General features: G+C 65.0%; 120 protein-coding genes and 1 pseudogene (1 of these 121 cut by a window edge). 56 read left to right on the forward strand and 65 right to left on the reverse strand.

The annotated features are described in order from the left end of the window. From CAER_RS30050 to CAER_RS0107125, 6 genes and pseudogenes are all read right to left on the reverse strand, one after another. Nucleotides 1-310, reverse strand: a pseudogene (locus CAER_RS30050) (hypothetical protein); the annotation flags it as partial. Between the two features lie 115 nt (nt 311-425). Beyond that, a complete protein-coding gene (locus CAER_RS27775; protein WP_051357751.1) occupies nt 426-1,040 on the reverse strand; it encodes a hypothetical protein in 615 nt (204 codons plus the stop codon). A 250-nt stretch (nt 1,041-1,290) separates the two neighbouring features. Then, complete coding sequence (locus tag CAER_RS0107110) at nt 1,291-1,911, reverse strand: hypothetical protein (protein WP_027234695.1); 621 nt, start codon at nt 1,909-1,911, stop codon at nt 1,291-1,293. A 59-nt stretch (nt 1,912-1,970) separates the two neighbouring features. Then, entirely contained in the window at nt 1,971-2,399 is a 429-nt protein-coding gene (locus CAER_RS0107115; RefSeq protein ID WP_027234696.1) for a helix-turn-helix domain-containing protein, read from the reverse strand. Next, nucleotides 2,392-3,063 (reverse strand): hypothetical protein, encoded by a 672-nt coding sequence (locus CAER_RS27780; protein WP_051357752.1) that lies wholly within the window; start codon nt 3,061-3,063, stop codon nt 2,392-2,394. Before CAER_RS27780 ends, CAER_RS0107115 begins: the two co-directional genes overlap by 8 nt. Beyond that, nucleotides 3,063-3,500, reverse strand: a complete 438-nt coding sequence (locus tag CAER_RS0107125) for a hypothetical protein (RefSeq protein ID WP_027234697.1) — start codon at nt 3,498-3,500, stop codon at nt 3,063-3,065. Before CAER_RS0107125 ends, CAER_RS27780 begins: the two co-directional genes overlap by 1 nt. A 377-nt stretch (nt 3,501-3,877) precedes the next feature. On the opposite strand from CAER_RS0107125, the gene CAER_RS29680 reads away from it, so the two are divergent. Both CAER_RS29680 and CAER_RS0107135 read left to right on the forward strand, forming a co-directional pair. After that, nucleotides 3,878-4,153 carry a hypothetical protein gene (locus CAER_RS29680; RefSeq protein ID WP_154667750.1) on the forward strand — a complete coding sequence of 92 codons (276 nt, stop codon included), beginning with the start codon at nt 3,878-3,880 and terminating at the stop codon, nt 4,151-4,153. A gap of 319 nt (nt 4,154-4,472) precedes the next feature. Beyond that, nucleotides 4,473-4,733, forward strand: coding sequence for a hypothetical protein (locus CAER_RS0107135; RefSeq protein WP_027234699.1), 261 nt, complete (start codon nt 4,473-4,475; stop codon nt 4,731-4,733). A gap of 226 nt (nt 4,734-4,959) precedes the next feature. On the opposite strand, the gene CAER_RS29685 is transcribed toward CAER_RS0107135, so the two are convergent. Further along, nucleotides 4,960-5,145 (reverse strand): hypothetical protein, encoded by a 186-nt coding sequence (locus CAER_RS29685; protein ID WP_154667751.1) that lies wholly within the window; start codon nt 5,143-5,145, stop codon nt 4,960-4,962. Between CAER_RS29685 and CAER_RS0107140 the strand changes: the two genes are divergently transcribed. After that, the gene (locus CAER_RS0107140; protein ID WP_027234700.1) at nt 5,126-5,413 is read left to right on the forward strand and encodes an ABC transporter C-terminal domain-containing protein; all 288 of its coding nucleotides are present in this window, start codon (nt 5,126-5,128) and stop codon (nt 5,411-5,413) included. The two genes, CAER_RS29685 and CAER_RS0107140, sit on opposite strands and share 20 nt — an antisense overlap. Nucleotides 5,414-5,448: 35 nt before the next feature. On the opposite strand, the gene CAER_RS0107145 is transcribed toward CAER_RS0107140, so the two are convergent. Both CAER_RS0107145 and CAER_RS27785 read right to left on the reverse strand, forming a co-directional pair. Then, complete coding sequence (locus CAER_RS0107145; protein WP_027234701.1) at nt 5,449-5,772, reverse strand: hypothetical protein; 324 nt, start codon at nt 5,770-5,772, stop codon at nt 5,449-5,451. After that, a complete protein-coding gene (locus tag CAER_RS27785; RefSeq protein WP_036797146.1) occupies nt 5,769-6,047 on the reverse strand; it encodes a helix-turn-helix domain-containing protein in 279 nt (92 codons plus the stop codon). The genes CAER_RS0107145 and CAER_RS27785 overlap by 4 nt, the downstream gene beginning before the upstream one ends. A gap of 92 nt (nt 6,048-6,139) precedes the next feature. Between CAER_RS27785 and CAER_RS27790 the strand changes: the two genes are divergently transcribed. Next, entirely contained in the window at nt 6,140-6,445 is a 306-nt protein-coding gene (locus CAER_RS27790) for a helix-turn-helix domain-containing protein (protein WP_036797147.1), read from the forward strand. Nucleotides 6,446-6,729: 284 nt separating this feature from the next. After that, nucleotides 6,730-6,999 (forward strand): hypothetical protein, encoded by a 270-nt coding sequence (locus CAER_RS0107160; RefSeq protein ID WP_027234702.1) that lies wholly within the window; start codon nt 6,730-6,732, stop codon nt 6,997-6,999. A 234-nt stretch (nt 7,000-7,233) separates the two neighbouring features. Here CAER_RS0107160 and CAER_RS0107165 read toward each other — a convergent pair whose 3' ends face one another. After that, complete coding sequence (locus CAER_RS0107165) at nt 7,234-7,635, reverse strand: hypothetical protein (RefSeq protein ID WP_027234703.1); 402 nt, start codon at nt 7,633-7,635, stop codon at nt 7,234-7,236. A 161-nt stretch (nt 7,636-7,796) separates the two neighbouring features. Between CAER_RS0107165 and CAER_RS0107170 the strand changes: the two genes are divergently transcribed. The 7 genes from CAER_RS0107170 to CAER_RS0107200 all read left to right on the forward strand — a co-directional run bounded on the left by CAER_RS0107170 (nt 7,797) and on the right by CAER_RS0107200 (nt 11,701). Next, nucleotides 7,797-8,168: a hypothetical protein gene (locus tag CAER_RS0107170; RefSeq protein WP_027234704.1), complete on the forward strand. Its 372-nt coding sequence runs from the start codon at nt 7,797-7,799 to the stop codon at nt 8,166-8,168. A gap of 148 nt (nt 8,169-8,316) precedes the next feature. After that, nucleotides 8,317-8,592, forward strand: a complete 276-nt coding sequence (locus tag CAER_RS0107175; protein WP_027234705.1) for a hypothetical protein — start codon at nt 8,317-8,319, stop codon at nt 8,590-8,592. 74 nt (nt 8,593-8,666) lie between these two features. After that, complete coding sequence (locus CAER_RS0107180) at nt 8,667-9,029, forward strand: hypothetical protein (RefSeq protein ID WP_154667752.1); 363 nt, start codon at nt 8,667-8,669, stop codon at nt 9,027-9,029. A gap of 43 nt (nt 9,030-9,072) precedes the next feature. Next, entirely contained in the window at nt 9,073-10,068 is a 996-nt protein-coding gene (locus CAER_RS0107185; protein WP_027234707.1) for a DUF2303 family protein, read from the forward strand. 69 nt (nt 10,069-10,137) lie between these two features. Then, nucleotides 10,138-10,479: an ASCH domain-containing protein gene (locus CAER_RS0107190; protein ID WP_027234708.1), complete on the forward strand. Its 342-nt coding sequence runs from the start codon at nt 10,138-10,140 to the stop codon at nt 10,477-10,479. Nucleotides 10,480-10,494: 15 nt separating this feature from the next. Continuing rightward, nucleotides 10,495-10,752 (forward strand): pyocin activator PrtN family protein, encoded by a 258-nt coding sequence (locus CAER_RS0107195; RefSeq protein ID WP_027234709.1) that lies wholly within the window; start codon nt 10,495-10,497, stop codon nt 10,750-10,752. A 259-nt stretch (nt 10,753-11,011) separates the two neighbouring features. Next, nucleotides 11,012-11,701: a glutathione S-transferase N-terminal domain-containing protein gene (locus tag CAER_RS0107200; RefSeq protein WP_027234710.1), complete on the forward strand. Its 690-nt coding sequence runs from the start codon at nt 11,012-11,014 to the stop codon at nt 11,699-11,701. A gap of 106 nt (nt 11,702-11,807) precedes the next feature. Here CAER_RS0107200 and CAER_RS0107205 read toward each other — a convergent pair whose 3' ends face one another. From CAER_RS0107205 to CAER_RS0107220, 4 genes are all read right to left on the reverse strand, one after another. Then, nucleotides 11,808-12,419, reverse strand: coding sequence for an inner membrane-spanning protein YciB (locus CAER_RS0107205; RefSeq protein WP_027234711.1), 612 nt, complete (start codon nt 12,417-12,419; stop codon nt 11,808-11,810). A 32-nt stretch (nt 12,420-12,451) separates the two neighbouring features. Continuing rightward, nucleotides 12,452-13,354 (reverse strand): DMT family transporter, encoded by a 903-nt coding sequence (locus CAER_RS0107210; protein ID WP_027234712.1) that lies wholly within the window; start codon nt 13,352-13,354, stop codon nt 12,452-12,454. Nucleotides 13,355-13,440: 86 nt separating this feature from the next. Beyond that, on the reverse strand, nt 13,441-14,607 hold the full coding sequence (gene ftsY / locus CAER_RS0107215) for a signal recognition particle-docking protein FtsY (protein WP_027234713.1): 1,167 nt from the start codon (nt 14,605-14,607) through the stop codon (nt 13,441-13,443). A 77-nt stretch (nt 14,608-14,684) separates the two neighbouring features. Further along, a complete protein-coding gene (locus CAER_RS0107220; RefSeq protein ID WP_027234714.1) occupies nt 14,685-15,323 on the reverse strand; it encodes a lysoplasmalogenase in 639 nt (212 codons plus the stop codon). 148 nt (nt 15,324-15,471) lie between these two features. Between CAER_RS0107220 and CAER_RS0107225 the strand changes: the two genes are divergently transcribed. Continuing rightward, complete coding sequence (locus CAER_RS0107225) at nt 15,472-15,867, forward strand: hypothetical protein (protein WP_027234715.1); 396 nt, start codon at nt 15,472-15,474, stop codon at nt 15,865-15,867. Nucleotides 15,868-15,886: 19 nt separating this feature from the next. Here the strand turns inward: CAER_RS0107225 and xseA are convergent, their stop codons facing one another. Then, nucleotides 15,887-17,374 carry an exodeoxyribonuclease VII large subunit gene (gene xseA / locus CAER_RS0107230; protein ID WP_027234716.1) on the reverse strand — a complete coding sequence of 496 codons (1,488 nt, stop codon included), beginning with the start codon at nt 17,372-17,374 and terminating at the stop codon, nt 15,887-15,889. 134 nt (nt 17,375-17,508) lie between these two features. Here xseA and purD point away from each other — a divergent pair, with 134 nt between their 5' ends. Further along, the gene (gene purD / locus CAER_RS0107235; RefSeq protein WP_027234717.1) at nt 17,509-18,774 is read left to right on the forward strand and encodes a phosphoribosylamine--glycine ligase; all 1,266 of its coding nucleotides are present in this window, start codon (nt 17,509-17,511) and stop codon (nt 18,772-18,774) included. A gap of 238 nt (nt 18,775-19,012) precedes the next feature. On the opposite strand, the gene CAER_RS0107245 is transcribed toward purD, so the two are convergent. From CAER_RS0107245 to CAER_RS0107255, 3 genes are all read right to left on the reverse strand, one after another. Further along, entirely contained in the window at nt 19,013-20,737 is a 1,725-nt protein-coding gene (locus CAER_RS0107245) for a DUF1217 domain-containing protein (RefSeq protein WP_027234718.1), read from the reverse strand. A gap of 257 nt (nt 20,738-20,994) precedes the next feature. Then, the gene (locus CAER_RS0107250) at nt 20,995-21,837 is read right to left on the reverse strand and encodes an FG-GAP repeat domain-containing protein (RefSeq protein WP_027234719.1); all 843 of its coding nucleotides are present in this window, start codon (nt 21,835-21,837) and stop codon (nt 20,995-20,997) included. After that, complete coding sequence (locus CAER_RS0107255) at nt 21,837-22,160, reverse strand: 2Fe-2S iron-sulfur cluster-binding protein (protein ID WP_027234720.1); 324 nt, start codon at nt 22,158-22,160, stop codon at nt 21,837-21,839. Before CAER_RS0107255 ends, CAER_RS0107250 begins: the two co-directional genes overlap by 1 nt. 166 nt (nt 22,161-22,326) lie before the next feature. Here CAER_RS0107255 and CAER_RS0107260 point away from each other — a divergent pair, with 166 nt between their 5' ends. From CAER_RS0107260 to CAER_RS0107270, 3 genes are all read left to right on the forward strand, one after another. Beyond that, nucleotides 22,327-22,764 carry an OB-fold nucleic acid binding domain-containing protein gene (locus CAER_RS0107260; protein WP_027234721.1) on the forward strand — a complete coding sequence of 146 codons (438 nt, stop codon included), beginning with the start codon at nt 22,327-22,329 and terminating at the stop codon, nt 22,762-22,764. Nucleotides 22,765-22,883: 119 nt separating this feature from the next. Beyond that, the gene (locus CAER_RS0107265; RefSeq protein ID WP_027234722.1) at nt 22,884-23,414 is read left to right on the forward strand and encodes a peptidoglycan-binding domain-containing protein; all 531 of its coding nucleotides are present in this window, start codon (nt 22,884-22,886) and stop codon (nt 23,412-23,414) included. An 88-nt stretch (nt 23,415-23,502) separates the two neighbouring features. Beyond that, a complete protein-coding gene (locus CAER_RS0107270) occupies nt 23,503-24,171 on the forward strand; it encodes a Crp/Fnr family transcriptional regulator (protein ID WP_027234723.1) in 669 nt (222 codons plus the stop codon). A 374-nt stretch (nt 24,172-24,545) separates the two neighbouring features. Here the strand turns inward: CAER_RS0107270 and CAER_RS0107275 are convergent, their stop codons facing one another. The 6 genes from CAER_RS0107275 to rpiA all read right to left on the reverse strand — a co-directional run bounded on the left by CAER_RS0107275 (nt 24,546) and on the right by rpiA (nt 31,126). Next, a complete protein-coding gene (locus tag CAER_RS0107275; protein ID WP_245597331.1) occupies nt 24,546-25,994 on the reverse strand; it encodes a Do family serine endopeptidase in 1,449 nt (482 codons plus the stop codon). A 291-nt stretch (nt 25,995-26,285) separates the two neighbouring features. Next, a complete protein-coding gene (locus CAER_RS0107280; RefSeq protein ID WP_027234725.1) occupies nt 26,286-26,480 on the reverse strand; it encodes a DUF2065 family protein in 195 nt (64 codons plus the stop codon). Further along, nucleotides 26,480-27,361: a protease modulator HflC gene (gene hflC / locus CAER_RS0107285; RefSeq protein ID WP_027234726.1), complete on the reverse strand. Its 882-nt coding sequence runs from the start codon at nt 27,359-27,361 to the stop codon at nt 26,480-26,482. The genes CAER_RS0107280 and hflC overlap by 1 nt, the downstream gene beginning before the upstream one ends. Continuing rightward, a complete protein-coding gene (hflK, locus tag CAER_RS0107290; RefSeq protein ID WP_027234727.1) occupies nt 27,361-28,515 on the reverse strand; it encodes an FtsH protease activity modulator HflK in 1,155 nt (384 codons plus the stop codon). The genes hflC and hflK overlap by 1 nt, the downstream gene beginning before the upstream one ends. A gap of 80 nt (nt 28,516-28,595) precedes the next feature. Then, on the reverse strand, nt 28,596-29,951 hold the full coding sequence (gene gor / locus CAER_RS0107295) for a glutathione-disulfide reductase (RefSeq protein WP_027234728.1): 1,356 nt from the start codon (nt 29,949-29,951) through the stop codon (nt 28,596-28,598). A gap of 386 nt (nt 29,952-30,337) precedes the next feature. Then, a complete protein-coding gene (gene rpiA / locus CAER_RS0107300; protein WP_027234729.1) occupies nt 30,338-31,126 on the reverse strand; it encodes a ribose-5-phosphate isomerase RpiA in 789 nt (262 codons plus the stop codon). Nucleotides 31,127-31,266: 140 nt separating this feature from the next. Between rpiA and CAER_RS0107305 the strand changes: the two genes are divergently transcribed. After that, on the forward strand, nt 31,267-32,043 hold the full coding sequence (locus tag CAER_RS0107305; protein WP_027234730.1) for a methyltransferase domain-containing protein: 777 nt from the start codon (nt 31,267-31,269) through the stop codon (nt 32,041-32,043). A gap of 121 nt (nt 32,044-32,164) precedes the next feature. On the opposite strand, the gene CAER_RS0107310 is transcribed toward CAER_RS0107305, so the two are convergent. From CAER_RS0107310 to dctP, 4 genes are all read right to left on the reverse strand, one after another. Beyond that, a complete protein-coding gene (locus CAER_RS0107310) occupies nt 32,165-32,938 on the reverse strand; it encodes an alpha/beta fold hydrolase (protein ID WP_027234731.1) in 774 nt (257 codons plus the stop codon). Then, a complete protein-coding gene (locus tag CAER_RS0107315; protein ID WP_027234732.1) occupies nt 32,938-34,239 on the reverse strand; it encodes a TRAP transporter large permease in 1,302 nt (433 codons plus the stop codon). The genes CAER_RS0107310 and CAER_RS0107315 overlap by 1 nt, the downstream gene beginning before the upstream one ends. Beyond that, complete coding sequence (locus tag CAER_RS0107320; protein ID WP_027234733.1) at nt 34,239-34,748, reverse strand: TRAP transporter small permease; 510 nt, start codon at nt 34,746-34,748, stop codon at nt 34,239-34,241. The genes CAER_RS0107315 and CAER_RS0107320 overlap by 1 nt, the downstream gene beginning before the upstream one ends. Before the next feature lie 74 nt (nt 34,749-34,822). Further along, nucleotides 34,823-35,806, reverse strand: a complete 984-nt coding sequence (gene dctP / locus CAER_RS0107325; protein ID WP_027234734.1) for a TRAP transporter substrate-binding protein DctP — start codon at nt 35,804-35,806, stop codon at nt 34,823-34,825. A gap of 173 nt (nt 35,807-35,979) precedes the next feature. On the opposite strand from dctP, the gene CAER_RS0107330 reads away from it, so the two are divergent. Then, nucleotides 35,980-36,906 carry a LysR family transcriptional regulator gene (locus CAER_RS0107330; protein WP_245597332.1) on the forward strand — a complete coding sequence of 309 codons (927 nt, stop codon included), beginning with the start codon at nt 35,980-35,982 and terminating at the stop codon, nt 36,904-36,906. On the opposite strand, the gene CAER_RS0107335 is transcribed toward CAER_RS0107330, so the two are convergent. Continuing rightward, nucleotides 36,901-37,797 (reverse strand): LysR family transcriptional regulator, encoded by an 897-nt coding sequence (locus CAER_RS0107335; RefSeq protein ID WP_027234736.1) that lies wholly within the window; start codon nt 37,795-37,797, stop codon nt 36,901-36,903. The genes CAER_RS0107330 and CAER_RS0107335 overlap by 6 nt on opposite strands. A gap of 122 nt (nt 37,798-37,919) precedes the next feature. Here CAER_RS0107335 and cuyA point away from each other — a divergent pair, with 122 nt between their 5' ends. From cuyA to CAER_RS0107360, 5 genes are all read left to right on the forward strand, one after another. Next, the gene (gene cuyA, locus CAER_RS0107340) at nt 37,920-38,936 is read left to right on the forward strand and encodes a D-cysteate sulfo-lyase (RefSeq protein WP_027234737.1); all 1,017 of its coding nucleotides are present in this window, start codon (nt 37,920-37,922) and stop codon (nt 38,934-38,936) included. A gap of 117 nt (nt 38,937-39,053) precedes the next feature. Next, nucleotides 39,054-40,040, forward strand: coding sequence for a YeiH family protein (locus CAER_RS0107345; protein WP_027234738.1), 987 nt, complete (start codon nt 39,054-39,056; stop codon nt 40,038-40,040). A 323-nt stretch (nt 40,041-40,363) separates the two neighbouring features. Next, on the forward strand, nt 40,364-41,071 hold the full coding sequence (locus CAER_RS0107350) for a glutathione S-transferase family protein (RefSeq protein ID WP_027234739.1): 708 nt from the start codon (nt 40,364-40,366) through the stop codon (nt 41,069-41,071). Further along, nucleotides 41,071-42,444, forward strand: a complete 1,374-nt coding sequence (locus CAER_RS0107355; protein WP_027234740.1) for an L-serine ammonia-lyase — start codon at nt 41,071-41,073, stop codon at nt 42,442-42,444. The genes CAER_RS0107350 and CAER_RS0107355 overlap by 1 nt, the downstream gene beginning before the upstream one ends. A gap of 253 nt (nt 42,445-42,697) precedes the next feature. Next, complete coding sequence (locus CAER_RS0107360) at nt 42,698-43,612, forward strand: DMT family transporter (protein ID WP_027234741.1); 915 nt, start codon at nt 42,698-42,700, stop codon at nt 43,610-43,612. Here CAER_RS0107360 and CAER_RS0107365 read toward each other — a convergent pair. Then, nucleotides 43,599-44,297, reverse strand: coding sequence for a thiamine diphosphokinase (locus CAER_RS0107365; protein ID WP_027234742.1), 699 nt, complete (start codon nt 44,295-44,297; stop codon nt 43,599-43,601). The two genes, CAER_RS0107360 and CAER_RS0107365, sit on opposite strands and share 14 nt — an antisense overlap. A gap of 107 nt (nt 44,298-44,404) precedes the next feature. Here CAER_RS0107365 and CAER_RS30055 point away from each other — a divergent pair, with 107 nt between their 5' ends. Beyond that, nucleotides 44,405-46,543: a hypothetical protein gene (locus CAER_RS30055; RefSeq protein WP_051357753.1), complete on the forward strand. Its 2,139-nt coding sequence runs from the start codon at nt 44,405-44,407 to the stop codon at nt 46,541-46,543. Nucleotides 46,544-46,708: 165 nt separating this feature from the next. Here the strand turns inward: CAER_RS30055 and CAER_RS0107375 are convergent, their stop codons facing one another. From CAER_RS0107375 to nthA, 5 genes are all read right to left on the reverse strand, one after another. Continuing rightward, a complete protein-coding gene (locus tag CAER_RS0107375) occupies nt 46,709-46,948 on the reverse strand; it encodes a DUF2842 domain-containing protein (protein ID WP_027234744.1) in 240 nt (79 codons plus the stop codon). Continuing rightward, a complete protein-coding gene (locus CAER_RS0107380) occupies nt 46,948-48,261 on the reverse strand; it encodes an adenylosuccinate synthase (RefSeq protein WP_027234745.1) in 1,314 nt (437 codons plus the stop codon). Before CAER_RS0107380 ends, CAER_RS0107375 begins: the two co-directional genes overlap by 1 nt. Nucleotides 48,262-48,936: 675 nt before the next feature. After that, nucleotides 48,937-49,269: a nitrile hydratase accessory protein gene (locus tag CAER_RS0107385; protein ID WP_027234746.1), complete on the reverse strand. Its 333-nt coding sequence runs from the start codon at nt 49,267-49,269 to the stop codon at nt 48,937-48,939. Continuing rightward, on the reverse strand, nt 49,266-49,943 hold the full coding sequence (nthB, locus tag CAER_RS0107390) for a nitrile hydratase subunit beta (RefSeq protein ID WP_027234747.1): 678 nt from the start codon (nt 49,941-49,943) through the stop codon (nt 49,266-49,268). Before nthB ends, CAER_RS0107385 begins: the two co-directional genes overlap by 4 nt. Continuing rightward, nucleotides 49,940-50,566, reverse strand: a complete 627-nt coding sequence (gene nthA / locus CAER_RS0107395; RefSeq protein WP_027234748.1) for a nitrile hydratase subunit alpha — start codon at nt 50,564-50,566, stop codon at nt 49,940-49,942. Before nthA ends, nthB begins: the two co-directional genes overlap by 4 nt. Nucleotides 50,567-50,738: 172 nt before the next feature. Between nthA and secG the strand changes: the two genes are divergently transcribed. The 3 genes from secG to CAER_RS0107410 all read left to right on the forward strand — a co-directional run bounded on the left by secG (nt 50,739) and on the right by CAER_RS0107410 (nt 53,922). Then, complete coding sequence (gene secG, locus CAER_RS0107400) at nt 50,739-51,104, forward strand: preprotein translocase subunit SecG (protein WP_027234749.1); 366 nt, start codon at nt 50,739-50,741, stop codon at nt 51,102-51,104. Between the two features lie 172 nt (nt 51,105-51,276). Then, nucleotides 51,277-52,920, forward strand: coding sequence for a CTP synthase (locus CAER_RS0107405; RefSeq protein ID WP_027234750.1), 1,644 nt, complete (start codon nt 51,277-51,279; stop codon nt 52,918-52,920). A gap of 177 nt (nt 52,921-53,097) precedes the next feature. Then, nucleotides 53,098-53,922, forward strand: coding sequence for a hypothetical protein (locus CAER_RS0107410; protein ID WP_027234751.1), 825 nt, complete (start codon nt 53,098-53,100; stop codon nt 53,920-53,922). Between the two features lie 157 nt (nt 53,923-54,079). On the opposite strand, the gene CAER_RS0107415 is transcribed toward CAER_RS0107410, so the two are convergent. Continuing rightward, nucleotides 54,080-54,460, reverse strand: coding sequence for a DUF983 domain-containing protein (locus tag CAER_RS0107415; RefSeq protein ID WP_027234752.1), 381 nt, complete (start codon nt 54,458-54,460; stop codon nt 54,080-54,082). A 145-nt stretch (nt 54,461-54,605) separates the two neighbouring features. On the opposite strand from CAER_RS0107415, the gene CAER_RS0107420 reads away from it, so the two are divergent. From CAER_RS0107420 to CAER_RS0107430, 3 genes are all read left to right on the forward strand, one after another. Further along, nucleotides 54,606-55,976, forward strand: a complete 1,371-nt coding sequence (locus CAER_RS0107420; RefSeq protein ID WP_027234753.1) for an aminotransferase-like domain-containing protein — start codon at nt 54,606-54,608, stop codon at nt 55,974-55,976. A 48-nt stretch (nt 55,977-56,024) separates the two neighbouring features. Then, nucleotides 56,025-56,357, forward strand: a complete 333-nt coding sequence (locus CAER_RS0107425; RefSeq protein WP_027234754.1) for a DnaJ family domain-containing protein — start codon at nt 56,025-56,027, stop codon at nt 56,355-56,357. Between the two features lie 82 nt (nt 56,358-56,439). Then, the gene (locus tag CAER_RS0107430) at nt 56,440-57,342 is read left to right on the forward strand and encodes a fructose bisphosphate aldolase (protein ID WP_027234755.1); all 903 of its coding nucleotides are present in this window, start codon (nt 56,440-56,442) and stop codon (nt 57,340-57,342) included. A 116-nt stretch (nt 57,343-57,458) separates the two neighbouring features. On the opposite strand, the gene CAER_RS0107435 is transcribed toward CAER_RS0107430, so the two are convergent. The 3 genes from CAER_RS0107435 to CAER_RS0107445 form a co-directional block, all read right to left on the reverse strand. Further along, on the reverse strand, nt 57,459-57,734 hold the full coding sequence (locus CAER_RS0107435; RefSeq protein ID WP_027234756.1) for a hypothetical protein: 276 nt from the start codon (nt 57,732-57,734) through the stop codon (nt 57,459-57,461). Next, a complete protein-coding gene (locus tag CAER_RS0107440) occupies nt 57,731-57,928 on the reverse strand; it encodes a hypothetical protein (protein WP_008555795.1) in 198 nt (65 codons plus the stop codon). Before CAER_RS0107440 ends, CAER_RS0107435 begins: the two co-directional genes overlap by 4 nt. A gap of 414 nt (nt 57,929-58,342) precedes the next feature. Next, nucleotides 58,343-59,128 (reverse strand): crotonase/enoyl-CoA hydratase family protein, encoded by a 786-nt coding sequence (locus CAER_RS0107445; protein ID WP_027234757.1) that lies wholly within the window; start codon nt 59,126-59,128, stop codon nt 58,343-58,345. Between the two features lie 117 nt (nt 59,129-59,245). Between CAER_RS0107445 and CAER_RS0107450 the strand changes: the two genes are divergently transcribed. Further along, nucleotides 59,246-60,358, forward strand: a complete 1,113-nt coding sequence (locus CAER_RS0107450) for a pyridoxal phosphate-dependent aminotransferase (protein WP_027234758.1) — start codon at nt 59,246-59,248, stop codon at nt 60,356-60,358. Nucleotides 60,359-60,448: 90 nt separating this feature from the next. Then, complete coding sequence (locus tag CAER_RS0107455) at nt 60,449-60,643, forward strand: hypothetical protein (protein ID WP_027234759.1); 195 nt, start codon at nt 60,449-60,451, stop codon at nt 60,641-60,643. Between the two features lie 30 nt (nt 60,644-60,673). On the opposite strand, the gene CAER_RS0107460 is transcribed toward CAER_RS0107455, so the two are convergent. Next, on the reverse strand, nt 60,674-61,882 hold the full coding sequence (locus tag CAER_RS0107460) for a pyridoxal-phosphate-dependent aminotransferase family protein (RefSeq protein ID WP_027234760.1): 1,209 nt from the start codon (nt 61,880-61,882) through the stop codon (nt 60,674-60,676). Between the two features lie 208 nt (nt 61,883-62,090). On the opposite strand from CAER_RS0107460, the gene CAER_RS0107465 reads away from it, so the two are divergent. Continuing rightward, on the forward strand, nt 62,091-63,956 hold the full coding sequence (locus CAER_RS0107465) for an ABC transporter ATP-binding protein (protein WP_027234761.1): 1,866 nt from the start codon (nt 62,091-62,093) through the stop codon (nt 63,954-63,956). A gap of 102 nt (nt 63,957-64,058) precedes the next feature. Here CAER_RS0107465 and CAER_RS0107470 read toward each other — a convergent pair whose 3' ends face one another. Further along, nucleotides 64,059-64,739, reverse strand: a complete 681-nt coding sequence (locus CAER_RS0107470) for a TIGR04283 family arsenosugar biosynthesis glycosyltransferase (RefSeq protein ID WP_027234762.1) — start codon at nt 64,737-64,739, stop codon at nt 64,059-64,061. 100 nt (nt 64,740-64,839) lie between these two features. Here CAER_RS0107470 and ygfZ point away from each other — a divergent pair, with 100 nt between their 5' ends. The 3 genes from ygfZ (at nt 64,840) to CAER_RS0107485 (ending at nt 66,993) form a co-directional block, all read left to right on the forward strand. Further along, the gene (ygfZ, locus tag CAER_RS0107475; protein WP_027234763.1) at nt 64,840-65,574 is read left to right on the forward strand and encodes a CAF17-like 4Fe-4S cluster assembly/insertion protein YgfZ; all 735 of its coding nucleotides are present in this window, start codon (nt 64,840-64,842) and stop codon (nt 65,572-65,574) included. After that, on the forward strand, nt 65,571-66,374 hold the full coding sequence (locus tag CAER_RS0107480; RefSeq protein WP_027234764.1) for a fructosamine kinase family protein: 804 nt from the start codon (nt 65,571-65,573) through the stop codon (nt 66,372-66,374). The genes ygfZ and CAER_RS0107480 overlap by 4 nt, the downstream gene beginning before the upstream one ends. A gap of 73 nt (nt 66,375-66,447) precedes the next feature. Further along, the gene (locus CAER_RS0107485; RefSeq protein WP_027234765.1) at nt 66,448-66,993 is read left to right on the forward strand and encodes a hypothetical protein; all 546 of its coding nucleotides are present in this window, start codon (nt 66,448-66,450) and stop codon (nt 66,991-66,993) included. Nucleotides 66,994-67,072: 79 nt separating this feature from the next. Here the strand turns inward: CAER_RS0107485 and efp are convergent, their stop codons facing one another. Further along, nucleotides 67,073-67,636 (reverse strand): elongation factor P, encoded by a 564-nt coding sequence (efp, locus tag CAER_RS0107490; RefSeq protein WP_027234766.1) that lies wholly within the window; start codon nt 67,634-67,636, stop codon nt 67,073-67,075. Between the two features lie 219 nt (nt 67,637-67,855). Here efp and CAER_RS0107495 point away from each other — a divergent pair, with 219 nt between their 5' ends. Together CAER_RS0107495 and CAER_RS0107500 are read left to right on the forward strand one after the other, a co-directional pair. Further along, nucleotides 67,856-68,173, forward strand: a complete 318-nt coding sequence (locus tag CAER_RS0107495; protein ID WP_008556013.1) for a DUF6280 family protein — start codon at nt 67,856-67,858, stop codon at nt 68,171-68,173. 198 nt (nt 68,174-68,371) lie between these two features. After that, on the forward strand, nt 68,372-69,832 hold the full coding sequence (locus CAER_RS0107500; RefSeq protein ID WP_027234767.1) for a cobyric acid synthase: 1,461 nt from the start codon (nt 68,372-68,374) through the stop codon (nt 69,830-69,832). A 343-nt stretch (nt 69,833-70,175) separates the two neighbouring features. Here the strand turns inward: CAER_RS0107500 and CAER_RS30125 are convergent, their stop codons facing one another. The 5 genes from CAER_RS30125 to CAER_RS0107530 all read right to left on the reverse strand — a co-directional run bounded on the left by CAER_RS30125 (nt 70,176) and on the right by CAER_RS0107530 (nt 74,641). Beyond that, nucleotides 70,176-71,360, reverse strand: a complete 1,185-nt coding sequence (locus CAER_RS30125; RefSeq protein ID WP_051357754.1) for a hypothetical protein — start codon at nt 71,358-71,360, stop codon at nt 70,176-70,178. A 75-nt stretch (nt 71,361-71,435) separates the two neighbouring features. Then, nucleotides 71,436-72,842, reverse strand: a complete 1,407-nt coding sequence (locus CAER_RS0107510; protein WP_027234768.1) for a TolC family outer membrane protein — start codon at nt 72,840-72,842, stop codon at nt 71,436-71,438. A gap of 132 nt (nt 72,843-72,974) precedes the next feature. After that, nucleotides 72,975-73,628, reverse strand: coding sequence for a protein-L-isoaspartate O-methyltransferase family protein (locus CAER_RS0107515; protein WP_027234769.1), 654 nt, complete (start codon nt 73,626-73,628; stop codon nt 72,975-72,977). A gap of 221 nt (nt 73,629-73,849) precedes the next feature. Then, nucleotides 73,850-74,161 (reverse strand): TraR/DksA family transcriptional regulator, encoded by a 312-nt coding sequence (locus CAER_RS0107525; RefSeq protein ID WP_027234771.1) that lies wholly within the window; start codon nt 74,159-74,161, stop codon nt 73,850-73,852. Nucleotides 74,162-74,314: 153 nt separating this feature from the next. Then, the gene (locus CAER_RS0107530; RefSeq protein ID WP_027234772.1) at nt 74,315-74,641 is read right to left on the reverse strand and encodes a TraR/DksA family transcriptional regulator; all 327 of its coding nucleotides are present in this window, start codon (nt 74,639-74,641) and stop codon (nt 74,315-74,317) included. A 197-nt stretch (nt 74,642-74,838) separates the two neighbouring features. Here CAER_RS0107530 and CAER_RS29205 point away from each other — a divergent pair, with 197 nt between their 5' ends. Beyond that, nucleotides 74,839-74,976, forward strand: a complete 138-nt coding sequence (locus tag CAER_RS29205) for an entericidin A/B family lipoprotein (protein ID WP_024089362.1) — start codon at nt 74,839-74,841, stop codon at nt 74,974-74,976. A 61-nt stretch (nt 74,977-75,037) separates the two neighbouring features. Here the strand turns inward: CAER_RS29205 and CAER_RS0107540 are convergent, their stop codons facing one another. The 3 genes from CAER_RS0107540 to lepA all read right to left on the reverse strand — a co-directional run bounded on the left by CAER_RS0107540 (nt 75,038) and on the right by lepA (nt 78,688). Beyond that, nucleotides 75,038-75,280 carry a hypothetical protein gene (locus CAER_RS0107540; RefSeq protein ID WP_027234773.1) on the reverse strand — a complete coding sequence of 81 codons (243 nt, stop codon included), beginning with the start codon at nt 75,278-75,280 and terminating at the stop codon, nt 75,038-75,040. A gap of 328 nt (nt 75,281-75,608) precedes the next feature. Then, on the reverse strand, nt 75,609-76,535 hold the full coding sequence (locus CAER_RS29690) for a DUF7946 domain-containing protein (RefSeq protein ID WP_154667754.1): 927 nt from the start codon (nt 76,533-76,535) through the stop codon (nt 75,609-75,611). Nucleotides 76,536-76,873: 338 nt separating this feature from the next. Next, entirely contained in the window at nt 76,874-78,688 is a 1,815-nt protein-coding gene (gene lepA, locus CAER_RS0107550) for a translation elongation factor 4 (protein ID WP_027234775.1), read from the reverse strand. A 480-nt stretch (nt 78,689-79,168) separates the two neighbouring features. On the opposite strand from lepA, the gene CAER_RS30060 reads away from it, so the two are divergent. The 4 genes from CAER_RS30060 (at nt 79,169) to CAER_RS0107570 (ending at nt 81,327) form a co-directional block, all read left to right on the forward strand. Continuing rightward, entirely contained in the window at nt 79,169-79,324 is a 156-nt protein-coding gene (locus CAER_RS30060; RefSeq protein ID WP_161631082.1) for a hypothetical protein, read from the forward strand. Between the two features lie 225 nt (nt 79,325-79,549). Then, entirely contained in the window at nt 79,550-79,732 is a 183-nt protein-coding gene (locus tag CAER_RS0107560) for a hypothetical protein (protein ID WP_027234777.1), read from the forward strand. Between the two features lie 150 nt (nt 79,733-79,882). After that, complete coding sequence (locus CAER_RS0107565) at nt 79,883-80,194, forward strand: hypothetical protein (RefSeq protein ID WP_027234778.1); 312 nt, start codon at nt 79,883-79,885, stop codon at nt 80,192-80,194. A gap of 167 nt (nt 80,195-80,361) precedes the next feature. Further along, entirely contained in the window at nt 80,362-81,327 is a 966-nt protein-coding gene (locus CAER_RS0107570; protein WP_027234779.1) for a LysR family transcriptional regulator, read from the forward strand. Here CAER_RS0107570 and CAER_RS0107575 read toward each other — a convergent pair whose 3' ends face one another. Continuing rightward, nucleotides 81,328-81,765 (reverse strand): low molecular weight protein-tyrosine-phosphatase, encoded by a 438-nt coding sequence (locus CAER_RS0107575; RefSeq protein ID WP_027234780.1) that lies wholly within the window; start codon nt 81,763-81,765, stop codon nt 81,328-81,330. It abuts the gene before it with no gap. A gap of 49 nt (nt 81,766-81,814) precedes the next feature. Between CAER_RS0107575 and CAER_RS0107580 the strand changes: the two genes are divergently transcribed. Beyond that, nucleotides 81,815-82,513 carry an NAD-dependent deacylase gene (locus CAER_RS0107580; protein ID WP_027234781.1) on the forward strand — a complete coding sequence of 233 codons (699 nt, stop codon included), beginning with the start codon at nt 81,815-81,817 and terminating at the stop codon, nt 82,511-82,513. A gap of 97 nt (nt 82,514-82,610) precedes the next feature. On the opposite strand, the gene CAER_RS0107585 is transcribed toward CAER_RS0107580, so the two are convergent. The 4 genes from CAER_RS0107585 to meaB form a co-directional block, all read right to left on the reverse strand. Next, complete coding sequence (locus CAER_RS0107585) at nt 82,611-83,084, reverse strand: copper chaperone PCu(A)C (protein ID WP_027234782.1); 474 nt, start codon at nt 83,082-83,084, stop codon at nt 82,611-82,613. A 56-nt stretch (nt 83,085-83,140) separates the two neighbouring features. Beyond that, entirely contained in the window at nt 83,141-83,491 is a 351-nt protein-coding gene (locus CAER_RS0107590; protein ID WP_036797154.1) for a DUF2946 family protein, read from the reverse strand. Nucleotides 83,492-83,629: 138 nt separating this feature from the next. Further along, nucleotides 83,630-83,920: a 50S ribosomal protein L28 gene (gene rpmB, locus CAER_RS0107595; RefSeq protein WP_019296104.1), complete on the reverse strand. Its 291-nt coding sequence runs from the start codon at nt 83,918-83,920 to the stop codon at nt 83,630-83,632. 216 nt (nt 83,921-84,136) lie between these two features. Next, the gene (gene meaB, locus CAER_RS0107600; protein WP_027234784.1) at nt 84,137-85,114 is read right to left on the reverse strand and encodes a methylmalonyl Co-A mutase-associated GTPase MeaB; all 978 of its coding nucleotides are present in this window, start codon (nt 85,112-85,114) and stop codon (nt 84,137-84,139) included. A gap of 355 nt (nt 85,115-85,469) precedes the next feature. Between meaB and hrpB the strand changes: the two genes are divergently transcribed. From hrpB to CAER_RS0107615, 3 genes are all read left to right on the forward strand, one after another. After that, nucleotides 85,470-87,917 (forward strand): ATP-dependent helicase HrpB, encoded by a 2,448-nt coding sequence (gene hrpB, locus CAER_RS0107605; protein ID WP_027234785.1) that lies wholly within the window; start codon nt 85,470-85,472, stop codon nt 87,915-87,917. Between the two features lie 320 nt (nt 87,918-88,237). Then, entirely contained in the window at nt 88,238-88,696 is a 459-nt protein-coding gene (locus tag CAER_RS0107610; protein WP_027234786.1) for an NUDIX hydrolase, read from the forward strand. 90 nt (nt 88,697-88,786) lie between these two features. Beyond that, nucleotides 88,787-90,268 carry an inorganic phosphate transporter gene (locus CAER_RS0107615; RefSeq protein ID WP_027234787.1) on the forward strand — a complete coding sequence of 494 codons (1,482 nt, stop codon included), beginning with the start codon at nt 88,787-88,789 and terminating at the stop codon, nt 90,266-90,268. A gap of 66 nt (nt 90,269-90,334) precedes the next feature. Here CAER_RS0107615 and CAER_RS0107620 read toward each other — a convergent pair whose 3' ends face one another. The 3 genes from CAER_RS0107620 to CAER_RS0107630 all read right to left on the reverse strand — a co-directional run bounded on the left by CAER_RS0107620 (nt 90,335) and on the right by CAER_RS0107630 (nt 93,446). After that, on the reverse strand, nt 90,335-91,054 hold the full coding sequence (locus tag CAER_RS0107620; protein WP_027234788.1) for an SDR family NAD(P)-dependent oxidoreductase: 720 nt from the start codon (nt 91,052-91,054) through the stop codon (nt 90,335-90,337). A gap of 210 nt (nt 91,055-91,264) precedes the next feature. Next, nucleotides 91,265-92,191 carry an ornithine carbamoyltransferase gene (gene argF, locus CAER_RS0107625; RefSeq protein WP_027234789.1) on the reverse strand — a complete coding sequence of 309 codons (927 nt, stop codon included), beginning with the start codon at nt 92,189-92,191 and terminating at the stop codon, nt 91,265-91,267. A gap of 79 nt (nt 92,192-92,270) precedes the next feature. Further along, a complete protein-coding gene (locus tag CAER_RS0107630; RefSeq protein WP_027234790.1) occupies nt 92,271-93,446 on the reverse strand; it encodes an aspartate aminotransferase family protein in 1,176 nt (391 codons plus the stop codon). A gap of 438 nt (nt 93,447-93,884) precedes the next feature. On the opposite strand from CAER_RS0107630, the gene CAER_RS0107635 reads away from it, so the two are divergent. After that, nucleotides 93,885-94,796: a DMT family transporter gene (locus tag CAER_RS0107635; RefSeq protein WP_027234791.1), complete on the forward strand. Its 912-nt coding sequence runs from the start codon at nt 93,885-93,887 to the stop codon at nt 94,794-94,796. A 36-nt stretch (nt 94,797-94,832) separates the two neighbouring features. Here the strand turns inward: CAER_RS0107635 and CAER_RS0107640 are convergent, their stop codons facing one another. Further along, complete coding sequence (locus CAER_RS0107640) at nt 94,833-95,645, reverse strand: ABC transporter permease (RefSeq protein WP_027234792.1); 813 nt, start codon at nt 95,643-95,645, stop codon at nt 94,833-94,835. A gap of 164 nt (nt 95,646-95,809) precedes the next feature. Here CAER_RS0107640 and CAER_RS0107645 point away from each other — a divergent pair, with 164 nt between their 5' ends. Continuing rightward, nucleotides 95,810-96,406: a GcrA family cell cycle regulator gene (locus CAER_RS0107645; protein WP_027234793.1), complete on the forward strand. Its 597-nt coding sequence runs from the start codon at nt 95,810-95,812 to the stop codon at nt 96,404-96,406. A gap of 214 nt (nt 96,407-96,620) precedes the next feature. Here CAER_RS0107645 and CAER_RS0107650 read toward each other — a convergent pair whose 3' ends face one another. After that, the gene (locus tag CAER_RS0107650; RefSeq protein ID WP_027234794.1) at nt 96,621-97,163 is read right to left on the reverse strand and encodes a winged helix-turn-helix transcriptional regulator; all 543 of its coding nucleotides are present in this window, start codon (nt 97,161-97,163) and stop codon (nt 96,621-96,623) included. A gap of 39 nt (nt 97,164-97,202) precedes the next feature. Here CAER_RS0107650 and CAER_RS0107655 point away from each other — a divergent pair, with 39 nt between their 5' ends. Further along, nucleotides 97,203-97,583, forward strand: a complete 381-nt coding sequence (locus tag CAER_RS0107655; protein ID WP_027234795.1) for a VOC family protein — start codon at nt 97,203-97,205, stop codon at nt 97,581-97,583. Nucleotides 97,584-97,797: 214 nt separating this feature from the next. On the opposite strand, the gene CAER_RS0107660 is transcribed toward CAER_RS0107655, so the two are convergent. Then, nucleotides 97,798-98,316, reverse strand: coding sequence for a YHS domain-containing (seleno)protein (locus CAER_RS0107660; protein WP_027234796.1), 519 nt, complete (start codon nt 98,314-98,316; stop codon nt 97,798-97,800). A 272-nt stretch (nt 98,317-98,588) separates the two neighbouring features. Here CAER_RS0107660 and yghU point away from each other — a divergent pair, with 272 nt between their 5' ends. Further along, nucleotides 98,589-99,464 (forward strand): glutathione-dependent disulfide-bond oxidoreductase, encoded by an 876-nt coding sequence (gene yghU, locus CAER_RS0107665; protein WP_027234797.1) that lies wholly within the window; start codon nt 98,589-98,591, stop codon nt 99,462-99,464. Between the two features lie 63 nt (nt 99,465-99,527). Here yghU and CAER_RS0107670 read toward each other — a convergent pair whose 3' ends face one another. The 3 genes from CAER_RS0107670 to CAER_RS0107680 form a co-directional block, all read right to left on the reverse strand. Continuing rightward, nucleotides 99,528-99,941, reverse strand: coding sequence for an ester cyclase (locus CAER_RS0107670; RefSeq protein ID WP_027234798.1), 414 nt, complete (start codon nt 99,939-99,941; stop codon nt 99,528-99,530). A gap of 94 nt (nt 99,942-100,035) precedes the next feature. Beyond that, complete coding sequence (locus tag CAER_RS0107675) at nt 100,036-100,827, reverse strand: SseB family protein (RefSeq protein WP_027234799.1); 792 nt, start codon at nt 100,825-100,827, stop codon at nt 100,036-100,038. Then, nucleotides 100,824-101,441, reverse strand: coding sequence for a uracil-DNA glycosylase family protein (locus CAER_RS0107680; protein ID WP_245597333.1), 618 nt, complete (start codon nt 101,439-101,441; stop codon nt 100,824-100,826). The genes CAER_RS0107675 and CAER_RS0107680 overlap by 4 nt, the downstream gene beginning before the upstream one ends. A gap of 242 nt (nt 101,442-101,683) precedes the next feature. On the opposite strand from CAER_RS0107680, the gene CAER_RS0107685 reads away from it, so the two are divergent. The 4 genes from CAER_RS0107685 to CAER_RS0107700 are packed head-to-tail and all read left to right on the forward strand — an operon-like array spanning nt 101,684 to nt 106,383. Further along, nucleotides 101,684-102,343, forward strand: coding sequence for an ABC transporter ATP-binding protein (locus tag CAER_RS0107685; protein ID WP_027234801.1), 660 nt, complete (start codon nt 101,684-101,686; stop codon nt 102,341-102,343). Then, nucleotides 102,321-104,015 (forward strand): capsule biosynthesis protein, encoded by a 1,695-nt coding sequence (locus CAER_RS0107690; protein WP_027234802.1) that lies wholly within the window; start codon nt 102,321-102,323, stop codon nt 104,013-104,015. The genes CAER_RS0107685 and CAER_RS0107690 overlap by 23 nt, the downstream gene beginning before the upstream one ends. Before the next feature lie 15 nt (nt 104,016-104,030). Next, the gene (kdsA, locus tag CAER_RS0107695) at nt 104,031-104,864 is read left to right on the forward strand and encodes a 3-deoxy-8-phosphooctulonate synthase (protein WP_027234803.1); all 834 of its coding nucleotides are present in this window, start codon (nt 104,031-104,033) and stop codon (nt 104,862-104,864) included. Between the two features lie 22 nt (nt 104,865-104,886). Next, complete coding sequence (locus CAER_RS0107700; protein ID WP_027234804.1) at nt 104,887-106,383, forward strand: phosphomannomutase/phosphoglucomutase; 1,497 nt, start codon at nt 104,887-104,889, stop codon at nt 106,381-106,383. Between the two features lie 212 nt (nt 106,384-106,595). Here the strand turns inward: CAER_RS0107700 and CAER_RS0107705 are convergent, their stop codons facing one another. Further along, nucleotides 106,596-106,894, reverse strand: partial view of an AsmA family protein gene (locus CAER_RS0107705; RefSeq protein ID WP_027234805.1) — the 3' end only. Its footprint extends 1,606 nt past the window's final position; the window shows 299 of its 1,905 coding nt (coding positions 1,607-1,905); its start codon lies off the right edge, out of view; its stop codon occupies nt 106,596-106,598.

Raw genomic sequence — 106,894 nt, forward strand, 5'->3', positions numbered from 1 at the left:
CACGGGCCAGCTCAGCAATCATAACCGCCATCCGGCGCCCGCCATAGGTTTCCGGCAGGCAGGCAAGCGAAGCGGCCACCATATCAGCATCATGATGACGCGGCGAACTGCCGCCGCCCTGAATGCGGCCCTTTACACCTAAGCGGGCCTGTTCGATCAAGATCCACTCCATCCCGAAACCGGGACGCGCACCGGTTTCCCGCTCAATCTCGTCAAAGTCCAACCCGACCTTTTCGCGCTGAAATGCCCACTCGATCAGCTCCAGAGCGCTGACTTCCAGCTTGCCAGTGCGCGGCGCCCGAACAGTCACGACAGCTGTCCGCTGATTTTGGGCAAATGCCTCTTGACGCGCGATTGCCACGTTCATGCCCGCACCTCCGCCCGCTGCGCCCGCGCCTCTGCGGCCACCACTGCTACATGCTCGCTCACGCCTGCATCCCTTCCTTCAATCCAGCCCCTGCCCGGGCCGCTTTGCCTTCAATCACCCACGCTTCGCACTTCTTCAGCGTGCGCTCATACCAGCGGACGAATTCGCCCTGGTCGTGGATATCCGGGAACCCGCGCGACCGGCGTTCCATGATCTTCTGATATTCGCTGTTGAACTCGGCAGCCTGCCGCCGCACCCGGTCTTTCTCAGGCCCCTTTGCCGGTGGCCGCTTGTTGTCCCGCCAGAACAGGTATTCCGCCAGCAGCACACCGTCCCGCATTGCCTCCGCACCGGCACGGGACCGGAACCACCCCAGCAGCTCCGGCAGCTCATCAAGCGGGCGGTACTCCAGCGCCTCCGCCCAGCCCATCACGGTTGCACGGCAAGGCCAAAAGCATTTCGCCGAGCCTTCGCCCTTGGTCTGCAGGGACTGCTGCAGGGCAATCAGCCCCTTGTCGCTCATGTAGGCGATGGAGTCGGCCAGCCGGTCCAGCATCGCCCGTTGCCTGTCCTCCGGCGTGCCCTTCGGAAACCTGAAGCCCAATTCCTGCAGCGGCTGTATCACCAGCCTCCGCACCCGGGCGCGCTTGCTTTCGGTTTGGTCACTGCACATCTGCCTTCACCACTCCTTTTTTCTAAGCCTGTCCGACCTATCCACAGGCAGCCCGTTCCCGATGGCGCGACCCGTGAATATCTTTTCTTCTAATTTCGTTTCTTCTCTTTTCAGCGGTTACAGAAACGGCGCAAAAAAAGGGACAAACGGAACAGAACACGGGAAATTCCGTGTTTTTCCGGGAATGTTCTGTAATTTTCACGGAATATTCTGTGACTGTCACAGAATGCACAGATTGCGCTAAGCCCGATCACGGCGCGCACTCCATCTGGAATTCATCCAGGGCCGAACGTATGAATGGTTCGCGCCGCTGCGTTCGCGGATAACGCTCTTCCAGCCAATCGTTGAAGCGCTCAAGGAAGCCAGGCGCCCGCAGAAGCTGCCCTGCGCCGATCCGCCCCTCGATCATCTCGCGCAGATCCTTTAGCCGCTTGTTGTACTTACGCTCTTCCTGTTCAGCCTTGTTCTTCCGGCTCGACCCCAGCGCCTCGACAGCCACTTCCGTCACAACCGGATGCGCCCACCGGATATCCCCGTTGTCGCACCGCACCCGGTGCCAGTTGTGCAGCGGGGTAATCTTGCGTTCATTCAGCGCGTGCCACTTTTCCAGCGGCAACCGCAGCTCATAGGCCAATTGCTCATCATCGCAGGGCAGCGTGCCAATGGGCGTTTCATCCTGCGCAATGAAGAAGAGCAGCATTCCATACCAGCCAACATCAGGATCAGCCTTCCGGCGGAACTCGCTGGCCCGCCAGCGCTTGAGGTTCCATTGCAGGAAGTAGTGCGAGTCCAGCCGGTCACTTGCTGAAATCGGGTATTCCTCCAAATCCTCGGCATCGATCGGCTGCAGATGCCTTGCGTGTGCATTCATTGCCCTGCCCTTCCTCTTGTTTTGTTCCAACCCGCCCTGCAGCAGGTCGCCAGTTCCGGTCAGCCTCGGCCCGCGCGGACCGTCGAAAACGGTCGCCCGTGCGCATGCTCATGCCGGATGAAATCTGCGCTGCCTGCGCGCTCCGCCAGTTGCCGCCGCAGCTCGTCGTAATCGGCCTTGATATCCGGCCGCTTCTGGCAGCGCTCCCGCACCTGCTTGAGGCCGAAACAAACTGTCGTGTGACACTGCAGGTGCAGGGCCTCAGCAATTTGCGGTGTACTCAGCGACGTGCGGCTCCTGATCATCGCCATTGCCATCTGCCGCGGCCAGGACACCCGGCGTTCACGGCTGGGGCCGGTTATCTCCCTCTTGCCGAGCCGGTAATAGACGCGGACAACCTCGATAATTTCCGACACATGCAGCCGCCTCTTGGGCGACGGCACTTCTTGCCCCTGGGTCGTTTCGTCAAGCGCCTGAGGGTCAGCCATTGATCAGCACTCCCCGGTCAAACTCGGCAAGCCCAAGCCCGCCGTCTGGGTAATCCCCGTCCCGCTCCAACTGCCCGCGGCACGGTGGCACCCAATGCAGCTCCGTCACGCCAGAGCGGTGATCGGCCAGGAACACCACCCAGCAATAGGCCGTTGCAGTGCTGCCTTTCGGGGCCAGCCGCCCCTTGTGCATCACAACACGTTCGGCGAACTGCAGGACAAAGGCTGGCGGGCATTTGGCAAACAGATCCTCATACCGCCGCTGGCCTTCCAGAAAGGCACTGCGCACCAGAAACGCGCAGCCCTCGCGGCTTGTCCGCACAGCCCGCATGATGAATTGCTCAGCAAGCTTGAACGGCGGGTTTGAAATCGTCCAATCAACCGCCGCCGGGTCGTCGCCCCAAAGGTAGTCCCTGACCGGGAACCCCGCGCCGTAGTCGTGAACGTCCGCCGCATCGACTTGGTCAAAGATATCAGCCAGGACGCGCACCATGTGCCCCCGGTTGGCTGCAGGCTCACGCCCCACGCCGCCAGCAGTGAACCCCTGCGACACTAAAAACTGCCACAGCGCCCGCGTGGCCCACGGCGGCGTCGGGAAATCGTCAAGGCTGCTGTGCGGCTCGCTCCGCTGCTGCATGACGGCACTGGACTGGTTTTGCCTCATCAGGAGCCCTCCCCATCCAGCAAATAGACCGGCTTGTGATCAGCCAGCGCGCAGCACGTTGCCCGCCAAACACAGGCAGAGGAATGCCAGCCCGGCACTGGCGGAATAATCACCAGGTCCGCATAGCGCAGAACGCTTTCCGGCTTGGCCTCTTCCAGCCCGCATTCAAACGCCAGATAAGCCGGAGAAATCGGCAGCACGCCAGAAGCGGCAAGCTGCCCCATCCATTCCAGCGCGATATCGGCCGCCAGCACCGGCCCGCCATCATGGAGCGCATAGGGCGAGGCCAGACAGGCCAGCTTTCCCGCGGCATAAGCGCCCGCATCGGCCAGCATCAGCTTGTCCCGGAAGAGGCCAACAGGTCGCCAGAACCACCCGAGCCAGACCCAATCCGGGTGTTCCGGGAAATCCAGCGCCGTATCTGACAAATCACGCATGCACTACCCCCTCGCAAAAAGGGGCGCACAGCGAAACACTCGCTGCGCGCCCTAGTCCAACAGGGAGGGAAAAGGGGGCTGCTTGCAGGTACGCCTGCCCCCGTTCGGCGTGTCCCCGAGGTCTGCCCTCCTCGACACCTGCTGCATTTTCGCAGACAACCGGGAACTGTTCAAAGCCCCGGCTGCCTACCGCCGCCTTCGGAAAGTAACCGATGGACAGCGTCTTCACCCCATGACAACTTCTGACTGTTTCCACACAACCAGAAACCACAGAACGAAAGAATTCAGTCACGACAGAAGTAAAATTCGGCAACGGCTCCGTCAGCTTTGTCAGCGCGGTAGACGCCACGCCCGCCAGCTCCAAAACCGAAAGCAATGTGACCATCCACAACGCGGAACAGCCGGGAACTCCAGCGCACTTCGAAGTAAGCCACATGATCAGCGCCTCATCTGAGCAGAATGGACTGCTGACCCGGAACACCTTCCACTGGACAACGCTGCTTCCAGCCGATTCAAACGCTCTTCCATACATTCGAGTTGAAGACGAAGCTGCGCATCAGATTGCGGGTGCACTACGTGAACTTGCGGATGCGGTTGAAGCAGACGTTGAGCGCGCTGACGCAGAGCGCGCCCAACGCGCTGAAGAAGACTGAGGCTTCCAGGCATAAGTGTATCCTCTTGCTGACCGGGGCCTGCGGTCCGCAAGGCCCTATCAATCCCGGCTGTGAGAGCATCACGGCAGAAACCCTCATCGGGAATAGCGGCAGCCGGGGCGAGCCCACGCTCCCGGCCGCCCGCACGCTGCACCCCGTTGTCATCAGATGCAGGAGGGTTCCCGAAATGGCCGTTTTCTGGACGGGCAGCGGTCATTGCGCACCCCCTTCAAGAATTTCGCAGGCAACCGGGGCTTGTCCGCCGCCCCGATTGCCTGCACCTTCCGCGGTACTCCACAACGCAACGAAAGGGATTCTCATGAGCGCCGAGTTGGACGAACTTGACTTGATCGAAATGCTGACAGACCGGCTGGCCAATGCGAATGACAGGATCAAAGCCTTAGAGGACACCGTTTTTGTTGTTCTGAGGATCTTCGACACTATGGAGGGCGACAAGATTTCTGGCGCCCTCAAGATCCTTGCCGACAGCCGCCGGAAGGCAGGCAATCCCGAAATCGCCGCGGTGCACGAAGAGAACATTGACGCCTTGGCCAAGTCCAAAAGCATCATGCGGCACTGACGAGCGCAGCCACAGAAAGCCTCAATCAGGGCCTCAGAAACCGGTGCAGGGCATCCAAAAACCCAGGAATTTCCCACGCTTTCGGCTCCTGCCCGATGGCATTTAGAGCTTGTCGAATTTTCTCTCTTCGATCCACTGTTTTCACCTCCAATTTTGGTTGACAGAACGTCGCAAGGCACCAGGCAAGGCGCCGTATTCTTCCAGCGGCTTTCTGGACGGGCGCCGGTCATTCGCCGCCACCTGCGGCAGGAGCAAATTCGTACCGACGCGTGACTTCGTAACCGCTGTCCGCATCCACCCAACGGAATTCCACCGTTGCCAACCGGTCAGAAAAGGCAGCCAAAAGGTTGCGCTCAACCTCATTAACCTGACCATCAGGAGAACTCTTACCAATGATATCAGTTTCAGACATTCTGAAGATCCTCGACAAAGCACCGATTTGGACGACGCTGAAAGAAATGCCCCAGCGCATCGAGGCCCTGGAGGCCCGGGTCGCCGAACTGGAGGCAAAACCGGCAAAGGCGGAGCACCTCGAAACCTGCGAACTCTGCGGCAAGCCCGCCAAGGTGACGGACCTGAAAGATCACCCGCATTTCGGCACTTTCGGCGTGAAACTTCGCACGGTAACTTGCGAAGACGGGCACTCGATTGAGTACAAGTGGGACCCCAACAAGCAGTAAGGGCGACCAGCCGTATTCAGGACGGGCGGCACTCATCACGCCGCCCTCGCCAGCGCATCACCGAAAAACGCAGCCGCGCCCGGATCGGTCAGCATGACCAGCAGAGCGGTGTGGCTGGCGGGCGCGGTCACCGCGCCCCACCAGTTCAGCGCGGTCTGAAAGCTCACATCGCAGAACAGCGCAACCTCGCGCGGGCTGCGGAAGCGGGCGCGGAAGTAGGCAGACCAAAGATCAGGTGCAGCAGCCTTCAGCGCATAGGGGTCAAACTGATTTGACCAAGACTTTTGACCGGCCGCCGCGCCACGCTCACCGCATGGCACATCATTGTTCACAATCAGGGTCAGGCGGGGGCGGCTCATGCGGCTGCCTCCCCGCTTTCCGCTTGTTTCGGCGCCTCGAGGACTTCGCCAGCGCCAGCCCGAACTGCGGGCACCCTGTCAACAAGCAACTCAACCCAGCAATGAACCGGAACCGCACCGGCTGTGGCCTTGTCGATCCTTACCGCCAACTCCAGGCTAGGCTTCGCCGCACCACTCGACAACCGAGAGATGACACCCTGCGTCACGCCAACCGAATCAGCAAACTCGCTCTGCCGAATTCGGTTCTTCTTCAAATAAGTAGAAAGCTGCCTCATGGCGCGAATATTCCCGACCGGAATATTCTTGTCAAGAATGCATATTCCCCAGCGTGTTTTGCCACGATCTACGGCCTGTGGGATAGTGCGCCATGAGTGCAATCAAGAGACTTCGCAAGCTCAAAGGGTGGAACCAGAGCACGCTGGCTGAAGCTGCGGGCTTGGAGCAATCAACGATTTCGAAGATCGAACGCGGCTGGGACGGAGCAACCCTGCGCAGCCTGTCTCTAATCGCCCAAGCCCTTGATGTTCCTATGTACCAGCTATTCCTTGAGGATCATCAACTCGCAGAACTTAAGCTTCTGGAGGTTTTTCGAACCCTCCCGGCTGAGCGCCAACAGGGTTGGCTGGATATGGCGAAATCGGTACTAGACCACCCTCAAACAACTTCGCAATAAGATCATCGACCTGGCCGGGCGTCATTGCTGAAATCAGCTTTTGGAATTCTTTTTCCATCATAGATTTACCTTGCGTAATCCCCCACCCGCATAGCGGAAACCCGCGGATGTTCATCGCAGAACATCAGTCACTTAGTGGTTACCCACATGACCTCCACCAGAGGCCATAGGTCGACTCGCGACAACTCGCCACGCATCAGGAATAGTCTCGTCAGGAATTTTTATTCTTGACACACATATTCTTGACGGGAATAAGTTCACCCTATCAACCGATGGAGGATTGAATGCAAGACATGACCAACACCGCCCGGCAAATCGTCGGCTCACCGGAACACTACCTGGACGATACCGGCCTGTTCACCCAGGCATGGGCCGCCATGAAGGCCGCCCGCGGCCAGGGCTTTGACCCGGCGCGCCTGCGCGCGGCCCATCTGATCGACCGGCCGGAACCGGCGCCGGAGCCGACAGACCAGACCCTTGCGCGCGTCGGCGCCAAGGTACGCGCGCTCATCGCGGAGAAAAACATCCCGGTGCCGCGCCGCAATGCAGCCTGACGCACAGTCCGTTGCTGCCGCCCCCGTAACCGCATCTGAAACCGGAAACACCGGCCGCGCACGCCCAAGGGCACCACCCCACCCAAAATAGCCGAAAGCGGCGCGTGACGGAGGATTGACGCGCCGCTTTTCATTGAGGTTTCGCGCCCGTCTTGCGGCGCGGATCAGCGCGGGCAGCGCAATCCTCCAAACTGACCGCTGTCCGCGCACCACCAAAAAGGATGCATCATGCAATCAGGAACGGGACTTCTGATGAATCGTCGGTTGGTCAAGAGCCGCCAGACAGTCGCCAACACAGTAACAATCCTTACCGTGGCCGGAACAAAGCTTGGAAATGGCCTCGCCAATATCGGCTCGTTTGTCTTCCGGAACGCGCGCACGCGCGGCGGCAAGGTTTATGGCAGCCTCCTGCAAAGCAACGACAGCCTCACAGATCGCAGAGCTGTCGATACCCGATTGCTGCCGAACACCCTCGAAACGGGCGGCCATCCTGGCCGGACCACAATCGCTGCATCGCTCCAGCGTTTCCTTCGGCGCCATCCCGGTTATCAGATCCACTTTCTGTGCGGCTATTTCAAACGCGCGCTGAGCCCTGGCGTAGTTAATAACTTCAGTAAGTTCCGGATCTTTTTTCATCTAAACCCTACCCGCCGCAATCAATCAGCCGGCTTTTGCAAGTCTAACCTTCGCTCTTACATCCGCAAATACCCATCATCGCTATTACGACCGGACACCCGCAAAGCTCATTATACTTTAACGCGCACCGCTGCGAATAGTTCCTGCGACGGTGTGCCGCTATGAAGGCCGGTTCTCAGAGGCTTTACGCAGCCGCCCGCAGCATGCGCGCCTGCGACCGGTTCGGCCAGGCGATGCTGCTGCAGGAACTGGGGGGCACGATCACCCCGGGCAGCACGGACCCCGGCGACCGCTTCGACTTTGACGCTGTGCGCTGGCACGTGAACCTGCTGGGCATCTCCGCCTCAGGTGACGATATGCCCGGCGCGCTGGACGCCTGGATGCGCTCGGCGCAGGTGTTTCACAACATCGACGGCACCCGCCGCGCCACCGATGGCCGCCCGGATTGCCCCTATGGCGGCCAGGGCACGCCCGAAGACGCCATCCGCGCAGAACTTCTGCATCAAGCCACAAGAGTTGCCGAGGCCACTTGAAACCTGCGCCTTCGCAAACTGGCCGGGGGCACGTCCCGAACCGCCCCCGGCCCTTTTCCAGAAACCAAACCCCGCCAGATCCGCCGGGCGCGGCAAAGTCCACCACTCACGAAGCCGCGCCGCGCCCGCCCTGCAGAAAGGCAAGCCAATGCCCACGGAACAGAAAAAGCGCTTTGAGGATCTGCCGCCATCGACGCAGGCAGGCATCCTCTGCAATGACCCGCGGTTTCAGACCTTCGCAGCCCAACGCTGCGGCTACCCGGACAAGCAGCTCACCCAAGGCGGCGCGGCTGAATACGTCCGCCAGGTCTGCCAGGTCAGCAGCCGCTGCGCGCTGCTGCACGATCAAGCCGCCGCCGACCGCTTCCAGGCCCTGCGCACCGAATTCGACGCATGGACCGGCAAACTCGCAACCCCGCGTTAAGAAAGGAACCTCGCGTGATGACCCTTGCCAAGCCCCCCGCCATCCAAAACGCAGAACCCCATGACCCGTACAAAATGCGTAGCCTCGAACAGATCCTGCGCCTGTTCGATGGCGGCGACTTCCTGCAGCAGCTCATGAAGGATCACCGGCAGTTGCAGCATGACCTGCTGGACCACAAAGCAGAACACGGCACCAAGGGTTGCCAGGGCAGCATGACGATCACCGTCAGCTACGCACTGGGCAAATCCGGCGACGTGGATATGGGCGCAACGGCCTTGTTCAAAGGCCCGAAAAAGCCCGCCTCCAGCGCCGCAGCCTTCCTGAACGAACAGGGCGAGCTGACGCTTTACAGCCCCATGATGAAGCAGATGCACGAGCCCGTGCGCGACGTCACCGACTACGACCCCGAAACCGGCGAAATCCGCGATCCGGATTAAGCCGGCCCCTTCCGAAACCCGCAGAAGACAGAGGAAAGACCAGATGGCCTACGACGACCCCGAAGTGATGAAGAACCCAGCCGAAACCATGCTCCAGGTGATGGAGGATATCGGCTACCACAAAGCTGTTGATCTGAACGACAGCCTGGACCTGACCCGGCCCGAGCTGGTGACTGTTCCCAAGCACCGTGAGGTCAAAGACCTGACACCTCAGATCCGCAGCGCCGCCGAGTTCCTGAAACCCGCCCGCCGCAAGGGCACCGCCCGGCTTGAAGACCTCAACAGCCTGATCGGCTGGGCCAACCGCTTCAAGGGTGAAACGTCGGCGCTGTACGCCAAGCCGGATATGAGCGCGCCCACGCTGACCTGCATTGCGGATTACCACGCCCAAGGCCCGGCGGATCAGATCAGCGTGACCGGAGACCCCACCGCCCGGCACTGCCACCACAAGGCAGTCTACAGCTTCCCGCTGTCCGACGAGTGGCAGGCATGGATGGGCGTTTCCGGCGAGGCGCTGGAAAAGGACGATATGGGCGAGTTTATCGAGGCCAACGCCAAGGACGTCATGGACCCCACACCGGCCATTCTCACTGGCAAGGAAGATGAGAAGAAGCATCAGCCGTGGGAAAACCGTTTGATCCGCACCGCCAGCCAGATCGAGGGCAAATTCGGCCAGCTTCACACGCTGCTGCAAATGTCCAAGCAGTTCCAGGTGTTCGAAACCAGCGACCTTACCGTGTCGACCAACCGCGACACGGGCGAGGCTGAAATCAGCTTTGTGAACGAACACAAGGACGCTGCAGGCAAACCGCTGAACATTCCGAACCTGATCATCATCACGATTCCGGTGTTCCGCGGCGGCGCACCCTACCGCATGGCCGTGCGGTTCCGTTACCGCAAGACGGGCGGGAAAATCCGCTTCATCCTGTCGCTGTACAACCCCGAGAAATCCTTTGAAGCCGCCTTCAAGGAAGCCGTTGAACAGGCTGAAAAGGAAACGGAATTGCCGCTGTTCTACGGATCGCCGGAAGCCGCCTAAGCCCTATCGGGTTTCTCTTTCTGCCCCCTCATAGATCGAGGGGGCATCGACGGAAACCAGGAGGTTCAGATGCCCCGCAATATGTCATTCGCGCTGACGACGGATCAGATGCACGACCGCACCAAGACGGTCACCCGCCGCTTTGGATGGTGGTTTCTGAAGCCCGGCGACGTGGTGAATGCCTGTGTGAAGTGCATGGGCCTCAAGCCCGGCGAGAAGGTTCAGCGCATCTGCCAGATCCGCATTATCAGCACCCGCCGGGAACCCCTGAACGCCATCACGGCGGAAGACTGCGCCCGCGAAGGCCTCCCCGAATACGCGCCGTCCGATTTCGTCAACATGCTGTCCGCCCACCGCGGCTGCGCGCCGGAAGAGCCCGTGAACCGCATCGAATATGAGTTTCTGGACTGATCAGGAGTTGAAGAAATGAACACCTTTTGGCTCCTCACCGCCAAATACGAGGGCAACCCCCTAGTTCCCGTCGACGCATTGCGTGCTGACTATTTCAACGGCATGAGCAGGGACGTGTTCCTAAAGAAGGTCGAGAGTGGAGAGATCCCCTTGCCCCTCACGCGCTTAGGCGAGGGACAGAAAGCTCCGCGCTGCGTTCACATTTCGGATTTGGCCAAGTACTTTGACGACTGCGCCGAACAGGCCAGGAAGGAACTGAAGCGGAAAATTTGAAGGTGAGGCATTCCGCAAGTTATTCCTTAAAGTATGCCTCGCCCCAAAATTTGAGAGAAAATCACTATTTTACGGCGCCTTACAAACGCATAAATCCAATAACAAATCGCCACGATGTGATGGTTGCGATTTACGCATCTTGCGGGATTCGGTCAAGCCGCCGCGGAGCCGCCGGTCACACCGATGTGAGCGCCGCCGCCCCTTGCCTGCCCGCTGGCTGACGTGTTCCTGTGGCCGGGCACACTGACGGAGGCACGCGATGCAGGATCCCATCCGGCTGTTCTACTGGCCGACCCCCAATGGCTGGAAAATCTCCATCGCGCTGGAGGAGATGGGCCTGCCCTACGAGGTTACGCTGATCGACATCGGCAAGGGGGACCAGTTCGCGCCGGAGTTCTTGAAGATCTCCCCCAACAACCGCATGCCCGCCATTGTGGATCCGGACGGGCCCGGCGGCGCACCAGTCTCCCTGTTCGAAAGCGGCGCCATCCTGCAATACCTCGCCCGCAAGACCGGGCGGTTCTACGGCGCGGACGAACGCGCCCGGCTGATGGTGGATCAATGGCTGATGTGGCAGATGGGCGGCCTCGGCCCGATGGCGGGCCAAGCGCATCATTTCCTCAAATATGCAGCCCAAGACTTGCCCTACGCCAAGGACCGCTACCGCAACGAAGTCGCCCGCCTCTATGGCGTGCTGGACCGGCAGCTGGCGAAAACTGAGTATGTCGCGGGCGCTGATTTTACGATTGCCGACATGGCGGTCTGGCCCTGGGCCTCGCTCTGGGAAGGCCAGCAGCAAGTGCTGGACGACAAGCCGCATCTGGCCCGCTGGCTGGATCTGATGTGGTCCCGCCCCGGCGTCGCGGCGGGCCGGGCGCTGCATGCGGACCTGCGGGCCGACCGGTCTGACAGCAAGGCCCAGCAAGTAATTTTCGGCCAATCCCGCTAAACCGCGCACCCGCAGCGCACCGCAGGTGCGCTGCCCGGCCCAAGGCTTGGCGCCTCATCTGTGATGAGGGGCCAAGGCGCGGGAGCCCGCCCTTGCCTGCCGCCGGTTATTCCGCCGGGCCTGCCTCTTCCTCGTCGCCGTATTTCTGGAACAGCTGCCCCTGGAACATGAAGAAGGCAAACATCGCCACCGGCAGGCCGAATGTCTTGAAATAGACCCAGGTCTCGGTGCTCTGCGTGCGCCAGATCAGCTCATTCGCCATCGCGAGGCCAAAGAAGAAGGCGCACAGCCGCCGCGTGAGGATCATCCAGCCCTCCTGCTTCAGGGGCATCAGCTCCTCCATCACCACCTTGAGCCAGCTTTGGCCGCGCATCAGGCCGATGCCCAGCAGGCCGCCGAACAGCACATAGAGCATCGTCGGCTTCATCTTGATGAAACGGTCATCGTTGAACCACACCGACATGCCGCCGAACAGCACCACCAGGATCAGCGTCGCAAACTGCATCCGCGACAGATGGCCGGTCAGCTTCCACAAGGCGAGCGTTGACGCCACCATCAGCGGGATGAACGCCGCGGTGATGACGATGAAGCCCTTGTATTCGCTGCCGCCGATCAGAAACACCTCATCCTTCAGCTTCAGATAGCCGATGAAGAACAGGACGATGGGTCCAAGCTCCAGCACCATCTTCAAGGTCGGGTTGATCTTCTTTGCGGCCATGGGGCCTCCTGTCTGCTCTACTTGCGGCGGTCTCAGCCGCCCATTTCCACTATCACGGCGCCCAGGGCGATCAAAGCCATCAAGGCAATCCGCCGCGGCCCCACGGTTTCCTTCAGGACCAGCCAGCCGATCAGCGCCGCAAACACGGTCGAGGTCTCGCGCAGCACCGCCGCCTCCCCCACCTTGTCCAGCCTTGTGGCCAGCATGATCGCCCCAAAGGAGGCGAACGCCACCAGCCCGCCAAAGAAGCCCCGGACCATCAGCGGCCCCGGCGCGGGCGGTTCCGCCATGCTGCGCCAGCGGGCAAAGGCAATCACCGGAAACACCAGCCCGTCGATCATGAAAAACCACGCGAGGAAGGTGAACGGATCCGCCGTCGCCCGGATGCCATAGGCGTCATATGTGGTGTAGGCGGCCACAAACAAGCCGGTGATAAAGGCAAACAGCAGTGCGATCCCGAGGGTGTCGCGGTTGGCTTCCAGGAAGACAAAATTATAGGCCGCCAGACCAAAGATCCCGGCCAGCAGCACCGCCACCCCCAGCCATTGGACCGGGGTGAACACCTCGCCGAACAGAAAGAACGAACCGATCACCGTGAACAGCGGCCCGGTCCCGCGCACCACCGGGTAGACCACGGTATAGCTGCCCTTGGTATAGGCCAGCGCCTGAAACAGCTTGTAGAAAACGTGGATCACCCAGGCAACGGCGAAGATCACCCACATGTGCGGCTCCGGCCAGGGCACCACAAACAGCGCAAAGGGCGCCGCCATCACGCAATAGGAAAAGTCGATCGCCCCGCGCGACAGCCAGGGGTCATGCCGCCCCTTTTGCAGCGCGCCGAAGACTGCGTGCAGGAAGGCTGCCCAGATCGCCAGGAACAGCGCGGCCTGATGCCCGGCCTCGGTGCTTTCCAGGGAGATCAGCCAATCGCTCAAATCAAATGCCTTTGCGCCGGATGAGACCGCCGGGGGCTGCCTGCCCCCGGACCCCCGAGGATATTTTCAGCCAGATGAAGGACGGATCAGGTCTGTTCCAGACCAGTAAGGGCTGCCGCAAACTCTTCCGGATCAAACGGCGCCAGGTCGTCGATCTGCTCGCCCACCCCGATGGCGTGGATCGGCAGGCCGAATTTGTCCGCCAGTGCCACCAGCACGCCGCCCTTGGCGGTGCCGTCCAGCTTGGTCATCACCAGGCCGGACACATCCGCCAGCTTCTGGAAGGTGCCCACCTGGCTCAGCGCGTTCTGGCCGGTGGTCGCATCCAGGACCAGCAGGGTGTTATGCGGCGCTGTCTCATCCTTTTTGCGGATCACGCGAACAATTTTCGACAGTTCTTCCATCAGGTCGGCGCGGTTCTGCAGGCGGCCCGCGGTGTCGATCATCAGAAGGTCGGCGCCCTCTTCCTGCGCCTTGGTCATGGCGTCAAACGCCAAGGAGGCCGGGTCGGAGCCTTCGGGGGCGGTCAGCACCGGCACCCCGGCCCGGTCGCCCCAGACCTGCAGCTGTTCGACAGCTGCCGCGCGGAAGGTATCGCCCGCCGCAATCACCACCTTCTTGCCCGCGCCTTTGAACTGGCTCGCCAGCTTGCCGATGGTGGTGGTCTTGCCGGAGCCGTTCACCCCAACCACCAGCACCACCTGCGGGCGTTTCGCATAGATCGGCAGGGGTTTGGCCACCGGCTCCATGATGCGCGCGACTTCCTGCGCCAAGAGTTCCTTGATCTCGCGGCTGGAGACCTTCTTGCCCATCCGCCCCTCGGCCAGGTTGGCGGTCACCCGCAGCGCGGTGTCCACCCCCATGTCGGCAGCGATCAGCAGCTCTTCCAGCTGCTCCAGCATATCGTCATCCAGCGCCCGGCGCGGCTCGGCGGCGGCGGTGCGCCCCATCAGACGGCCCAGCAGGCCCGGGGATTTCTTTTCCGGCTCAGGTGCAGGCGCCGGCCTGGACGCCGCCGCCGGCTGCGGTGCAGGCTCGGGTTCGGGCGCAGGCTCCGGCTCGGCAGCTGGCTCCGGCTGCGGAACCGGCGCGGGCGCGGGCTGCTCCGGCGTCACCGCCGGGGCCGCTGCCAGGGCCTCCGCCACCTCATCCGCAGCGCTCTCCGCGCCCTCCTCGACAATCGCATCGAGCCCCTGCTCGAGCTTGGAGGAGGATTTGAACAGCCGCTCCTTGAGCTTTGAGAAAAACGCCATCTTGGTCTCCGCAAAAGGGTCTGCCCCTCACCTAATGCGGATTTGGGCGGAGTGCAAAGCGCAAGGCGCCGCGTTCCTCAGGAAAATACCGCCAGAAAGCCCGCTTGCGCCCCCCAATAGAGCGGCCAGACCGCAAACGGCGTGATCCGGCGCAGCACGTGGTCCTCCGGCAGCACAAAAGTCTCCGCCGCCAGCACCATGTCCGACAGCATGAACGCTGCGGCCGCGGCAAAGGCCCAGGTGCCAAGCGGCAGCGTCAGCGCAGCCGCCCCCATGCCAAGGATGATCGGGATATAGGCCAGCACCGCCCCTTTAAGTGCGCCTGCCCGCGGCGCCAGAATGCGCGCCATCACCAGCCCCAGCACCAGCAGCAGCCCCGCAATGGCAAACCCCGGCATCTCCAGCAGCCGCGCCGGGCCGCTCGCGTCCCGCGTCAGGAACAGCACCGCATAGGCCAGATGCCCGGCGGCAAAGGCGCCGACGCCCGCCATGAACGCTCCCTCGCCGTCGCGCGACAGGAACAGATCGCCCAAGGCGCACAGGCCCAGCGCAACGGCCAGCAGCCAGGGGGCCCCTGCCAGCAGCGCCGCAACCGCCAGAAGGGCCACAGACGCCGTCTTCACCAGGCTGCGCAGCAGCCCGGGCGGCTGCGCGGCCGTAAACAGATAGATCAGCGCGCAGGCCGCCGCCGCCCGCAGTGCCAGTTCCGCCGTCATGCCCTGCCTCCCCTTTGATTTTCCGCCACTTTGTCCCCGCAGGGCGCGTATCGTCAAAGGTGACCACGCGGGAACCGGGGCAGAAGCCGCCCGGCCGCCCGCCACGCAAGGCTTGGCGCCGGCGCCGGTCCTGAGGCACAATGGCGTCATGCGCAGACTGATGATTCTCCTGCTGGCAGCCCTGCCCGCCCCGCTGGCGGCAGGCGAGCCGCTCGGCGCCGCGGAATTCGACCGCTACACCCAGGGCCGCACGCTGTTTTATGGCTTCGGCGGCTCCCTCTACGGGGTTGAGCGCTATCTGCCGGGCCGCCGCGTGATCTGGTCCTTCCTGGACGGCAGATGCCAGGACGGAACCTGGTACGAGGAGGCGGGCCGGATCTGTTTCGTCTATGAAAACCGCGACGACCCGCAGTGCTGGACCTTCGAGCTGTCACCCAGAGGTCTGACCGCCCGGTTCGAGGATGACCCGGCCTCGACTGAGCTGTACGAGGCCGAGGACATCGGCGAGGAGATGCTGTGCTACGGCCCCGACGTGGGCACCTGAGACCGCCGGAAATGCCCCGCTAGAACAATGAGCCCTGGCTGCCGCCCGGTTCCGCCGCGGATTTTTTCGGCGCTTGGGCGGTGCCGCCCTCCAGATCCAGCGTGCCATCGGCAAACTCGATCTGCAGGGCGCCTGCCTTGGCGGCGGCGGCTCTGGTGGTCAGGATCTCCTCGCCTGAGCGCACCACTGCATAACCGCGCTCCAGCGTCGCCTTATAGCTGAGAATTTCCAGCTGCCGGCCCGCAGCGGCAAGCGCCTGCCGCTGGCGGTCTATGCGTAAAGACTGCGCCGCATCCAGCCGCTGGCCCAATTGCGCAAGCCGGTCCCGCTGCTGTTTCACTTCCCGCTGGATCGGCCGCAAGCTGAGGCGCGAGGACAGGTTCTGCAGCCTGTTGCGCCGCCCCTCAACCAGCTGGCGCAGGGTGGCCGGGCGCAAGGACGCCGCGGTTTCGCTCAGATGCACCCGGCGGCGCTGCACACCGGAAATCAAGGCCCCCGGCAGCCGGTCGGCAATCCGGTCCAGCCGCTGGCGCGGGGTTTCCAGCAGCGTATCCGGCTTGGGCAGCGCGCGGGCCAGATCGTTCAGCCGCTGGCGGCGCTGCTGCACCGCCTGCCCCGCAGCCCTAGTCAGCCGCGCGCCCTGGTTTTCGCTCCAGGCCATCAGCTCCAGCCGCACCGGCACAGCCAGCTCTGCCGCTGCGGTCGGGGTCGGTGCGCGGCGGTCGGAGACGAAGTCGATCAGCGTGGTATCGGTCTCATGCCCCACAGCGGAAATCAGCGGGATTTGCGAAGCCGCCGCCGCACGGGCCACTATCTCCTCGTTGAAGCCCCACAGATCCTCGATCGAGCCGCCGCCGCGGGCCACAATGATCAGATCGGGCCGCGGCAGCGCGCCGCCCGGCGTCAGCCGGTTGAACCCTTCGATGGCGCGGGCCACTTCGGGGGCGCAGTTCTGCCCCTGGACCGCCACCGGCCAGACCAGCACCTTGCGCGGGAAGCGGTCGCGCAGCCTGTGCAGAATATCCCGGATCACCGCGCCGGAGGGCGATGTCACCACCCCGATGATCTGCGGCAGATAGGGCAGCGCCTTCTTGCGCTCGGGCGCAAACAGCCCTTCCGCTTCCAGCTGCTTCTTGCGCTTCTCCAGCAGCGCCATCAGCGCACCCTGGCCGGCAACCGCCACCTCATCGACGTTCATATTGTACTTGGACTGCGCGCCAAAGGCCGTCAGGCGGCCGGTCACCACCACCTCCAGCCCTTCCTCGGGCACCACCGACAGGCCGGAAATCTGCCCCTTCCAGGTGGTGCAGGCCAGCACAGAGCGGTCATCCTTGATGTCATAATACAGGTGGCCGGAGCGCGCCTTGAACACCCGGCCCACTTCGCCCCTCACCCGGATGCGGCCAAAAGTGCCCTCCAGCGTGCGCTTCACCTCGCCGGAAATCTCGGAGACGGTGAATTCAGGAGCATTCTGCCCCGGCTGAGGATCGTCAAACAGGTCGGACATCGGGCGGCTGCTCTCCTGCGGCACAGGTGGTTCTTGTTTTGAGTTCGCGCGCAGCATAGAACGCGCCGCAAGCAAGGCAAGCCCCGGACAGCGCCGGGATGCCTCTCGGCTCAGGCAGATCGGAGAACATGCAGATGAACATCCTTATCCTCGGCAGCGGCGGGCGCGAACACAGCCTGGCCTGGGCGGTGATGCAGAACCCCAAGTGCGACAAGCTGATCGTGGCGCCGGGCAACGCAGGCATCGCGCAGATCGCCGATTGCGCGTCGTTTGACATTGAGAACGGCGGCGCAGTGGCCGCCTTTGCCGAGGAAAACGCCATCGACTTCGTGATTGTCGGCCCCGAGGCCCCGCTGGCCGCAGGCGTTGGCGACCGGCTGCGCGAGGCCGGCATCCTGGTCTTCGGCCCGTCTGAGGCGGCGGCGCGGCTGGAAGCCTCCAAAAGCTTCACCAAGGAAATCTGCGACGCGGCAAACGCCCCCACCGCGGGCTACGGACATTTCACCGATGCGGACGCCGCCAAGGCCCATGTGCGTGCCAATGGCGTGCCCACCGTGGTCAAGGCCGACGGTCTGGCCGCTGGCAAGGGCGTGATCATCGCGATGACTGAGGACGAGGCCATGGCGGCCATCGACGATATGTTCGGCGGTGTCTTCGGCGGGGCCGGCGCCGAGGTGGTGATCGAGGAGTTCATGGAAGGCGAAGAGGCCTCCCTGTTTGTGCTGGTCGATGGCGAGGACGTGCTGGCGATCGGCTCCGCCCAGGACCACAAGCGCGTCGGCGAAGGCGACACCGGCCTCAACACCGGCGGCATGGGCGCCTACTCCCCCGCGCCGGTCTTGTCGGCAGAGGTCGAGGCGCGCGCGATGGAAGAGATCGTGAAGCCCACCATGAAGGTGATGGCAGAGCGCGGCATGCCTTATCAGGGGGTGCTTTATGCCGGCCTGATGATCCAGGACGGCAAGCCCCGGCTGGTGGAATACAACGTCCGTTTCGGCGATCCGGAATGCCAGGTGCTGATGATGCGGCTTGGCGCCCAGGCGCTGGACCTGATGCACGCCGCGGCAGAGGGCCGCCTGGGCGAGGCGCAGGTGAACTGGGCCGACGACCACGCGATCACCGTGGTCATGGCGGCAGAGGGCTATCCGGGGTCTTACGAAAAGTTCTCTGAGATAAAGGGCCTGGACGCCCTGCCCGAGGACAGCAGCAACATGGTGTTCCACGCGGGCACCCAGGAACAGGACGGCAAGATGCTGGCCGTCGGCGGCCGGGTGCTGAACGTGACCGCCCGCGGCGGCTCCCTGCAGGAGGCCCGCGACCGGGCCTATGCCATGGTGGACGGGATCGACTGGCCGCAGGGCTTCTTCCGCCGCGACATCGGCTGGCGGGCGCTGAAGTAAGTCGGCTGGCCCGCAGGCGCTCCCGCCTGCTTTCGGTCACTCACAGATTGCCCTTCGCAGTTGGGCGCGGCCGGGCGCTGCCGCGCCCGGCGGCGGCATCCGGCCGCACACTTTCCACCTGAAAATGCCCCTTGGCGCAGCAGTCCGGCAGACAGGGCGCAGCCGCCCCGGCGCTGGCGCTTCGGCTGCGCTCCCGCCGGGCAAGCGCGCTTGATAACCTGCAGCCGGAGCCGCAGCCTTAAAAGCTGTTCAAATCACTCAGCAGCAGGAACCGCTTGCGGAACTGATCCAGCATCTCCGGCTCCAGGAAATCTGCCGGGTGGGTCGTGCCGAAGGCGGAAAAGGCCCGGTCCTTCATTTCGGAGAGCTGCCGTTCGATGTCCAGTTGCCCGATGCCGGACGGCAGGCCCAGCGCGGTCTCGAAAACGCTGCGCAGCGGCGGCGACCCGATGATGTTATACCAATGGGCATTTTCGCTGCCGCCCGCATCCGCGACATCCTGCAATTCGCGCTCCAGCGCCAGCGCCAGCCGCATGTTCGGATCCGAGTTGCCGATTTCGATTTCAAACTGGCGGGTGGTGTAAAGCTCGGCCAGTTCCTCGGCAAACCCTTCAGGATACTCCCGGCTGGTCTGCCCCTCGTTGAAGGAGAAAGCCTGCACCATGGATTTCAAACCGGTATCATAGTGCAAGTTGGCATAGGAGGTGCTGGAGGAGAGGTCAGAGTCAAACGCCTTGAGCACGGTATCGAAATCGGTGCTCCGCTTGCTTTGGCCGAACAGGTCCAGCGTCGCCTCGAACAGGTTCAGATCGAATACCAACTCCCGCGGGTTGGTAAAGGTGCCCAGCTTGTCGGTGATCTCATCCGCGAACACCTGCATCTTGCTGACAGGTTCAGGCCATTCGTTCTGGAAGGCCTCTGCAAAATCGTAAAAGGCCAGATTTTCCGGCTGGTTGACAAAAGAATTCGGGTCGGACAAATCTGATTCCAGCACCTGCCTCAGATAGGTTTCGCCCCGGTCGCTGAGGTTGAAAGTCTCCAGCGCATCCGCCAGCAGCGGCGGGTTCGACAGCAGCTCCTCCGGGTCGGTCATGGCGTTGATGTCCGGCCAGCCAAAGCCAAAGGCCTCTGACACCGCCAGATAGCGCTTGTCCTCCAGCTGGTTGACGAAGGAATCGGGATCGGTGGTGTCCGAATTCAGCACCCGCCGCAGGAAATCCGGGTAAGTTCTTTCCAGACCGAACGTGTCAATGACGGCCTGCAGCAGGTTTTCATCCTCCAGCAGATCATCCGCGCTGGCGAGGCCTTCGGTGTGCTGGTTGAATTCGGCAACCAGCGCCTCGATGCTGTTTTCATACTCCGGCACCTGGCCGAAATTGAACTGCCCCGCAAAGTCCGCATAGCGCGGATCAGACAGTTTGTTGGCAAAGGAGTCGGGGTCTTCCAGGTCGGATTCCAGGACTTTCTGCAGAAAGAACTGATTGTTCTCCATCCCCTCCAGACCGGCGTTGCCAAGCGCCTTGCGCAGCAGGGTGCCGTTGGACAGCAGATCATCCGGCGTGGTGATGCCCGCAAATTCGCTCCCCGCCCTGGCACTGGGCAGCTTGGGGCCGTCCGCGCTGCCAAAGCCAAAGGTTTCCGCCAGCGCCTGATACCGGCTGTCGTTCAGCCGGTTCACGATCGACTTGGGGTCGCTCATATCCGATTCGAGCACCTGCTTGATGAAGGCCCTGTTGTTGATGTCCTCATCCAGGCCAAAGGCGCCCAGGGTCACGGTCAGCAGGTTGTAGTCGTCCAGCAGCTGGTCGGCTGACTGAATGCTGGTGATCCGCTGCGTGAAATCCTGCACCGTCCGGTCAAGGACGGGCGATTTCTCAAAAACCTCCTGCTGCTGGTCCCGGGTCCGCTGCAGGAAGCTCCATCCTGCGATGCCGGTGCCGAACACATATGGCGTAAAGCTCACGCTGCTGTCTCCCCTAAAACCGCTCCGGGCCGGGCGGGCCGCCCGGATCTGCCCATCCGGCACAAGATTAGCCCAAGGTGGTGAATAAACCGGAAACGGATCTGGAGACTTTCGGACCGCGGGTTAACCGCGGGCAGACGGGCATCCCGCACCGGCGGCAGCAGGCCGCGAGCGCTCCCGCCCGCTCCATCCCATCCCCGCGGGGATGGGCGCCGCAGTTGGGCCGGGCGCCGCGCACAGCGCGGCGCGGACAGCGCTCAGCGGCAGGCCAGCGCCTGCCGCAGGCCCGTGTCCGGCCGGTACGCGCCGATGTCCCGGGTGGCGATGCGGCCCTCCTGCAGCCGCGACGCCATAATCCGGCGCCAGCCGCCGCTGACCGTCACCAGCTCGGGCCCCTGGCCGCAATCGCGGATGCCGGAGGTAATGAAATCCTGGCCGATGCGGTGGTTGGTCAGGCCGGGCGCACTGGCAGCCTCGCTGAGCTTGCCGTCCTCAAACCGCCAGATCCGCAGGATCCTGGCCAGGTGCGGACGGTCGATATAGGCGATTTCCACATGCCCGTCGCCATCCAGATCCGCCGCTCCGACGGGGGCCAGCCAGCGGTGGCTTCGGCCGATGTAGGGCGTCTGTGCAATCAGCTCCAGGCGGCCGCCCCGCAATCCGTAGACGGCAATCTGCGCCCCCTTGCTGCGATGGCTGCGCACGGTGATAACTTCCGGAAGACTGTCGCCGTCAAGATCGGCCAGGCGCGGCGCCAGGTCCTCGAACACATGGGCCTGGTCCAAAGTCACGCTGACACCGCACCGGTCCGGCAGCGCCGGGGACCAGTAGCGCAGCGTCTCCGGCTCCAGCGCATCGCCCAGAACCCCATGCCCGTAGCGGCCTGTCAGGTCCTCATAGGCGGCTTCCGCTTCGCCCAGCCGGACCAGCGAACCCTCCACGGTGCCCGGGCTAGAAGACGGATCGGGTCCACAGCCGCCACCTGCCTGCGCCGCAGAGCCCGCCAAGGCCAGCCCCAGGCACAGCGCTGCCCAGGCGCGGCGGGCGGAACCGGGCCGGGCGCGCATCCGCAGACGCCGCGCTGCCGGCCCGGCACGCATCAGATCTGCTTTTCGGGCATATGCACCACCAGGCCGTCCAGATCGTCGGTCACCTTGATCTGGCAGGTCAGGCGCGAACGGGCCGGATCGGGCTCAAAGGCGAAATCCAGCATATCCTCTTCCATGTCGTCCTTGGCGGGCAGCTTCTCGACCCAGTCCGGCGCGATGTACACATGGCAGGTCGAACACGCGCAGGCGCCGCCGCAATCGGCCTCAATGCCCGGAATGTTGTTGTCGCGCGCGCCTTCCATCACGGTCAGCCCGGTGGCGACATCCACAACATGGCTGGTGCCGTTGTGCTCGATGTAAGTGATCTTTGCCATTGTCAGCTCTCTTCCCTTTTCCGGTACTCGGACGACTGTGTAGCCAAGCCCCTGCGCCGGTGCCAGCCCCAATTGCGACCCGGGTCTGCCGCTGCTGGACTTTCCGGCACAATGTTCTATATTTGTTCACTCTGGAAATTTCTCAACCACAGAGCCTGTTTGCCTCATGCCAGCCCCCTCTGCAGCCTCTTCCGCAGCCCCTGCCGCCGCGCAGGCCGGCCGCGCCCGGCCCTGGCCGCGCCCGCCTCATTGCCTGCCTGCCGCCCGCCTGCAGGAGCCGCCGGAAAATGCCCGCGTCACCGTCGCCGGCCTGGTGATCCTGCGCCAGCGCCCGGGCACCGCCAAGGGGGTCATTTTCGTCACGCTCGAGGATGAGACAGGCGTCGTCAACGTGATCGTCTGGCGCAAGATCTACGAGGCGTTCCGCCGCGCGGTGATCTCCGGGCGGCTGCTGCGCGTCACCGGGCGGCTGCAGCGGGCGCATGCGGTCACCCATGTGATTGCCGAAACGGTCGAGGACATCTCCCCCATGCTCGACCTCCTGCTGGCAGAGCAGGGCCGCCAGGGCGATCCGGCCTTTGCGGACGGCAGCGAACTGGGCTAGGCTGCCGCCAAAGCACAAGCGCCCGGCACCGCCCGCAGCGCTGACCGCAGGCACGCTTACATTAGGCACGCTTACATTAGGCACGCTGACAACAGCCACGCTGACAAAGGCATCCGGGCATGACGCCACCCCTCATCACGACCTGCCGGCGTCTCGCGCCCGCGCTGCTGCTGGCCGCCCTGGCGGCGCTGCCCGCCTGCGTTCCGCCGCCGCCCGGCGGCGATGTCACCCGCGCCGGGCGCTATGCCCCGCCCGGCGCGCCGCCCGGCACCTGCTGGAGCAAACACACCTCCCCCGCCGTGATCGAAACCGTCACCAGCCAGGTGCTGGCGGAACCGGCTCAGCTGGACAGCAGCGGCCAGGTCATCCGCCCAGCCATTTTCCGCACCGACACCCGCCAGCAGATCGTGCAGCCGCGGCAGGAGCGCTGGTTCGAGATCCCCTGCCCCGCCAGCATGACGCCTGAGTTCATCCGCACGGTTCAGCGCGCCCTGGCCGCCCGCGGGATCTACGACGGCCCCATTCACGGCCAGATGGACTCCGCCACCCGCACGGCGGTGCAGCGCTACCAGAAGCCGCTGGGGCTGGACAGCGGCACCCTGTCGCTGGACGCCGCCCGCAAGCTGGGGCTGGTCGCAGTGGCAGGCTGAACCACCCGGTTCAGTTCCCCGGTTCCCCGGCGGCCAAGCCTCTGCTAAGCTCCGCCGGACTGGGCTCCAGACGCAAAGAGACTTGGCCATGCTGACAACCCGCCTGCCGGATTCCGGCTTCCTCTCCGGCGCCTCGGGCCCGCTGCGCCGGATGCTGGAGAGCCAGGCCACAGAGGTGCGCCTGCGCCAGGGGGAAGTGCTGTTTGAACAAGGCGATGCGGGCGATGCGCTTTATGCCATTGCCGAAGGCGCGCTGGAGTTCTCGGTGCTCTCCGCTTCCGGCCGCAAGCTGTCGCTCGACATGATGCGCCCCGGCGCGGTGTTCGGCGAAATCACCCTCTTTGACCCGGGCGAGCGCACCGCCACCGCCATCGCCGCCGAGCCCAGCCGGGTGCTGCGCCTGCGCAGCGGCGACGTTCTGGCCCAGATCCGCCAGCACCCGGATCTGGCCGCCGACCTGTTGCGGCTGGCCGGGCAGCGGATGCGCTGGATGAACACCCAATTGAACGAGCAGGTCTTCCTGCCGATGCCGGTGCGGCTGGCGCGCAAGCTGCTGTATCTCGCACCCGAGGGGCGCGACGGACGGGTCGCCCTGTCACAGGCGGAACTGGCTGAATTTGTCGGCGCCACCCGCGAGGCGGTGTCCAAAACCCTGGCCGCCTGGAAGCGCAACGGGCTGGTCAGCATCAGCCGCGGCGGGGTGCAGATCCTCGACCGCACCGAACTGGCCGTGCTGGCGGAGCCGGATTCCATCTAACCCTGCCCGCGGCTGGCAGTTTTTGCGGATTTCAGCACTAAAATCCGCGCACTGTAATCCCGGTCACAGAAGCCCCGGCACTGAGGCAGCATAACCGTTTCATAGACAGCCATTATCCGTTCCATCCCAATGGCTGCCTGTCCAACAAGAGCCATGTGCCCGCCAGCACATGGCTCTTCCCTTTCCTGCCCTCCGTGCCCTCCGCGCCTGCCGCTGCCCGGCAACCGCCGCGCGCAAAAGTTTTCTGAAAACTTTTGCCTAAGACTTTTCAGAAAAGTCTTAGGCCCGGACCGCACAGCAAAGACCGGACAGCAAAAAGGCCGGGCAACCGCCCGGCCTTTCCGGCATAGCCTCAAGGCATCACGCGCCCCGGATCACTCCGCCAGGTTCAGCGCCACAAAACGCGGCTCGCCGCCGCGGCGCACCAGCAGCAGCAGTGACTTGCGGCCTGCCTCTTTGGCTTCCTCGACCCGCGCTTCCAGATCACTGATCGAGGTGACCTTCTGCTGGCCCGCCTCGGTGATCACATCGCCCGCGCGCAGGCCCTTCTCCCAGGCTTCCGACGTCTCATCCACCGACAGAATCGCCAGCCCCTCGACGTCTTCGCCGACATTCAGCTCGCTGCGCATCTGCTCCGTCAGAACACCAACCGACAGCCCCAGAAGCTCTTTCTCGGTGCTGCCCGGCGCATCGCCGCTGCCGTCCGGCTGGGACGACGGCCCGCGCTCCGCATCCTCGCGGCGGCCCAGGGTCACCCGCAGGGTTTCGGTCTTGCCTTCGCGGTAGACCACAACGCGCACGGTCTTGCCGACCTCGGCGTTGCCGACCTGACGCACCAGGCTGCGGGTGTCGCGCACATCGGCGCCATCAAAACTGACGATCACATCGCCGGCCAGAACGCCCGCCTCTTTCGCGGGGCCTTCCGGAACGTCGGTCACCAGCGCGCCGCGGGCCTTTTCCAGCCCGATCGCCTCAGCAAGGTCCGCATCCACATCCTGGATCTTCACACCCAGCCAGCCGCGGCGGGTCTCGCCGAATTCCTTCAGCTGCTCAACCACCCTGACCACCACGTTGGACGCCATCGAGAAGCCGATGCCGATGGAGCCGCCGGTGGGCGACAGGATCGCGGTATTCACCCCGACCACATCGCCGTCCATGTTGAACAGCGGTCCGCCGGAGTTGCCCCGGTTGATCGCTGCATCGGTCTGGATGTAATCGTCATAAGAGCCCGAAAGCTCGCGGTTGCGGGCCGAGACAATGCCCGCCGACAGCGAGAATCCCTGTCCCAGCGGGTTGCCCATCGCAACCACCCAGTCGCCAACGCGCGCAGTGTCGCTGTCGCCGAATTTGACAAACTTCAGCGGCGCCGGCGCCTTGACCTTCAAGAGCGCGATATCGGTGTTGGGATCGGTGCCGATCACCTCGGCCGGCAGCAGCTTCTTGGGCTGGCCTTCGCCGGGGAAGAACTCGATCTCGATCTCATCGGCGCCGTCGATCACATGGTTGTTGGTGACGATATAGCCGTCCTCGGAGATCACAAAGCCGGAGCCCAGCGCCGAGGAGCGGCGCGGCCGGTTGCCATTGCCGTTGCCGTTGCGGTCCTGGAACTCGCGGAAGAAATCCTCAAACGGCGAGCCCTCCGGCACGATGCCCTGCGGCCCGGTGCGCCCCTCCACCACGGTGGTGGTGGTGATGTTGACAACCGACGGGCTCACCCGCTCGGCCAGCGGCGCCAGGCTCTCGGGCCGGGCCATTGCGGTTACCGCCTGCATCAGCAGGACCGCCATGCTCAGCACTGCAAGCCAGATCAGGCGCATCGTCATGCCCCTGCTGCCTGCCTGGCCGGAAATTGCAATTGCCTGTGGCTGCACGGAACTACTCCTTGTCCTGTCTAATTCTTGTTCTCCCCCGGCCCGGCGCAAACACCAGACACGCCCGGGGGAGTCTTATGCACCCAATGTAGGAACTTCCGCCCCGCCCGCAACAAATGTTGCAAGGAATAAAGCGGCTGTGAGCCGGAAATCCGGCCGCAGCCGCGGGCGCAGGCCCTGATGGCGCCACCCTAGCAGGGAAAGTTTGAATTTCCGCTGAAATTCTGCGGGCGCCGCACTGCCTCAGAACCCAAGCAGGAAGGCCAGCCAGACCAGGATCAGCCCCAGTGCCAGCGCCGCCAGCCCGGCGTTGCGGCGCTGCTCCTCGCTCAGCATCCGCAGCATCTCCAGCAGCCGCTCCACAAGCGAAGGGGCCAGTGCGTACACCAGCCCCTCTGCAACCAGCACCAGCCCGAGAGCCAGCAGGACGAATCCCATTACTGCACCGCCGGCTTGCCGCCAGACGATTTCAGGTAGTTGAAGAAATCGGAATCCGGCGACAGCACCATCGAGGAGTTGCTCCCCTGCAGGGCGCCGACATAGGCGTTGAGGCTGCGGTAGAACTCAAAGAACTCCGGGTCCGCCCCATAAGCCGTGGCAAAAATCCCGTTCCGCTCGGCATCCGCTTCACCGCGGATCACCTCAGCCTCGCGTTCGGCTTCCGACACCAGCTCGACCTCGGTCCGGTCGGCCTGGGCGCGGACGCGCTGCGCCGCCTCTTCACCGCGGGCGATCTCATCCGCCGCTTCCCGCTCGCGCTCGGCGCGCATCCGGGCAAAGGTGGCTTCCAGGTTGGCCTGCGGCAGGTCGGTGCGCTTCAGCCGCACGTCGATCACCTCAAGACCCAGCTGGCGGGCCTGGGTGATCGCGCCGTTGCGGATCCGCAGCATCAGCGCGGCCCGGTCCGACGACAGGATGTCGTTGGAGCTGACAGAGCCCAGCACCTCGCGGGTTTGCGCCCGCATGATCTTGTCCAGGCGCGATTCCGCGGCACCGATGCCGCCGGCACCAACCGCCTGGCGGAAGGTATCCACATTGGCAATCCGGTAGCGCGAGAACGCATCCACGATCAGGCGGCGGTCATCCAGCGGGGTGACTTCCAGCGGGCCGACTTCCAGGCTCAGGATGCGGTCGTCGTAACGCACAACGTTGTCGATGACCGGCAGCTTGAACGCCAGGCCCGGCGTCTCCTTAACGTCGACCACCCGGCCAAAGCGCAGCACCAGCGCCTTTTCACGCTCGTCCACGATAAAGACCGCCGACAGCGCTGCAATGCCCAGAACCACAAGGATGGGCAGAAGAAGAGTAGATTTCCGCATCAGTTGCCCTCCTGCTGCTTGCGCAGCTCATTCAGCGGCAGATAGGGCACAACGGCCTGGCCGCCTTCGCCGGTGGTGTCATCCAGGATGATCTTGTCCACACCGCTCAGCACTTGCTCCATGGTCTCCAGGTACAGGCGTTTGCGGGTCACCTCAGGCGCCTTCTGGTATTCCTCCAGAACCGCGCTGAAGCGGCTCGCCTCACCCTGGGCTTCGTTCACCACCTGGGCGCGGTAGGCCTCGGCCTCTTCCAGCGTCTGCGCGGCCTGGCCGCGGGCGCCCGCCAGCTTGCGGTTGGCATAGGCATCGGCCTGTTTCTCAAGCCGGTCACGCTCCTGGCCTGCCGACTGCACTTCGCGGAAGGCGTCTTTCACCGGCTCTGGCGGGTCGGCGCCGTCAAAGTTCACCCGGACGATATTCACGCCGCTGTTGTAGCTGTCCAGCGTCAGCTGAATCAGTTCTTCCAGACGGGCGGTGATGGCGCCGCGGTCGCGGTTCAGGATCGGCGCCAGCTCGGACTGGGCGATGATCTCGCGCATGGCCGATTCCGACACTGCGTTGATGGTGGTGCGCGGGTCGCGCAGGTTGAACAGGAACTGGGCCGGATCGGAGATGTTCCAGACCACCTGGAAATCCACGTCGATGATGTTTTCATCGCCGGTCAGCATCAGACCGGCCTCGCCGCCGCGCGAACCGGCGCCGATGTTCTCGGTCTGCTCGACCCGCACCGGGATCACCTCATAGGTGACCAGCGGCCAGGGGGCAAAGTTCAGGCCCGGCTGGCCGGTGTCCGAATACTCGCCCAGGAACAGTTCAACCGACTGCTCTTCCGGCTTGACGGTATAAATGCTGGCAAAGCCCCACAGAACCGCAGCGGCAACAGCCGCCAGGCCCAGCGTGCCTTTGGTGAACAGCGGCGCGCCGCCGCCCGGGCCGCCGCGTCCGCCGCGGCCGCCGCCCTTGCCGCCGCGCCCGCCCATCAGCACGCGCAGCTGCTCCTGGCCTTTCTTCACCAGCTCGTCGATTTCGGGGATCTGAGGCTCATCCGGCTTGCGGCCGCCGCCGCCATTGTTGCCGCCGTTGTTGCCCCGGTTGCCTCCTCCGCCGCCGGAGGAGCCGCCGCCCCCCCATGGGCCACCGCTATTGCCCGCCATTTGTCTCCTATCCGTTTGCTGCCGCCCGTGATCCTTCACGATGGGCGGCATGTGGTGTCAGTTATTGCCGGCGCCGCGTCTTATCTCGAGCGCACCGGAGTCTTCAGCGTTACCAACTCTTCCGACATTGTCGGGTGCACCGCAACCGTGCGGTCGAAATCTTCCTTGGTCGCGCCCATCTTTACGGCGATTCCCGCCAGTTGGATCATCTCTCCCGCACCAGGTGCGACGATATGGCAGCCCAGCACCTTGCGGGTTTCCTTGCTGACGATCAGCTTCATCAGCACCCGCTGCGCCCGTCCGGCAAAGCTTTGCTGCATCGGCTTGAAGGACGTCGCGTAGACCTCGACCGGTTCGCGCTCGCCGGCCTCTTCCTCGCTCAGCCCGATGGTGCCCATCTCCGGCTGGGTGAAAATCGCCGTCGGGATCAGCTCATGGTCGGGGCTGGTCGGGTTGCCCTTGAACACGGTCTCGACAAAAGCCATCGCCTCGCGGATCGCCACCGGCGTCAGGGCCACCCGGTCGGTCACATCACCGATCGCATAGACCGACGGCACCGAGGTCTGGCTGTACTCGTCAACGACGATTTCGCCGTTGCGGCCGCGCTCCACGCCGATCTCTTCCAGGCCCAGGTTGTCCGCATTCGGGTTGCGGCCGGTGGCATACATAACCTTGTCGAACAGGCGCTCCTGCCCGTTGGTCGATTTGACCCGGATCTTGTCCCCGTCCTGGCGCATCTCCAGCACGTTGGTGCCCAGATGCACATCAACGCCCGCCTGGCACATCTCCTCAGAGATCAGCCCGCGCGCCTCGTCGTCAAAGCCGCGCAGGATCTGCGCACCGCGGTAGTACTGGGTGGTCTTAACGCCCAGCCCGTTCATGATACCCGCAAACTCGCAGGCGATATAGCCGCCGCCGACGATCAGCAGGCTTTCGGGCAGCTTGTCCAGGGTGAACATCTCGTTCGAGGTGACCGCCAGCTCGCAGCCCGGGAAGTCCGGCACAGACGGCCAGCCGCCGGTGGCGATCAGGATATGCTTGGCGGTCTTGCGGGTGCCGTCGGCCAGTTCCACCGTGTGGGCATCGGCCAGCTTGGCGCGCTGGTCAAAGCTTTCGACCCCGTTGTTCTTGAGGATATTGCGGTAGACGCCTTCCAGCCGGTCCAGTTCGGCGTGCAGCTTGCCCCTGAAGGTATCCCAGTTGAAACCGCCGGGCTGGATGTCCCAGCCATAGGCCTGGGCGTCCTCCACCATGCCTGCGTATTCAGAGGCAAACACCATCAGCTTCTTCGGCACGCAGCCGCGGATCACGCAAGTGCCGCCGTAGCGGTCTTCCTCTGCCAGCGCCACCTTGGCGCCTTCCTGCGCCGCCACGCGGGCTGCCCGCACCCCGCCGGAGCCGCCGCCGATGACAAACAGATCATAATCAAAGCTCATGAATATCCGCCCTTTGCATGTCTTGTGCTGGTATCCCACAACGGAGCACCAAACGCCATATGCCCAAGTGGGCGTTATTGCGCCGCTTTCAACCTTTTGGCGCGGATTCACGCGGGGTTGTGAACGGGATGGCCGCGGACCGGCAGGCCGCGGACGGCGCCAATCCCCTGCGCCAAGTCCGCCGAACCCGCAGAAGACGGAATCCGGCGCGAATTCCGACCTGAAATCCTGGGAGGATTTCGGTCCCGTTTCAGCCGGCCGCCTTCAATTCACCCGCCCCCGGTTTCCGCGCCGGAAACCGGGCCGGACTCCTTGCAGGAATTCGGCTTGCAGCGCGGTGGCCTTGCCCCTGAAACTGCAGGGCGCAACCTTGCTGCCCCGTCAGCTCAGTCCTGCAGGTCGGTGAACAGGTTGTCGTTCTCGACGAAATCCAGCTTGTCCTTCTCGACGGTGCCTTCGTTGATGTCGCGCACCTCGACCCGGCCGTCGCCATAGCCGATCACCACGGTGTCGCAGATGTCGATGAACAGCCCGTTCTCGATCACCCCGGGGATCTGGTTCAGCACCAGCGCCAGCTGGCGGGCGTTGCCGATGCGGTTCAGGTGCAGGTCGAGGATATAGTTCCCCTCATCCGTCACAAACGGCGCATCGCCGTTCATCCGCAGCGTGGTGCTGCGGCCCATCACGTCCATCGAAACCAGGGTTTCCTCGATCAGCGCCTGGCTGCTCTGCCAGCCAAAGCGCAGCACCTCCACCGGCAGCGGGAAGGCGCCCAGCGTCTCGACCGATTTGCTGGCGTCCGCAATCACCACCATCTGATCCGAGGCCGTGGCGACGATCTTCTCCTGCAGATGCGCGCCGCCGCCGCCCTTGATCAGGTTCAGGTCGGCATCGAACTCATCGGCGCCGTCAATGGTCATATCCAGCCACTTGGCCTCATCCAGCGACACCACGTTGATGCCCACATCGCGGGCCAGCGCGGCGGTGCGCGACGAGGTCGGCACGGCGGTGATCTTCAGCCCGTCCTTCTGCACCATCTCGCCCAGGCAGCGCACCAGCCAGGCCGCGGTGGAGCCGGTGCCCAGGCCGACCCGCATCCCGTCCTCCACCATTTCGGCCGCCCGCTTGGCAGCTACGAATTTCGCCTTGTCGATGGGCGACAGTTCTCCGGTCATGTGTTCGGCTCCGTGAAACGCGTTTGCGGCGGTTATAGGCAGTTTGCCGCCCGTGTGCGAGAGGGGTTTTGCAGCGGCGCCCCCAACAGTGGAAATCCCGGCATTTCGCACTAGTCCTCAAGGCCTGACGGAGGGACATGATGCTGCAATTCGACGAGGAAACCGCCCGCGTGCTGGAAGACGCCTACCGGGGCGCGGATATTTCGCGGCGGCGGCGCGCCAGCTTCGACGCGCTGGCGCCGCAGCCGGGCGACCGCATCCTGGATCTCGGCTGCGGCAACGGCCTGCTGACCGAGGAACTCGCGCGCGCCGTCGGCCCCGCGGGCCATGTGGCCGGGCTGGACGCCAGCCCCGACATGCTCGCCGCCGCCCGCCAGCGGCTGCAGGGGCGGGACAACACCACGCTGACGCAAAGCGATGCCGCCAGCCTGCTGTTTGAGCCGGAAAGCTTCGACAAGGCGGTGTCGGTGCAGGTGTTCGAATACATCACCAGCCGCCGCCCGGTGCTGCGCGCGCTTCACAAAGTGCTGAAGCCCGGCAGCCGCCTGGTGATCGGCGACATTCACTTCGATACATTTGCCTGGCACAGCGACAACCGCGCCCGGATGCAGCGGTTTCTGGAGATCTGGGACAATCACCTGGCCGAACGTGCGGTGCCCGCGCGGCTGCCCGAGGAGCTGCAGGACTGCGGTTTTGCGCCGGAAGCGATGCAGCCTGTCACGATCTGCGACACCAGCCTGCGGCCCGACGGCATGGCGGCCATGATGATCCGCCTGATCCGCGCCTATGCGGTGCAGACCGAAGCCACCGACGAAGACGACGCCGCCGCCTGGGCGCAGGAGCAGGAAGAACTGGCGGCAGAGGGCCGGTTCTTCTTCTCGCTCACCCATTTCGTCTGCACCGCCCGGCGGCAGTAGCGGGCAAATGCGCTTGTCAAAACCGGACAGGAACACGGATGTACCGGCTTACGCCCTTACAGAAAGCGGATAGGCAGAACAGGTTTTCCCGAACCAGCAAGCATCGCTGCAACTCCGATGGTTACGCGTTGTCACCGCAGCCTTCCTGCAGGAAGTCCCGGATCAGGGAGTGGAACAGGGCCGGTTTTTCCAAGTGCACCGCATGGGCGGCACCGGGCACCACTGACAGGCGCACGTTGGGCAGGTTGGTCCACAGCGACTCCACCTGGGGCCAGCGGTAAGAGCGGTCGGAATCGCCCCAGACCACCAGCGTCGGCATGGTCAGCCGCGGCAGCGCCTGCCGCCCGTCCCAGCTTGCCATTGCCCCAAGCGCAGCCAGCGCGGCCTGCGGGCTGGCCTGGGCGCCGACCTCTGTCAGCAGCGGGTAGCCGCGCGCCTTGGTGCCTGATTTGAACCAGGTTGCCCCGATGCGCGCGATGGTTTCTGCCACGCCGTCGGCCAGCAGCCGTTCGCGGGAGACGGTGATGGGTTCGAACCGGTCCGGCATCAGGCCCAGCGGGCCGGTTCCATAGAGGATCAGCTTCTGCACCGCCGCGGGCCGGGCGGCGGCCATTTCCTGAGCAATCATGCCGCCCATGGAATGGCCCATGAGGATGAACTCCGGAACCTTCAGGCTGTCGAGAAGGGTGAGGACCGCCTCTGCCATTGCGGCGATGGTGCTGCAACCGGGCAGGCCGGCGGCGGCGCCAAACCCTGGAAGGTTGGGCGCGATGACATCGTACTCGCCGCTGAAGGCATCGATCTCGCTTTGCCACTGGGCAGCACCGCCCAGATAGCCGTGCACCAGCACCAGAACCGGGCCGGAGCCGGCACGCAGATAGGGGAGGTCCGGCATCAGCGCATCTGCTCCGGCAGCCACAGCGCCACGTCGGGCGACAGGATGAGAATGGAGATGAGCAGGATCATCGCAGCGATAAAGGGCAAACAGCCCATGATCACGTCGCCGATGCTCACCTGTTCGCGGCCGATGGCCTGAATGACATAGAGGTTCAGGCCCACCGGCGGGGTCAGCACCGCAATTTCCATGGTGATGGTGTAGACAACCCCGAACCAGATCAGATCAAAGCCGGCGGCATCCATCAGCGGGTAGATGGTCGGCAGCGTGATAAAGGTCATCGACACCGGTTCCAGGAACATGCCGAGAAGGATGTAGAACACAAGCACGATGGCCAGGACGGTATAGGGCGACAGCTCAAACGACAGGAACAGGTCGGTGAACTGCTGCGGCACCCGGTAATAGGTCAGCACAAAGCCGAACAGCACGCCGGCCGACAGCAGCAGCCCGAGATAGCCCATGGTACGCATGGTGGCAAAGATGGCGCCCTTGAAGCCCTGCCAGTTCAGGCCGCCGACCCAGAAGGCCAGCACCACGGTCAGGAGCGCGGCAACGGCGGCGGCCTCGGTCGGGGTGGCGATGCCCGCATAGATCGCGACAGTGATCACCAGGCCGATCAGGATGACAGGGCCGATGGTGCTGAGGATCATCTTCAGCGGCATCTTCGCGGCGTCTTCGCTGCCGGGGATGTCCTCAGGCTTCATCATGCCCCAGACCAGCACCACCACCACAAAGCTGGAGACCAGGATCAGCCCGGGAATGACGCCCGCAATGAATAAATCTCCAATGCTCTGGTCGGTCACGATGCCGTAGAACAGCAGGATCAGGCTGGGCGGGATCAGCACCGACAGGGTGCCGCCTGCGGCCAGCACGCCGCTGGACAGGCGCTTGCCGTAACCCAGCCGCAGCATTTCCGGCAGCGCGACACCGCCGATGGTGAGCGCCCCCACCATCGAGGAGCCGCAGACTGCACCGAAGCCGGCGCTGGCGCCGATGGAACCATAGGCGGCAGACCCCTTGATCCGGACGCCCTGGTGCAGGAACTGGTAGAGGTTGGGGCCGATGCTGGAGCGCCCTATCAGTTCGCCCAGGAAGACGAACAGCGGCACCGCCAGCAGGATGTAGTCGATCCAGACACCCCAGAGCTTCAGCTCAGACGAGACAATGGAGGTTTCCCAGCCCTGGATCTGCCAGAGAAACGGCAGCGACGCTGCCGCCAGGGCAAAGGGGATAGGCAGGCCGATGGTGATGAACATCATCAGCAGGCCCAGCAGGCCGAGGCCGACAGTATACCATTCCATTAGAGGTCTCCCGACGGGGCCGGTGTGCGGATCAGGCGGATCAGACGCAGCGCGGCATAAAGTGAGAACAGCACCAGCGCCGCCGCGCCGGGGGCCCAGAACGCATAGCGGGGCCAGTGCAGGATTTCGGAGGCAACGCCCGAGTTGAACGAGCGGATCGTGGCGCTGACCCCGGCATAGGAAAAGAAGCTGCCGACACCCAGCATCAGGATGTGGTTCACGATATCCAGAGCCCGGCGGGCGCCGGGGCGGAGCAGCTCCGTGATCATCGTGACCTTGGGAAAGGCGTCTTCGCGCAGCGCGTAGGCAAGGCCGGCAAAGGCGACCGGAAACAGCAGCAGGGCCGTGGCTTCGGTCACCATCCGGTCGGGTTTTCCCAGGCCGTAGCGCACGAAGACACCGTAAGAGATCCACAGCATCTGAACCAGAACCACAGCGGCGCCCGCTCCGGCCAGCCAGACGACTGCACGTTCCACGGCCCGGATCAGGCGGTCTAAACCGTCATCCATGACAGGGCTCCTTGTTGGAGGTGTACAGATCCCGGCGGCGGGCAAGGTGCCGCACCGCCGGGCCGGGGGGAGTCTCAGGGCGCGTGGCTTGCCAGCAGGGAGCGGATGCTGTCGGCCATTTCCGCGCCGCAGGCCTCGTTCACCGTTTCATCCCACTTGGGTTTGACGCTGGCGATCAGGGCCTCGCGCTGCTCGTCCGGAATGGACACCGCCGCGCCGCCGCCCTGCATCACCGCATTGCCGACCTGCTGGTCGACCCAGGCCTCATAGCGCGGCTGCAGCCATTTTTCGGTCTCTGCCGCAGCCGCCGTCAGCGCGGCCTGCTCCTCTGCGGTCAGGGCGTCGAACTTGTCCTTGTTCATCATGTACTGGATGTTGCCGTAGAACAGGTTGGCGTTGACCATGTAGGGCATCACGGTCCACAGCTTCCAGGAGCTGTAGGTGGCAACCCCCATGTTGATGCCGTCCACGACACCGCGTTCGGCCGACTGGAACACTTCCTTGGGCGCCACGAACACCGGCTCGCCGCCCCAGGTCTCGATCATCATGCTGACCAGCGGCCCGATGGAGCGTACCAGCTTGCCGTCAAGCTTGCCGATATCGCTGATCGGCTCTTCGAACCACCATTCCTGATCGTAGGAGTAATTTGAGTTGAACAGCGGCACCAGGCCGGCGTTTGCCGCCTCATCCCGGATCAGCTCTGCGTAGGCAGCATCAAGCCCGGTCTGGTCCTCCAGGCTCACCTCGGCGGGGTAGAGCGAGGTGACCGCGTAACAAGGCAGGCGGTTGTCGGCGTTGATCCAGCTGATGTCGGAGACGCCGCCCTGAACGGAATCCACGCCCTCGGACCAGCCGTGCAGCGTGGCCGAGGGGAACACTTCAACCTTGACCGAGCCGCCGGTCTTTTCCGCCACCAGCTCCGCAAAATGGGTGAAACCCTGATAGCGGATGTCGGATTCGTTCACATAGGTGCTGAGGCGCAGCGTTGTCTCGGCGGAGGCCGCGCCTGCGGCCAGGGCAGCCGCCAGGGCAACCGCGGATGTTGTCGTTCTGATCATTCGTTCCTCCCTTGAAACTCGGGCTTCATGGCGCCTCTCACGGACGCCGGACCCGTGGCTCCCCTTTTGGTGATTTTGGCCTGAGGCCCGGGATGCCTGACCGGAAGGCTAGGTGCTGCCGTGCGGGGTTGGCCAACTCAAAAAATACATTAAACTATGCGGAAATCGCATAGATGTTTGTTTCCAGTATCTTGCTGCTGGTCTGGAGGGGTCAATTGGATATCAACTGGCTGCGGGACTTTACCTGCCTAGCGCGGACGCTGAACTTTACCCGGGCTGCGGAGGAGCGGAACATCACCCAGTCGGCCTTCAGCCGGCGGATCAAATCGCTGGAGATCTGGATGGGGGTGCCGCTGATTAAACGCTCCAGCTACCCGGTGCAGCTGTCCGAAGCCGGCCAGCAGTTTTTGCCGGTGGCGCTGGAGCTGATTGCGAACCTCACCGACATCCGCCAGACCTTGCGGGCGCAGGAGCAGGGCAGCACCGCGTTTCAGCGCGTCGCCGTGCTGCATACGATCTCGGTCAATTACCTGTCGCGGCGGATCGCCGAGCTGGAGGACAGCATCCCGAACCTGCGGGTGCGGATCTATTCGGACAACCTGCGCACCTGCTGCCAGCTGCTGTCGGAAGGCACCTGCGATTTCCTGCTGTATTACCGGCACAAGGACGTGCAGCCGGTGTTCGACGAGGCGCAGTTTGCCCGCAAGGATATCGGCGTGGAGCTGATGCTGCCCGTGGGCGAAGCCGCCGCGGCACGCGCCGGGGGATGGGATCTGGACCGCGGCGGGCGCGCGCGGTTCCCCTACCTGGGCTATGATCCCAGCAGTTTCCTGGGATCGGTGGTTGACCAGACCATCGGCAATCGCACCCCGCCCCTGTCGCTGCGCTACATGGATGCGCTCACCGAAGCCATCAAACGCCGGATGCTGTCCGGCAGCGGCATCGCCTGGCTGCCCGAAAGCGTCGTGGCCAGTGAACTTGCCGCTGGCCAGGTTGTTCAGGTCGGCGGGCCCGCGTGGCAGGCAGAGCTGACCTTGTCGCTGTTCTGCTCGCTGGAGCGGCTGGACAAGACCGGGCTGCAGGTTTGGGAAGCGTTATGACAGGCCGGGGCAGTCCGGAGCATCGCCCAGCAGGCGCCAGACTGCTTCCTCCTGACGGCTGCTGCGCCCGGCAAGCCGGATCATCACCACGCTCAGCTCTTCCGCGGGCAGGCCGGGCACCCGCAGCAGGCGGCCGGCCTCAAGATGCGGCCTGACCAGGCTCTGGGGCAGCCAGGCCACGCCGATCCCGTCCAGGGCATATTCACAGGCCGCCAGCGTCAGCGCGGTTTCGGCCTTGGGCAGCAGGACGGTGCCGTCCGGCAGCCTGGGATGAATCGCGTGGCTTGCCACCCGGCCGAGAAATACATCGGACGGATAGGTGATAGCGGGGATCTCCGCCTGCGCCAGCGCGGGCCTAAGGGCGGGCGCAGCCACCGGCACCAGCTGGTCGGTTCCCAATGCGCGGGTGCCGAAGGCATCGGGCAGCGCAAGGTTTCCGCCGCCGGTCCAGTCATAGGCGACGGCGAAATCCGCGTCGCCTGACAGCAGCTGCATCAGGCAGGCATCGCGGTTGCCGGAGCGCACCCGCACGGGCTGGTTCTGCGCGGACGTCAGCAGTTTCACGATCCAGGGCGATATGGTTGCCGTGATCGCGTGCTGGCAGGCAAAGGCGACGCCGCGGCCGCCGCTTTCTGCTGAGATCTTCAGATCATGCTCAAGACGGCGCAGGCGGGCGCTCAGCTCGCGCAGTTCAGGCTCCATCGCCATCACGCCGGGCAGGATCGTCACCGGCTTGCGGGAGCGGTCGAACAGAACGGCGCCAAGGCGGGTTTCGATACCCCGCACCCGCCGGGTAAAGGCGGGCTGGGTCAGCAGGCGCTGTTCTGCCGCGCGCGCCAGGGAGCCGGTGTCAATCACCGCAAGTATGTCGTCGATCCAGTCCAGCTGCATGGCAGCAGATTACTTGGAATTACCCGTAACATGCAAGAACGGCAATTTATGGTGCGAATTTTGCATTAGTTTACCGTGCTGAGGCTGGGTAACTTGCACCAAATCCACGTTAGGAGAGACCCATGCATCTTGCCCGCTTCCCACGCCGTTTCATCGCGCATCTGCCCACGCCGCTGGAGCGTCTCGACCGCCTGAGCAAGGAACTGGGCGGGCCTGAGATCTGGATCAAGCGGGACGATTGCACCGGCCTGTCCACCGGCGGCAACAAGACCCGAAAGCTGGAATTCCTGATGGCCGAGGCAGAGCTGGAGGGGGCCGATATGGTGATGACCCAGGGCGCCACCCAGTCCAACCATGCCCGCCAGACCGCCGCTTTTGCGGCCAAGCTGGGCATGGACTGCCACATCCTGCTGGAGGACCGGACAGGGTCGGACAACGCCAATTACAACAACAACGGCAATGTGCTGCTGGACCACCTGCATGGCGCCACCACTGAAAAACGCCCGGGCGGCCTGGACATGAATGCCGAAATGGAGGCCGCGGCCGAGACGCTCCGCGCAGACGGCAGGAAGGTCTATACGATCCCTGGCGGCGGCTCCAACCCGACCGGCGCGCTGGGGTATGTGAACTGTGCCTTCGAGATCCTGCAGCAGGCCAATGCGGGCGGGCTGAGGATCGACCATATCGTGCATGCCACCGGTTCTGCCGGCACCCAGGCAGGGCTGATCACCGGCCTGAAAGCGATGAACGCGCAGATCCCGCTTTTGGGCATCGGTGTCCGGGCGCCCAAGCCCAAACAGGAAGAGAACGTTTATAACCTGGCCTGCGCCACAGCGCAGAAACTCGGCTGCGCCGGGGTGGTCCAGCGCGAGGATGTTGTCGCCAACACCGATTACGTCGGCGAGGGCTACGGCATCCCGACCGATGGCGGCCTGGAAGCGATCCGCATGTTCGCGGAACTGGAGGCGATCCTGCTTGATCCGGTCTATTCCGCCAAAGGGGCTGCAGGCTTCATCGACCTGATCCGCAAGGGGCATTTCAAGAAGGGCGAGCGGGTGGTCTTCCTGCACACAGGCGGCGCGGCGGCGCTGTTCGGATATGATGCCGCCTTTGATCACAAGGCCCGCTGGGCATCCTGATCCGCCTCCTTCTGTGCGGTCCGCCAACATAGGGCCGCACATTTCCTGAAGAATGCCGCGCCTGCCCCATGACCGGGGTCAGCGCGTGCATTTGCACCTCCGTTCGGGGAGAGGCCAATGACTCCGGCGATCAAATCGCACTGGGACAGCCATTCCGGCGGCATACTGCTCGTCTGCGTGATCGCCGCTGCTGCAACATTCCTGTCCGAGCACTATGGCGCGCCTGTAATGCTGTTTGCGCTGCTGATAGGGATGGCCTTCCATTTCCTGAACGGCGATCCGGCATTCTCGCCCGGCCTGGAGTTTTCTGCCAAGACCCTGCTGCGCATTGGCGTCGCTCTGCTGGGATTGAGGCTGAGCATTGGCGATGTGGAGAGTGTGGGGCTGAGCGCGGTGGCCGCAGTGGCCGGATTTGTCATTGCCACCCTGGCCTGCGGGGCTGCTTTGTCCTTCCTGTTAGGCCGCCGCCTTGCTTTCGGCCTTCTTGCCGGCGGATCCGTGGCGATATGCGGGGCCTCCGCCGCGCTTGCCATTGCGTCCGTTCTGCCTCCGCGCAGCGGCCGCGAGCAGGACACCCTGTTCGTCGTGATCGGCGTTACCACCCTTTCGACAATCGCCATGATTGTCTATCCGGTCCTCTTTGCCGCGCTGGGGATGAGCGATCTGGAAAGCGGTTTCCTGATCGGCGCCACCATCCACGATGTCGCACAGGTGGTTGGGGCTGGCTATTCCATCGGCGAAGAAGCCGGGGTCATTGCCACCTTTGTGAAGATGGTCAGGGTGGCATTGCTGCCCGTGGTGATGCTTCTCGTCATGGCCAGCTTCCGCGGCGCACAGACCCAAAGGCTGTCGCTGCCGTGGTTCCTTGTTCTGTTTATTGCCCTGGCGGTTCTTGCCAACACCGTGCCAGTGCCGCAGGGACTATCCGATGCGGCAGGCGCACTGTCGCGCTGGTGCCTCGTCATCGCCATCTCCGCACTCGGCGTGAAGACCAGCCTCGCCACGATCCTGAAGGTGAAACCCAGCTACGGTATCATCCTGCTTGCCGAGACGCTGTTTCTCCTCGCCTTGGCGGTCGCCTTTGTCATTGGCTTCGGTTTGTAAGCGCGAGCGATCAAAGCTCTGCAGAAAACCTCAAAGTTGCCCGCAGGACCTCTGCCGCGTCATTCTCTGACGGGCGGCAAGTCCTGCCGCTTTACAGCCAGCAACAACGGACAAGCCTGCCGGACGTGCTGCTGCCGGCGCAAACAGCAGGAAATCCACACGTCCGCTCAGGGCTCTGAACCACCTTCCGCCGCGGTGGGCCGCAGGCGTCTCTCCGCCGCTCAAGGCCCTGCCTGGCAAACATGCATCACAAAGGCGGGTTTCCTATTGGAAACGCCGGAAACGGACACATATTCCGCGCGTCTGCGTCATACTATTGCGCCATGAAACCCGAATACCGCCTCCACTATGCCCCCGACAACGCCTCACTGGTCATCCGGCTGGTGCTGGAGGAGCTTGGCCAGCCTTATGAAACCGTTCTGGTCGACCGCAAGGCGCAGGCGCAAAACAGCGCCGAATACCGGGCGTTGAACCCGAACGGGCTGATCCCGGTGCTGGAAACCCCGGACGGTGCGGTGTTCGAGACCGCCGCCATCCTCCTGTGGCTCTCCGAACGCCACGCCGCGATGGCGCCGCAGCCCGGCAGCACGGATCGCGCGGTGTTCCTGAAATGGCTGTTCTTCGCCTCCAACACCCTGCATGCCGACCTGCGGATGCTGTTCTACCCGGATAAATACATCGGCGATGCAAAGCCCCATCAGGACCAGCTGCAAACCGTGCTGCGCCAGCGCCTGCACCGCCACCTGACCCATCTCGACCAGGCCGCCGCCGCCCGCCCCGCCTGGCTCGGCGCGCCGCAGCCCTCTGTGCTGGACTATTACCTGGCCTGCCAGTTACGCTGGATGGCGCTCTACCCGGCGCAGGCTAACAAATCCTGGTTCACCCTGGCCCATTACCCCAGCCTGCAGCGCCTCTGCGCCGCGCTGGAGCACCGTGCCGCCGTTGCCGAGTCGCGCGAGGCCGAGGGCCTCGGCGCCACCCCGTTCACATCCCCGGCCTACGCCAATCCCCCAGAAGGATCAGCCACCTAATGTTCCTCTCCGTTTTCGACATGTTCAAAGTGGGCATCGGCCCGTCGTCCTCCCACACTATGGGGCCGATGGTCGCCGCCGCGCGCTTCCTCGACATGATGCGTGCCTCGCCGTTTGAATTCCACGGGCTGCGCGCCTCGCTGCACGGCTCGCTCGCCTTCACCGGCGTCGGCCACGCCACCGACCGCGCCACCATCCTCGGCCTCGGCGGCTTTGTCGCCCATGACTATGATGACGAGAAGGCAGAGGCCTTCCTGGCGGAGCTGGCGAAGACCCATAAGATGCACCCGGAGGGGCTGGGCGAGCTGCACTTCGACCCCAAGGCCGACATGATCTTCGACTACGATCACGCGCTGCCGGGCCACGCCAACGGCATGATCCTGATGGCAACCGACGCCCAGGGCGACGTGATCCTCAAGCAGGTGTTCTACTCGATCGGCGGCGGCTTTGTCGTCACTGAGGAGGAACTGGCCGCAGGCAAGGCGACCGACGAGGGCGACCCGGTCCCCTACCCGTTTAAATCCGCGGCCGAGATGCTGGAAATGGCCAAGGCCAGCGGCAAGTCGATTGCCGACATGAAGCGCGCCAACGAAATCTCCCGCGGCTGCTCCGAGAGCCTCGCCAAGGGCACCGCCCGCATCTGGCAGGTGATGAACGACTGCATCAACCGCGGGCTGGAGCGCGACGGCATCCTGCCCGGCGGATTGAAGGTGCGCCGCCGCGCCAAGGGCATCTATGACGCGCTGATGGCAGAACGCGGCCTGAATCAGACCGCGCCGCACACCATCAACGACTGGATGAGCGTTTACGCGATGGCGGTGAACGAGGAAAACGCGGCTGGCGGCCAGGTTGTGACCGCCCCCACCAACGGCGCCGCAGGCACCCTGCCGGCTGTGATCCGCTATTACCTCGACCACGTGCCCGGCGCGTCGGAGGCCCATGTCGAGGATTTCCTGCTGACCGCCGCCGCCATTGCCGGCCTCGTGAAATACAACGCGTCCATATCGGGTGCCGAGGCAGGCTGCCAGGCAGAGGTCGGCTCTGCCTCAGCAATGTCCGCCGCGGGCCTCTGCGCGGTGATGGGCGGCACGCCCGAACAGGTGGAAAACGCGGCTGAAATCGCGCTGGAGCATCATCTGGGCATGACCTGCGACCCCGTGAAGGGCCTGGTGCAAGTCCCCTGCATCGAGCGCAACGGTCTGGCGGCAATCAAGGCGGTCTCCGCCGCCTCGCTGGCCTTGCGCGGCGACGGCCAGCACTTCGTGCCGCTGGACGCCTGCATCGAGACCATGCGCCAGACCGGCGCCGACATGCACGACAAGTACAAGGAAACCTCTCTCGGCGGCCTGGCGGTGAACGTGCCGAACTGCTGAGGTTCCGGGCTCCTTAGGGACACCCTCTTGGGCCGTGGCGCGCAGCGGCACGGCCCGCGCCTGACCTTCCCGTCATGCCGGAGACATGCTTTCAGCATGACGAAGGCGCATTCGCGCCCTCCCAAGGGCAGGCCCGCGCCTTGTGGTGCGGGACGCGGCAACTGGCGCGCGTTCCTTGCAAAGGGACGCAACGTCTCTCCTTCTCCCGCAACTCCAGCTTGCGCCGTTTACCGTGCAGGCCTAGCCTGCCGCCATGACACAGGACCGGCCCCTCCTCGGCATCGCCTTGATGCTGGGCTTCTGCATGGTGATCCCGCTGGGCGACGCCATTGCAAAACTGCTGACCAACCGCGTGCCGGTTGCCCAGATCGTCTTCATCCGTTTTGCCGCCCAGGCCGCGATCCTGCTGCCGCTGGCGCTGGCCCTGCGCCTGCCGCTCAGCCTGTCGCGCCGGGTGGCGCCGCTCCTGTTCCTGCGCACGCTGCTGCAGATGGGCGGCATTGCCGCCATGTTCACCGCCTTCCGCTACCTGCCGCTGGCCGATGCGGTGGCAATTGCTTTCGTGATGCCCTTCCTGATGCTGCTCTTGGGCAAATTTGTCCTGCACGAGAACGTCGGCCTGCACCGCCTCGGTGCCTGCGTGGTTGGCTTCTCCGGCACCCTGCTGGTCATTCAGCCCAGCTTCGCCGCCGTCGGCTGGAACGCGCTCTGGCCGCTCTTGGTGGCGGTGATCTTTGCCCTGTTCATGCTGATCACCCGCAAGATCGCCAAGGAGACCGATCCCATCTCGGTCCAGGCGGTGGCGGGCGTCATGGGCACGGTGCTGCTGGCCCCGGTGCTGCTGATCGGCGATGCCGCCGGCGTTGCCGCCCTTTCCACCGCCCTGCCGCCGCAGGACACCTGGAGCCTCTTGGCCGCCGCAGGCGCCCTCGGCACCGTCGCCCACCTTCTCATGACCTGGAGCCTGCGGTTCGCCCCCACCTCCACCCTCGCCTCGATGCAATACCTGGAGATCCCGGTGGCGGTGTTCTTCGGCTGGCTGATCTTTGCGGAACTCCCCAACACGCTCGCCGCCTTCGGCATCCTGCTGACCATCAGCGCGGGCCTCTATGCAGTGATGCGCGAGCGCAAGCCCTCCGAAACCGAAGAGCGCATCAACCCCGCCTGAGATCCCGCCTGAGATCCTGCCTGAAATCCAGCCTCAGCGCGCGCAGCACCTCCGCCAGCAGCCGCCGCGGCACAATCGCCAGCAGGCCCGGCCCGTCCGGCAGCAGCCGCACCGGACCCAGCGCCCGGTTCGAGGTGCCGATCCGCCCCATCGGCGACATCACCAGACCCTCGATCGGCCACTCCAGCCCCTCCGAACGCCCCGTCGCCTCCTGCATCGGGAACAGCGAAATCACCTCGCCCGCCCGGGCCGGCAGCGCCACCTCATGCGTCAGGTGAAAGATCACTTCGGTTTCGCCAATCAGCACGCACGGCGTCTGATGCCCCTGCACCAGCGTGCTGAACGCCGCCAGCTGATGATCCACCCGCGCCCCCAGGAACCCGACCGCCAGCACCGCCGGCGCCGCAATCGAGCGCAGCGCCTTGTCGAAATCGGTGCTGTCCTGCTCCGCCACCGGGTGCAGCGCCTCCGGCGGCAGCTGCGCCCGCACGTCCTCGCTCAGCGAGTCGAAATCCCCGATCACCGCCTGCGGCCAGTATCCCGCCGCCAGCGCCGCCGCCGCGCCGCCGTCCGCCGCCACCAGCTTGGGCGCCAGCGCCAAGGCCTCCGCCAGCGCGCCAGTGGCGATTTCACCGCCGCCAATCAGGGTGATTGGTTCCGGTGCTTCAACAATCAGTCTGTCCATTCGGCATATTCCCGCCTGTTTTGGAAACAGGTCACAATCTGAACACAAAATGATACGATCAATTGCACGGATTCGAGCAAAATTGGTCCTTCCAGCCAATAAGGTGAATGGCAACAGATGTGGCGAAGACGAGCGAGCTGATGGTACACAACAACAAAGTCTTGACGGTATCCTATGGAACCTTTTCCTGCACATTGGAAGGGTTCGAGGACTCGTTCGGCACGATGAAGGCCATCGCTGAGTATTTCCGCGACCTGGCAGCGGATGACCGTTACTTCGGCGCAGAGCCGCCGCAGCCCGATGCCGACATGCTGGCCCGCATTGCCCAGCGCGAGATCGCCCGCCAGGTCGAGGCCCGCACCAGCGACGGCGGCATCCACCTGCGCGCCGCCACCCCGGCGCTCGGCGCCGCCGCCGCACCGGCTCCGGCGCCTGCCGCCGAACCGGCGGCAGAGCAGCCCGCCCCTGCCCCGGCAGAAGAACCGGCAGCCGCACCGGAGGCAGCGCAGCCCGCCTCCACGCCGGAACCGGTTGCAGACACCGCCGCGGACGAAGCAGACACCCAGACCGTCGAAGCCGCCGCAGCAGCAGCAGCGGACGAAGCAGCCGCGGTCGACGCAGCTGAGCACGCCGCAGAAGAAACCGCCGAAGCCGAAGCCGAAGCCGAAGCCGAAGCCGAAGCCGAAGCCGAAGCCGAAGAAACCATCGCCGCGGCCCTGGAAAACGCAAGCGCCGCAACGCAGGACACGGAGCGTAAAGACACCCCGGCAGTCGAGCTGCTGGAAGTCAACGAGGCCGCCGCGGAAGAGGACGCCAGCACCCCGCAGGCAGCCGAAGCCGAAGAACAGGCCGACGAACCCGCCCCGCGTATGGAAGAAGCGGAAGAAGAGGACAGCGTGCCCGCCGCCGACAGCATCGCCGCCAAGCTGCAGCGCATCCGCGCGGTGGTGGCCCAGGCACCCGAAGAAGACTTCAGCGAAGATGAGCACGCCGACGACGTGCTGGAAAACGCCGCCGAGGAAATCACCAGCGCGCTGATGGAGGACGACGGCACCGGCGCACCGGATTTCGATGACGAGGGCGACGACGAGATCGCCAGAACGCTGGACCGCCTGGACTTGGGCCGCGCAGCGGCGCAACAGCCGGAGACCACCGCAGAGGCAAGCGCCGGCGGCGCCGACGACGGCTCTGACGGCAGCCTGTTTGCGGATTTGCAAGACAGTGCCGCAGCGGACCGCAGCGAGGACGCAGCAGCCCGCAGCCCGGCAGCAGAGGAAGACGCCGCTCAGGCCCCCGCTCCCGAACCCGCGCCCGCGCCGCGCGTGCGCATCACCAAGGTCAAGCGCACCGATTTCGACAAGGCCCTCGCCTCCGGCCGCCTGCAGGACACCGGCAGCCGCCCGCAGCCGCAGCCCGAACCGGCGGAGCTGTCGGAGGAGGACGAAGCCGACCTGATGCGCGAGCTGGCCGAGGTGGAAGCGGAAATCCTGGCCGCCTCTGAGCTGCCCGGCGAAGACAGCACTGATGACACCGCCCCTGACACCGCCGGGGCCGGTGCAGCCGCGGATCAGCCGGCCGGATCAAGCCTGGCGGACAGCGATGTCAGCCGCCTGATGGCCGCCGCCGACGCCAAGCTCGAAGAACCCGAATCAGCCTCCTCGCGCGAGGCTTACAGCCACCTGCGCGCCGCCGTTGCCGCCGCCAAGGCCGGCCCGGCAGGGGGCACAGGCGGCAGCGACGACGCCCAGGCCTACCGCGAGGATCTGGCCAGCGTGGTCCGCCCGCGCCGCCCCGAAGCCCGCCACGCCGGCGCCGAGCGCCCGCCCGCCCCGGCGTCCCGCCCGGCACCGCTGAAACTGGTGGCAGCCCAGCGCATCGACCAGGGCGCAGCCGCCGATCAGCCGGTGCGCCCGCGCCGGGTTTCGGCCGCGGTTCTGGGCGAGGAAGCGGAAACCGGCGGCAGCGGTTTCGCGGCTTACGCCGCCGAGCGCGGCGCCGCCGAGCTGCACGAGCTGCTGGAAGCCGCCGCCGCCTACATGAGCTTTGTCGAGGGCCGCGACCACTTCTCGCGCCCGCAGCTGATGAACAAGGTGCGCAGCGCCGGCAGCAGCGAATTCAACCGCGAAGACGGGCTGCGCTCCTTCGGCCAGCTCCTGCGCGACGGCAAAATCGAACGCTCCGGCAACGGCCGGTTCACCGCCTCCGGCGACATCGGCTTCAAGCCCGGAAAACGCGCCGCGGGCTAAGCCCCGCACAGCACAAACAAAAAAGGCGGCCCCGCAAGGCCGCCTTTTCTTTTGCAAACCGGATCCAGCTTCATCTGGCCGGAAATATCCCGGGGTGAATTGGCCGTCAGGCCAAGAGGGGCAGCGCCCCTCTTCCGATCAAACCTGAGGGGCAGCGCCCCTAACTTATTGGTCTTCACCGGCGTCCGGGTCTGCCTGACCCACGCCGCGGAACACGAATTTGAACGGCAGCACCCAGACGATGCCCAGCGCCACATAGACGATCAGCTCAAGCCACAGCGGCGGGCGGTCCAGCCAGTTCATCACCGTGACCGCGGCCACTATGTACAACGGCATCCCCACCAGCAGGATCACCAGGGCCCAGCGCCGCCGGGCCTTGTAGCTCAGGCCCTTGCCGTCAGCCATCAGTCGGCAAACGGGTCGGTCACCAGGATGGTGTCGTCCCGCTCCGGGCTGGTGGACAGCAGCGCCACCGGGCATTCGATCAGCTCTTCCACGCGCTTCACGTATTTGATCGCATTGGCGGGCAGGTCGTTCCAGCTGCGCGCGCCCTCGGTCGACTCGCTCCAGCCCGGCATTTCCTCATAGACGGGCACGCAGCGGGCCTGCTGGTCGGCGGCAGTCGGCAGGTAGTCAAGGCGATCGCCGTCCAGCTCATAACCGGTGCAGATCTTCAGCGTCTCAAACCCGTCCAGCACATCCAGCTTGGTCAGCGAAATACCGTTGATGCCGGAGGTGGCGCAGGTCTGGCGCACCAGGCAGGCGTCGAACCAGCCGCAGCGGCGCTGACGGCCGGTGGTGGTGCCGAACTCATGGCCGCGGGTGCCCAGACGCTCGCCGTCCGCGTCCGGGTTGCCCTCGGCGTCCAGCAGCTCAGTCGGGAACGGGCCCTCGCCCACACGGGTGGTATAGGCCTTCACGATGCCCAGCACATAGTCGATCGAGCCCGGGCCGATGCCGACACCGGTGGCCGCCTGGCCCGCAATCACGTTCGAGGACGTGACAAAGGGATAGGTGCCGAAATCAATGTCCAGCAGAGCGCCTTGCGCGCCTTCGAACAGGATCCGCTTGCCCGCCTTGCGCTTCTCGTTCAGCACCTTCCAGACCGGCGCCGCAAACGGCAGGATCTGCGGGGCGATCTTTTTCAGCTGTTCAATCAGAGCGTCGCGGTCCACCGGGTCGACGCCCAGGCCCTTGCGCAGCGGGTCATGGTGCTGCAGCGCGCGGTCGACGCGGGCTTCCAGCGTGGCCTCATCCGCCAGGTCGGCAACGCGGATCGCACGGCGGCCCACCTTGTCCTCATATGCCGGGCCGATGCCGCGGCCTGTGGTGCCGATCTTGGTGCCCTTGGAGGCCGCCTCTTCGCGCGCCCGGTCCAGCTCGCCATGCAGCGGCAGGATCAGCGGCGTGTTTTCGGCGATCATCAGGGTTTCCGGGGTGATCTCCACGCCCTGCTCCTGAACGGTCGCGATTTCCTTCATCAGATGCCAGGGGTCCAGCACCACGCCATTGCCGATGACCGACAGCTTGCCGCCGCGCACCACGCCCGAGGGCAGCGCGTGCAGCTTGTAGACCTTGCCGTCAATGACCAGCGTGTGGCCGGCGTTATGGCCGCCCTGGAAGCGGGCGATCACGTCTGCACGCTCGCTCAGCCAGTCCACGATCTTGCCTTTCCCTTCGTCGCCCCACTGGGCGCCGACTACGACGACATTGGCCATATCCGGTCCTTTACAGTCTGGTTCAAACCCACGCTCATATAGCGATGCTGCGCAGGCAGTGGAACCGCAAATTCGCCGCGGCAGGCGCTTATTCACGGGGTACTTTGCCTTCCCCGCCCGGAATCAAGCCGCAGGCGCCGGGCGAGCGCCTGCCCGCCCCGTCATGCCGGGGGCGTGCTTGCAGCACGACGCTGGCGCTCTGGAGAGGGCAGCGTGCCGCTGATAACCCGTACGGACTTTGCAGGGATAAATTGCCATGCACAGCCGTTGCAGCGCCACCCCGCGGGCAAGCGCCCGCCCTGATCATCTGGCTCACCTGCCATGTGTTGCGCACCCGCCGCACGCCCCGTTCACGCGACCCTCATGCCCCTATGCCATGCTCCCAGACGATCGCGATCCCCCAGCCATGGTTCCCGCGCGCGGGGCCATGATACGAGGCGCAGGCATCTGTGTGGCTGCCTGCGCAACACCCGGAGAACGGCCCTGATAAAAAGGGGGTCGTCCAGGATATCCTGTCCGAGCAGGCCCCCCGCGGGGTCTGTCCACCTCCACCCGGCGGCGCCGCCCCCTTAAATGGGACATTGCGCTAAACGGCGCGAAGCGAACGAAAAAACAGAAACGGCAAAAAGAAACCGCCCAGGCCGCCCAGGCCCCGGCGGCCAAACCTGCGCGCGCTCAGCCGCGCAGATGCACCGGCGCGCCATGCGGCGTACTCAGATACGCCTCCTCCCAGCGGCTGCGCATCACCTCGGCCTCCGCACGCGAGGCCGCGCCGTCCTCGGCCAAAAACACCTCCAGCGTCTCCAGCCAGGCGCGGAAGTAATCCTCGCCGCCATCCAGCTCCCGGCTCAGTCCATGGCGCTTGAGCGTCGCGGAAAACCGCTCCACCCACTCCCCCCAGCTGAACCGCCCGGCCTCATTCAAATGCACCGTCAGCGCAAAGACCTGCGCGTGCCAGGGTTCTGCAAAAACCGGCTCCGGCGCTGCAACCTCAGGACATCCCCTCATAGCGGCTCCAGATAGCTCTGCCACAGGTCCAGCACCACCTCGTCCTCCGGATGTTCGGCATGCGCCCACAAGGCGCTGGCATGAAACCGCACCGCATAAAGCGGCTCCGGCGCCTCGCCCAGCCCATGGGCGCTGCTGTCGGGGAACACATGAGTGCCGTGCAGCCTCAGGATATAGCCCTGCGCCCCGGCGGCATACTGCGGCAGCCTTGTATGCCCGCCATTCACCAGCGCGCTGTCGGCGGGGATTCGCGCCCGTACCGCCTGCCCCGGCGTGAACCGCGGCTTCGGCCCGCCTGCGCGGTCCGCCGGGCCGCCCTTGGCCAGCACGCTGGCAACATTCTCCGCCTTCAAGGCCCGCTCCGCCAGCGCATGCAGCCCGGCAGCGCCCTTGCCCTGCAGGTCTTCGCGCGTCAGCACGCCCTTCTCCACCAAGAGATCCGCCAGCGCCGCAATCCATTTCTCATAGTAGGAAAACCGCGTGTAGTCCTTGGGCGAGAGCTGTTCGCGGGCGTGCCGTGAGGTGTCGATGTTCCACTGCCCCAGCGCGCCGCAGGCCAGCGTCACCGCCAAGGCGCGGGCGTGCCAGTCCTCGGCAAAGACCGGTGCGTCCTCCGCCTCGGGCACCACCGGGCCGTCGCCGAATCGCCCGCCCATGTCATGCACCCGGGTCATGCCGGCGCCTCCCCCGGCTGCCGCGCCAGGCCGGTGCCGATCATGCTGTCGCGGGTGACCAGCGCCGCCAGGTTCTCCTCGCTCATCCCCTCTGTGCCCTCAGGGCGCATCGGCAGCACCAGATAGCGGACCTCCGCCGTCGAATCCCAGACCCGCACAGCGGTCTCTTCCGGCAAGGCCACACCAAACTCCGCCAGCACCTTGCGCGGCTCGCGCACCGCGCGGGCGCGGTAGGAGTCGGATTTGTACCAGCCCGGCGGAATGCCCAGCAATGGCCACGGGTAGCAGCTGCAGAGGGTGCACACGACCATATTGTGCTGTGCGGCGGTGTTCTCCGCCACCACCATATGCTCGCCCTGGCGGCCGTAATAGCCCAGCTCCGCCAGCACCGGATCGGCATCCGCCAAGAGCGCCGCCTTGAACTCCGGATCGCTCCAGGCCTTGGCCACCACCCGGGCGCCGTTCTGCGGGCCGATCCGGTTCTGGTAGGTGTCGATGATCTCCTCCAGCGCGGCGGGGTCGATCAGGCCTTTCTGTACAAGAATCGTTTCCAGCGCCTTGACCCGCAAAGCAGGGTCCGGCGGCAGAAGGGCGTGCGGGTGGTCGTGATGATCATGGGGCATAAAAAAACTCTGCCCCGCCCCAACCCCCTGCGTCCAGTCACAAAGCACCGGCACAGCGGCCTCTGACTGCACGTCACAGGTGCTGCCCGGCGTCAGGCAAACTCCGCCCTTGCCCCCCCGGGCAATCTTGCCTATTTACCGCCCGATACTCAGCCAACCGCCGCAGGGACTCATGGAAAACGTTGTTCTCATCATCCATCTTCTTCTGGCTCTCGGCCTCATTGCCGTGGTGCTGCTGCAGCGCTCCGAAGGCGGCGGTCTGGGCATGGGCGGCGGCGGCGGCGGCGCCATCTCGGGCCGTGCGGCGGCCACCGCGCTCGGCAAGGTGACCTGGCTGCTGGCGATTGCCTTCATCTGCACCTCGATCACCCTGACCATCATGGCAGCGCAGAAATCCGCGGGTTCCTCGGTCACCGACCGGCTGGCAGCTCCGCAAACCGAAGACGGCGGCGCCCCGGCGGTGCCGGCACCGCTGGGCAGCGACCTGCTGCCGCCCAGCGAAGGCGACAACGCGCCGCTGGTTCCCAGCGCCGACTAACCTACTACACCTTGAGAGGGTTTTAGGAGCCGCAACAGCATCTTGCGGTTCCCTTGCGCTTTTTGTGCGAATCCTTTATTTATGAAGTCCCGTGATGCTGCGGTTTTTGGACTGATTCCGAGGACCGCCGGGCAGCTAGATTCTGACTTCTCACGGGGGCAGCCGAACACTCATGGCGCGTTTCATCTTTATCACTGGCGGTGTTGTTTCATCCCTGGGCAAAGGCCTGGCTTCGGCGGCTCTGGGGGCGCTTCTGCAGGCCCGCGGATACTCCGTCCGCCTGCGCAAGCTGGACCCCTATCTGAACGTCGACCCGGGCACCATGAGCCCGTTCGAGCACGGCGAGGTGTTCGTCACCGACGACGGCGCCGAGACCGACCTGGACCTCGGCCACTACGAGCGCTTCACCGGGGTTCCCGCCCGCAAGACCGACTCGATCTCCTCGGGCCGGATCTACACCAACGTGCTGGAGAAGGAGCGCCGCGGCGACTACCTCGGCAAGACCATTCAGGTCATTCCGCACGTCACCAACGAAATCAAGGACTTCATCTCCATCGGCGAGGATGAGGTCGACTTCATGCTGTGCGAAATCGGCGGCACCGTCGGCGACATCGAGGGCCTGCCCTTCTTCGAGGCGATCCGCCAGTTCGCCCAGGACAAGCCGCGCGGCGAATGCATCTTCATGCACCTGACCCTGCTGCCCTACATCAAGGCCTCCGGCGAGCTGAAGACCAAGCCGACCCAGCACTCGGTGAAGGAGCTGCGCTCCATCGGCCTGGCGCCGGACATCCTGGTCTGCCGTTCTGAGGGCCCGATCCCGAAGAAAGAGCGCGAGAAGCTGGCGCTGTTCTGCAACGTGCGCCCGGATTCGGTGATTGCCGCGCAGGACCTGAAATCCATCTACGAGGCCCCGCTGGCCTATCACCGCGAAGGTCTGGACCAGGCGGTTCTGGATGCCTTCGGCATCGCCCCCGCCCCCAAGCCGAACCTGGAGCGCTGGGAAGATGTGGCCGACCGCATCTACAACCCCGAGGGCGAAGTTCGGGTGGCCATCGTCGGCAAATACACCCAGCTGGAAGACGCCTATAAATCCATCGCCGAAGCCCTCACCCACGGCGGCATGTCGAACCGGGTCAAGGTCAAGATCGAATGGGTCGACGCGGAACTCTTCGACAAGGAAGACGCCGCCCCGCACCTGCAGGGCTTCCACGCGATCCTGGTGCCCGGCGGCTTTGGCGAACGCGGCACCGAAGGCAAGATCAAGGCAGCCCAGTACGCGCGTGAAAACAAGGTCCCCTACCTGGGCATCTGCCTGGGCATGCAAATGGCGGTGATCGAAGCTGCGCGCAACGTGGCAGGCATCTCCGAAGCGGGGTCGGAAGAGTTCGACCACGAGGCCGGCAAGAAACGCTTTGAGCCGGTTGTCTACCACCTCAAGGAATGGGTGCAGGGCAATATGACCGTCGAGCGCAAAGTCGGTGACGACAAGGGCGGCACCATGCGCTTGGGCGCCTATGACGCGACGCTGCTGGAAGGCTCCAAAGTGTCCGAGGTCTACGGCAGCACCCACATCGAAGAACGCCACCGCCACCGCTACGAGGTCGACACCAAATACCGCGAGCAGCTGGAGGAATGCGGCCTCAAATTCTCGGGCATGTCGCCGGACGGCCGCCTGCCGGAGATCGTGGAATGGTCCGATCACCCCTGGTTCATCGGCGTGCAGTTCCACCCGGAGCTGAAATCCAAACCCTTTGCGCCGCACCCGCTGTTCGACGGTTTCGTGCGCGCGGCCAAGGACGCCTCGCGTCTGGTCTGACAAGCAGCACAGCACCTGGAACTGAGGGCGCGGGCACATCAGCCAGCGCCCTTTTCTTTTCCCGCGGCCATGTTGACCGCGGCCGGATGCGCCCTCTAGGCTTTCAGCATTATGGTTAACAAGTCACCGGCCCGTTCCGCCTGCCTATGAGGGCCGGAAGGTAAGGGGGATATTTACATGGCGAAAACCACCGAACAGCTGCGGAAAGAATATGAGACTGCGCTGAAAGAGCTGGGTCAGGGCAAGAAGCAATTTTCACACGTTGTGAAGGCATGGGACGCCCTCGAGAAGTCGGTCGGAAAAGAAGAGAAGGCCGTTCTCAAGGAATACAAGTACTCGATCGACTATATGTTCGGGGACGAGGGCAGAAAAATGCTGCAAAAATTCAAATCGCAATTCGACAGCGAAATCGCCATCTCTAAAAGCCCCCTCAAAACGGTTTACAACAAGGAATGGCGGGCACTTGTCAAATGCGCAAATGCCTCCAAGAACAGCGTGGTGAAGACAAGCGGCAAAGCCGTCGGAAGTGCGCTCGACACGTTCCAAAAAGATTTTGACGAGTACAAGAAAAACTATGTGAAAGGATACTGTGTCGGAGACCCCAAGGATGCAGAGAAAGCACTGGCATCCGCTGAGGCCCTGCACGAGGCCTTGAAAAAATTTTCCAATGCCGGCATCGGCCGTATCTCTGAAATCAACCAGAATCTGATCAGGCTCAGGGAAAATTCAGACCCGCTGGATGAGAAGCGCCTCGCCAAAACGATTTCCGACCGGGAAGCGAAACAGCTGAAAAAGCTGAATAAGGCCATTGACGCGAACAAAGCTGATTTAAAGAACGGCTTGAAGGAACTCGTTGAATTCACCCAGCTTCTGCAGGGAAAGATGGAAAAGAAGATCCGCAAGCTGGCCTTGATCGTGAGGGAGGGAGTCAGGGACGCAAAAGAGTTCCACCGCCGTGTGAACGCCATGAAGCAGCGCAGGGGCACAGTGTTTGAAAACTGACGCCCAGGCAGGCCGGGCTCTCCCGCCCGTCCCGGATCAATCGCAGATTGATCCGTCCCGTTGGGCCCGGCGCCGCTGCGCGGCGCTGGGAGAGAACAGAAAAAGGCGGGCCGCTGGCCCGCCTTTTGCTTTTTGATTGAATGCGTTTCCGGCGCGCTCAGAAACCGTGCATCCGCTTGGCCCATTGATAGGCCACCACCAGCCCCTTCATCCGCGGCAGCATGATCAGCGAGGCGCCCACGGTGATCACCGACATGATGATCGCCAGCGTCCAGGGGTCCGGGCGCATCTGGGTGTAGACGATGTGCAGCGCAAAGCCGAGGATGTGGCCGACCACCAGGATCGTCAGATAGGCCGGGCCGTCATCGGCGCGCTGATGGTGCAGCTCCTGGCCGCATTCCGTGCAGCTGTCGTTCACCTTGAGATAGCTGTGCAGCAGCTTGCCGCCGCCGCAATTCGGGCAGCGCAGCCGCAGCCCCTTCAGAAGCGCAGGCTTCAGCTCCCGCTGGTCCTGGTGCAAAACGTCGGTCCCGGTCATCGCGCGTCTCCTTGGGTTGCGCCGCCTGATAGCGCGATTCCCGGATTGAATGCAATCAATATGCAATCATTCATGTTGCATTTATTGCCGCACTCCTGCATTGAACCAATCAATCACGGCACAATGCCGTTTCGGAGACACGGCAATGAAACAATGGACCCCTGCCCGGCTGGACGGCGCCCGCCCCCGCTATCTGGAGCTGGCCGAGGCAATCAAATCCGACATTGACGCAGGCGTGCTGGAACCCGGCGACCGGCTGCCGCCGCAACGGCGGGTGGCGCAGGAGCTGGGGCTGGATTTCTCCACCGTGTCGCGCGGCTATGCCGAGGCGGTGCGGCGCGGCTATATCGAGAGCTTTGTCGGCCGCGGCACCTATGTGCGCGCCGCCGAGGCCCTGCCCGGGCGCCCAGATCCGCGCCGGGCGCTGGAAGAAGACCCGAAAATGAACATGCCGCCGGAGCCGGACGATCCGGCATTGCTGGCGCGGATGCAGAAGGGCTTGGCGCATGTCGCCGCCAACCTGCAGCCGCTGCTGCGCTACCAGTCGGTGACCGGCAGCCCCCAGGACCGCGCCACTGCGGCGGACTGGATGCAGGCCAACGGCCTGCCCTGCGTGCCGGAGCGCCTGGTGATCACGCCGGGCGCCCATGCCAGCATCTATGCGATTCTGACGGTCCTGTGCGAGCCTGGCTCCACCGTGCTGTGCGAAGACGTGACCTATCCCGGGCTGCGGTCCATCGCGGCGCGGCTGGGCATCCGGCTGATCGGACTGGCCGGAGACAAGGACGGCGTCCAGCCGGATGCGCTGGAGAAAGCCATCACCGGCCACTGGCCCGCGGCGCTGTACCTGAACCCGACGCTGCAGAACCCGACCACCAGGACCATGCCGGCCAAGCGGCGGCAGGAGATTGCCGCGGTGCTGCAAAAGCATGACCTGCCGCTGATCGAGGATGACGCCTATTGCTTTGTCGACAATGGCGCCCCGCAGGCGGTCAGCAGCCTGATCCCCGATCTCGGCTGGCATATTGCCGGCCTGTCCAAGTGCTTCGGCGCGGGTCTGCGGCTGGCCTATACCACGGTGCCGCAGCGCGCTGTGCTGGGGCAGTTCAGCCAGGCGCTGCGCTCGATGCATGTGATGGTGTCGCCCTTGAACCTGGCGCTGCTGGGCCGCTGGATCGAGGATGGCACCGCCGCCGCGATCCAGAAATTCATCCGCAAGGCGGCCGCGGAACGGCAGGCGCTGGCGGGGGAGGTGCTGAAGGACTGCTTCACGGACAGCGATCCGCTGGCCTTCAACCGGTGGCTCACCCTGCCCCGCGGCACCAGCCGGGCCGAGGTGATGGGCCGCATGGCGGGCCGCCAGATCGGCATCATGCCCAGCGATGCCTTCACCGTCACGGGCCTGCCGCAGGAGGCGGTGCGGGTCTGCCTGGGCGGGCCGATCGGGCTGGAGGAGCTGCGCGCGGACCTGATTGCGCTGAACGATGCCGTCAACCGCAAGGACTGGCTGGGCTGAGCTGCGGCTGATAAGATTGCGCCGCACCGCACCGCAGAGAGGTTCCGCATGACCCGCGCCTTCCGCAGCCTGATCGAACGCCAGCTGGCCAAGGCGCAGGCCGAAGGGCAGCTGCAGGGGCTGGAGGGCGAAGGCAAGCCGCTGCCGGACCGCAGCGGCGAGGCGCTGGCGGACCCGGCAATAGCGGCGGGGATGCGGATCATGGCGCAGGCCGGTGTGGTGCCGGAGGAGTTCCGGCTGAAGGCGGAACTGGACGCGGCGCGCAAGGATTATGCCGCCCTGACGGACCCGCAGGCGCGCAAGGCGGCAATGGCGCGCATTGCGGATCTGGAGATGCGCTGCAACATGGCGCGCGATGCGCGGAAATCCTTCCTCCGTTAGCGCAACACCCCGTTGTTTCCCGCGCAATTCACGGTATAGACAGCGCCAAGACATCACACCATCCGCAAGAGAGTGAGGCATTATGGCCAAAGACGCTTCCGTACAGCAGGCACAACTCGACCGCATCGCCAACGGCAAAGGCTTTATCGCCGCGCTGGACCAGTCGGGCGGCTCCACCCCGAAGGCGCTGAAGCTTTATGGCGTGAACGAGGACGCCTATTCGAACGACGACGAGATGTTCGCCGAGATCCACAAGATGCGCACCCGCATCATCACCTCGCCGAGCTTCACCCAGGACCGCATCCTGGGCGCGATCCTGTTTGAAAAGACCATGGACGGCGAGATCGAAGGCAAGCCGACCGCAGAGTTCCTGTGGAACGACTGCGGCGTGGTGCCCTTCCTGAAGGTCGACAAGGGCCTGGCGGACGAGGAAAACGGCGTGCAGATGATGAAGCCGATGCCGGAGCTGGACGCGCTGCTGGCGCGCGCCAACGGCAAGGGCATCTTCGGCACCAAGATGCGTTCGGTCATCAAGGACGCCAACGCCGAGGGCATCAAGGCGGTTGTCGCGCAGCAGTTCGAAGTGGGCCAGCAGATCGTTGCGGCCGGCCTGGTGGCGATCATCGAGCCGGAAGTGGACATCAACTCTGCCACCAAGGCCGAGGCCGAAGAGCTGCTGAAGGCAGAAATCAAGGCCCAGCTGGACGCCCTGCCGTCCGATTCCAAGGTGGCGCTGAAGCTGACCATCCCGACCAAGCCGGGCCTGTATGACGATCTGGCGGACCACGCCAATGTGGTGCGGGTTGTGGCGCTGTCGGGCGGCTACACCACCGATGACGCCTGCGCGCGCCTGGCGCAGAACCCCAAGATGATCGCCTCCTTCAGCCGCGCCCTGACCGAGGGCCTGAATGTGGCGATGAGCGATGAGGAATATGACGCCGCGCTTGGCGCCAATATCTCCAAGATCTACGACGCGTCGCTGTAATCCAGCCGCCGTCCAGATGTGATGAGGGCCGCGCCTGCTGAGGCTGCGGCCCTTTTTGTGTGCAGGCGGGCGGGCGGTCCCGCAGACCGGCCTGCACCCCGGGGTCAGGCGGCAGATCAGACCCCGGAGCGCCCGGCGCAGCAGACCGCCAGCACCAGGCCGGCGCCGCTGAGGAAGGGCAGCCAGAAATAGCGCAGCGCCGCCAAGGTGAACCAGCCGGGCTGCGCTGCCGGCGCCTGGCCGGCGCCGCCGAGCCAGACCCAGAACACCAGCGCCGCGGCCGAGATCAGTACCCCGCTGAAGGCGAGCAGCCAGCGGGCGGAACTAGGCATCCGCGCCTCTGCCGCGGCGTGCCGTTCCGCGGCCCGGCTGGCGGCAAGCCATCCGCTCACGCCGCTTCGGTCAGCGACGGGCGCAGGCCAGTGCAGCTGACCCGGTTTTCGTTTGAGGCCAGGTAGCGCTGCGCCTCCTCACGGTTGCCGAAGCTCAGGGCCTCGTCATAGAAATATGTGATCCTGTCCCCGGTCCGGGACAGCAAGGCGCCGCTCTCAAACAAAATAAACCACTTCTTACGCACCAGATGCATCAGCCTCACTCCTTTCTGAAGCCCGGCCCAGGGCGGTCTCAGCCTGGCCGGTTCCACTGCAGTTCCAGAGGGTGCGCGCAGCCGTCCGGGTCCCCCGCTGTCCGTCTGCCAGGTGCTGGATCTGCCCCTGTTGCGCCCTCTTGAAGTCAGGTTTTGCGCCCAGAGGTTGCCAAAAGGTTAACAGGTCTTTCTGCTGGTTTTACGCGGCATTATTCTGCCGGCAGGCGGCGGTTTCCCGCTTGCGTCGGCGGATTTACGTAAAATTTGGCAAAAACCCGCCGTTGCAGTTTTCAAGGCTGTTTTTCAGCAAAAAACCCCTTGCCGGGCGCTGCCGCCCCGCCAGGCGGCGGGACGGTTTCAACCGGGCAAGAGGAGACGGCCCGGAGCCGCGTTCAGCACCGGGCCGCGCTGCCCTCAGCGGAAGTTCGGCGGGCGCTTTTGCAACTGGGCGGTGACCGCCTCCATCTGGTCGGGCTTGCCGATCAGCGCCAGCTGTTCGGCGCTTTCGGCCAGCAGCACCTCGGCCTGGGAGGCGCCGCTTTCGGCCTGGGCAATCAGCCGCTTGGCGGCGCGGATTGCCGAGGGGCTTTGCGCAGCGATGGCGGCGGCCAGCTCATTGGCGCGCGACAGCGGGTTGCCGGCCAGTTCGGTCACCAGCCCCCAGTCCAGCGCCTGCTGCGCGCCGATCTTTTCCGCCGTGTAGGTCAGGCGGCGCAGCACGTCGGAGCGCACCAGCCGCGGCAGCAGCGCCATGCCGCCCATGTCGGGGATCAGCCCCCATTTCATTTCCATCACCGACAGCTGCGCATCGGGATGGGCGACGCGGATATCGGCGCCCAGAGCGATTTGCAGCCCGCCGCCGAAACAAGCGCCATGCACCGCGGCAATCACCGGCACCGGCACCCGGCGCCAGACCATCGCCACCTCCTGAAAGGCGTTGGCGTCGTGGTGGGTGCGGTCCATCACATAGCTGTCGAGGTCGCGCTGCGCCAGCACGGCGAAGCTGGCCATGTCGAGCCCGGCGCAGAAACTTTTGCCGGAGCCCGACAGCACCACCGCGCGGGCATCCGAGGCGGCCACTTCCTGTCCGGCGGCGATGATCGCGTTCACCATCTCCTCGTCCAGCGCGTTGTGCTTGTCCGGACGGGCAAGCGTGACATAGGCGATGTTGTCCTTGTAGCCGGTGGTAACTCTGGCCATGGTCTTCTCCCCGCTGAAATTTCCCGGGCAGCCTGCCCCGGAACCGGACCTGTTTCCAGTGCAACGTGGGGGCAGGCAGGCCTTGCCCCGCTCAGCCGCTTGGGGTTATCTGCCGCCATGACTGGCCCCCGCTATACCCCGCTTGCCCTCTCCCTGCCCGCCGCCGTGCCCTTTGTCGGGCCGGAAACCCATGAGCGCGAGCGCGGCGCGCCTTTTGCCGCGCGGCTGGGGGCGAATGAAAACATTTTCGGCCCCTCGCCCAGGGCAGTGGAGGCGATGGCGCAAGCCGCCGCGGAGATCTGGAAATACGGCGATGCGCAAAGCCATGACCTGCGGCTGGCGCTGGCGGCGCATCACGGGGTGCAGCCGGAAAACATCATGGTCGGCGAAGGCATCGACGGCTTGCTTGGCTGCCTGGTGCGGCTGCTGATCGGCCAGGGCGACGCGGTGGTGACCTCGCTGGGGGCCTATCCGACGTTCAATTACCATGTCGCGGGATTTGGCGGGGTGATCCACACGGTGCCCTACAAGGACGACCGCGAGGATCTCGCGGCCCTTTTTGCCAGGGCGGCGGAGGTAGATGCCAGGATCGTGTATCTGGCCAATCCCGACAACCCGATGGGCAGCTGGCACAAGGGCGCAGACATTGCCGCGGCGCTGGACACGCTGCCGGAGGGCTGCCTGCTGCTGCTGGACGAGGCTTATGTGGAATGCGCGCCCGAAGGCACCGCGGCGCCTGTCAGCGCCGATGATCCCCGGGTGATCCGGATGCGGACCTTCTCCAAGGCTTATGGCATGGCCGGGGCGCGGGTGGGCTATGCGCTGGGGCATCCGGAGCTGATTGCCGCCTTCAACAAGGTGCGCAATCATTTCGGGATGAACCGGGCGGCGCAGGCCGGCGCGCTGGCGGCGCTGCAGGATCAGGACTGGCTGGCGCAGGTGCTGGCGCAGATCGAGGGCGCGCGGGCGAAGATTGCAGAGATTGCCGCGCAAAACGGCCTGAGCGCCCTGCCCTCGGCCACCAACTTCGTGGCAATCGACTGCGGCCGGGACGGGGCATTTGCCAAGGCGGTGCTGGACTCGCTGGTGGATCAGGGCGTTTTCGTGCGGATGCCCTTTGCGGCGCCGCAGAACCGCTGCATCCGCGTCAGCTGCGGGCCGGACGCTGAGCTGGAGGCCTTTGCCGCCGCGCTGCCGCGGGCGCTGGAGGCTGCGCACGGGGCAGGCTGAATCCCGCCAGCGGCACAGCACTCGCGGCGGTTTTACCGGACATTCACCACTCCTGTACTACCATTTTACAGTAGTACCTGGAGATAAGTCATGCGTGACCACGAACTGCCGGACGGCATGCCGGATTTCTTCACTGCCGCGATCACTTTTGCCGGGATCAACCTGATGTGGATCTTCTTTGTGATCTGGGTGATGTACGGGATGGTTCCCGTGCTGGTGCTGGCGGTGCTGATCAACCATTTCATCACCCGGCTGGAAATCCGGCTGAACTCTCAGAAGGCGTGACGCCGCCCTGCGCCTGCAACCGGCTGCCTGCTAAGCGCCCGCCAGCGCGGCAGCGGCCGCTTCCAGCGCGCCTTTCCCATGCGGGATGTCCAGCGCCCTGAGGCCGGTTTCGATACCGCCCAAGAGGCCCATGATCATATGCCCGTTGACATGGCCCATGTGGCCAAGCCGGAAGAAGCCGTGCCAGTCCGGGCTGCGGGGCGGCGCCATGCCCAGGCCGATGCCCAGGGTCAGGCCCAGGTTCTGCTCCAGCCACATCCGCAGCTCAGTGCCCAGCGGCGATCCGATCCGCAGTGCGGTGACCGCGTGGGAACGCAAGGCGCGGTCCGGCACATTCATCCGCAGCGGGCCGTCGGCGCCCCAGGCCTCGCAAGCGGCCCAGATGGCGCGGGCCAGATGGGCGTGGCGGGCCCAGACCGCCTCCATCCCCTCGGCGTGGATCATGTCCAGCGCGGCGCGCAGCCCGTAGAGGTGATGGGTGGGCGCGGTGCCGCCGAAATACTGATAGAACTCCTCCGGGTTGGCGCGCGGCTCCCAGTCCCAGTAGCGGCTGATCCGCGGCAGTGCGCGGCGCGCTTCGGCGGCGCGGGCGTTGAAGAACACAATGCCCAGGCCCGCAGGCACCATCAGCCCCTTCTGGCAGGCGGTGATCATGACGTCGACGCCCCAGCCGTCCATCTCGAACCGGTCGCAGCCGAGCGAGGCGATGCAATCGGCCATCAAAAGCGCCGGGTGGCCCGCGGCGTCCAGGGCCCGGCGCAGGGCGGCGACGTCGTTGCGGATCGAGCTGGAGGTGTCTGCATGCACCGCCAGCACCGCCTTGATGCGGTGGCCGGTGTCTGCGGCCAGCGCTGCGGCGATCCGGTCCATGTCCCAGGGCGCGTGATTGCCGAAGTCCAGGATGTCCGTCTCGACGCCCAGCCCCTGGGCCATTTCCGCCCAGCCGATACCAAACCGGCCCGAGGAGGGCACCAGCACCCTGTCGCCCGGCTGCAGGGTGTTCTGCAGCGCGGCCTCCCAGGCGCCGTGGCCGTTGGCGATATAGATCGCAACCTCATGCTGCGTGCGCGCCACCCGGCGCAGATCGGGGATCAGGGTGGCGGTCATCTCCACCAGCTCGCCCGCGTAGATATTGGGAGAGGCCCGGTGCATCGCCTGCAGCACCTGGTCCGGAATGACCGAAGGCCCGGGGATGGCAAGGTAAGACCGGCCTGCCGACACGTTCACTGATCCGTTCATCTTAGGTGTTCCCTGCAGCGCGGAAGACGCCCCTGCCCGCCGCGGTTGATCTGTCCTGCCACACTAGCCGCACAACGCGCCGGGTCAATTCCGCAGAGCGCTGCGTCACGGCGAATTGCTTGCGCCCTGCTGCCCACCTGCTTAAATGGCGCAGGAACGACAGGGAAAGGCCCGCAATGACACGAATTTCCTGCCGGAAATCGCTGCAATGAGTCAGAAACCGCACAAGTCCTCGAAGGAGCTGTTCGGCTGGCTGTGGCGCGGATACCTGCGTCATTACATCGGGCTGCTGGGCGTCGCCGTGATCTTTATGCTGGTGGAAGGCGCCACCATGGGCGCGCTTGGCTATATGATGCAGCCGATGTTCGACCTGGTGTTTGTCGCGGGCAATTCCGACGCGCTGGTCTGGGTCAGCCTGGCGTTTCTGGCGATCTTCACCCTGCGGGGCGTGTCCAGCGTCACCCAGAAGGTGCTGCTGAGCAAGGTATCGCAGACCTCTGCCGCGCATCTGCGCAAGGACATGCTGGCGCGCCTGATCCGCCAGGACCCGGCATTTCACCAGCAGCACCCGCCGGGGCTGCTGATCCAGCGGGTGCAATCGGACGTCAATGCGATCAACGCGGTCTGGCAGGCGGTGATCACCGGCGCGGGGCGCGATCTGGTGGCGCTGGTGGCGGTGCTGGGCGTGGCCTTCAGCATCGACTGGCGCTGGACCCTGATCCTGCTGATCGGGGTGCCGGTGCTGCTGCTGCCGATCGCCTCGATCCAGCGCTATGTGCGCAAGAAGGCGTCGCGGGCGCGGGATCTGGGGGCTGATCTGGCGACCCGGCTGGACGAGATTTTCCACGGCATCGTGCCCGTCAAGCTGAACCGTCTGGAGGAGTATCAGGCCCGCCGGTTCGGCGAACGCCAGGACGAATTTGTCCGCTCCGAGGTGAAGGCGGCCTTTGGCACCTCCTCGATCTCCGGGATGACCGACATCATGGCCGGTGTCGGCTTTATGGCGGTGCTGCTGTATGGCGGCAATGAGATCATTGCCGGGGAAAAGACCGTCGGCCAATTCATGAGCTTTTTCACCTCGATCGGCCTGTCGTTTGAACCGATGCGGCGGCTGGCCAATATCTCGGGCGTGTGGCAGGGCGCGGCGGCGGCGCTGGAGCGCATCAAGGAGCTGCTGGATGCGCCGATCCTGCTGAGCGAGCCTGCCGCGCCGAAGCCGGCGCCGGAGGGGCTGCCGGAAATCAAGCTGGAAGGCGTCGGCCTGGCCTATGGCGATGCCAGGATCCTGAACGGGCTGGCGCTGGAGGCCGAAGCGGGCAAGACCACTGCGCTGGTGGGCGCCTCGGGCGCGGGCAAATCGACGATCTTCAACCTGCTGACCCGGATGGTCGATCCGCAGACGGGGTCTGTTACCGTCGGCGGGGTTGAGGTCACCGATCTGAACACCGCGGATCTGCGCAGCCTGTTTTCGGTGGTGACGCAGGACGCGATGCTGTTTGACGAAACCTTGCGTGAAAACATCGTGCTGGGGCGCACCGATGTGAGCGATGAGGAGCTGCAGGCGGCGCTGGACGCCTCGCATGTGGCGGATTTCCTGCCCAAGCTGGAGCATGGCCTGGAAACCCGCGTGGGCCCGCGCGGCTCTGCCCTGTCGGGCGGCCAGCGGCAGCGGGTGGTGATCGCGCGGGCGCTGCTGCGCAACACGCCGGTGCTGCTGCTGGACGAGGCGACCTCGGCCCTGGATGCGCAGTCGGAGAAGGTGGTGCAGCAGGCGCTGGACAAGCTGGCGGGCGGGCGCACGACGCTGGTGATCGCGCATCGGCTGTCGACCATCCGCAACGCCGACAAGATCGTGGTGATGGACCGCGGCCAGGTTGTGGATCAGGGCAGCCATGACGAGCTGCTGGCGCGCGGCGGCATCTATGCCGACCTCTACCGGCTGCAATTCCAGGACGGCAAGACGGTGGTGGACACCTCCAGCATCGCCGCCCAGGCGGAGCAGGTTCCGGAGGGCGCGGCGAACAACGGCAAGGAACGCTGGTTCCGCCGCTTTGCGCGCAAGGTGTTCGGGTAGTCATCATGACCTGTTCCGCCTGGCCGAAAGGCCGGGCAGCGCCCGTCCGCCCCCATGGGCGGGCGCTTCGCTTCCGCCCGCGGACGGGCGATGCCCTCTCTTCTACTTCTTGTAAGAAGCCGCCAGTTTGTGCGTGTCCCGCCCCAGAAAGTAACACGCCAGCGTCCACAGGTTCCTGGCCCCGCGCCGCAGCCAGCCGGCCCGCTGATAGCGCGCGGCGCTGGTCAGCGCCGCTGACGGCAAGGCGGTCAGCCCCTTGAGACGGCGCACCAGCGACACGTCCTCCATCAGCGGCTGATCGGGGTAGCCGCCCGCGGCTTCGTATTCCTCGCGGCGGAGCAGCAGACCCTGGTCGCCATAGGGCAGCCCGAACAGGCGGGCGCGCAGGTTGGCCCAGCCCGCGACCCAGGCGGGCATCAGCCCGCGGGCCCGGAACCGCAGCCGGAAATAGGCAGGCCTGCCCTGCCCCTCCCGCAAATGCTGCGCCGCTGCGGCGGCCCAGCCCGGCTCCAGACGGGTGTCGGCATGCAGCACCAGCAGCCACTCCCCCCTGGCCGCCGCACAGCCGCGGCGCAGCTGGCCGCCGCGCGACGGCGCGCCCGTGATCCATTCGGCGCCTGCGGCCTGGGCGATGGCGCGGGTTTCATCCGCGGAGCCGCCGTCGGTGATCACCAGCTCGCGGATCAGGCCGGCGCCCAGCCCCTCCATCAGATGCTCCAGGCAGGCTGGCAGCTCCTCTGCGGCGTTGAGGGTCGGGATCACGATGCTGACCGGCGCGGGCATGGAGGGCTTCCTCTGCGGATTTGCTGTTTTCTTCCGCCCTGCTTCCTATATCACTGGGCCAAGCAGTGAAACGCCCCCAGAGGCACACAGGAGAAAACACATGAGCGACCGCCGTATCCTGCGCCTGAGCGGCAGCGACGCCAAGAGCTTCCTGCAAGGGCTTGTCACCAACAACGTCGACCGGTTGGGCGATGGCCTGGTCTATGCCGCGCTGCTGACGCCGCAGGGCAAGTACATCGCGGATTTCTTTCTGGCCGCCGATGGCGATGCGGTGCTCTTGGACGTGGAGGCGTCGCTGGCCGAAGGCCTCTTGAAGCGGCTGAACATGTACCGGCTGCGCGCCGATGTGCAGGTGGAGATGACGGAGCTGCAGGTCAGGCGCGGCACCGGGGCGGCTCCGGAGGGCGCGCTGGCCGATCCGCGCCACCCGGCGATGGGCTGGCGGCTGTATGGCACTGAAGGCGGCGATGACGGCAGCGATTGGGACGCGATCCGGGTCGCCCACTGCATTCCGGAAACCGGCGTTGAGCTGGGGCCGGACAGCTATATCCTGGAGGCCGGGTTCGAGGATTTGAACGGGGTGGACTTCCGCAAGGGCTGCTATGTCGGCCAGGAGGTGACCGCGCGGATGAAGCACAAGACCGAGCTGCGCAAGGGCTTCCGCACGGTCGAGGTCGAGGGCAGCGCGCCGGTGGGGACTGAGATCACTGCCGGGGGCAAGCCGGTTGGCACGCTGTTCACCCAATCGGGCGGCAAGGGTATCGCCTACCTGCGGTTTGACCGCGCCAAGGGCGAGATGCAGGCCGGGGACGCCCGCGTCGCCTGGCAGCCGTGAGCGGGCTGAACCAGACGGTTTTGTCCCTGCTGGGCGCCAAGGTTGCGCGCGCCCGCCCGCTGCACGGCGGTGATCTGTCAGAGGTGCAGCTTCTGTCCTTGAGCGATGGCCGCCGGGTGGTGGCCAAGACCGGGCCGCTGGTGGCGGCGGAGGCTGCGATGCTGGGCGCGATCCGGGCTGCGGGAGTGCCTGCGCCGGAGGTGCTGGGCGTTGCCGGTCATGTCCTGCTGATGGAAGCGCTGAAGGAGACCGCCGCCAGCGCGGCGGGCTGGCAGGCCCTGGGCGCTGCGCTGCGGCAGCTGCATTCGGTGACAGGTCCGCAGTACGGCTGGGCGGAAGACTATGCCTTTGGCGCCGTCGCGATCCCCAACGCGCCGCTGCCGGACTGGCCGGCGTTCTGGGCCGGCCGCCGCCTGCTGGCCGCCCCGGACGCCCTGCCCCGCGATTTGCGGCTGCGGATTGAGGCGCTGTGCGCCCGTCTGCCGGAGCTGCTGCCCGCCGCGCCGCCTGCCGCCCTGCTGCATGGCGATTTGTGGACCGGCAATGTGCTGTTCAGCGGCGGCAGCGCCTATCTGATCGACCCGGCCTGTTACTGGGGCCACGGCGAGGCGGATCTGGCGATGCTGCATCTGTTCGGTGCCCCGCCTGCCGCATTTCACGAGGCTTACGGACAGCTGGAGCCGGGGCATGAGGCGCGCCGTCATATCTATCAGCTGTGGCCCGCGCTGGTGCACCTGCGGCTGTTCGGCGCCGGCTACCGGGGGATGGTGGACAGCCGGCTGGCGTCCCTTGGCTTCTGACAAGCCTCTGTTCATCTGATTGCGCTACGGTCGCGGGAAACGGCTGCGGCCGATTGCCGAGAAGGATGTACTGATGCGGATTGTTTCCGTTTTTTGCCTGACCGCCCTGGCGGCCTCCCCCGCCGTGGCGGAGTATTGGAACTACAAGGACTGGCACGTCGCCACCGAACCGCATGAGACCGGGCAGGACAGTTACCTGACCTGCCGCGCCTGGACCGGTGGTGATGGCGACCCGCTCCTGGCGCTGGAGGTGTTTTCCGGCGATGCCGGCCCGCCGGATTTCTTTCCGATGGCCCGGGTGCTGGAATACGCGCCGCGCCATTACCCGACGCTGATGCAGCAGGGCGGCACCGTGGATTTCATCTTTGATTTCGACCGGACGTTCTCGATCGCTGCCGGGATCAACTCCTGGATCAGCGCGGAAGGTCTGGCGGAGGCCGAAAGCGTGCTGCGGTTTGAGGATCACCTGCCGATGCTGCAGGCGATGAAACAGGGAAGCTGGGTGGAGATCTGGGCGGGCAACGACATGCTCTATGAGGCGTCGCTCAGCGGGTTCACAGCGGCCTATGGCAAGATGATGGATGAATGCGGGTTCAGCCTGGCGCTGCCGGCCGGGTGATCCGGTTAGCAGCCCCGCGGGCAAAGAAAAAGCCGCCCCCGAGGGAGGGCGGCTTTCTGCTTCCGGGGCGCGGCCTGGATCAGGCGCGCTCGGAATATTCCATGGTTTCGGTGTTCACCACGATCATCTCGTCCTGGCCGACGAAGGGCGGCACCATGACCTTGACGCCATTGTCCAGGATCGCGGGCTTAAAGGAGTTCGCCGCGGTCTGGCCTTTGACGACCGGCTCGGTCTCGACGATCTTGCAGGTGACTTTCTGCGGCAGGGTCGCGTTCAGCGCCTCGGACTCGTAGAACTCCACCACGATGGTCATGCCGTCCTGCAGGAACGGGCGGCGGTCGCCCAGAAGCTCCGCGGGCAGTTCGATCTGCTCATAGGTTTCGGCGTCCATGAACACCAGCATGCCGTCGCTTTCGTAAAGGAACTGCTGGTCCTTCTGCTCCAGGCGGACGCGTTCCACCTTGTCCGCCGAGCGGAAGCGCTCGTTCAGCTTGGAGCCGTTGCGCAGGTTGCGCATCTCGACCTGGGCAAAGGCGCCGCCCTTGCCGGGTTTCACGTGATCGACCTTAACCGCTGCCCAAAGGCCGCCATTATGTTCCAGGACGTTGCCGGGGCGGATTTCATTGCCGTTGATCTTGGGCATGGGAAAATGCCTTTCAGATGGTTGATGATAATTTGCAAGACCCTATATCTGGCGGGCTGATCGCTGGCAAGACAAGGATATGGTATGGAAGATGAGTGAATAAGGTATGCGCAATTTGCATGAAAGCTATGCATCTGCGCCCTATCCGAATCGTCACAATTCCGCCATAAGCAGCGCTACGCCGAAAATTGCAATAGCAAGAACAACAAGGGATACGAGATGCGAGATTTCGTAGACGGCACCGCTTATAACAACGAGCAAGGCAACCGCGCCCGCAAACTGTTTGCAGCCGTTGTCCTGGCCGCACTGGATGATGCCATCGCCGACGACAAGAAGTACGGCAATGGCCCGGAACAAATCGCCCGCTGGGCGCGCTCGCGCGATGGCCGCGAAGTGCTGTCCTGCGCCGGTATCGACCCGAACGAACGGGTTGTGGAAGGCCTGATGGACTTCGTGGGCCGCGGTGTGCGGACCTCGGTTGCGCTGTCGCGTGAAGAAAGCGAACGCCGCAACGCTGCGCAGGCAGAAGCCGCCTAAGGCTCCTGCTTCGCATTGCTGAAAAGCGCGCCCTTCAGGGGCGCGTTTTTCTTTTGCGCACCCGGGCTTTCCGTTGGTTCAGCCTGTCGCGCGGCAGCAGCCGCGGGACGGTTCCGGCACAGCGGGCATGGACGGCGCCGCCTAAGCTGCTATGCAGGCCCGTGACATACGGGGCGCAGGCAGGGAGTGGGCAACAGGATGACACGGGCGCGTTCGATCATGATCCAGGGCACCGGCAGCAATGTCGGCAAGTCGCTCATCGTGGCGGGGCTGGCGCGTGCCTATGTGCGGCGCGGGCTGAGGGTGGCGCCGTTCAAGCCGCAGAACATGTCCAACAATGCCGCCGTCACCCCAGAGGGCGGCGAGATCGGCCGTGCGCAAGCCTTGCAGGCGCGCGCGGCGATGCGCCCGCCGCATACCGACATGAACCCGGTGCTGCTGAAACCCGAGACCGACACCGGCGCCCAGGTGATCGTGCAGGGCAAGCGCCGCGGCACCCAAGGCGCCGGGTCGTTCATGCGCGATAAATCCGGCCTCCTGGAGGCGGCGCTGGAGAGCTTCCACCGGCTGGCGGCGGACGCGGATCTGGTGCTGATCGAGGGCGCAGGCTCCCCCGCCGAGACCAACCTGCGCAAGAACGACATTGCCAATATGGGCTTTGCCTGCGCCGCAGGGGTTCCGGTGGTGATTGCCGGCGACATCCACCGCGGCGGGGTGATTGCGCAGATCGTCGGCACCCATGCGGTGCTGGAGCCGCAGGACTTGGAGCGGGTTGTTGGGTTCATGGTGAACCGGTTCCGCGGCGACCTGAGCCTGTTTGACGGCGGGCGGGACGATATTGCCGCGCGCACCGGCTGGCCGTCCTTGGGCGTGGTGCCCTGGTTCTGGGATGCCTGGAAGCTGCCGGCCGAGGACATGATGGACATCGCCTCGCGCCAGGGCGGCGCCTGCAAGGTGGTGGTGCCGCAGCTGGAGCGGATGGCGAATTTCGACGATCTGGACCCGCTGGCCGCAGAGCCTGCGGTGACGGTGGAAATCGTGCCGCCGGGCCGCGCCCTGCCTGGCGATGCGGATCTGGTGATCCTGCCCGGCAGCAAGTCGACCATTGGCGACCTGGCCTGCCTGCGCCGCCAGGGCTGGGACATCGACATTCTGGCGCACTACCGCCGGGGCGGACATGTGCTGGGCCTGTGCGGCGGCTACCAGATGCTGGGCAAGACCATCGACGACCCCGAGGGCGTCGACGGGCGGCCCGGCAAGGTGGACGGCCTGGGCCTGTTGGATGTGCACACGGTGATGGCAGGCGAAAAGCGGGTGACGCTGACCGAGGCGGTGACCCGCAACGGCAACCTGCCGGTGAGCGGCTATGAGATTCACATGGGCCGCACCGAGGGCGCCGACTGCGCCCGTGCCTGGCTGGACATTGACGGGCGGGCCGAAGGCGCGGCCTCGGCCGACGGGCGAGTGAAGGGCTCTTATCTGCACGGGCTGTTTTCCTCGGACGCCTTCCGCGCCAGCGTGCTGGCCGGACTGGGGCATGAGAGCCAGGCGGGCTATGAGGACGGCGTCGAGGAGACGCTGGACGCGCTGGCAGAGCATCTGGAGCGCTATATGGATCTGGATCAGCTGCTGGAGCTTGCGCAGCCCGTAAAGGTCTGACCTGGAAGTTACGGCGGCGCTCCCGCGCCCGCAGGCCTGCCCCGGCTGACGCCAGAACCGTCCCCGGCCTTGGGCGTGGCGCCGCGCTGTGCGCGGCGCCACGCCCAACGGGCAAGCGGCTTTTTCCAAAAGCCGCGCGCCGGGCGGGAGCCTCTGGCTGAAAGGCTGTTTCGCGAGACCCGTGGCGGCGGGCTGCGTTGCAAGGCTGCGGCGGCCGGTCCTCCCTCCCCCGTTTCTCCGGCCTGGCCAAACGGAAAAGGCACGCCCTTGGCGTGCCTTGCTGGAACCGGTCTCAGGCCGCTGATCGCCCCTGAACCGTCAGGATGCCCAGTGCCGTCAGGCCCTAGAGCAGGTCATGCGCGGCCAGCGCCCGGTGGATTTCCCGCCGCACCAGCTTGCGCACGTTGCGGGTGATCCGTTCGCCCAAGGGGCCCTGCAGCTCTTCGCGGACAATGCTGGCGACCAGGTCGCGCAGGCCCTCCTCGTCGAGGTAGCTGTCGCCTGACTCCGCCAGCGTTTCCAAAGCTGCGCCGGCAAACGCCGCCTCCACCACCGTTTCCGCCGCGCTGTCTGCGGCTGCGGGTTGCGCAGTTTCCTCAGCGCTGCCGTCCGCTTCGCCGGAGGCATCGCTGGCTGCCTGCGCGGTACTGCGGGCGGGCGCCGGTTCGTCACGCCATTCGATGGTATCGACCAGGGTCGCGGCAAAGGGCGCCTCGGTCTTGCTGTCGGGCTCCCATTGCGGCTGCGCCTGGTCGCGCGCGCCGGAGCTGCGGGCCTCCAGCTCAGCGATCTTGCGCACCACCGAGGCGGCGCGGGCGCCGGCCGTGCCGCCGGCCAGGTCGTCCGGCGGGGTTTCTGCTGCGGTGTCCCCGGTGCCCTGATCCTGCGGCGGCGTGCCGGATGCCGCAGAAAACAGCGTGGCATCGGGATCGGCCCAAGGCGCCGTGTCCGGATCGGTATCCGGCGCGCCGGCGCAGACCGGAGCGGGCTGCGGCTGACTGGTCTCAGCGCCGCCGGGCTGCGCGGCTTGCGCTTCGGTGTCTGCTGTGGTGTCCGCTGCGTCCTGCTGCGCACCGAGGAGCAAAGCGGGCCCGGACGCTGCACGGGCCTGGCGGTGCCGGAAGGGCACGGCGGGTTGCGCTGCGGTTTCGTCTGCCTCGTGCTCCACATCCGCCGCGTGCTCTGCATGCTTCGCGGGGTCTGCATGTTCCGCGTGCTCAGCTGCAGCGGCCTCTGCCTCCAGCGGGGCGGCTGCGGTCTGCGGCTGCGCATCTGCGGACAGCGGTGCTGTGCCGGCCTCCGCCTGCCCAGGGTCTGCTTCCGGAAGCGGCGCGCCGGCGCCGGTTTCCGGGCCTTCAGCCGCTTCGGGGCTGCGGGCTTGCGGATCCTTCACCCGCAGCGCAGGCGTCAGCACCAGCTTTGCCGCCGGTTCCGGCGCCGCGGGCTGGCCGCGGCTGTCTTCGCTCACCAGGCGGCGGATCGAGGACAATACATCTTCAATCTCAGCATGGGTAACTGGGTCGGACATTTTATAAACCACTCTTGCCTCTTGCCGGAAAGTGTAGCCGCCTTCCTGCCACCGCACAACAGATAGGATAAATTATCAGTTACGCCCCAAGGCCTTGAGCACGCGATCCAGATCCTTGCCGCGCTTGCTGCGGTGGGCGGGGGCGTCCTTAACCAGATTGTAATAGAGCGTCGGGTCGTAAATCTCCACCGCCAGGCCCAGGTGCTCAGCGGTCAGCAGGCCCTGCGCCTGCAGCAGCTGGTAGGCCGCGATCGCCTGGTTGGCGCGGGCGTTCACCTGTTCGGTCTGGGCATCCAGGTATTCCTGCTCTGCCTGCAGCACGTCGAGCGTGGTGCGGGCGCCCAGCGTGGCCTCCTCGCGGATGCCGTCAAAGGCGACTTTGGAGGCGCGCACCCGCTCGCCCGAAGAGACCAGGCTGGCGCGCGCGGTTTCGACGTTGAAGTAGGCTTCGCTCACCGCCTGCCGGACGGCGCGCTGGGTGTTGATCAGCACGCCGCGCTCTGCGTCGGCGTTGGCAATGGCCCGGCGCCGGACTGCGGCATTGCGGCCCCCGGCGTAAAGATCCTGGGTCATGGTGATGCCGATGCTGGAGGAGTTGGAAGCCCCCAGCCCGTCCTGCACGTCCTCGCTCACCCCGGCGTTCGCCCGCAGGTTCACGGACGGCCCCAGGCCCGCGGTTGCGGAGGCGACCTGGTATTCACGGGCCTTGACGACGTGCTGCTGAGACAGAAGATCCGGCTGGTTCCTGAGCGCGACAACCTGCGCGCCGTCGAGCGACACCCGCTGGCGGGGCAAGGCCGGCTGGCCGGCAATGCCGCCCGGCGCCTGGCCCACAACCTGCTGGTAGGTCGCCTTGGCGGTCAGCAGGGTGCCCTCGGCATCCGTCAGGTTGGCACGCGCCGCGGCCACGCGGCTTTCGGCCAGCGCCACATCCGTGCGGGTGACTTCACCCACTTCGAAGCGGTCCTGGGCAGCCTTCAGCTCTTCCTGCAGCAGCCGCAGGTTGTTGCGGCGCAGGGCCACGTTTTCCTGCGCCTGGAGGACGCCGACATAGGCCTGAACCGCTTGGAACAGCACCGTCTGCTCCACGCTCAGCAGGGCCTGCCGGGTGGCCAGCACGATTTCCTGAGCCGCGAGCCGGTCCAGGCGGCTGGCGCCGCCGTCGAACAGCAGCTGGGTCAGTTCCAGCTGGGTGGACAGGGTATTCCGGGTCTGGTTGAAGTTGACTTCGTTATAGGAGTTGGCGGCGCTTACCGTCCACTGGACCAGCGGGCGCAGCCGCGACAGGGCAATTGCCACATCTTCGTCCGCGGCCCGCAGCAGCGCCCGGTTCTGTTCCAGCAGGCCGCTGGTCTTATACGCGCCGATCATCGCGTCGGACAGGTTGTCCGCCGCCGCCTGGAGCGGCATCAGCGCCGTGGCGGCCACGCCGCCGGCAAACACAAAAGCCTTAAACACACTCGCCGGGAATTTCATTCTCATCGCCTGCCTTTTGTTCTGCCGCGCCGCCAGCCGCGGTGAGTTGTCCCTGCCAGGCGCCAGCGTCACCGCCGCCCGGCCTCTCCCCATTGCCTGCGGCCCCGCCCCGTCAGCCGCCGCGCCCGGCCGTTTTGGTCAGAGCGCAAATTCCTGCGCAGCAGCAAAGCCCGGCAGCACCGGCGCAGCGGCGTTGAAATCAAACCGCCAGGAAATCCCGGTGCCGCTCTTGTAGCCGATCTTCACCTCGCCCAGCGCGCCGTTCATCATCAGCGCCGCGATCCGGCCGCCGTCCTTGAGCTGGGCCAGCAGCGGCGCGGGCAGTTCCTCGGCCCCGCCCTGAACCAGGATCACGTCATAAGGCCCGTGTTCGGCCGCGCCTTCCGCCAGCGGGCCGGTGTGGACAATCGCATTGTCGGCGCCGGTTTCGGACAGCAGCGCCTGGGCGTCTTCGGCCAGATCCTCGTCTTCCTCGACGCCGATCACCATCTGCGCAACCCGCGCCGCAACCGCGGTGGAATAGCCCAGCCCGCAAGCCACATCGAGCACCAGCTCGTCGCTCTGGATATCCAGCGCATCCAGCATCTTGGCCAGAGTGCGCGGCTCCAGCAGAACGCGGCCGCCGCCGAGGCTGACATTCTTGTCGGCATAGGCCGCTTCGCGCTGCGCCGCCGGCACGAACTGCTCGCGCGGGACTGCCAGCATGGCTTCGATGATCGGGTATTTGGTGACGTCCGACGGGCGGATCTGGGTGTCCACCATCATGCGGCGGCGTTCGGCGAAATCAGGCATGTGCTAAACTCATGTGTTCAGTCTGTTACAGCAGGTTGTGGCACATCCCGGCAGGCACGGCAACGGGGCCTTTGGCGCGAAAGCCGCGACTGGTGCAGCGCTGCAGCGGCGCGGCGCCGCCCGCCCCGCCGCAAACAGCAGCAGCCAGCGGGCCGGGCGGCCGCTGGCTGTGATTATTTCGGGATTTGCTGCGGCTGCGGGCGGCCCGCACCCCGCCCCGGCTAGAGGGCGCAGCTTTTGCAGAACGGCGAGGCCGGGCGCTGGTCCAGCCAGTCGTCGGCAATGTCGTCGCCGCAGATCTGGCAGAAGCCGTAGGACCCCTCGCGCAGGCGGGCCAGCGCCGCATCAATGCGGCGCAGCTCGTCCAGGCTGGCCTTGGCCGGCACTTCGATCGCAGAGGCCGCGGGCGCCGCTGCCCGCGTGCGGCGGGGCGCGGCATAGGCCCCCTCCAGTCCAAGCCCGGCCTGTGACAGCATCCCTGCCAGTTCCATCCGGCGCACCTCAAGCGTTTGTTTTCTGGTGGAAAAGTCCATAATACACACCCTCCAGCTGAAATTTCGCGCAACGTGCCGTGAGGTCAAAGCTACGGCCTTGATCCAGATCAATATACCCGCGATTTTCGGGGATTGCACTACCTTATAAGTTGCAAATTTTTGGTAAACCCCTGCTGCGCCGCAAGCCGTGCCTCAGCCGGCCCCTTCTGCGGCGCAGGTCTTGCACAGCGGCGCGGCGGGCAGCAGGTCCAGGCGCGCGTCGGAAATCATCTCGCCGCAGGAGGCGCAGATGCCGTAGGTGCCCGCCTTGATCCGGCCCAGCGCCGCATCAATCCGGCGCAGCTCGTCCAGTTCCGCATTGCCGAGGCTTTCCAGCACCTCGTCGCCCTGCCGTTCAGAGGCCCGGTCCTCCCAGTCCTTGGGCATCGGCGCGTCCAGCGTGTGCTCAACCTCGCTCAGATGCCCGGTCAGTTCAGCCCGGCGCGCCTCCAGCGCCTGTTTGCGGGTGGAAAGATCCATGATGTCTGCCTCCTGTTTTGACCAGCGCAGAGTAGCCCGGCGCCGGGCCCCCGGCCTTGACTTGGCTCAAGCCCCTTGCCTGCCGCGCAAATCCGCTGGCCGGCAAATCCGCTGGCCCGCAAATCCGCTGGCCTGGGCTGGGGCGGCTTGCTAGACAGTTGCGGACGGGTTTGAGCAGAGATGAGGAGCCTTCGACGATGATCCGGATTTTCACATGTGCGCTGATGCTGCTGGGCCTGGCGGCCTGCGAGACGACCAAAGGCGCGGGGCGCGATATTTCCAAGGCCGGCCAGGCAATCAGCGGCGCCGCGCAGGACGTGCAGGACGCGCTGTAAGCGGACCGGTTTTTCAAGCGTGGAACGCCCGGCCAGCCGCCGGGCGTTTTGCTGTTGCGGGTCAGTCGATCCCCAGCATCGCCTTGGCTTCGGCCAGGGTCTCGACCGAGGCGTCATGGTCGCCGCTGTCATGCAGGCTTTGCCCCTCGTCGCGCAATTCCTGAACCGTTGCCAGATCGGCCTCCGACAGGTCGGTCCCGGAGGCCAGAGCAGCGTCGATGGCGGTAATATCGGCGGGGCATTGCCCGGCCAGAAGCGGCGACGCCAGGAGGGTGATCGCGGCGGCCAAAGTCAGGTGTTTCATGGTGTTATCCTCCCCAGATGAACGGGATTGAAGATACCACGGAACGGGTGGATTTTCAGCGGGTTGGTACGGAGAGGCTGCGGATGGGCGGAGAGTGGCGCACAAGTGTTCAGAGAGAAGCGGCGGTTGGCCGACAGCGTAGTGCAAGCCTGCCCGTCTAATGGAGTTTGCCAGACATCAGATCAGCACGCGGAGGGCAGTGCCCGGCCCGGCGGGGTGGAAGCGAAGCGCCCGCCCCGTGGGGGGGGCGGGACGGGCGCTGACCGGCCTGCGGTCGAGCGAAACAATTCATAACTGGACAGAAGGTACGTCCGACAGAGAACTCAGGTCATTCCAAAACGTCATCATCATCATCTCGCTTGTCCTCCAACTGCCGCGCGGCATTTGTAACGTCCGGGATTTGTCCAACTTCCAGATCATCAAACTCACGCGCGGCAGCAAATACTTTCAGCCTCTTTTGTCGACCGTCAGGAGCATCAATCGAGGTAAAGGCACAAACTGCTTCCATCTTTTCATCAAATTTACCCTTCTGCCGAAGAGCGTACGCATGGGCGGCATCTGCTATTACTTGAAGAGATTCCCGGCTAGCCTCAGCGAGCAAGTCAAATGTAAACGCCTGCTCTTGCTCCAAGTCAAACAATCGACCAGTTCTATTGCGGCCATCAAAACTCGTGACCAGAAAGCGTTGCGACCGTGTCTCATCGTTGAAGATGCTTTCGTGCATGTATTCTTTGCTTTCCGAATCAAGCACTACCTGATTGCCATCACCACTAATGAAAATGTTAACGTTTGAGGAACCGTGATTTACTACGGAGTGCGCCCGCCTCACGGATGGTTCAGTGGCTTGGATGAGCGCGCCTAAATCTCCCGCACTAATCCGCCCGTCACTTTCAGCTTCCTCAATCTCCGACGCCCCCTCCAGACCCGTAGCACGTTTAAAAACAGTCTCAATTAATTTCCAAGAAGCATTCGCTAACCCGCTCCCATAGGCCTCCATCAAGTACGGGGCTAATTGAGAGAACTCAAAAACAAACTCGTAAGACCCTGGACGAGTCGTTTTCAAATTCAATGAAAGGTTTAGATCTTTGAAATTCCTACGACGGATTTCACCATTTTGAGCGAAGTTTAGGATCATCATTAGAGCTTGAGAAACAGCATGTGCACTATCTAAAGCCGTAAAGGCCGGCACTTCATGCTGATCACTTTGACCACCAGTCAAAGACACAATTAGTTCAATAGGTTCTTCTACAGTCATTCCACACCTTGCAGAGAGGTTTTCTTTATAAGCGAGAGCCTACCACTCAACAAAACAACCTCAATGCGATAAATCATGAAAGCCACAACCAATATTCACTCAACCCAAAGGGCAGCGCCCGCCCGTGGGGGGGGGGGGGGGGGGGGGGGGGGGGCGGATCGGGCGCTGCCCGGCCTCTCGGCCGGGCAGGACAGTGGCAATCGCCAGTAACAGAAAACGGGGCCGAAGCCCCGTCTTGCAACTGTTGTATAGGTGTTTCCGCCGCAGAACGCCGGGGGGCGGGCACGCAATTGGCTGCGCCAACCGCTTTCGCCCGCTCGCTCTGAAGATGGACAGCCTTAGCTGTCCATCTTCAGAGCGGAAATAAACGCTTCCTGCGGGATATCCACCTTGCCGAACTGGCGCATCTTCTTCTTACCCGCTTTCTGCTTGTCCAAAAGCTTCCGCTTCCGGGTGGCGTCGCCGCCGTAGCATTTGGCGGTCACGTCCTTGCGGAGCGCCGAGAGGGTCTCACGGGCGATCACCTTGCCGCCGATGGCCGCCTGGATCGGGATCTTGAACATGTGGCGCGGGATCAGCTCCTTGAGCTTCTCGCACATCGCCCGGCCGCGCATCTCGGCGCGGTCGCGGTGGACCATGGTGGAGAGCGCATCGACCGGCTCGTCATTCACCAGCACCGACATCTTGACCAGGTTGTCCTCGCGGTAGCCGGTCATCTGGTAGTCGAAGGAGGCATAGCCCTTGGTCACCGATTTCAGGCGGTCGTAAAAGTCGAACACCACCTCATTGAGCGGCAGGTCATAGACCACCATGGCGCGGGAGCCGGCGTAGGACAGGTCCATCTGGATGCCGCGGCGGTCCTGGCAGAGCTTCAGCACGTCGCCCAGGTATTCGTCCGGAACCAGGATGGTCGCCTTGATGCGCGGCTCCTGGATGTGATCGACCTTGGAGGGGTCGGGCATGTCGGCGGGGTTGTGCAGCTCGATCATCTCGCCGGGCTCGTTGTCCTTGCCCTTCATGTAGACGTGATAGATCACCGATGGAGCCGTCGTGATCAGCTCGATGTTGTATTCGCGCTCGATCCGGTCGCGGATCACCTCCAGATGCAAGAGGCCGAGGAAGCCGCAGCGGAAGCCGAAGCCGAGGGCGGCGGAGGTTTCCATTTCGAAGGAGAAAGAGGCGTCGTTCAGCGCCAGCTTGTCGATGGCGTCGCGCAGGTCCTCGAATTCAGCGGAGTCGACCGGGAACAAGCCGCAGAACACCACCGGCTGGGCGGGTTTGAAGCCCGGCAGCGCCTGTTCGGTGCCGTTGCGGTCGTTGGTGATGGTGTCGCCGACGCGGGTGTCGCGCACCTGCTTGATCGAGGCGGTGAGGAAGCCGATCTCGCCCGGGCCCAGTTCGTCCACCACCTGCATGGCGGGGCGGAACACGCCGATGCGGTCGACGTGGTGCAGGGTGTTGTTCGACATGAACTTGACCCGCATGCCCTTTTTCAGGACGCCGTCCATGATGCGGACCAGAACGATCACGCCGAGGTAGCTGTCGTACCAGGAGTCCACCAGCATGGCTTTGAGCGGCGCGTCGCGGGTGCCCTGCGGCGCGGGCAGGTGCTGCACGATGGCCTCCAGCGTTTCGCGGATGCCCTGGCCGGTCTTGGCGGAAACCTGGATCGCGCCGGTGGCGTCGATGCCGATCACATCCTCGATCTGCTCTGCCACCCGGTCGCAGTCCGATGCGGGAAGGTCGATCTTGTTCAGGACGGGGACGATCTCATGATCCGCATCAATCGCCTGGTAGACGTTGGCGAGCGTCTGCGCCTCCACCCCTTGGGTGCTGTCCACGACCAGCAGCGAGCCCTCGACCGCGCGCATGGAGCGGGAGACCTCATAGGCAAAGTCGACGTGGCCGGGGGTGTCGATCAGGTTCAGCACATAGGTTTCGCCGTCATCGGCGGTGTAGTCGATGCGGACGGTGTTGGCCTTGATGGTGATCCCGCGCTCGCGCTCGATGTCCATGGCGTCGAGCAGCTGTTCCTTCATGTCGCGGTCCTTCACCGTCCCGGTCTCCTGGATGAGCCGGTCAGCGAGGGTGGATTTGCCATGGTCGATATGGGCGACGATGGAGAAATTGCGGATGTGAGCGAGGTCAGTCATGCTGAGGCATATGATTTGGATTCGGGGTTTGGTCAAGCGCAGTTGATGCGGCCGCTGGCTCCACGGGCACTATAGTATGAAAATTCGCAACTACTCTGGTTTGCAAACGGCACTTGAAGCGCTTCCTTACGAGGCCGTAAGGGTCTTGAGTTGCAGGGCTGCAATGCGAACCATGACTGCAACCAAGCGTTTCCTAGACGGCTTAGGAGCTCCTGACAACGCCATGTACGCACTTGCAATGTTCAGGGAAGTCAGCCGGGCTGCCGTTGCAAGCTGCTCTGGCGCTTGGTCTGTTGCAGCCCCCAACCCGTGACGGCGGGCCTCACGAAAGGAACAATAGAAGCACTGTTCGAGAATGGCGGGGAATTTGGTTACGGCTATTCCTGCGGCAAAGCTTGCATCAGGGATGTTGGAGCCCAAAAGCTACGGAACCGGAACGCGATCACGTTTAGCAGCACGTCCTTGGAAATCGGGTCAAGGATGAACCGCAAAGAGCTATTGCTGCACCTTTGGCATCCCGTCGATCTTGATGCTGGCATTGCGTATCTGACAGCTTCGTCAGTTGCACAAGACAAGGGGATCAAGGGGCTGGCACAAGCGATCTGGGATTTTGCGAAGACTTTGCCACCCGGCTGATCCCCCCCCCCGCCCGGCCGCAAGGCCGGGCCGCGCCTGACCTTCCCCCCGGGAAGGCGCGATTGCGCCTCCCCAAGGTCAGGCGCGCGCCTCCCCGCACCTCCCGAACACCTCAAATTCGCCCCGTTCCCTGCACGCCGCTGCGAAATGCGCTATACTCCCAGCGTACCGCGAGACGCGCGCCCCGCTGACGGGTGATGACCACAGCAAAGGAGGACGACCCGCATGGATGCAATCAAAGCCGCTGAGTATGCCCGCGCGCTCTACAGCGCGCATGGCGACAAGGCCGAGGCCGAAGCCGCGCAGAAAATGCGCGAATGCGAAGCAGCCGGCAAGGACGCCGAGGCCGCAGACTGGAAAGCCGTGCGCCAGGCGGTCCGTGCCATGCGCGGGCCGAACCAGGCTTGAGCACCAAGCAGCTGGAGGGCCGCAGGGCGCGGCGCTCCAGCCCCTTTGAGCCCCCCGTTCACCACGATTGAAACGCATCCCGGCTTGCGGCATAGTAGGGTCAATTCCGCGGGCAGCAGACCCGCATGCCAAAAACGGGGCACGAGCCAGATGAAACACTTCCTGACAGCCGCGCTTTGCGCTGGTTTCCTCGCAACCCTGGTCCCCGCCGGGGCCGAAGCCGGCGCCATCGAGCGCGCCTGCCGCCAGTCGGACCGCAGCGCCGCAACGCCCGGGTTGTGCAACTGCATCCAGAAGGTGGCCAACCGCAGCCTGACACGCTCGGAGCGCAAGACCGTCTCCAAGTGGTTTTCCGACCCGCACAAGGCCCAGGTGGTGCGCCAGTCCAGCAACCGCAGCGATGAGCGGCTGTGGCAGCGCTACAAGGCCTTTGGCGACCACGCCGCCCGCAGCTGCGGCTGAGCCGGCCGCCAGCCGGACCGGAACGAAGGCGTCCCGCGGGGCGCCTTTTTGCTGTTTTGATGCATTTGCGCTGCGGCATTTTCGCAGCCGGCCAGGGCCGCGCCCCCGCCCCTCTTGACCGGGCAGCCCCAACACGGAAAAACGGCGCAAGGTATTGGAGCAGTTGCATGTTGATCAAAGGTGTTACCCTGCGCGGGCTGGAAGTGTTCGAGGCTTTGGCCAAAACCGGCTCCGTGGCGCAGGCGGCTGAGCTGACCGGCCTCAGCCAGCCCGCCGTCAGCCAGCAGATGCGCAACCTGGAAAAGGCGCTGGACAGCGAGCTGATCGACCATGGCCGCCGCCCGATGGTGCTGACCGCCGCCGGGCGCAGCTTCCTGGCCCGCACCGAGGCGGTTCTGTCCGAGCTGCGGCTGGCGCAGAGCGAGCTGACAGTGATGGATCTGACCCACCTGCAGGCGCTGTCGATCGGGCTGATTGATGATTTCGACAATGACCTGACACCGCGGCTGGCCACCATCCTGGCCGACAGCCTGACCCAGTGCCGGTTCAAGATGATCACCGCCTCCAGCCATGACATCGTGCGCGCGATGGAGGCGCGGGAGCTGCATATCGCCGTCGCCGCCACGGCCGGCGGGCTGCACGAGGGGCTGGTGGAATACCCGCTGGTGCGCGATCCGTTCATCCTGGTGGCGCCGCGCGGCACGGTGTCCGATGCGGCGCAGGCGGCAGAGCAGCTGGGGGACCTGCCGTTCCTGCGCTATGCCCGCGAGCAGCTGATCTCGCAGCAGATCGAGGGGCTGCTCAGCCGCCAGAAGCTGGAGTTCGAAGACCGGTTTGAGGTCGGCTCGCACCTGGCGCTGATGGCGATGGTGGCGCGGCGGATCGGCTGGGCTGTCACCACACCGCTGGGCTATATGCGGGCGGCGCGGTTCCATGACCAGATCGACGCTTTCCCGCTGCCCTTTGGCGAGATGTCGCGGACCATTTCCCTGTTCACCGCCGCCGACTGGGCCGACCGGGTGCCGCGCGATGTGGCCGAGACCCTGCGCCGCCTGGTGCAGAGCCAGATGATCGACCCGGCCGTGCAGCAGCTGCCGTTCCTGGCGGGCGGCTTCCGGGTGATCGCGGAATAGCTACAGCGACGCCTTAAGCCCCTTGGCAGCCTGTTCGATCAGGTCCAGGCAGCCGTCGAAATCACGGGTGTAATAGGGGTCCGGCACATGGTCCGCGCCGCTGTCCGGGGCGTAACCGGTGAACAGGCGCACCGGGGTTGCGCTGCCGGCCGGGCGCAGCGCTTCGATGTTCTCCAGATTGCTGGCATCCATCGCGATGATCAGGTCGAAGGCGTCGAAATCCGCGCCCCGGAACTGGCGCGCGCGCAGGTCCGAGATATCCAGCCCGCGTGCCTTTGCCGCCGCCTGCATCGGGCCGTAGGGCGGTTCCCCCACGTGGTAAGAGGCAGTGCCGGCGCTGTCGGTCTCGGCCTCCGGGCAGAGCGCGCGGAACACGCCCTCGGCGGCCGGGGAGCGGCAGATGTTTCCTAGGCAGACAAACAGAATACGGGTAGGCATTGGCAAAGGCTCCTGTGATCCGGGAGTAGTGATAGGAGGTTCCGGGACAATGGGAAAGAGCGCGAAGATTGTCATCCTGACAGGGGCCGGGATTTCCGCCGAAAGCGGGCTGGGCACCTTCCGCGACGAGGGCGGGCTCTGGGCGCAGCACCGGATCGAGGATGTGGCGACGCCCGAAGGCTTCGCGCGCAACCCGGATCTGGTGCATGGCTTTTACAATGCCCGCCGGGCGCAGGCGGCAGAGGCGCGGCCCAACCCGGCGCATCAGGCGCTGGCGCGGCTGCAGGCGGAGCATTCGGGCGAGGTGGTGATCGTCACCCAGAACGTGGATGCGCTGCACGAGGCCGGCGGCGCCGCGCAAGTGCTGCATATGCATGGCACGCTGGCAGGCGCGCTTTGCGGCGCCTGCGGCCACCGCTGGGCTGCGCCGCTGGAGATGCAGACCGGCCAGCCCTGCCCCGCCTGTACGGCGCCTGCGGGACGGCCCGATGTGGTCTGGTTCGGCGAGATGCCGTATTTCATGGAGGAGATCTATGCCCACCTGGCAGAGGCGGATCTGTTCGCCGCCATCGGCACCTCGGGCGAGGTTTACCCCGCCGCGGCCTTTGTTGATGAGGCGCATCTGGCGGGCGCCCATACGGTGGAGCTGAACCTTGCGCCGTCGGCCACCGCCTCCCGCTTTGCAGAGCGCCGCTTTGGCCCGGCCAGCGAGACGGTGCCCGCCTGGGTGGCGGAGCTGCTGGGCTAGCCGCAGGCGGCAAAAAGCCCGCCGCAAGGGCGGGCTTTGGGCGCGAAGGAGGGCTGCAGCGCGGCCTGACGCCGCGCCCGCCCTGACTGTCACGGCATCAGTTGGAGTGACCGCCGCGGCCCTCGGCCTTGCGCTCCAGATCGACCGGCACCTCGATCTCGACCTCGCCGGCCTTCTCAAACACCAGCGTGAGTTTCACCACGTCGCCGTGGTTCAGCGCCTGCTTCAGGCCCATGAACATGATGTGGTCGCCGCCGCGCTGCAGCACGTGGGTTTCGCCTGCGGGCACGGCAAAGCCCTCCTCCACATGCATCATCTTCATGACGCCGTCGCCGCCTTCCTTGTGCGTGTGCAACTGCACCTTGGCGGCCACGTCGGAGCGCACATCAATGAGCTGATCGCCGGCTTCGCCCTTGTTGATGATTTCCATGAAGGCGGCACCAGCTTTGGCGGTGGGCGACGAGACCCGCGCGTATTGGTCGTGCACCATGATCATGGCATCGCCTGCAAAGGCGGAGGTGGCGACGGCAGCAGCAGCCGCGGCTGCAAAAACAACAGACTTCAGGGACATATCCTGTCTCCTCTGGGTAGATATTCAGTTTTGAAATGGATGGTTTGCTTGGCCGGTCAGGCAATGGCCGGCGGCGCACGGGCGGTGGCGCGCAGGATCTGCTGAACGGAGGCTGGCACCGCCTTCCGGCCCGCCGTCACCGTGCCGCAAACCTCAACCGGCGGCATCAGCCCCGCCGGCTGCATCACCGCGTCCAGCACATGCATCACGCAATCGGGGCAATGGTGCGGCGGCTTTACCGGCTGCCCTTCGCTGTCCACATAGATGGTGACCGGGCCGGTGCCAGTGCAGATCACCATCCGGCCTGCGGCATCGCGCTCCCCCTGCCGGGCGGCGGCGCTGTGGGCCGTCAGGGCGACCGTCAGGGCCAGGAACAGGCCAAGGCATATGCGCAGGAGGCGTGTCATCACAGGCAGGTATGCCCCTGCCGCGCGGCGGGGGCAAGGCGCAACCCTGCGGCAGATTGCGCAAACGCAAACACCGCGCAGAGCTGCCTCTGCGCGGTGTGCGTAATCCGATCCGGTGAAGGGATCAGGCCAAGTCTATCAAGCCTGTGCGGCTTGTGCCTTGGCGATCTCTTTCTTCACTTTCAGCGCGTTTGCCGACAGCTCTTCGTCCTTGGCTTTGGCCAGGAACGCGTCCAGGCCGCCGCGGTGGTCGACCGAGCGCAGGGCGGCTGCGGAGATGCGCAGCTTGACGCCACGGCCCAGAACTTCGGACTGCAGGGTCACGTCGTTCAGGTTGGGCAGAAAGCGGCGCTTGGTTTTGTTGTTGGCGTGGCTGACATTGTTGCCAGTCATCGGGCCTTTTCCGGTCAGTTCGCAACGGCGCGACATATCTTCATCCTTCGTTTTTTGGAGGCGCTGGCAGTCCGGCGCCAAATCACAAGGGGCGCGGCCATTGGCTGCGCCCGAAAACTGGTCCGCTGCTCTTACGCTCAACCGGCAACAGCGTCAAGTGATTCAACTCAGCTTTCTTGCCCGGTTTACTGCACCCGTTTCCGGCCGGCTGCAAGCCCCTGCGGCCGCCCTTTTTCACCCCGCCAGCCGCCGTCAGGCAGCGCCCAGCGCCTGCAGCATGATCCGCGCCGCCTCGCCCGGGCTTTTGCCGCCCTCGGAGACCGTACCGGCGAGCTCCGCCATCTGCGCCTTGGCCTCCGGCGTCTCCAGCCGCGCCAAAAGCGCCTGGCGCACCTCCTGGTCGAACCAGTAGCAGGCCTGATCGGCGCGGCGGCGGTCCCAGTGGCCGTTTTCCTTGCGCCAGGCGGTCAGCGCCTGCATCTCCTCCCAGGCGTTGTCCAGCCCGTGTTCCTCGACGGCTGAGACCATCAGCGCCTTGGGGAAGCCTTCGGGGTCCTGCGGGCGCTTGCGCAGCAGCCGCAGGGCGCCTGAATAGTCGGCGCAGGTGCGGGTGGCGACGGGTTTCAGCGGCCCGTCGGCCTTGTTCACCAGGATGAGGTCGGCCATTTCCATGATGCCGCGCTTCACCCCCTGCAGCTCATCCCCGCCGGCAGGCGCCAGCAAGAGCAGGAACAGGTCCGACATCTCTGCCACCACGGTTTCCGACTGGCCGACGCCGACGGTCTCGATCAGCACCACGTCGAACCCTGCCGCCTCGCACAGCGCCACGGCTTCGCGGGAGCGGCGGGCGACGCCGCCCAGGTGGCTTTGGCTGGGGGACGGGCGGATAAAGGCGTTCTTGTCGCGGCTGAGCCGTTCCATCCGGGTCTTGTCGCCCAGGATCGAGCCGCCGGAGCGCGCCGAGCTGGGATCGACCGCCAGCACCGCCACCCGCAGGCCGAGGCCTGTCAGCATCATGCCGAAGCTTTCGATGAAGGTGGATTTGCCCACCCCCGGCGTGCCCGACAGGCCGATGCGCAGCGACTGGCGCTTGTGCTTGGCCAGTTCCGACAGCAGCTCGCCCGCTTTGGCGCGGTGATCCTTGCGGCCGCTTTCCACCAGGGTGATGGCCCGGGCCAGCGCCCGGCGGTCGCCATCAAGGATCTTTTGCGTCAGCTGTTCGGTATCCATGCGTGCCTTCCTGTCGTAATGGGCGGACCTTGGCGCAAGCCATGCTGCAAAGTCCAGCCCCTGCCGTCTGCCGGGCAACCTACATCAGCAGGCGCTGCAGGAAAGGCGGCAAATCCGCCGCGGTTGGTGCGGTTTGCGCAGTGGGAGTAACGGATCGACACCCCAAACGCGCTTCAAAAACTATCACGCAAATGGACTTGTCCGCCCGGCGGCACGCCGGGCAGCGCCCGTCCGCCCCCATGGGCGGGCGCTTCGCTTCCGCCCGCGGACGGGCTCTGCCCTTAGCGCATTTTTCCGAGGCACGGCTCCGTACACACCGCTAGACCTCCCCCGCGCCTTTGGCGATAAGGCGGGCATGACCAGATTGCCGATCGAAGACGCCCTCCCCGAACTGCTGGAAGCCTTGCGCACCCGCGGCCGTGCCGTGCTGCAGGCGCCGCCCGGTGCGGGCAAGACCACGCGGGTGCCGCTGGCGATGCTGGAGGCCGGGCTGACCGAGGGCCGCATCGTGATGCTGGAACCCCGCCGCCTGGCCGCCCGCGCCGCAGCTGAGCGGATGGCAGAGACGCTGGGCGAAAAGCCGGGCCAGACCGTCGGCTACAGGGTGCGCGGCGATGCCAAGGTCTCTAAGGCCACGCGGATCGAAGTGGTGACCGAGGGCATCCTGACCCGGATGCTGCAGTCCAGCCCGGACCTGCCCGGCGTCGGCGCGGTGATCTTTGACGAATTCCACGAACGCTCCCTGAACGCCGATCTGGGGCTGGCGCTGTGTCTGGAGGTGGCAGGCGCGCTGCGCGATGACCTGATGCTGCTGGCGATGTCGGCGACGCTGGACGCCGGGCCGGTGGCGGCGCTGATGGATGCGCCGATGGTGACGTCCGAGGGGCGCAGTTACCCGGTGGAGACCCGCTGGCTGGAGCGCCCCCTGCCCGCGCAGGCCCGCCGCGTGGACGCGCTGGCGGATCTGGTGGTGCAGGCGGAGAGAGACACAAAGGCTTCCGGCGGCGGCATTCTGGTGTTCCTGCCCGGCGAGGGCGAGATCCGCCGCGCCGCCGGCGCGCTGGAGAAGCGCCTGCCCGGCCATTGTCATATCCGCCCGCTGTTCGGCGCCCTGCCCTTTGCCGAGCAGCGCGCCGCGATCCAGCCGGAGGCGCAGGGCCGCAAGGTGGTGCTGGCGACCTCGATCGCCGAGACCTCATTGACCATTCAGGACATCCGGGTGGTGGTGGATATGGGCCAGGCGCGGCGCGCGCGGTTTGATCCCGGCTCCGGCATGTCGCGGCTGGTGACCGAGAAAGTGACCCGCGCCGAGGCCACCCAGCGGCAGGGCCGTGCAGGCCGTGTGGCCGCAGGCATCTGCTACCGGCTGTGGACCAAGGGCGAGGAAGGCGCGCTGATGGCCTTCCCCCCGGCCGAGATCGAGAGCGCCGATTTGACCGCGCTGGCGCTGGAGCTGGCGCTGTGGGGCGCGGCGCCGGACGATCTGTCTTTCCTGACTTTGCCGCCTGCGGGTGCCATGGCAGAGGCGCAGGCGCTTTTGCACATGCTGGGGGCGCTGGATACGCAGGGGCGGATTACTGAGCATGGCAAGGCGCTGGCGGCCCTGCCCCTGCATCCGCGGCTTGGCCATATGCTGCTGAAGGGCGGCCCCTCTGCCGCACCGCTGGCGGCGCTACTGGGCGAACGCGACCCGCTGCGCGGTGCGCCTGCGGACCTCTCGCTGCGGCTGAAGGCGCTGCGCGATCCCAAAGGGTTTGAGCGCAATCACCCCTACCAGCTGAACCGCCCCGTAGTGGAGCGGATCAAGAGCGAGGCGCGGCGGCTGGAGAAACAGGCGGGCCGCCGGGATGCGGGGCTGTCAGCGGCGATGATGGCCGCGCTTGCCTATCCCGACCGCGTGGGCCAGCGCCGCAAGGGCGATAACCCGCGGTTTGTGCTGTCGGGCGGCAAGGGCGCCATTCTGGACGGCGGCGACACGCTGGCGGGGGCACCCTTCATCGTGGCGCTCGATACCGACGGCAACCCGCGCGAGGCCAGGATCCGGATGGCAGCGCAGATTTCGCTGGCGGAAATCCGCGAGCTGTTTGCGGATCAGATCATCTGGGCCGACGTCTGCGAATGGTCCAAGCGCGACCGCCGGGTGGTGGCGCGCCAGCAGGAGCGGTTCGGCGCCGTGGTGCTGGACGACCGCATCTGGAAGGACGTGCCGCCGGACGCGGTGGCGCGGGCGATGCTGGACGGGGTGCGCGATCTGGGCCTGCGGCTGACCGGCGCCGCGGCGCGGCTGGCCGCACGGGTGGAGCTGGTCAGGGCGGAAGGCTTTGACCTGCCGGATTTCTCCATCCCCGGCCTGATGAACGCGCTGGAGGACTGGCTGCTGCCGATGCTGGGCGGGGTGAAATCGGCGGAGGACTGGAAACGCTTCGACCTGCTGCCCGCGCTCAAGGCGGCGCTCAGCTGGGAGCAGACGCAGCTGCTGGACCGCGAGGCGCCGGGCAGTTTTATCACTCCGCTGGGGCGCAAGATCCCGATCAGCTATGACGGCGAGATCCCCGAAATCTCGGTCCGGCTGCAGGAGATGTTCGGCGTCACCCGCCATCCGGCCGTCGGCGGCGTGCCGCTCAAGGTCTCGCTCTTGTCGCCGGCCCAGCGCCCGATCCAGATCACCCGCGACCTGCCCGGCTTCTGGGCCGGCTCCTATGCCGATGTCAGGAAGGACATGCGCGCCCAGTACCCCAAGCACCCCTGGCCCGAGGATCCGACCCAGGAAGACCCGACGCTGCGCGCGAAACGGCGCAAGTAGCACTCCGGCGCAGGCCCGCAGCGTGCCCCCGGCACGCTGCCCGGCCCAACGGCCGGCAGCGCATCCTGGATGCGCGGCCAGCGGGCGGGAGCGCCGCCGCCTGCCGCCTGAACGCCGGAGGCTGGCGTATAAGCGCTTTCTTCACGGTCTGCTGCCATACTGCGGACGAAGCCGTAACCTGGCCGTCAAACCGGGCCCGCAAAACCGCGCAGCGCGGCTCCTTACCGGCGGCAGCCTTGAAATTCCGGGCAAGTACGCATACTTTCCCACAACTTCGCACAAGAACATGGGGCCAACCCAACACCAAAGGCTGAGCAGAGATGACCCGAACCCTGACCCGCGCCTGGGAGGAAATCCTCAGGCCGATGCTGAAACGACCGAACCGCCTGCAAGTTGCCGCGCTGTGCTACCGCACCGGCGCGGACGGCAAGGAGGTGCTGATGATCACCAGCCGCGGCACCGGCCGCTGGATCATCCCCAAGGGCTGGCCGGTCGAGGGCAAGGACGGTCCGGCCTCGGCGCTGCAGGAAGCCTGGGAGGAAGCCGGCGTCAGGTCCGCGAGCGTCTCTAAGCAGCCCATCGGCGAATACAATTACGTCAAACGCCGCGATCACGGCGTTGACGAGCCGGTGACCACGCTGATCTTTTCCGCGGAAGTGGAGACGCTTGCGGAAGATTATCCCGAGTCCGACCAGCGCAAACGCCAGTGGATGCGCCCGGAAGAGGCCGCGGAACTGGTGCAGGAACCGCAGCTGCAGGCGCTGTTGCGTCAATTGTAAAAGTTATGTGACATTTTCATGTCAGACGCTTGAACCGCTCCCGCAGCGGCGTTAGGCGCGTCCGCAGACCTCAGAATCAGGAATACGACTATGAGCGATGCACCCCAGCGCACGCAATGGACCACGCTGGACAAGGACCTGAACCGGATCTCCCAGCTCGAACTGGCCACCGCCTATGTCTCCCGCCCGCTGGTGGCGCCGGGCATTGCACTGGCCTTCATCGTGCTGGCAGGCCTCGGCGCCGGCGTCTTTTTCGGCGGTTCCGCCATGAGCATGGTGGTGATCGCCGCCGCGGCCTTTGGCGCCTACATGGCGATCAACATCGGCGCCAATGACGTGGCCAACAACATGGGCCCGGCGGTGGGCGCCAACGCGCTGACCATGGGCGGCGCCATCGTGATTGCCGCCGTTGCCGAAAGCGCCGGCGCGCTTCTGGCGGGCGGCGACGTGGTGTCGACGATCTCCAAGGGCATTATCGACCCGGCCGCAGTTGCCAGCAGCAATGTCTTTATCTGGGCGATGATGGCGGCGCTGATCTCCTCGGCGCTGTGGGTGAACCTGGCCACCTGGGTCGGCGCGCCCGTGTCCACCACTCACTCGGTTGTGGGCGGCGTGCTGGGCGCCGGGGTGGCCGCTGCGGGCACTGCCGCGGTGAACTGGCCCACCATGGGCAAGATCGCCGCCAGCTGGGTGATCTCGCCGGTGCTGGGCGGCATCATTGCCGCGCTGTTCCTGGCCTTCATCAAGGCCAAGATCATCTACCAGGAGGACAAGATCGCTGCTGCGCGCCGCTGGGTGCCGGTGCTGGTCGGCATCATGGCAGGCGCCTTTGCCTCTTACCTGGCGCTGAAGGGGCTGAAGAAGATCGTCAAGATCGACCTGCAGACCGCGCTGCTGATCGGTGCTGCGATGGGCGCGCTGGCCTATGTGGTCACCGCCCCGCTGATCAAGCGCCAGTCCGAGGGCATGGAGAACCGCAACAAGTCGCTGAAGGCGCTGTTCGGCCTGCCGCTGGTGATCTCTGCCGCGCTTCTGTCCTTTGCCCACGGCGCCAATGACGTCGCCAACGCGGTCGGCCCGCTGGCCGCAATCGTGCACGCGACCGAGTTCGGCGATTTCGCCTCCAAGGTGACGATCCCGACCTGGGTGATGGTGATCGGCGCCTTCGGCATCTCCTTCGGCCTGTTCCTGTTCGGCCCCAAGCTGATCCGTATGGTCGGCAGCCAGATCACCAAGCTGAACCCGATGCGCGCCTACTGCGTGTCGCTGTCGGCGGCGATCACCGTGATCGTGGCCAGCTGGCTGGGCCTGCCGGTCTCCTCCACCCATATCGCGGTGGGCGCGGTGTTCGGCGTCGGATTCTTCCGCGAGTGGCACATGGAGCGCCGCCTGAAGAAATCCGCCGAAGGCCGCCCGGCAGAGAAACGCATCGCGCCGGAGGAACGCCGCCGCCGCAAGCTGGTGCGCCGCAGCCACTTCATGACCATCGTGGCCGCCTGGGTGATCACCGTCCCCGCCGCCGCGCTGCTGTCAACCGTGATTTATCTGGTGCTGAACACCTTCGTCGGCTGAGCCGCACCGCAGCAAAGACACAGCGAGCCCCCGCGCCATCCGGCGGCGGGGGCTTTTCTTTTGCGCTCAGAACCGCTCCACCCAGGGCCGCAGCACCAGTTCATCGCTCCAGGCAGAGCGGTCCTGGCCGATCAGATGCATGTATTCCCGGGCGATGGCCTCGGGGTTCAGCATGCTGTCGGGATTATCCTCTGCCTCAGTCCGCTCCGGGCGGAAGGCATTGCGGATGCCGCCGTCGATATTGATCCAGGCGACATGGATGCCCTTGGGGTGCAGCTCCCGGGCCATCGACTGCGCCAGTCCGCGCTGCGCGAATTTTCCCATGGCAAAGGGCGCCGACTGCGCAAAGCCCTTGACCCCTGCCGAAGCGCCAGTGAACAGGATGGTGCCCCGCCGCCCGTTGGCGGGCTGCTGCGCCAGCATCCGCTTGGCCGCCGCCTGCCCCAGCAGGAAAGCGCCATAGGCGGTCACCTCCACCGCCTTGCGCACCTGTTCCGGATCAAGGTCTTTCAGCGGGCCGCGGACCCGGGCGGAAGGATTGTAGCAGGCCACCCGCAAATCGCCCGGCACACCTTCCACAAGCTGGCGGATGCCCTCCGCATCGGTGCCATCCAGGGGATGCAGCTGCGCCCCGGTGTCCGCCGCCAGCGGCTCCAGCTTGGCGGTATTGCGCGCCGCCAGATGCAGCGCATAGCCGTCCCGGGAAAGCGCCCGCGCAAAGGAGGCCGACAGGCCCGCCCCTGCGCCCACGATCAGTGCAACCGGTTTTGGTGATGTATCTGCCATCGCTGGACCTCCCCGTATGTGACAGAGAGATGCTGGGGGCAATTCAGTACCCGCGCAAGGGGTCCCGGAGACCGGCATGGGTTAGCCCAATCTGCCGCCCTGCCCGGGCCGCAAGCGCATTGCCTGCGTTTCAGGCACCGCGCCGGGCCGCAGGCCCGGCGCCACGCCCAGCAGGCTATCCGGCCGAAGCCTGGCAGCGTCCTGACAGCCTCAGCCGCCCAGGCACCAGCGCATGATGGCCTTCTGCGCATGCAGACGGTTTTCCGCCTCGTCAAAGATCACCGACTGCGGGCCGTCCATCACGGCGGAGGTCACTTCCTCCTCGCGGTGGGCCGGCAGGCAGTGCATGAACAGCGCATCGGGCTTGGCATGGGCCATCAGCGCGTCATTGACCTGATACGGGCGCAGCATGTTGTGGCGCCGCTCCTTGGAGGACTGGCTGTCGTGCATCGACACCCAGGTGTCAGCCACCACCAGATCGGCGCCTTCCACGGCCTTCGCCGCGTCCCGTTCAACCACGATCTTGGACCCTGCCTTGCGCGCCAGCCCCATGAACTCCTCCTCCGGGTCCAGCTGCGAGGGACCGGTGAAGGTGAGGTCGAAGCCGAACTGGCCGGCCGCATGGATGAAGGAGGCGCAGACGTTGTTGCCGTCGCCGCACCAGACCACCTTCTTGCCCTTGATGGAGCCGCGGTGCTCTTCATAGGTTTGCACGTCGGCCATGATCTGGCAGGGGTGGGTGCGGTCCGTCAGGCCGTTGATCACCGGCACGTCGGAGTATTCCGCCATCTCGGTCAGCACGGTCTCGTCGAAGGTGCGGATCATGATCATGTCGACATAGCGGCTGAGCACGCGGGCGGTGTCGGCGATGGTCTCCCCATGGCCCAGCTGCATATCCTTGCCCGACAGCACCATGGTCTGGCCGCCCATCTGGCGCACGCCCACGTCAAAGGACACGCGGGTCCGGGTCGAGGGTTTCTCAAAAATCAGCGCCACCATCCGGTCCTTCAGCGGCAGCTCATCATCCAGCGCCGCCTTGGGGCGGCCCAGGCGCGCCTGCTTGGTGGCTTTGGCCTGGTCGATGATGGTCCGCAGATCGGCAGGAGCGGTTTTGTGGATATCGAGGAAATGGTTCATGATCGTATCGCTTTTTTCTGACGAAGGCCGGGGGCTGCCTGCCCCCGGACCCCCGGGAGTATTTCTGCAAAGGTGAAAATCAGGCCGCTTCGACTTGGGCCGCGGTTTTATCGAGGCGGCTGACGGCCTCGGCGATGTCCTCATCGGTCAGGGTCAGCGGCGGCAGCAGCCGGATCACATTGTCCGCGGCCGGGACGGTGATCAGTTCGTTTGCATAGCCTGCGTTGACCACATCAGTGTTGGCCGCCTTGCACTTGAGGCCCAGCATCAGGCCGGAGCCGCGCACCTCCTCAAAGACCTCAGGGTGATCGGCCACCAGGCCTTCCAGTTTCTGCCGCAGCAGGCCCGCCTTGCGGTTCACCTCCGCCAAAAAGGCCACGTCGGCGATATGGTCGATCACGGCGCAGCCCACCGCGCAGCCCAAGGGGTTGCCGCCATAGGTGGAGCCGTGGGTGCCTGCGGTCATGCCGCTGGCGGCGTCCTCGGTGGCCAGAACCGCACCCAGCGGGAAGCCGCCGCCGATGCCCTTGGCCACCATCATGATGTCAGGCGTGATGCCCGCCCATTCATGGGCAAACAGCTTGCCGGTGCGCCCCACCCCGCACTGCACCTCATCGAGGATCAGCAACAGGCCATGCTCGTCGCAGATCTGCCGAAGCGCCTTCAGCTCTGCATCCGGGACCGGGCGGATGCCGCCCTCGCCCTGCACCGGTTCAATCATGATCGCGGCGGTCTGGTCCGAGACAGCATCGGTAACGCCATCCAGATCCCCGAATGTCAGGTGCACGAAACCTGGCAGCAGCGGGCCAAAGCCCTTGGTCATCTTTTCGGAGCCCGCCGCAGCGATACCGGCAGACGACCGGCCATGGAAGGAGCCGTCAAAGGTGATGATCTCCACCCGCTCGGGCTGGCCCTTGTCGTGGAAAAACTTGCGCGCCATCTTCACCGCCAGCTCGCAGGCCTCGGTGCCGGAGTTGGTGAAGAACACGGTATCGGCAAAGGTATGCTCCACCAGTTTGTCCGCCAGCGCCTGCTGCTGCGGGATGTGGTAGAGGTTGGAGACATGCCACAGGTTCTGCGCCTGCGACGTCAGCGCCTCCACCAGCGCCGGATGGGCATGGCCCAGCGCATTCACTGCAATGCCGGAGCCCAGATCCAGAAAGCGGCGCCCGTCCGCCGCGGTCAGCCAGGCGCCTTCGCCTTTGACGAATTCCAGCGGTGCACGGTTGTAGGTCGGCAGAACGGACGGGATCATCAGGATCATCCTTTTCACAGGTAGAAGCCAAAGCTGTGACGTAAGCTTGGCCTTGGGTCAACGGGGGATCAATGGATTTAGAAGGGGGGATGTGCCGCATGGCAGGCACAACAGATCAGGGGCCGGTCACGCCAGGCGGCGTCGGCGTCGCGAAACGGTGATATCTGCGCGTTTGATCATGGGGGGTTCCATAGTGGAGGTTTTAACGAAAGAAAACCCCTTTTGTTCAGTCCGCCCTGCCGAACCGCCGCAGCGCGCAGCCCGTCCCATTCACCTTTGGTGAAATACTCCGGGGTGAATTGGCCGTCAGGCCAAGAGGGGCAGCGCCCTTCTTCTTTCCGGACCTGCGGGGCAGCGCCCCGTCTGCGCCTCAAGCGTTCGCCGGCCGCCGAAACCTTTCCCCTTGCATCCCGCGGCGGCTTGCCGCACCGCTTGGCGATGACCCGCGACACCCCGCAAAACCCGCTTCTGGCCGCTGCCCTGATCCTGGCGGCGACAACCTTCATTGCCGGCACCACCCTGATGGCCAAGGCGCTGGGAACGGATCTGCTGGGCGCCCCGCTGCACCCGTTGCAGATCAGCCATGGACGCTTCCTGTTCGCCTTCATGGCAATCTCGGCCGCGGTGCTGGCCCTGCGGCCCAAGTTCACCCGGCCGCATTGGGGCTATCACATCGGGCGCACTTCCTTTGGCTGGGCGGGCGTCACGCTGATGTTTGCCTCCGTCGCCTATATCCCGCTGGCCGACGCCACCGCGATCACATTTCTGAACCCGGTCTTCGGGATGCTGCTGGCCATTCCGCTCTTGGGAGAGCGGGTCGGCCCCTGGCGCTGGGGTGCGGCGCTGATTGCGATGATTGGCGCGATGATCCTTTTGCGGCCCACGCCCGCCAGCTTCCAGCCCGCGGCGCTGCTGGCGCTTGGGGCGGCGGCAGTGATGGGGCTGGAGCTGATCTTTATCAAGAAGCTGGCGGGCCGCGAGGCGCCCTTGCAGGTCCTCTGGGTCAACAACCTGCTAGGGCTGATGATTGCCAGTTGCGCGGTGCTGCCTGTCTGGCAGATGCCCAGCCCGGGCCAATGGGGCGCGCTGGCAACGCTGGGTCTGCTGATGGCCTGCGCACAGGCCTGTTTCATCAACGGCATGGCGCGGGCCGATGCCTCGTTCGTGGCGCCGTTCAGCTATGCCACGCTGGTGTTTGCGGCGCTTTACGACTTTCTGGGCTTTGGCGCGGTGCCGGATGCGGTTTCCGCCCTTGGCGCCGTGATCATCCTGACCGGGGCCGCCGTGCTTGCCTGGCGGGAGGGGCGGGTCCGCCCGCCCGCCGGCCGGGCGGCGGCGGCCGGAAACTGAGCCCCTAGCGGGAACCGCAGGCGCGGGCAGCCAGCGTCAGGGCTTCAGCCGGTAGCCGGTGCGCAGCATCATCCAGGCCAGCGCGCAGACTGCCAGGGTCGCGCCGCTGCAGACCGCCAGCCCCAGCCAGGGCGAGCTGTCGGAAGTGCCGATCACCCCGAATCGCACCCCGTCGATCAGGTAGAACACCGGGTTCAGATGCGAGATCGCCTTGAGCACCGGCGGCAGCGCCTCCACCGAATAGAAGGTGCCGGACAGAAACGCCAAGGGCGTCACGATGAAATTGGTGATTGCCGCCATCTGGTCGAACTTGTCGGCAAAAACCCCGGCCACGATCCCCAAGCCCCCCAGGAAGGCCGCGCCCAGCACGATGAACAGCAGCGCCGCCAGCGGATGCGCGGGCACGATCTGCAAGACCGCCATCAGCCCCAGCCCGATGCCCAGCGCCACCAGCGTGCCGCGCGCCACCGCGCCCGCCAGGTAGCCCAGCAGGATCTCCAGCCCCGACAGCGGCGGCATCAGCGTGTCGACGATATTGCCCTGCACCTTGGCAATCACGATCGAGGACGACGTGTTGGCAAAGGCATTCTGGATCACCGTCATCATCATGATGCCCGGCGCCAGGAAGGTCAGGAACGGCACCCCCATCACATCGCCGCGCCGCGGGCCGATGGCGATGTTGAAGATCATCAGGAACAGCGCCGCGGTCACCAGCGGCGCCAGCAGGGTCTGGGTCCAGACCACCAGGAACCGTTTCACCTCGCGCCAGGCCAGCGCCTTGAGCCCCAGCCAGTTCACCTGCCCGAACCTGCGCGCCCCCAGTTCGACCTGATATCCCCGATCCGCCATGCTGCCCCCTTGTGTTTTTTGCTGCCTTGCCTGCATAACGGCTGCCGCTTGGGGCGCAAGATGCCTTGTAACTCCGCCCGCAGTGATTAAAATAGAGCGATCACACGGAATATGATGGCGGCCGCAGAACCCCTGGGGCCGCTATTAGCTTGGAAAGGCAACAGATGTCCTGGACAGACGAGCGCGTCGAACTGCTCAAGAAAATGTGGGGCGAAGGCCAGTCGGCCAGCCAGATCGCAAAAGAACTGGGCGGAGTGACCCGCAACGCCGTGATCGGCAAAGTGCACCGGCTCGGCCTGTCCAACCGCAACAGCGGCGGCGCCAAGGCGGCTGAACCCAAGGAAAAGCCCGCAGCAGCCCCCGCCGCTGCCGCGCCAAAACCTGCGGCCGCGCCCAAGCCCAAGCCGCAGCCCAAGACCGAACCGGCCCGCCCGGCCGCGGCCCAGCCCGCAGCCGACGCCAAGCCCGCAACGCCTGCGCGCCGCCAGATCATCCCGGCCGGCCAGCCGCTGCCGCCGCAGCCCTCGGCCAATGAAATCAGCCCCGAGGCGCTGGCCAAGGTGAACGAGGTCGAGAAGAAAGCCAAGAAGCTGGGCCTGATGGAGCTGACCGAGCGCACCTGCAAGTGGCCGGTGGGCGACCCGGCGACCGAGGACTTCTGGTTCTGCGGCCTGCCCGCCCAGCAGGGCAAACCCTATTGCGAGGCGCATGTGGGCGTGGCGTTCCAGCCGATGTCCTCGCGCCGCGACCGCCGCCGCTGAACCCGGCGGCAGTTTGAGATTTCAAAGCCCCGGCATTGCGTCCGGGGCTTTTGCTTTATGAGACCTCCCGCCTTCCAAGACGGCCTGCATGTGTTGATTGGCTGGCAAGCAGCGTACAGTCTGCGCCGAGGGGGACCTTGCGGCCTTTCAGTCTCTTTGACCTGCACGCGAGACGTTCATGACCCTCGTCATCTATCAACGAATGGCGGTTTCTTCAAATGAACCTAATTTCAGGCGCGATGATCTGGCTGATCAGGCCACCAGTGTTCACCGCGCAATAGATAGACCTCGGCGGGCGGGCGGCGACATCTACGCTGCGGCACACCCAGTTTTTTGACTCCATGGATTTCAATGACTGGGACAACGCCCGGTCCGTTATCGCCGGCAGGTTCCGCTTGATGCCGCTGAAATGGCTTGGTGTGCGGAGCGATGTCAGAATCGGCAAAGTCCATGAGCGGCGCAGCAAAGGCTGATCTTCCTTTGCCGAAACATCGTAGATCTTACGGGCAATGGCCGCCGCCGAAATTCCCGACTGTGTAAGGCGGAATTCTGGGCGCAGCGGATGACCATACCCGGGATTCCGTTCAATCAATCCGATTTCAATCAGGTGATCCATGCTTTGCGCGAAGGCGGTTCTGCCTGCACCGGTCGCAGTCAATAGGGGCGCCTGCCGTCCGGCCACGCCCGAATGCAGGCACGCGAGTATGGGCATTGCCCAAGCCTTTGATGTGACGTTGACAAACATTCCAATGTCCATAAAGTATAGTTAGTATATTTTGAATCATAAGGAAAGCCCATGCCACTCGTTGCAGTCGATCAAACCATCACCATCGCAATGTCAGTCAAAGATCGCCATGCGAGCGCAAAGTGGTACGAAACCATGTTGGGATTTGAGCTGCTCTACCATGCCGATGAGGCGGGCTGGTCCGAGGTTCAGACGAACACACCAGGTGTCGCCATCGGCCTTGGCGAGCACACTAAGCCAGCCCCCGGCAACTGCGTGCCAGTCTTCGGGATCGCTGATCTGGATTCGGCCCGGCAGAAACTGGAGCAGGCCAAAGTCAAATTTGATGGCGAGACGGATGTCGTCGAGGGCATGGTCAAAACCGCGACTTTCTACGATCTCGACGGCAATGCGCTGATGCTTGCGCAGGATTTGACCGGTGGAATTGAGTAACACGCGGTTTATGCGGCCCCCGCCGTCTGTTTGGTTCTGGCAGGCACGGCGTCAGTTGCACTGCACGGCACTTGTTCGGGGCCTTCCGTTCAGCCGCAGCCGCAGGGCACTCCATAGCGGACGCTTAAAGCCTTCTAAACACTAGCAAAATAGGCTCGAAGTTCACATTGAGCGCCTTGCAGGCAAAGCCCTCGCCTTGCCTGCAAGTTGCAAATCAGTTCGCCACCGGGCCTTCGGAGGTGAACTTGGGGATCACGCTGTCGGAGGCCGCCTTGGGTTCAATCCCGGGCCAGTTACCTTCGGCCAGGTTGATATTGCCCGGAATGTCTTCCTCCCAGAAGCCGACCACAACGTCGGTGATGTTCAGGTACAGCTTGTCATCGACGATGCGCCACAGGTTCGGGTTGGCCGGCACCTTGCCGCCCTTGGACACGCCATAGGCGCAGTGGCCGTCATACTGCGGCGCATAATAGGCCGGGTTTTCCAGGAACTTGTCGCGGTTCTCCGCACTCGAGAACGCCCAGGTGGCGCCGTTGTAGTCCGCGGTGAAATCCGCGTGTCCGCGCACCGGCGCGGTCTGCGGCGTGCCGACCGGGTTCATCTCCAGGCTGCGGTAGGCGACCACGTCATAGCCCGACACCGCATAGCCGGTGCCGTCGACGTATTGCTCCCCCGCAAAGGCCGGCAGGGCAAAGGACAGCGCTGCCGCGGCAGCAATAACAAAACGCTTCATAGGAACGTCCCTTTCATTGGTGATCGTTTCAACTCAGGCGCCGGTTTGCTCTCCGGCTTCGGCACCGACATTATAGGCCCGGCAGCAAATGCGAAGGGGGTCTCACGTCTCTGTGTCCGCAGACGAGAGCCCCGTGAGCGGATTGTAAAATTTCCGCGCGCAGACCTTCCAGTCATTGGAATTTGCAAATAACCCCTTATCTCAGCCGGAGCCGATCGCCCCAGCGTGTGCGATTGACACGGAACAGGAACAATCAGGACAAGGCCCAACAGATGAGCGATACCTCCTACACCCCGCCGAAAGTCTGGAAATGGGAAAAAGGCAATGGCGGCCAGTTTGCCTCCACCAACCGCCCCGTTGCCGGCGCCACCCATGACAAGGAACTGCCGGTCGGCGAGCACCCGCTGCAGCTGTACTCGCTGGCGACTCCGAACGGGGTGAAGGTCACCGTGATGCTGGAGGAGCTGCTGGCCAAGGGCCACGCGGGCGCCGAATATGACGCCTGGCTGATCGACATCGGCGAGGGCGACCAGTTCGGCTCCGGCTTTGTCGAGATCAACCCGAACTCCAAGATCCCGGCGCTGATGGACCGCAGCGGCGCAGAGCCGGTGCGGGTGTTCGAGAGCGGCTCGATCCTGGTGCATTTGGCAGAGACCTTCGGGGACTTCCTGCCCAAGGACGGCCCGGCCCGCACCGAGACCCTGAACTGGCTGTTCTGGCAGATGGGCAGCGCGCCCTATCTGGGCGGCGGCTTCGGCCATTTCTACGCCTACGCGCCGGAGAAGTGGCAGTACCCGATCGACCGATTTGCAATGGAAGCCAAGCGCCAGCTGGACGTGCTGGACCGTCAGCTGGCGGAGCGCACCTATATCGCCGGTGAGGACTATACCATTGCCGACATCGCGATCTGGCCGTGGTACGGCCAGCTGGTTCTGGGCCGCCTTTACGATGCTGCCGAATTCCTGGACGCGGAAAGCTATACCAACGTGGTCCGCTGGGCCAAGGCGATCGACGCCCGTCCGGCGGTGCAGCGCGGCCGCATGGTGAACCGCTCCTTCGGCGAGCCGCACATGCAGCTGCATGAGCGCCACGACGCCAGCGACTTCGAGACCCGGACTCAGGACAAACTGGAACCGGCGGCGGAGTAACCGCTCCGCCCTTTAAAATGACCCCAGCGCCCGCGGCACCGCGGGCGTTTTCAATGTGCGGCCCTACATCCAGCCCAATTGCGTCAGGGCATGCACATCGTTCCAGACCTTTGTCATATGGCGGATCTTCGGCCCGTCGAAATCCAGCACATAGACGTAATCCGAGGCCACTTTTTTACCCGTCGGAGCGCCGTTTCCGGCATCTACCGTGTGGGTGCCGTGGAACACCGCAAACAGGATCGCGCGGCTGGCGTCCTCATCCACCGCCAGGGATTTGAACTCGGCATGGGCGTCCGGCATCGGGGTCAGCAGCCCCTTGGCCCATTCGGTATAATCCGCAAGCGACTTGATCTCCGCCAGCGCATCCGCCTGGACAGAGAACGTGGCATCCTCCACGCACCATTCCTTGCAGACGTCCCACCCCTTGCCTGCATCACAGGCCTCGCAGAAGTCATGTGCTGTCTGTCTGATGGACATCGTTCTCTCCCTCCCTGCTGGATCGCCGGGCATGGCGCCTGGCCACGCCCTTGCAGCAGCAGATAAGGCGAAAACGGCGGGCGGCGAGGCCGGGCTACTTGAGGCGCGGCGGTTTATCGGGGTCGCTGCCCGGCGTCACTGGAGTGTACTCCTGCGGCGCTTGCGGCTGCGGCAGGTCAAAGCGCAGCCCTGCGCGGGCAAGCTTGGCCGCCGCCGGGTCATCCGCATCGAAGAACGCCACATCCATCGCCCCGGCCTCGATGCCGGAAAAGGTGAGCGCCTCGCTTGCCGCCTTGGCCAGCGACGGCTGCGCGGCTTCTTTGGCGCCGACAAAGCCCAAGAGATGCCCCTGCCCGCCGCCGGCATAGCGCACGCCTGCAAGATAAGCCGCCGCCGCCAGCCCGCCCGCGGTGGCCAGCTTGGCATCCAGCGCCGTCAGCAGCGCCTCCGGCAGGCCCTTGGGCGCGGTGAACATCTCCACCGCGGCCTCCACCTCATCCGGCGCGTGGCCCAGCGTCTGGTTCAGCCAGCCGACCGCCTCCGCCGGGATCAGGATGGCCGAGGGCGCCACCTCCAGGTTCAGCCCCAGGCCAATGCCCTGCCCGGCCAGCATCTGCGTAATCACCCGGCCCGACAGCGCCGCGTAAGGCACCGCTTGGCCTGCAAAATCCGCCAGCCGCTCCTCGCGGTCGAACACCAGCACAAAGGCCCCGTCTGGCGTCTCGAACAGCTCCGGCGAAATCTGCTCCCCCTCCGCTTCCGCCGCCAGCATCAAAAACAGCTCTGCATCGGCCAGCCGCTCGTAAAACCGCAGGCGGGCGGCATCCTCGGCGGGTGCTGCCTCCATCGCGGCATGGGCCAGATCCAGCGGGGTTTCATCTGTCATTGCATCAGCTCCTTCACCCGGGCCTGCAGCACCGGCAGCAGTTCGGCCTCGAACCAGGGGTTTTTCTTCAGCCATGCGGTATTACGCCAGGACGGATGCGGCAAGGGGAAGACCTGCGGCGCATGATCCCGCCAGCCGCGCACCAGCTCTGTGACCGGCGCCTTCACCCCCAGGTGATAGCGCTGCGCATGCGCCCCCACCAGCACCTTGAGCCGGACCTGCGGCAACTGCGCCATCACCAGATGATGCCAGGTTTTGCCGCAGACCGCCGGGGGCGGCAGGTCGGCTTTTTTCTCGTTATAACCCGGAAAACAGAACCCCATCGGCACCACCGCCACCCGGTCCTTGTCGTAAAACTCCGCCTCGGTCATCCCCAGCCAGGCGCGCAGCCGGTCGCCGGAGGGATCAGTAAACGGCCGGCCGCTGCCGTGCACACGCGCGCCCGGCGCCTGCCCCGCGATCAGGATCCGGGCGGAGGGGCGGAACCAGACCACCGGCCGCGGCGCATGCGCGGTGGCGGTGGCGGCAAAGCGCTCCGCACAGATCCGGCAGTTGCGAATCTGCGCCTTAAGCTGCCGGCTGCCGTCCATTGTTTCATCCTGGGAAACAGTCATGCCCCGCCCCGCTGCTTTGGCCCGCCCCCTGAAAACCGGGCGGACAGGCCGGTTGCGGGGCAAATGGTTAAAACTTCGTTGAATATCTATGACACAATTCGACATAATAAGGCCAAATTCGCCGCGTAGGCCATTAACACTCTTTTGATAAGAAAGAGACGCGGGCACACAAGAATGCCCGCGCAACTTGAGGCAGACAGAGCCCCCCTTGCGGGGCCGCACGGGCAGCACCGGACCAAGCAATGCTTGAATTTGAAAACGTCAGCAAGTCCTTCTGGACGGGAACCCAGCGCAAGGTGATCCTTGACCGCGTGTCGTTCCGCGTCGAGCCGGGCAAGTCGCTGGGCGTGCTGGCCCCGAACGGCACCGGCAAGACCACGCTGATCAACATGATGGCCGGGCTGGAAAAGCCGGATGAGGGCGAAATCCGCCGCAACTGCAAGATTTCCTTCCCCCTCGGCTTCATGGGCGGGGTGATCAGCCGCCTGTCGGCGATGGAAAACTGCCGCTATATCGCCAAGCTTTACGGGCTGGACCCGGATTACGTCGAGGCCTACTGCCGCTGGCTGTGCGGCCTGCGGGAGTATTTCGACCAGCCGATCGGCACCTATTCCTCGGGCATGCGGGCGCGGTTCAGCTTTTCGCTGATGCTGGCGCTGGATTTCGACATTTACCTGATCGACGAAGGCATGCCCAGCACCACCGACGTCGAGTTCAACCGCAAGGCCGGCGAGATCCTGCAGGAGCGCCTGCAGACCACCACCATCATCATCGTCTCGCACCAGGCCAAGACGCTGGAGAAGTTTGCCCGTTCCGCGGCGGTCCTGCTGCAGGGACAGCTGCATATGTTTGACACTTTGGAAGAAGCGAAACAGCTCTATGACTACGAAACCGAGAGCTAAAAAATTCCGCATCCGCCGCAGCCCCGCTGCGGCCGGATCCCGCGAAGCCGGGGCCGCGCCGGCGGCACAGGGCGCGGCCGCCGTGGCCGCGCAGGCGCACGCCCGGCCTGAGCCGCAGGCCGCAGGCGCCGCTGCCGCCCGGGCCGCGGCGCCCCCCCCTGCAGCTGAGCGTGACGGGGCCGGCGCCGCGCCGCTGTCCGGCATGGTCAGCTCCGCCCGCGAGGCCAGCATGGAAACCGATATCGAGGCGATCCGCCGCGAAGGGCTGACCGGCCGCCAGCTGCGCCTGGCCCGGCGCATGGCGCAAAAGCACAACCTGGACGCCACCTCCGATTTCGAGGCGGTGCGGATGCTGCGCGAGCGCGGCATCGACCCGTTCGCCCGCGCCAACCTGCTGGAGCTGGTGGTGCCCCAGAACAAGGCGCAGCCCGCAGGCGCGCCGCAGGCGCCGGGCTCTGTCCAGCTGCCGCAGACAGTGCCCGCCGCCAAGACCAACCTGCCCTCGGCCGAGCTGAGCCCGGCAGAACGGCGCAACCGCGAAATCCAGGAAATCCAGCGCGACATCGCCCGCCGCCGCCGCCGCAAGCTGTCGCTGCTGGCGGCCCGGCTCGCGTTCTTTGTGGTCCTGCCGACACTGGCCGCAGGCTTTTACTTCTATTCGGTGGCGACACCGATGTATTCGTCGAAATCCGAGTTTCTGGTGCTCAAGGCCGACAGCGCGGCCGGCGGCGTCGGCGGGCTGCTGTCGGGCACCCAGTTTGCCACCAGCCAGGATTCGATCGCGGTGCAAAGCTACCTGATGTCCAAGGAGGCCATGCTGCGGCTGGACCGCGAGGCCGGCTTCAAGGCGCATTTCACCCAGGACTGGCTGGACCCGATCCAGCGGCTGGAGAGCGCCCCCACCAACGAGGAGGCCTATGCCACCTACAGCCGCAACGTGAAGATCGGCTATGACCCGACTGAAGGCGTGGTGCGGATGGAAGTCTCCGCCGCCGACCCCGAGGCCGCGGCAGAGTTTTCGCGCAAGCTGATTTCCTATGCCCAGGAGAAGGTGAACAGCCTGTCGCAGCAGAAGCGTGCGGATCAGATGTCCGAGGCCGAGGCTGCCCTGGACGAAGCCGAAGCCCAGCGCCGCGCTGCGCAGCAGCGGCTGGTGGTGCTGCAGCAGCAGGGTTCCGTGCTGGACCCTGAGGGTGTGGTGGCGTCGCTGCGCCAGCAGATCGGCACCTTTGAAATCCAGCTTGAGGAGAAACGGCTGGAACTGGCCGCCCTGCAGGATAACGCCCGCCCCAACCGGGCCAAGGTGTCCGGTGCCGAGGCGGACATCCGGCGGCTGGAGGCGGTGATCGCCAGCCTCAACAACCGGATGGTCGATGCCTCGGCCGGCGAAAATTCGCTTGCCAACCTGCGCATCCAGATTCAGATGGCCCAGGCAGACCTCGCCACCCGCGACCTGATGCTGCAATCGGCCTTGCAGCAAGTGGAAACCACCCGGCTGGAGGCCAACCGCCAGGTCCGCTACCTGACCACCGCGGTGGAGCCGGTGCCAAGCCAGGAGCCCTCCTATCCGCGCAAGTTCGAGAATACCGTTTTGGCTTTCCTGATCTTTTCCGGTATCTACCTGATGTGTTCGCTTACCGCGTCTATCCTGCGGGAGCAGGTCTCATCGTAAAGCTATCGGAAGCTCATGAAAAAAATCGATACCGCCGGCCTCACCATCGGGAATGATTGTCCGCTGACACTTATTGCCGGCCCCTGCCAGCTGGAAACCGCAGACCACGCCAGGATGATCGCCGGGCGGCTCAAGGAAGCCTGCGACAAGGCAGGCGCCCAGTTCGTGTTCAAGGCGTCCTATGACAAGGCCAACCGCACCTCGCTCTCGGGCAAGCGCGGTCTTGGCATCGACGAGGGGCTGAAGGTGCTGGACACCATCCGCAGCGAATTCGGCGTGCCGGTGCTGACCGATGTGCACACCGAGGAACAATGCGCGGTGGCGGCTGAGGCCGTGGACATCCTGCAGATCCCGGCCTTCCTGTGCCGCCAGACCGACATGCTGCTGGCCGCAGGCAACACCGGCAAGGCGGTGAACATCAAGAAGGGCCAGTTCCTGGCGCCCTGGGACATGGCCAATGTGGTCGCCAAGGTCGAAAGCACCGGCAACGAAAACATCCTGCTGACTGAGCGCGGAACCTCCTTTGGCTACAACACGCTGGTCGCGGACATGCGCTCGCTGCCGCAGATGGCGCAGGGCGGCTACCCGGTGGTGATGGACGCCACCCATTCGGTGCAGCAGCCCGGCGGCAAGGGCGGCTCCACCGGCGGCCAGCGCGAATTCGCGCCGCTGATGGCGCGGGCGGCAGTGTCGCTGGGCATCGCTGCGGTCTTCATCGAGACCCATCAGGACCCGGACAGCGCGCCGTCGGACGGGCCGAACATGATCTACCTCGACCAGATGCCGCAGCTGATTGAAAGCCTGATGCGCTTTGATGCGCTGGCCAAGGCTGACCCCATCCGTATTTGACCCAATTAAGAGTATTTCAGACATGACCAAACCGCAGCCTGAGGTGACCCCGAACACCTGGAGCTTTCTGCGCGACGCGATGATCAAGCCGACGGGTTTCCGCGAATATGACGCCCGCTGGAAATACCCGGAGGAGATCAACCTCCCCGGCATGACCGCGCTTGGCCTGGGCCTTGGCACCCAGATGCGCAAGCGCGGCATCGCGCCGGTGATCGCCGTCGGCAACGACTACCGCGACTATTCGCTGGCCATCAAAAACGCCCTGATCCTGGGCCTGATGCAGGCCGGCATTCAGGTCAAGGACATCGGCCCGGCCCTGTCGCCGATGGCCTATTTCGCCCAGTTCCACCTGGATGTGCCCGCGGTCGCCATGGTCACCGCGTCGCACAACCCCAACGGCTGGACCGGTGTCAAGATGGGCTTTGACCGCCCGCTGACCCACGGCCCCGACGAGATGGGCGAGCTGCGCGATATCGTGCTGAACGGCGAAGGCCAGCCCGCACCCGGCGGCTCTTATGAGTTCGTGGATGGCGTGAAAGAGGCCTACCTCGACGATCTGGTGGGCGATTTCAAAATGTCCCGCCCGCTCAAGGTGGTCTGCGCCACAGGCAACGGCACAGCCTCGGCCTTTGCGCCGGAGCTGTTCGCCCGCATGGGTGTGGAAGTGGTCGAGAGCCACAACGAGCTGGACTACACCTTCCCGCATTACAACCCGAACCCGGAAGCCATGGAGATGCTGCACGACATGTCGGCATCGGTGAAGGCCTCGGGCGCCGATCTGGCACTGGGGTTTGACGGCGACGGCGACCGCTGCGGCGTGGTCGATGACGAGGGCGAGGAGATCTTTGCCGACAAGGTGGGCGTGATCATGGCCCGCGACCTCAGCAAGCTCTATCCGAACTCCACCTTTGTCGCGGATGTGAAATCCACCGGCCTGTTTGCCTCTGACCCTGAGCTGAAAAAGAACGGTGTCACCGCGGATTACTGGAAGACCGGCCACAGCCACATGAAGCGGCGGGTCAAGGAGATCGGCGCGCTGGCGGGTTTCGAGAAGTCCGGCCACTACTTCCTGGCCGAACCAGTGGGCCGCGGCTACGACTGCGGCATGCGGGTCGCGGTAGAGGTCTGCAAGATGCTGGACCGCAACCCGGACCAGTCGATGTCCGACCTGCGCAAGGCGCTGCCCAAGACCTGGTCCACCCCGACCATGTCGCCCTATTGCGCCGACACCGAGAAATACAGTGTGCTGGAGCGGCTGGTGCAGAAGCTGGTGGCCAAGCATGAGGCGGGCGAACAGCTGGCCGGCCGCGCGATCAAGGAAGTCGTCACCGTGAACGGCGCCCGGGTTATCCTCGACAACGGCTCCTGGGGGCTGGTGCGGGCGTCGTCCAACACACCGAACCTGGTGGTGGTCTGCGAAAGCTCTGAAAGCGAGGCGGAGATGCGGGCGATCTTTGCCGATATCGACGCGGTGATCCGCACCGAGCCGCTGGTGGGTGACTACGACCAGACCATCTGATGCCCTGATCAAGAGTTATTTCGCCTGCTGACGCAGGCGATCCGCGCCCGCCTTCGGCGGGCGCTTTTTCTTTTGCGGAGACGCGATCCAAGGGCAGTTTTGTCCTTTGATGCGCCAAATCAAGCGTAAGGCGCCTGCAGCCGCGTCCAGGACAGGCCGGACGTTGCCCGGGGGCCTTCGCCCCTCCTTGACCCGGCTTCCGGCTGGGGGGCTTAGTCGCCGCCCAACAGCTTCAGCAGCTGGTCGCGGGCTTCCTGCTCGATCCGTTGCTTCAGCAGGTCGTTCAGGTCCTGTTCCGGCGCGATCTCTGTATCCAGCTCCTCGCTCAGCTTCTGGCGCACCCGGTCCTTGGCCTCCTGCTCGATGCCGTCCAGCTTCGGCTGCAGTGCCTGGCTGAAATCCGGGCGGATGTCCGGATCCTCCCAGCTGCCGCGGATGCGCACCGGGATGGTCAGAACCTGATCGCCGCCCGCCCGCACCAGCTGCGGCGTGAACAGATAGTCCAGATCCC

Origin of the sequence: Leisingera caerulea DSM 24564 (assembly GCF_000473325.1) — a bacterium.
GTDB classification, from domain to species: Bacteria; Pseudomonadota; Alphaproteobacteria; order Rhodobacterales; family Rhodobacteraceae; genus Leisingera; species Leisingera caerulea.

Bases quoted from the DNA above. Each gene is read 5' to 3' on its own strand.
- CAER_RS0107465 (WP_027234761.1), top strand. From the start codon at position 62,091: ATGAGTCAGAAACCGCACAAGTCCTCGAAGGAGCTGTTCGGCTGGCTG.
- CAER_RS0107670 (WP_027234798.1), bottom strand. From the start codon at position 99,941: ATGTCCATCAGACAGACAGCACATGACTTCTGCGAGGCCTGTGATGCA.
- CAER_RS0107110 (WP_027234695.1), bottom strand. From the start codon at position 1,911: ATGAATGCACACGCAAGGCATCTGCAGCCGATCGATGCCGAGGATTTG.
- CAER_RS0107700 (WP_027234804.1), top strand. From the start codon at position 104,887: ATGACCAAACCGCAGCCTGAGGTGACCCCGAACACCTGGAGCTTTCTG.
- CAER_RS0107630 (WP_027234790.1), bottom strand. From the start codon at position 93,446: ATGATCCCGTCCGTTCTGCCGACCTACAACCGTGCACCGCTGGAATTC.
- rpiA (WP_027234729.1), bottom strand. From the start codon at position 31,126: ATGACCGGAGAACTGTCGCCCATCGACAAGGCGAAATTCGTAGCTGCC.
- CAER_RS0107420 (WP_027234753.1), top strand. From the start codon at position 54,606: ATGAAACAATGGACCCCTGCCCGGCTGGACGGCGCCCGCCCCCGCTAT.
- CAER_RS0107160 (WP_027234702.1), top strand. From the start codon at position 6,730: ATGCAAGACATGACCAACACCGCCCGGCAAATCGTCGGCTCACCGGAA.
- CAER_RS0107675 (WP_027234799.1), bottom strand. From the start codon at position 100,827: ATGACAGATGAAACCCCGCTGGATCTGGCCCATGCCGCGATGGAGGCA.
- CAER_RS0107640 (WP_027234792.1), bottom strand. From the start codon at position 95,645: ATGGCGGATCGGGGATATCAGGTCGAACTGGGGGCGCGCAGGTTCGGG.
- kdsA (WP_027234803.1), top strand. From the start codon at position 104,031: ATGAAAAAAATCGATACCGCCGGCCTCACCATCGGGAATGATTGTCCG.
- CAER_RS0107260 (WP_027234721.1), top strand. From the start codon at position 22,327: ATGCCAGCCCCCTCTGCAGCCTCTTCCGCAGCCCCTGCCGCCGCGCAG.
- CAER_RS0107320 (WP_027234733.1), bottom strand. From the start codon at position 34,748: ATGGATGACGGTTTAGACCGCCTGATCCGGGCCGTGGAACGTGCAGTC.
- CAER_RS0107530 (WP_027234772.1), bottom strand. From the start codon at position 74,641: ATGGATCTTTCCACCCGCAAACAGGCGCTGGAGGCGCGCCGGGCTGAA.
- yghU (WP_027234797.1), top strand. From the start codon at position 98,589: ATGAGCGATACCTCCTACACCCCGCCGAAAGTCTGGAAATGGGAAAAA.
- rpmB (WP_019296104.1), bottom strand. From the start codon at position 83,920: ATGTCGCGCCGTTGCGAACTGACCGGAAAAGGCCCGATGACTGGCAAC.
- CAER_RS0107195 (WP_027234709.1), top strand. From the start codon at position 10,495: ATGAACACCTTTTGGCTCCTCACCGCCAAATACGAGGGCAACCCCCTA.
- CAER_RS0107255 (WP_027234720.1), bottom strand. From the start codon at position 22,160: ATGGCAAAGATCACTTACATCGAGCACAACGGCACCAGCCATGTTGTG.
- CAER_RS0107200 (WP_027234710.1), top strand. From the start codon at position 11,012: ATGCAGGATCCCATCCGGCTGTTCTACTGGCCGACCCCCAATGGCTGG.
- CAER_RS0107575 (WP_027234780.1), bottom strand. From the start codon at position 81,765: ATGCCTACCCGTATTCTGTTTGTCTGCCTAGGAAACATCTGCCGCTCC.
- CAER_RS0107360 (WP_027234741.1), top strand. From the start codon at position 42,698: ATGACACAGGACCGGCCCCTCCTCGGCATCGCCTTGATGCTGGGCTTC.
- CAER_RS0107690 (WP_027234802.1), top strand. From the start codon at position 102,321: ATGACTACGAAACCGAGAGCTAAAAAATTCCGCATCCGCCGCAGCCCC.
- CAER_RS0107525 (WP_027234771.1), bottom strand. From the start codon at position 74,161: ATGGACTTTTCCACCAGAAAACAAACGCTTGAGGTGCGCCGGATGGAA.
- CAER_RS0107180 (WP_154667752.1), top strand. From the start codon at position 8,667: ATGCGTAGCCTCGAACAGATCCTGCGCCTGTTCGATGGCGGCGACTTC.
- CAER_RS0107220 (WP_027234714.1), bottom strand. From the start codon at position 15,323: ATGACGGCGGAACTGGCACTGCGGGCGGCGGCGGCCTGCGCGCTGATC.
- CAER_RS0107140 (WP_027234700.1), top strand. From the start codon at position 5,126: ATGATATCAGTTTCAGACATTCTGAAGATCCTCGACAAAGCACCGATT.
- CAER_RS0107380 (WP_027234745.1), bottom strand. From the start codon at position 48,261: ATGGCCAATGTCGTCGTAGTCGGCGCCCAGTGGGGCGACGAAGGGAAA.
- CAER_RS0107385 (WP_027234746.1), bottom strand. From the start codon at position 49,269: ATGAGGGGATGTCCTGAGGTTGCAGCGCCGGAGCCGGTTTTTGCAGAA.
- CAER_RS0107345 (WP_027234738.1), top strand. From the start codon at position 39,054: ATGACTCCGGCGATCAAATCGCACTGGGACAGCCATTCCGGCGGCATA.
- CAER_RS0107580 (WP_027234781.1), top strand. From the start codon at position 81,815: ATGGGAAAGAGCGCGAAGATTGTCATCCTGACAGGGGCCGGGATTTCC.
- CAER_RS0107185 (WP_027234707.1), top strand. From the start codon at position 9,073: ATGGCCTACGACGACCCCGAAGTGATGAAGAACCCAGCCGAAACCATG.
- CAER_RS0107355 (WP_027234740.1), top strand. From the start codon at position 41,071: ATGTTCCTCTCCGTTTTCGACATGTTCAAAGTGGGCATCGGCCCGTCG.
- CAER_RS0107540 (WP_027234773.1), bottom strand. From the start codon at position 75,280: ATGAAACACCTGACTTTGGCCGCCGCGATCACCCTCCTGGCGTCGCCG.
- CAER_RS30060 (WP_161631082.1), top strand. From the start codon at position 79,169: ATGAACCGCAAAGAGCTATTGCTGCACCTTTGGCATCCCGTCGATCTT.
- CAER_RS0107445 (WP_027234757.1), bottom strand. From the start codon at position 59,128: ATGGCCAGAGTTACCACCGGCTACAAGGACAACATCGCCTATGTCACG.
- CAER_RS0107460 (WP_027234760.1), bottom strand. From the start codon at position 61,882: ATGAACGGATCAGTGAACGTGTCGGCAGGCCGGTCTTACCTTGCCATC.
- CAER_RS30125 (WP_051357754.1), bottom strand. From the start codon at position 71,360: ATGTCCGACCCAGTTACCCATGCTGAGATTGAAGATGTATTGTCCTCG.
- gor (WP_027234728.1), bottom strand. From the start codon at position 29,951: ATGAGCTTTGATTATGATCTGTTTGTCATCGGCGGCGGCTCCGGCGGG.
- hflK (WP_027234727.1), bottom strand. From the start codon at position 28,515: ATGGCGGGCAATAGCGGTGGCCCATGGGGGGGCGGCGGCTCCTCCGGC.
- CAER_RS0107205 (WP_027234711.1), bottom strand. From the start codon at position 12,419: ATGGCCGCAAAGAAGATCAACCCGACCTTGAAGATGGTGCTGGAGCTT.
- ftsY (WP_027234713.1), bottom strand. From the start codon at position 14,607: ATGGCGTTTTTCTCAAAGCTCAAGGAGCGGCTGTTCAAATCCTCCTCC.
- CAER_RS0107620 (WP_027234788.1), bottom strand. From the start codon at position 91,054: ATGGCAGATACATCACCAAAACCGGTTGCACTGATCGTGGGCGCAGGG.
- CAER_RS0107250 (WP_027234719.1), bottom strand. From the start codon at position 21,837: ATGCGTGCCGGGCCGGCAGCGCGGCGTCTGCGGATGCGCGCCCGGCCC.
- CAER_RS0107450 (WP_027234758.1), top strand. From the start codon at position 59,246: ATGACTGGCCCCCGCTATACCCCGCTTGCCCTCTCCCTGCCCGCCGCC.
- nthB (WP_027234747.1), bottom strand. From the start codon at position 49,943: ATGACCCGGGTGCATGACATGGGCGGGCGATTCGGCGACGGCCCGGTG.
- CAER_RS0107375 (WP_027234744.1), bottom strand. From the start codon at position 46,948: ATGGCTGACGGCAAGGGCCTGAGCTACAAGGCCCGGCGGCGCTGGGCC.
- CAER_RS29690 (WP_154667754.1), bottom strand. From the start codon at position 76,535: ATGACTGTAGAAGAACCTATTGAACTAATTGTGTCTTTGACTGGTGGT.
- CAER_RS0107350 (WP_027234739.1), top strand. From the start codon at position 40,364: ATGAAACCCGAATACCGCCTCCACTATGCCCCCGACAACGCCTCACTG.
- CAER_RS0107565 (WP_027234778.1), top strand. From the start codon at position 79,883: ATGAAACACTTCCTGACAGCCGCGCTTTGCGCTGGTTTCCTCGCAACC.
- CAER_RS0107165 (WP_027234703.1), bottom strand. From the start codon at position 7,635: ATGAAAAAAGATCCGGAACTTACTGAAGTTATTAACTACGCCAGGGCT.
- CAER_RS0107590 (WP_036797154.1), bottom strand. From the start codon at position 83,491: ATGACACGCCTCCTGCGCATATGCCTTGGCCTGTTCCTGGCCCTGACG.
- CAER_RS0107190 (WP_027234708.1), top strand. From the start codon at position 10,138: ATGCCCCGCAATATGTCATTCGCGCTGACGACGGATCAGATGCACGAC.
- ygfZ (WP_027234763.1), top strand. From the start codon at position 64,840: ATGAGCGACCGCCGTATCCTGCGCCTGAGCGGCAGCGACGCCAAGAGC.
- CAER_RS0107310 (WP_027234731.1), bottom strand. From the start codon at position 32,938: ATGCCGGACCTCCCCTATCTGCGTGCCGGCTCCGGCCCGGTTCTGGTG.
- dctP (WP_027234734.1), bottom strand. From the start codon at position 35,806: ATGATCAGAACGACAACATCCGCGGTTGCCCTGGCGGCTGCCCTGGCC.
- CAER_RS0107585 (WP_027234782.1), bottom strand. From the start codon at position 83,084: ATGTCCCTGAAGTCTGTTGTTTTTGCAGCCGCGGCTGCTGCTGCCGTC.
- CAER_RS27780 (WP_051357752.1), bottom strand. From the start codon at position 3,063: ATGAGGCAAAACCAGTCCAGTGCCGTCATGCAGCAGCGGAGCGAGCCG.
- CAER_RS0107655 (WP_027234795.1), top strand. From the start codon at position 97,203: ATGCCACTCGTTGCAGTCGATCAAACCATCACCATCGCAATGTCAGTC.
- CAER_RS0107610 (WP_027234786.1), top strand. From the start codon at position 88,238: ATGACCCGAACCCTGACCCGCGCCTGGGAGGAAATCCTCAGGCCGATG.
- CAER_RS0107115 (WP_027234696.1), bottom strand. From the start codon at position 2,399: ATGGCTGACCCTCAGGCGCTTGACGAAACGACCCAGGGGCAAGAAGTG.
- efp (WP_027234766.1), bottom strand. From the start codon at position 67,636: ATGCCCAAGATCAACGGCAATGAAATCCGCCCCGGCAACGTCCTGGAA.
- CAER_RS0107405 (WP_027234750.1), top strand. From the start codon at position 51,277: ATGGCGCGTTTCATCTTTATCACTGGCGGTGTTGTTTCATCCCTGGGC.
- CAER_RS0107660 (WP_027234796.1), bottom strand. From the start codon at position 98,316: ATGAAGCGTTTTGTTATTGCTGCCGCGGCAGCGCTGTCCTTTGCCCTG.
- CAER_RS0107330 (WP_245597332.1), top strand. From the start codon at position 35,980: ATGTTTGTTTCCAGTATCTTGCTGCTGGTCTGGAGGGGTCAATTGGAT.
- CAER_RS29685 (WP_154667751.1), bottom strand. From the start codon at position 5,145: ATGTCTGAAACTGATATCATTGGTAAGAGTTCTCCTGATGGTCAGGTT.
- CAER_RS0107615 (WP_027234787.1), top strand. From the start codon at position 88,787: ATGAGCGATGCACCCCAGCGCACGCAATGGACCACGCTGGACAAGGAC.
- argF (WP_027234789.1), bottom strand. From the start codon at position 92,191: ATGAACCATTTCCTCGATATCCACAAAACCGCTCCTGCCGATCTGCGG.
- hrpB (WP_027234785.1), top strand. From the start codon at position 85,470: ATGACCAGATTGCCGATCGAAGACGCCCTCCCCGAACTGCTGGAAGCC.
- CAER_RS0107315 (WP_027234732.1), bottom strand. From the start codon at position 34,239: ATGGAATGGTATACTGTCGGCCTCGGCCTGCTGGGCCTGCTGATGATG.
- CAER_RS0107135 (WP_027234699.1), top strand. From the start codon at position 4,473: ATGAGCGCCGAGTTGGACGAACTTGACTTGATCGAAATGCTGACAGAC.
- CAER_RS0107645 (WP_027234793.1), top strand. From the start codon at position 95,810: ATGTCCTGGACAGACGAGCGCGTCGAACTGCTCAAGAAAATGTGGGGC.
- CAER_RS0107365 (WP_027234742.1), bottom strand. From the start codon at position 44,297: ATGGACAGACTGATTGTTGAAGCACCGGAACCAATCACCCTGATTGGC.
- lepA (WP_027234775.1), bottom strand. From the start codon at position 78,688: ATGACTGACCTCGCTCACATCCGCAATTTCTCCATCGTCGCCCATATC.
- CAER_RS0107440 (WP_008555795.1), bottom strand. From the start codon at position 57,928: ATGCATCTGGTGCGTAAGAAGTGGTTTATTTTGTTTGAGAGCGGCGCC.
- CAER_RS29205 (WP_024089362.1), top strand. From the start codon at position 74,839: ATGATCCGGATTTTCACATGTGCGCTGATGCTGCTGGGCCTGGCGGCC.
- CAER_RS27785 (WP_036797146.1), bottom strand. From the start codon at position 6,047: ATGAGGCAGCTTTCTACTTATTTGAAGAAGAACCGAATTCGGCAGAGC.
- CAER_RS0107415 (WP_027234752.1), bottom strand. From the start codon at position 54,460: ATGACCGGGACCGACGTTTTGCACCAGGACCAGCGGGAGCTGAAGCCT.
- CAER_RS0107495 (WP_008556013.1), top strand. From the start codon at position 67,856: ATGCGAGATTTCGTAGACGGCACCGCTTATAACAACGAGCAAGGCAAC.
- CAER_RS0107145 (WP_027234701.1), bottom strand. From the start codon at position 5,772: ATGAGCCGCCCCCGCCTGACCCTGATTGTGAACAATGATGTGCCATGC.
- CAER_RS0107280 (WP_027234725.1), bottom strand. From the start codon at position 26,480: ATGGGATTCGTCCTGCTGGCTCTCGGGCTGGTGCTGGTTGCAGAGGGG.
- CAER_RS0107305 (WP_027234730.1), top strand. From the start codon at position 31,267: ATGCTGCAATTCGACGAGGAAACCGCCCGCGTGCTGGAAGACGCCTAC.
- meaB (WP_027234784.1), bottom strand. From the start codon at position 85,114: ATGGATACCGAACAGCTGACGCAAAAGATCCTTGATGGCGACCGCCGG.
- CAER_RS0107175 (WP_027234705.1), top strand. From the start codon at position 8,317: ATGCCCACGGAACAGAAAAAGCGCTTTGAGGATCTGCCGCCATCGACG.
- CAER_RS0107515 (WP_027234769.1), bottom strand. From the start codon at position 73,628: ATGCCTGATTTCGCCGAACGCCGCCGCATGATGGTGGACACCCAGATC.
- purD (WP_027234717.1), top strand. From the start codon at position 17,509: ATGAACATCCTTATCCTCGGCAGCGGCGGGCGCGAACACAGCCTGGCC.
- nthA (WP_027234748.1), bottom strand. From the start codon at position 50,566: ATGCCCCATGATCATCACGACCACCCGCACGCCCTTCTGCCGCCGGAC.
- CAER_RS27775 (WP_051357751.1), bottom strand. From the start codon at position 1,040: ATGTGCAGTGACCAAACCGAAAGCAAGCGCGCCCGGGTGCGGAGGCTG.
- CAER_RS0107225 (WP_027234715.1), top strand. From the start codon at position 15,472: ATGCGCAGACTGATGATTCTCCTGCTGGCAGCCCTGCCCGCCCCGCTG.
- cuyA (WP_027234737.1), top strand. From the start codon at position 37,920: ATGCATCTTGCCCGCTTCCCACGCCGTTTCATCGCGCATCTGCCCACG.
- CAER_RS0107425 (WP_027234754.1), top strand. From the start codon at position 56,025: ATGACCCGCGCCTTCCGCAGCCTGATCGAACGCCAGCTGGCCAAGGCG.
- CAER_RS0107265 (WP_027234722.1), top strand. From the start codon at position 22,884: ATGACGCCACCCCTCATCACGACCTGCCGGCGTCTCGCGCCCGCGCTG.
- CAER_RS0107500 (WP_027234767.1), top strand. From the start codon at position 68,372: ATGACACGGGCGCGTTCGATCATGATCCAGGGCACCGGCAGCAATGTC.
- CAER_RS0107335 (WP_027234736.1), bottom strand. From the start codon at position 37,797: ATGCAGCTGGACTGGATCGACGACATACTTGCGGTGATTGACACCGGC.
- CAER_RS0107170 (WP_027234704.1), top strand. From the start codon at position 7,797: ATGAAGGCCGGTTCTCAGAGGCTTTACGCAGCCGCCCGCAGCATGCGC.
- CAER_RS0107270 (WP_027234723.1), top strand. From the start codon at position 23,503: ATGCTGACAACCCGCCTGCCGGATTCCGGCTTCCTCTCCGGCGCCTCG.
- CAER_RS0107455 (WP_027234759.1), top strand. From the start codon at position 60,449: ATGCGTGACCACGAACTGCCGGACGGCATGCCGGATTTCTTCACTGCC.
- CAER_RS0107470 (WP_027234762.1), bottom strand. From the start codon at position 64,739: ATGCCCGCGCCGGTCAGCATCGTGATCCCGACCCTCAACGCCGCAGAG.
- CAER_RS0107275 (WP_245597331.1), bottom strand. From the start codon at position 25,994: ATGACGATGCGCCTGATCTGGCTTGCAGTGCTGAGCATGGCGGTCCTG.
- CAER_RS0107560 (WP_027234777.1), top strand. From the start codon at position 79,550: ATGGATGCAATCAAAGCCGCTGAGTATGCCCGCGCGCTCTACAGCGCG.
- CAER_RS0107650 (WP_027234794.1), bottom strand. From the start codon at position 97,163: ATGGACATTGGAATGTTTGTCAACGTCACATCAAAGGCTTGGGCAATG.
- CAER_RS0107125 (WP_027234697.1), bottom strand. From the start codon at position 3,500: ATGCGTGATTTGTCAGATACGGCGCTGGATTTCCCGGAACACCCGGAT.
- CAER_RS0107485 (WP_027234765.1), top strand. From the start codon at position 66,448: ATGCGGATTGTTTCCGTTTTTTGCCTGACCGCCCTGGCGGCCTCCCCC.
- CAER_RS0107510 (WP_027234768.1), bottom strand. From the start codon at position 72,842: ATGAGAATGAAATTCCCGGCGAGTGTGTTTAAGGCTTTTGTGTTTGCC.
- CAER_RS0107570 (WP_027234779.1), top strand. From the start codon at position 80,362: ATGTTGATCAAAGGTGTTACCCTGCGCGGGCTGGAAGTGTTCGAGGCT.
- CAER_RS0107410 (WP_027234751.1), top strand. From the start codon at position 53,098: ATGGCGAAAACCACCGAACAGCTGCGGAAAGAATATGAGACTGCGCTG.
- CAER_RS0107430 (WP_027234755.1), top strand. From the start codon at position 56,440: ATGGCCAAAGACGCTTCCGTACAGCAGGCACAACTCGACCGCATCGCC.
- CAER_RS0107685 (WP_027234801.1), top strand. From the start codon at position 101,684: ATGCTTGAATTTGAAAACGTCAGCAAGTCCTTCTGGACGGGAACCCAG.
- xseA (WP_027234716.1), bottom strand. From the start codon at position 17,374: ATGTCCGACCTGTTTGACGATCCTCAGCCGGGGCAGAATGCTCCTGAA.
- CAER_RS0107635 (WP_027234791.1), top strand. From the start codon at position 93,885: ATGACCCGCGACACCCCGCAAAACCCGCTTCTGGCCGCTGCCCTGATC.
- secG (WP_027234749.1), top strand. From the start codon at position 50,739: ATGGAAAACGTTGTTCTCATCATCCATCTTCTTCTGGCTCTCGGCCTC.
- hflC (WP_027234726.1), bottom strand. From the start codon at position 27,361: ATGCGGAAATCTACTCTTCTTCTGCCCATCCTTGTGGTTCTGGGCATT.
- CAER_RS30055 (WP_051357753.1), top strand. From the start codon at position 44,405: ATGGCAACAGATGTGGCGAAGACGAGCGAGCTGATGGTACACAACAAC.
- CAER_RS27790 (WP_036797147.1), top strand. From the start codon at position 6,140: ATGAGTGCAATCAAGAGACTTCGCAAGCTCAAAGGGTGGAACCAGAGC.
- CAER_RS0107680 (WP_245597333.1), bottom strand. From the start codon at position 101,441: ATGACTGTTTCCCAGGATGAAACAATGGACGGCAGCCGGCAGCTTAAG.